Raw genomic sequence first — 115,343 nt, 5'->3', positions numbered from 1 at the left:
CTTTGTTTCGATAAGCTTATAGTTACCAGGACGTAAGTCATCTACAACTAGCATTCCTTTACTATTCGTAACAAGGTCCGTACGAACATCTTCATTAGTATCTCTATTAACGATTTTAAATACTGCACCTTCAAGTGTTTCCTTTTCATCTGCAGCATTCACTTTTGTTAACTCAATACCGCCTTTTGTTAAGCTGTTTTTAGCGGTAACAGTAGCCTGAGTTGTTTGACTTTCTGTAATCGTAAATTTAATTGGTTTTGTATTTTTGTCGTAATACTTCGGTGCTGTTACTTCGATAAATTTATAATCGCCAGGGCGTAAGCCAGTAGCGATAGCTTTACCATCCGCACCAGTTTTTACATTTTCGCGAATAACTTTCTTTTCATCATTTGCATCAACAATTTTAAATACAGCACCTTCAAGAGCTGTACCATCGATATCATCAACTTTTGTTAATTCAACATCTCCTGGTTTTAAAGCATTTTCAGCTTTCACAAGTAGAGTTTCTTTCTGACTTCTATCGATTGTAAATTCAATAGGTTCTGCTCGTAAAACGTAATGTTCAGGAGCAGCTATTTCAATAAATTTATACGTACCAGGACGTAGGTTACTAACTTTAACTTTACCGTGTTTATCAGTAGTTAAGTTAGTGTGAGGGGAAACGTCATTATTATTTGTATCGACAAGTTTGAATACAGCACCTTCTAGTGGTTTTTTCTCACCAAACTCATCAACTTTTAATAATTCAACCTCGCCCGTTTTTAAGCTGTTATTTGCCGTAACAGTAGCAAGAGCTTGTTGGCTTTTATCAATTGTAAACTCGATAGGGTTTGTACTTAACATATAATCCTTAGGAGCTTCTGTTTCGATAAATTTATAAGCACCAGGCTCTAAATCTTTAACGGTAACTTTTCCATCTGAACCTGTTTTTATATTTTCACGAATTACTTGTTTCTCGTCATTCGCATCGACAATTTTAAATACAGCACCTTCAAGGGCAGTGCCATCGACATCATCGACTTTCGTTAAAGTGACACCACCTTTAATGAGGTGATTTGTCGCTGTAACAGTAAGTGCTTTCTTTTGACTTTTTATAATTGTAAACTCAATTGGTTTTTTATCTATGTCGTAATCTTTAGGTGCTTTTTCTTCGACAAATTGATAGTCTCCAGGGCGTAAATCTTTTGCTTCGATTTGTCCTTGATCATTTGTCGTTAATTTTTCATATCCACGAATTACTTTGTTATATCGATCGCGTACACTGAACTCCGCACCTGCTAAAGTTTTTCCATCTTTATCGAATTTTGTTAAAATGGCCGATCCTGGAATCAAACTGTTTGTTGCAGTTCGGTTTATTACTGTTGTTTGATCTTCTTTGATTGTGAATTGTATAGGTGTACTGTCTAATTTATAATGCTCAGGAGCAGTTGTTTCTTGTAAGTAGTAAGTTCCTGGTTTTAAATTATCTACAGTAATTTGTCCTTGATTATTTGTTGTTAATTTTTCGTGTTCTGAAATTATTTTTTTGTCTTTATCAAGTAGTGTGAAAACGGCACCTTGCAGTGTGACGTTTTTATTCAGGTCATCAGACTTTGTTAAAACTACTTTACCGACAAACTTCTTATTTGCAAGTTTATATGTTGTAGTCTCTTGTGTACCAAGTTCAACAATTTTCCCTTGTTTTAAATCCCAGCTAATTACATAGCCTTCAGGAGCCTTTGTTTCTTTTAATAAATATTTATCGCGTTTTAAATTATTAAATTTAGCGATACCGTCTTTGTCTGTTGTAATTTTACGGATAACAGTTTTACCTGTACGATCGTATAAAGTAAATTCTGCCCCAGCTAATAGTGCGTTCTTATTGTCGTTATCTACCTTTATAATTTCAAGGTTTCCACGGCCTTTAGTAGCAGATCCTCCGCCTGAACCAGAAGACATTCTCACTTCAATCGTTTCAGTAGTTTCTGTGTTTTTAACTGTCAACTTATTGCCTGTGATTTTCGCTTTATTACTTACTTTTTCTTTATCGTCTGCATTAATAAGTGAGCGATATTCTAAAATATAAGCTCGATCAATTTTTTTCAAGAAGGCAATTTCGAAATGTTGCTTTCCGGTATTATTGTCTGTTGTTATTTTGAGTTTATAGTCTGTTCCTTCTTTTAATTCGTTTACTGTATCTTTTGTTAAATTTCCATATGGATCAACAGTTGTAGGATATAAGTGGAATGAATCTTCCACAATTACCTGATTTTCGGTTGGATCATCTGTTACAACGGCATCTGCAATGGTTGATTGGCTTTCGTTAATTGCGATACTCCAATTAATATAGTTGTCGTCTTGCACAGCTTTTTTAGTAACGAAGCTGCCACCTTTATTTACTTGAGTGTCACCTGTAAGGGTGTTTACGATTTTAGAGCCATCTTTTAAATCTGCCTCGTTTTTGTAGGTGCCTTGGATAAGTTCACCATCAAGGCTTGTTTTAAAGATAATATAGTAAGGTGAATTAATTGATTGTTTGAAATGAACCTTTAGGGTGTTTTTATTTTTCTCTGTAGGTTCTTCAAGTTCATATTTCTCAGTTGGTACAGCATTACCAGGTTGTGCATTATCAGGATTTCCATTTAGAATCATATCGCGCACTTCAATGGATCCAGGCACTAATTTTTGTTTATCTTGTATTACGTCTATAACATAAGGATCTTTAATCTCAACATTATTATAGTTAAAGCCTATTATCCAAGTAATTTCCTTCGTTTGGGCGTTATAAGAACCGTATTTATAACCATTTGCCTTTGTGAAAGTATCAGGATCGAAATTAGCTTCAACTTTATTTGATTGTGGATTAGAATCCGTATCTATCCAAGAAAGGTTACCTGTATTTTTAAATGAAGTTTTACCACTTTCTAGCTTTGTATAATCAAAGTCTGTCGTATATTTTACGACTAATGTCTTTGTCATATTAGACTGATACGTACCTATAAGAGTAATTTTGAAGCCTTTATCTGTTACATCTAAAACATAGTCAGTCCCAGCTTGAAGGGTATAATTTCCGTCTTTAATTTCTAGTTTCTTATCTTTTAATTGTAATCCACCATGATCAAAGGTGTCCGTAATAATCGCGTTGCTTAATGGATAGTTGTTATTATTTACTATAATTGTCCAAGTTGTTGTTTTGTCTTTATAATTTGTTTCAGCTTTATTATTAGATTTAATAATATTTTGCTGCTTGAAGCTAGCTTCATTTTCTTTACTTGAATCATTATCAGCTGTAACTTTATTTTTTACTTTTCCATCTTCTATAACTTTATTAGTTGGCTTGGTTTTATAGGTAATCACATAAGCACTATTAATATCATCATTAAACTGTAAATCGAATCCATTCTTCTTGTTATTTACAGTGTAATTATTAACAGCGTCTCCTGTTACAAGCGTTCCTTTTTCATTATATGAAGCGTTTTTTACAACAATAGAATTTGCATCTAGTTCGTGTGTATCGTCAAAAATATCTTTTAAAATCGCATCAGCTTTTTTGATCTCTCTTTGATCACCATTGTAAGTAATTGTCCACTCAATTGTTTGCGTCTTTGGATCATATTTACTTGTTTTATTTAAGTGTGTACCACGAGAAACCGTTACAGTAGAACTTGCGTTTTGTTGCTTTTGATTATCACTCGTTATCGTAACGTTATTTCGGAAACTTTTAATATTTTCATCAGTAATTTTTGTGGCATATTCGATTTGATATGCTTTATTGATAGAATCTTTGAAAGCAATCTCCAATTTTGAGCCATCTGATGAAATAATATTGTAATCTGTTGGCTCAGCTTCTGCACCACGCGTTACATTCCCATTAACATCAACTTCTAAATAATAAACTTTAATAGAATCTTTATTTAAGCTTGTACCTTGTGGAATGTTATCTTTAAAAACAGCGTTTTTAAGGGGGTCTTTCGTTTTGTTCATCTCTACTTTCCAATTAATTTCATTTGTATTAATTGGTCTATCAGGTAAACCCTTTTTATTCGTAGCTGTTTGTACATTAGGCTTAAAGTCAACTGTAATAGAAACATCCTTATCTTTAATCGGGAAAGGAATTTCTTGTGTTGTTGTACCTTTAATTTCAGCTTTATTAAATTCTGTCTTTAATTGTAGGTTACCAGCAACATCTGGATGCTCTTCAACATAATCGTTGAATGTCATCGTGACTTTTCCATCTTTTGTAACAGTAAAATTACCAATTTGATGGTTTTCACTATCATATAAAGGACTGTTAATTGTATTGTAAATCTTAAAATGTTTAGGAAGATCAAAAATATAGTAATCTCCATTTTTCACATTCATTGATTTTAAAAGTTCCCATGTAAACTCAATATTGGCAGGGGAATCTGTACTTGGACGGTTATCCTCTGTAAATGGTTTTCCGTCTTTATCCGTCAACTTTACACTGGTTAAAATGTTTGTTGTTATTTGCTTTGGACCTGAATTTGTATTCTCAGCAGGGTCGCTTGCTAGCTTTTGTTCTGGATTGTCAGTGGCAATTTTAGCTGCTGGGTTTTGTTCCGGATTATCAGTGGCAGTTTTAGCTGCTGGGTTTTGTTCCGGATTATTGGTAACAGTTTTAGTTGTTGGGTTTTGTTCCGGATTATTGGTAACAGTTTTAGTTGTTGGGTTTTGTTCCGGATTATCAGTAACAGGTTTAGTTGCTGGATCTTGCTCCGGATTGTCAGTAACAGGTTTAGCTACTGGATCTTGCGCTTGTTTATTAGTATCCTGTTTGGTGCTATCTTCTTTAGAGTTTTCTACTTGAACAGGAACTGATATAGGCTGAACCATTGTTCCTAAAGGAAAAGCGATTTGAACTGATTTTTCTCCAGTTTTTAAAGTTGAGTTAAACACGGTATCAACTTTAATTTTTCCTTTAGCGTCTTTCAAATTTTCTACTTGATTATTAAATATTAATTTTAATTTATTATCTTTAGCTGTTATAAAATATTGACCAATATTTTTTTGATCTGTTACTAAATCTCCTTGCAAATCTTTAGATACTTTTAATGCAAGTGGTATTTGAACTACTGCTGTATCATTTGCGTGTGCAGCTTGTTGATCCTTTATTGACCAAGCGTATTCTACTTGAATGATTGATCCTATCTTTATTAAATTGTTAGGATTTTTTGCTTCGTCAATAATATGATTCGTTGCATCTTTCATTTCAACAGTGTCAAATAAGGAATCTCCTGTTAAGGTTTCCGCTTTTACTTGATTGTATGGAAAACTAGCAAGTTGCGAAAATAGTACGAATACAATTAAACATACATTGAAAATTTTTTTCATTTTTCCTCCTCTGAACATTCATTTGTCCATTGGGGACTTATTCCACATGAACAAATGGAATATTAAAAGTATTTGTTATAAGCTATTTATTTTTGCTATCCCTCCGTTTCTATACGCGTTCTCAGACAAACAGGATTATGTTCAAAGTAAAATTGTTTAACGTAAAACAAAATGTATATTTACACAGTTCTATGGAAATATACACAATTCGACAAAAAATGTCGAAAAAAATACTGATATAAAGAATGATATCAGACCTTTATATGTGAGATAGTTTTCATGTATATCTAGTAAAAAAGAATGGTTATAAAGGTAAGTTTTACGATACATACTAACCAATGTAGTGTATCCCTTTGTGAAGGCTTATTTTTGCCTTAAAGTTATGTGGAGATAAAAAGCTAGATAGGGTTGGTTTTGGTCAGAATGAAGACAATATGTACTTTGAAAATAGTCATTTATTTTGTCTAAAGAGAGTTGTGCGATTAGTGGACCGAAGTTGAAAGATGATAGTTTCTTACATTGTTAGAGGGATATAAGAATTACAGAATATTCGACTAACACGTTACTACGGTCATTTTTGAGACTGTTTAAACAATAAGAAAGAAGGTGTTTTTAGTTACAATATCTTTTTAGTAAAGATAAGCTTAAGTAACCTCCGCTAAAGATTATATACTTAAATGATAAAGAGTTCAACAGTAGTTCACATATTTTCCCAAAAATAAAAACGGCTGTTTTATGTGGAATAAATCTACAAAACAGCCGTTTTTGGTATTAGATTTCTGTTAAAATTATTGGTTCGCCGCGCGTTACGACAACGGTATGTTCACATTGTGCAACAAGACTTTTATCAGGTGTAACGAATGTCCAGCCGTCGTCACCACGTTCAATAATATGATCAGCTTTCATAGAGATGAACGGTTCTACAGCGATAACAAGACCGTCTTTTAGAAGCGCATTATCCATTGGATCATAGTAACTTAAAATGTGATTTGGTGCTTCATGTAAGCTAAGACCAATGCCGTGACCAGTTAAGTTTTGAATAACATTGTATCCACTTTTATGTGCGAAGTTTGAAACAGCACGACCAATTTGATTTTGTTTTGAGCCAGCTCTAACCTTTTTCATTGCTGCCCAAAATGCATCAACTGCTGCTTGGCAAAGCTTTTCTTTTGCTTCGTCTTCTCCAAGAACAAATGAGATACCTGTATCTGCATAATAGCCATCAAGTGCAGCAGATACATCGACGTTTACTAAGTCGCCTTCTTTTAATACGCGATCTCCTGGAATACCATGAGCAACTTCCTCATTTACACTAATGCAAGTTACACCTGGGAAATCATATTCTTTTTCAGGTGCAGAAATAGCACCATGCTCATCTAATACTTTTTTACCGATCAAATCAAGCTCTTTCGTTGTCATACCTGGCTTCGCTTCTTTTTTCATTTCTTCACGTGCAAGCGCAACGATGCGGCCGATTTTTCGTAAGCCTTCTAAATCTTGTTCATTACGAATAATCATGAAAACCACTGTCCTTCCTCGAATATATATCTTATCCGATTGTATCATGTTTATTTTCGTCCTGCTACTCGCTTGCGATATGCGGGTTGATTCCTCTCATAAAGAATACATGACAATTGTCATATCGATGTCATGACGCATCATACTGTTTCCTAAGTTTTCCAAGTAATACAATGTAAATATAAGAAACAGCGGGGGTGGAGAGATGGAAAAGATTATTGAAGTAAATGGTGTTTCTAAAACATTTAAACATAAAAACGCAGTAAATAATGTTTCATTTCATGTAAATAAAGGGGAAATAGTAGCGTTACTTGGTCCGAATGGTGCGGGGAAAACAACGACGATGTCGATGATGCTTGGATTAAAGGACCCGACAGAAGGTAAGGTCTTTATATTTGGAAAGAGTCCAAAGCATAGAGATGTTCGTAATAGCCTCGGTGCGATGCTGCAAGAAGTAAGTGTCATTGATAGTATTACGGTGGAAGAGGCAATCGAGTTATTCCGTAGTTATTATACGAATCCTATAGCGAAAGAAACGTTACTGCAGTTATCAAATTTAGAATCAGAGCGAAAGCAAAGATGTGAGAAGTTATCAGGTGGGCAAAAAAGAAGGTTGAATTTTGCGCTTGCACTTGCGGGAAATCCAGATTTGTTATTTTTAGATGAGCCGACAGTCGGAATGGATATTACGTCTCGAAGAATGTTTTGGGAAACGATTCGAAAGTTAGCAAGTGAAGGGAAAACAATTATTTTAACGACGCATTATTTAGAAGAAGCAGATGCTTTAGCAAATCGTATCTTATTATTTGCGAACGGAAAGATTATCGCAGATGGTACACCAGACGAAATGAAAGCGACGATTTCGCGAAAAACAATCACATTTTACTCGAAGGAAAGCATTCCTACAAAATTACTAAAGGAATTACCAAATGTAACAGAAGTAAAGTCAAGCGAAGGACGCTTCATTTTAACAACGGAGGATACGGATGCAACTTTAAAAGCCATTTATCAAAAGAGTTTACCTGTAACAGATGTTTCAGTTGAACGTGGAAGTCTTGATGAAGCATTCGAACAGTTTGTCGCAAATCAGAAGGAGGAAATCGCATGAGAGCATTATGGATGCAATGCAAAATAGAAATTTTACGTACATTCCGCAATAAATTATTTATCTTTTTCTCATTATTAATGCCTGTTATGTTTTACTACATTTTCACAAATGTTGTTCAAGTACCACAAAACGGAGATGCGTGGAAAGCACATTATTTAATTTCGATGGCAACTTTCAGTATTGTAGGGACTGCACTCTTTAGTTTCGGTGTGAGACTTTCTCAGGAAAGAGGGCAAGGATGGACACATCTTCTAAAAATTACACCGCTTCCAGAGGGAGCATATTTAACAGCAAAAATTATCGCTCAAACAGTAGTAAATGCTTTTTCAATATTAGTTATCTTTATTGCAGGGATACTAATTAATCATGTTGAGTTAACGGTAGGGCAATGGATTGGTGCGGGATTATGGTTATTGTTAGGGGTAACACCATTTTTAGCGTTAGGAACAGTAATAGGTTCCATTAAGAAGGCGGACGCAGCTGCTGGCTTAGCAAATATTTTAAATATGAGTTTAGCTATAGTTGGCGGGTTATGGATGCCGATTGAAGTATTCCCAAAAATATTAAGAACGATTGGTGAATGGACACCGACATACCATTTCGGAAGTGGTGCGTGGGATATTGTAGCTGGAAAATCAATTGGATGGGAAAATATCGCGGTATTAGGAGGTTATTTCCTTATATTTGTTGTAGTATCAATATATATAAGAAAAAGACAGGAAGCGGTATAAATGATAGAGAAGAAGAGGATTGAGATTTTTCCGAAACATATGGGATTCTTCCCGTATATGTGGTTTGTTTATCTATTATTTCCAATTTATCACTTAGCGCAGGCATCAGGATGGAAGCTTGTAATAGGAAGCGGTATGTTGATAATTTTTATCGTCACATACCGTCAGCTTTATTTTGTTCAGAGGACGTTTGTTTTTTGGGCGTGTATTCAAATGGTACTCATCTTTTTATTTGCTTTATTTTATAATCCTTTTATGATATTTTTTGGCTTTTTCACAGCAAGTGCGATGGGATTTGCGCCAAATAAGAAAGTATTTCGAGTGCTGTTATGTTCGTTAGTTATCATGCTTGGAGCATTTTTATTTGTAAATATGAATCAACTAACAACTACAAGTTTAGTAAATATCGTTCCAATGTTTATTTTAATGCTTCTTACGCCATTTGGTATGCGCAATTTTAATCAGAAAAAGATGTTAAGAAATCAATTGGATCAGGCGAACGAGCAAATTAAAGACTTAGTAAAACGTGAAGAACGGCAGCGGATTGCAAGAGATCTTCATGACACATTAGGGCATACGTTATCTCTTATTACTTTGAAAAGCCAGCTTGTAGAGAAGTTAATTGTGAAAAATCCAGAGCGTGCAAGTGCGGAAGCGAAGGAAATTACACAAACGTCTCGTACAGCTTTAAAACAGCTGAGAGAATTAATTTCTGATATGCGTATGATTACGGTAGAAGAAGAGCTAGAGCAAATAAAAGCGATCTTACAAGCAGCTAATATTGAATTAGAAGTGAGGCAAGAAGCAAGATCGAGCTCGTTATCACCAATTGAACAAAATATTGTCGGGATGTGTTTACGTGAGGCCGTTACAAATGTTGTAAAACATAGTAAGGCAACGCGGTGCGCAGTTTCTGTATTAGAATCACAAGGTGAACTGATTTTGAAAGTAGAAGATAACGGAATCGGTTTAACAGATCAAAATCATGATGGAAATGGTATTCCCGGCATGAAAGAACGAATTGCTCTTATTGATGGATTTGTTGAATTAGGTACAATTAATCCAGGGACGTTATTAACGGTAAAAGTTCCAGTTGTTATTAGAACAGGAAAAGATGAGGTGAGGGCATGATTCGAATTATTATTGCAGAAGACCAGCGGATGCTTCGTGGTGCATTAGGAGCCCTGCTTGATCTAGAAGATGATATCGAAGTAATTGGGCAAGCTGCGAACGGGGAAGAGGCGTTAAAATTAATTGAATCGTTAAAGCCAGATGTAAGTATTATGGATATTGAAATGCCGATTCAAAGTGGATTGGATGTCGCTGAGACTTTAAAGAAAGAAAAATCATCATGCAAAGTAATGATTTTAACAACATTTGCAAGACCTGGTTATTTTGAACGAGCAATGAAAGCTGGTGTGCACGGATATTTATTAAAGGATAGCCCAAGTGAAGATTTAGCAGCAGCAATTCGTAATGTAATGAAGGGAAAACGAGAGGTCTCCCAAGATTTAATGTTCGGCCTATGGCAGGAGCAAAATCCGTTGTCAGATCGCGAAAAGGAAGTATTGTTGCTTGCGAAAGAAGGAAAGACGGCAAACGAAATTGCGAAGGCACTTTATCTTTCGCCGGGTACAGTACGTAATTATATTTCTGAAGTATTAACGAAGCTCGATGCGAAAAATAGAATTGAGGCAATTACAATTGCGGAAGAAAAGGGTTGGATATAAAAAGAAGGCTGCCTATGAGAGGTAACCTTCTTTTTATAATTATTGTACTTCTATTACTTGATTTACTTTTTGTAATGGTTTGTAACCATGTGCTTCAAATGCCTTTGCAAATTCATTTGATACGGAAGTGTCATATAAATCTTTTGCAGCTTGTACGATATGAGATTGAAGTGATTCAAAGTCTTCAGCGGAAGTTGCATAATTTTGCAATGCACGCATAACAACTTTACTTACTTTTTCATTTCCTTGTTTTTGAACAGCAACACCGTTATATGTTTTACCTTCAGCTAATTGATATAATACGTGACTGATAATACCAGAATTCACGTGTGATTCTTGATTATTACCATCGTTATAGAAATCTTGTAAATTTGTATATAGTTTATGACCGCCGTCACCAATTTCCCTTGGGATATCACGAATTGTTAGGCCACCTAATGTATCGCCCATAATCCAGTTTCCTTTATCTTTCTTTACGTAATATTCGATTTGTGTACCCCAGAAATCCGCTAATCCCTCGTTTAGTGCAGATGTTTCAGCGCTTGGATATCTCACGACTTTATTTTTCGTCGTGCCACTGAATACAGCATGTCCAAATTCATGAGCTGTTACATCAAGAGCGGATGTTAGTTTTCCGTCTAAACCATCACCAAATACCATTTGGTTCCAAGCGGGATGCCAAAATGCATTTACATAGTCTTCTTTTACACCATCACTAACTTCAGTAGAATCAAAACCGTGTACACTAGCAACAACTTTTGAATCTTTATTGTCGTAACTTTTTAGATTATGTTCTTTCTTAAAGTAATCGTAAATATCACTCATGTTCTTCATAGCGCCCGCGGCTTCTTTATCTGCAAAATTAGGAGTACTACTTGAAATTAGTGTCCCTGGATAACCAGCTTGACTATATCCTCCAAGGGAATCGGCGTAGTTTGCATTATAAATATAAATACCATTTCCGCGTGATAAATCCGCTAAATAAAATTTTCCATCAGTTCCTTTGGCAATATTGAAAGAGATGTTTTCTTGAAGTGCATTTTTCCCAGTTCCTTGCTCACTTGCAGGGGATAATCTAGGTGATGTTACTTGATTTATAGTCTTATTCTCTTTGTTTTTAATGAACTTTTCTTGGAAAAGTACTTCTCCAGTTTTTAAATCAACGATAGCATTGCCGTTTATAATTTGTTCATTGTTTTCATAAGTAAATGTAATAACAGTTGCGAATGTATAATAGCCATCTTTTTTCTTATAAACAACGGTTTCGCTAGAGAATTCTGTCTCAACTGCATCGCTTGGAATTTGAACTATATCGCGTAATTTAGATTTTACTTCATTTTTCGACAAAAAATTTGTTATAGTAAGATTAGGTTGTTGATTTAAATTTTGAACAACTTTACCACTAACAGTTGTGATTACTCCATTTTTATCTACTTTTACAATGAGATCTTGGCCATATACTTTATAGTTTTTATATGTTTGTGCAAGGCGAACTTCGGTTTGATTTTCTTTGGTTTCTTTATTTGTAGGTTGGAAATCTACATTTTTTTCAGTAGTAACTTGTTCTTGTTGAGCTTTTGCCCCATTTACCTCACCTTTTAAATACTTTTTAGCAATATTTTCTTTCGTATCATTTTGAGGTTGTGTTAATTTCCCGATTGTTAAACCAGGCTGAGCAATTTCAACTTTGACTGCACTTTTGTTTAATTCTTGAGCATGAATAGCTTCTGTTGATAAAGGGCAAAGAAGACCGAATGTAACGAAAGCACTAGCAAGTTTTCTATAATTCATCTATAACACTCCTAATCTATTATTGTATGTGAGATGAATTGTATGAAAAATTTGCCGAATTTTATATATATTATGCATTATTTCATATCAAAAATTGTCGAATTCACATTATTGTAGTGGTATGACAACTCAAAAAATTAGATTGTTCTAATGGGATGGTGAGTAAGTATGCACGCAGAAAAATTAGGAAGTGAAATTAAGAAAATTAGGGTGATGAGAGGATTAACACAGAAACAGTTATCCGATAATATATGTCATCAATCGGAAGTGAGTAGAATTGAATCGGGTGCGGTATACCCAAGTATGGATATATTGCAAGGTATCGCAGCAAAATTACAAGTTCCTATTATTCATTTTTATGAGGTACTCATTTATTCCGATATTGAAAGAAAAAAACAGTTTAAAGATCAAATCATTATGCTTTGTAAGCAAAAGAAATATAAAGAAATTTATAATAAAGTATGGAATGAGCTGAAAAAGGAAGAATATCATCCTGAATTCCAGCAATTTCTTCAATGGCAATATCATGTAGCAGCTTACATATTAAAGAAAATTGATTACGAATATTGTATTTTAGAATTAAAAAAATTGTTAAATCAACAGTTAGCTGGAATAGACGTATACCAAAATCTTTATATAGAAAATGCGATTGCAAATATTTATGCTGAAAATAGCTATTTTAAGAAGAGTATTGAGTTATTTGAAGATATATTAAAACAATTAGAGGTGTTGCATGATAATGAAGAATTTGAAGTGAAGGTAAGATATAATCATGCAAAAGCATTATATTTAGATAATCAATATGAAGAGTCACTTTATCAAGTAAATAAAGCGATTGAAATATCATGCCGAATTAATAGTATGGCATTAATTGGACAGCTATATTATCAAAAAGGTGAATGCCTAGGGAAGTTGGAGTACGATGGGGCAGAGGTTGAAGATGCATATAAAAAGGCAAGTTTCTTTTTTGATATATTAGAAATGCATGCATATAAAGAAGCTCTCGTAAATAAAATCAGTAGATAAATATCCTAAAAAATGGGTATGCATAATTGCATATAATAGAGATAAATTTTCATGATATATTAAAATAAAAAATGTGGGTGATGGAATATGAAGAAATTACTTATTGGTAGTTTATTAACGTTAGCGATGGCATGGGGTATTTCATTAGGCGATACGGCATTAGAGAAAAGCCATATAATTACTCATAACGATCAAGAGGTACAATTAGCTAAAGATTTACCTTTTGAATATTAAAAAACAACCGTCTTACTTAGGCGGTTGTTTTTTTATGGAGTAACATCCAAACGTCTTTACTAGAAACAGGTTTGCTAATAAAGAATCCTTGAATGTGATCACAATTTTGTTTATGTAAAAATTCCCATTCTTCTTCCGTTTCTACACCTTCTGCAATCACTTTTAAATTTAGTTGTTTTGATAGTGTAATAATGGAAGAGACAATTGCTTCTTCTAAAGGGCTAGTTGTAATTCCACAAATAAACTCTCGAGCGATTTTTAATGTGTTGATTGGATATTTTGTTAAATAAGCTAAAGAACTATAACCAGTTCCAAAGTCGTCGATTGAAATTTGAATACCGAGGTTTTGAAGTTGTTCTAGTTTTGCAACTACAGATTGATTTTGATTAATTGCGATGCTTTCCGTAATTTCAATATCTAGTGCTTCTGGTTTCAGTTCTGTTTCTTTCAACAACTTTGAAATAGTTGGGATTAAATCTGTATGGTTAAATTGAACAACAGATAAATTTACACCAACTTTTAAGTGAGAGAAACCTTGATTATGCCATCTTTTTGCTTCTAAACAGGCAGTACGTAAAATCCAATTGCCAAGTTCAATAATAAAACCAGTTTCCTCTGCTAGAGGGATAAATTGGGCAGGAGATACGATACCGAGTTTTGGATGCTTCCAACGTATTAATGCTTCAAAACCGATAATTTGTTTTGTTTTTGTGCTTACTTGTGGCTGGTATTCAAGGAAAAATTCATTTTGTTGTAATGCCTTTGAAAGTTCACCTTCTAAGAATTGAATTTCATTTTGAGCGATACTCATTTCTTTTGAGAAGAAAACAAATCTGTTTTTTCCATTTCCTTTAGCACGATACATAGCCATATCAGCATTTTTCATTAACTCATTTACATCAGTTCCATAATCAGGGTACATCGCAATTCCGATACTTGGTGTAATAGAGAGTTCTTCGCCTTGAATGAAGAATGGTTTGTTTAAAATAGTTAAAATCTGTTCAGCTATAAAAATTGCACTTTTTTCTGAGTACATTTCTGGTAATAGAATTGTAAACTCATCTCCACCTTGGCGAGCGACGATATCTTTTGAACGCAAGCAACCGCGTAATCTTTTTGCTACTTCAATTAATAATAAATCTCCGACGTCATGACCAAGTCTATCGTTAATTTTTTTAAATCGATCTAAATCAAGGAACATGACGGCGACATCATTTGCGTTAGTTTGAGCTGTATTTAAAATGGCTTTTAAATCTTTTTCGAACTTTCGACGATTTGGTAATCCAGTAAGTGCATCGTGAAAGGCTAAATGTTCTACTTGTTTTTGTTTTTCATATAAAGTGGTAATATCACGCGCTATCCCAAACATTCCGACCACTTCTTTGTTTATAAAAGTAGGGATAAGTGTAATATGGAGATAATAATAATAGCCTTCTTGTTCTTTTGTACGCACTTCTAACGTTTGTGGCCTACCTTCCTTTGTAATTTGTAAAGCCTTCTTTAGTAGTTCGTGGTCTTTTGAATCAATGAAGTGTACCAGAGAATAGCTTGCCACTTCGCAATAATAGGCAGTAAATAAGCTTTCGCACGCCTTATTAGATTGTTGAAAAATGCCATTCATATTTAAAGAGAAAACGGCATCGGGGTGATCTTCGAATAAAGACTTATAGCGTTGTTCACTTTTTGATAATGCAAATGCACCTTCTTCAACTTCGTCCTCTAGTTGTGTAGTCAACTGTTCATATGTATGAATTAGTGCTTGATTATCTTTCCACATGTAAAGTTGCCGCAAGAATAACAAAATAAGTGATAATACGAGACCGATTAACATGAATTTATCATCCCAAGGTTGAATGATAATAAAGGCAAAAGTAATAATTATACTAAAATAAGGTAGTATAAAACGTACATAATCGAATCGGTAATATTTTGCTTTCGTTTCATGCTGCATTGGTTTGTCTAAAATATACAGTATGGAAGAAAGTCCAATTAATAAAATAGAAGCAGTGTGTATTAAATAATTAAATTCAGGAGAAGTTTTCATCCCAAAATTCAATTGAAACAGATGAATGTAACCGTATACGAGTATAATAGTGAAACCGATAATTAATGCAATTCTACTAGAAGAATATTGTTCTCTTCTATAAAGGCTAATAACGGCGTAAATTACTAATGATTGTGCAATGAAATAGCCAATTAAAATCCAAGTTTCCTTTGTTAACATACGGAAGCTTGAAAGGTCCAATATAAAAGTTAAATTGAAATAAATGTTCATAATAACAATAAAGATGCTATCGAATGAAAATTGAGCAAGACCCTTAATAGAGTAAATTTTTATAAACTTTATAGCAAATCCAACAAAGAGTAAAACATATTGTATGATAAAAAAAGGTAATGCTTTATATGAGAATATAACTTGCTCATGAATGGAAAGTGAATGAAGGAATAAAGTTATCTCCATAGCTAATCCGCATAGACAAGTACATAGTAATAAAATCCAAAATAACTTATCACCATGCGTCATTTTTCTAATCGCTTTACATAAGCAATAGCAAGAAAAAAGTGAAGCGAAACAGAATAAGAAAAGAATCCCGATTTCTTTTATATTCAACTCATTTGGTATAAGGAATATCCAAAGAGCAAATATAAATATGTATATTATTCCAGATTGTATATAATTTTTTTGATTAATCATATTATGACTCCGTTTCAATAAAGTTGAATCTAGGGGAGAAAATGCTAATTTAAATAATAGCATATAAAATAGGATGTTTTTTACTATAAAAATTACTTTTTTGAAAAAATGGTGCAAAGTTACAATTTACCACTGTAACATTGCACCACTTATTCTTTTAATTCCTCTTATAGCAGAAAGTTCGTCTATTAATTGGAATAGTGCTAAGTCTTTTTGTTTACTTTCAATCATAATATCGAAATTATGATTGTGTTTTTTTGCAATGTGTAAGAAAGGCTTGATAAACTCTAAATCGATATATTCAGCATGAGCCCTAAATTCTTTTTCCGATCTCGGGGAGGAAATGTGAACTTTAGGAGAGATATTTGTATGTGACCAAGTTTCAAAAATTGCAGGAAGCAACTCTTCTAGTGGTTCCTCGCAAAGATTGGCCATATGATGATGATAATCAAATACAAATGGGATATTTTCTTTTTGGCAAATTGATAAAGTTTCAGCGGTTGTATAGGTTTTATCATCATTTTCAAGAGTCATTTGTTTTTTTATATGTGTAGGAAGTTTTTTTATGTTTTCATGGAAGCGCTCAATAGCCTTTTCTTTATTTCCATAGGCTCCACCTACATGAATATTAATGTAAGAAGAATCTGCAATGCCTATAGCATCCAATATTTTATAATGATAAGCCATATCCGTAATAGCGTTAGTAGTAATATGTGGCTTGTCGCTTGTAAATAGCGTAAATTGATTTGGATGAAAACTTATTCGTAAATTGTGTTCTTTAATTAAAGTCCCTATTTTATGCCAAAGTGGTGTGAATACCCCAATATAGTCAAACTCGACTTCGGGATGTGTTGCAAGTGGGACGATAGAAGACGATAGGCGATATAGTGGGATTTCATGCGCTATATTGTAATGAAGGATACGTATTGTGTGCTCTAAATTTTGCCTTATAACATGGTATAGTTTGTCTTCTCGCTCTTGCTTGCTGAGTTTCTTAAAGCTTGTAAATGTCATTGTTTTGGCAGGAGAACAGTTCCAGAGTGCCATTGCATGTGAGACATATCCAAACCGCATAATCATATGAAATACACCCCTTGCATTCATTGTCTTTCCTATAAAAAGAAAGCAAATATTGTTCCAATCCATTCCTTTCCTCTATTGATAAGAGAAGTCGGGTTTACATCGCTATAGGAAAGTACGGATGCATTTTCTAGATCTTCATGGAATTTATTTTTTACTGTTTGAATGAAATGTTTATTATATAACAGGCAGTTTATTTCATGGTTAATATATAAACTTCTCATATCAAAGTTTGCTGTTCCGATATCGCAAATATCATCGTCTACTATAATAATTTTGGCGTGAAAAAAACCTTGTTGAAATGCATAAATATTGCAACCAGCCTGTATTAATTTTCGGCAGTACGGAAATTTGGCTTCTCGAACAAGAGGGTGATCAGCTTTTTCTGGAACAAGGATTGTGATTTGAACCCCTCTTTCTCTTGCTTTTAATAAGGCATTCATAATTTTTTTTCCAGGAATGAAATATGGTGTACCGATACAGATTTCTTTTTTTGCCCCGTTAATTAAATGTAAAAAAGTATGCTGTAAATAAGCCCCATCAGTCGGAATAAATTGATGCAGGATGGCACCTGGGTTTTGTTTTGGAAAATAAAGAGAAGCATCTAATAAATTCTGTTTCGTATCATCAAACCAGTCATGCAAAAATTGCTTTTGTAAATCTTGAACCCCTTCTCCTGTAAGACGTAAATGATAGTCTCGCCATAATCCTAAATATTCATTATGCCCTAGATACTCTTCGCCGATATTAAATCCCCCGATATAGCCGGTTTTCCCATCAATCACTGTAATTTTCCTATGATTTCTTTGATTAGCAGAAAAGAAAGGCAGAGGAAATTTTACCTTATGACAAAATGAAAAAGATATACCATGTTTTTGCAGGGAGCGAATAGCTTCGTTTGATAAAGAATGGCTGCCAAATCGATCAAGTAAAAGTCGTACTTCAATTCCTTCCTGAGCCTTATCAATCAGCAATTTTAAAAATTCACGACTGATTTTATCGTTTTTTACAATGAAGAATAAAATATGAATGTGATGCTGTGCTTGTTTTATATCAGTAAATAAAGCATCATATAAATCTTTCCCGTATGTATAAAGGTGAAAATCACTTTGACGTAAAGGGAAAGTGCGAGGGCTTACTCGTTTTAAATGAAGAAGTCGCCCGTATGAAAGGTCAATTGTAATCCAAAGAGCAACGGATATTAACAAAAGAGATAAGTAGAGCATCAGTGAATTCCCTCCTTCGCATTCTTTTCACCTTCAGTGTGTTACAAATGATACGGGTAGCACGGCTGTTATTATAAATTTCATTATAGGATAGTATGTTGCACTGATTAAAGTTTCACTTTATCCCGCTTTAACGGGCAGTAAGCCTTTCAACTCAAAACTGTTGAATAAGTAGAAGTTAGTTTGGAAATCAACTGCCCGTAAAAGCCCGATTGGTTCAACTAATAATCAGCGGGGGATGAACTACCCCTGCTGATTAAAGTTTCACTTTATAGTTTCACCGAAATAAACAGCTTTATGAAAAAATGTGTTGTTCTATAACAAAAAACTGTTGACTGAATGCTCACTCATTATATAATGGGGATAGGGGATATAATTCAGAAAATTATATATTTTTGAAGATTCAAAAAAGAAAGAGGGCTTACAAAGAGAGGGGTAGCATAAATATGAATAGCTTACTGATCATTAATTGGCTGGCTGCCATTGCTGTTATTGCTTATGCAGGATATTTGTTTGTATATCTTATACGGACGAGAATGGCCTACATACAATTAGGGAAAAAAATTGAATTTGACCGTCGTTTTAAAGAGCGTTGGGATCTCCTTAAGGTCAATGTTTTCGGTCAGAAAAAGCTGCTGAAAGATAAGAAAAGCGGCATCATTCACGTTATGTTCTTTTACGGATTTATTCTTGTCCAATTTGGAGCAATTGACTTCGTTTGGAAAGGACTCGCACCAGGATCACATCTTCCACTTGGACCACTATACCCTGCATTTACATTCTTCCAGGAAATTGTCACACTTGTTATTTTAATTGCAGTATTTTGGGCTTTTCATAGACGTTATGTAGAAAAGCTTGTTCGTTTAAAACGTAACTTCAAATCAGGTCTTGTTCTTATCTTTATCGGGGGCTTAATGATTTCTGTACTACTTGGTAACGGTATGGGACTTATATGGCATGGCGAGGAGCTTTCATGGAGTGAACCAATCGCTTCTGCAATCGCTTACGTTTTTAGCGGGATAAATGAAACCGTAGCCATTTCAGTGTTCTATTTTTCTTGGTGGGTGCATTTACTAATTTTGTTAACGTTTTTAGTGTATGTTCCACAATCAAAACATGCGCATTTAATTGCAGGACCAGCTAATGTATTCTTCGGTCGTCTTTCAAACCCAGGGAAGCTTGAAAAGATTGATTTTGAAGATGAAACGCAAGAAACATTTGGTGTTGGTAAAATTGAAGACTTTAGACAAAATCAACTTATTGACTTATACGCTTGTGTAGAGTGTGGTCGTTGTACAAATATGTGTCCGGCAACAGGAACAGGAAAAATGTTATCGCCGATGGACTTAATTTTAAAACTTCGCGATCATTTAACTGATAAAGGAGCTGCGGTAACATCAAAAGCACCGTGGGTTCCAGTAGTTGCCTTCAATAATACACAAGGAAATCAGTTAGCGATGATGGCAGCTGGAAAAGGACAACAAGAATCAGCGTCTACAACGCTTGCTTACGATCCGAGTTTAATCGGAGATGTTATTACAGAAGAAGAGATTTGGGCATGTACAACGTGTCGTAACTGTGAAGATCAATGCCCAGTTATGAATGAGCATGTTGACAAAATTATTGATTTACGTCGATATCTCGTTTTGACTGAAGGGAAAATGGACGCGGAAGCACAACGCGCGATGACAAATATCGAGCGTCAAGGAAATCCGTGGGGGCTGAACCGTAAAGAGCGTGAAACATGGCGCCAAGGTGATGACGAAGTAACAGTTCCAACTGTAAAAGAAAAATCAAAAGCTGGGGAGGAATTCGAGTATTTATTCTGGGTTGGTTCAATGGGATCATACGACAATCGTAGTCAGAAGATTGCGATATCGTTTGCGAAGTTAATGAACGAAGCAGGCATTTCATTCGCAATTCTCGGTAATAAAGAAAAGAATTCTGGAGATACACCACGCCGCCTCGGAAATGAATTTGTATTCCAAGAGATGGCGACAAAGAATATCGAAGAATTTGAAAAGGCAGGAGTGAAGAAAATCGTTACGATTGATCCTCATGCTTATAACACATTTAAAAATGAGTATCCGGACTTTGGCTTGCAAGCAGAAGTCTATCATCATACAGAATTGTTAGCTCAGTGGGTGAAAGAAGGGCGCTTAAAGCCTGTTCACGCTATTGAAGAAACAGTTACGTACCATGATTCCTGTTATTTAGGAAGATACAACGAAGTGTACGAAGCGCCACGTGACATTTTGAAAGCGATTCCTGGAGTGAATCTTGTAGAAATGGCACGTAATCGTGAAACGGGAATGTGCTGTGGCGCAGGTGGTGGCTTAATGTGGATGGAAGAAACAACAGGTTCTCGTATTAACGTTGCTCGTACAGAACAAGCATTAGCTGTACAGCCATCCATTATCGGTACAGGTTGTCCATATTGCTTAACGATGATTAGTGATGGAACGAAAGCGAAAGAGGTAGAAGAGAAAGTTCAAACTCTTGATGTGACAGAGATTTTAGAACGATCTGTTATCGGACAGAAAAAAGAAGCGATGTAGTTTGTAAGAATGTATACAACTTTAGAAAGAGGTGCAATGATTGCACCTCTTCTCAACGTAGGGATACCGAGCGAGCGCTCAGTGTTAAAAAATGAAATGGGGGAAAGAAACATGAGTAAAACAGTTATTTTAAGTGCTGCAAGAACACCAGTTGGAAAATTTGGAGGATCTTTAAAGGATGTAAAAGCGACGGAACTTGGAGGAATTGCAATTAAAGCAGCGCTTGAAAGAGCAAATGTTGCGGCTAGTGATGTTGAAGAAGTTATATTTGGAACGGTTATTCAAGGTGGGCAGGGACAAATTCCATCGCGCCAAGCTGCGAGGGCTGCTGGAATCCCTTGGGAAGTGCAGACGGAAACAGTGAATAAAGTTTGTGCATCAGGGCTTCGTGCGGTTACGTTAGCGGATCAGATTATTCGTACTGGCGATCAATCACTGATTGTAGCTGGCGGTATGGAGTCGATGAGTAACAGTCCTTACATTTTACGTGGAGCAAGATGGGGATACAGAATGGGCAACAACGAAGTTATTGATTTAAACGTTGCTGACGGTTTAACATGCGCATTTTCAGGTACACACATGGGCGTTTATGGCGGAGAAGTTGCAAAGGAAGATGGAATTTCTCGCGAAGCGCAAGATGAATGGGCATATCGTAGCCATCAGCGTGCGGTTTCAGCGCATAAAGAAGGGCGTTTTGAAGAGGAAATCGTGCCAGTAACGATTCCGCAAAGAAAAGGCGATCCTATTGTCGTTGCAAAGGATGAGGCGCCACGTGAAGATACAACGATTGAAAAGTTAGCAAAGTTAAAACCTGTATTTGATAAGACAGCGACGGTGACAGCTGGTAATGCGCCGGGACTAAACGATGGTGGTGCCGCACTTGTATTAATGAGCGAAGACAGAGCGAAGCAAGAAGGAAGAAAGCCATTAGCGACAATTTTGGCGCATACAGCAATTGCAGTAGAATCTAAAGATTTCCCAAGAACTCCAGGTTATGCAATTAACGCATTGCTTGAAAAAACAGGAAAGACAATTGAAGACATTGATTTATTCGAGATTAATGAAGCCTTTGCAGCGGTAGCAATTGCAAGTACAGAAATCGCAGGAATTGATCCGGAAAAATTGAATGTAAATGGCGGCGCGGTAGCGATGGGACATCCAATTGGAGCAAGCGGAGCGCGCATTATCGTTACACTAATCCATGCACTTAAGCAGCGCGGCGGTGGAATTGGAATTGCTTCGATTTGTAGCGGTGGCGGTCAAGGGGACGCAGTGATGATTGAAGTTCACTAATTAAAGTTCGAGGGTATAAAATTTATTAACAATTAAGGGGGAAGAAAAAATGGGTGTACAAAACATTGTTGTAATTGGTGCAGGGCAAATGGGATCAGGAATTGCACAAGTATGTGCAATGGCAGGATATGACGTGAAGGTACAAGATTTAAAGCAAGAGCAATTAGATAGAGGATTGGCTATCATTACGAAAAACTTAGCACGCCAAGTAGAAAAAGGACGTATGAAGGAAGAAGAGAAGGAAGCCACATTAAATCGTCTTACAGTAACGCTTGATTTAGATTGTGTGAAAGAAGCGGATCTTATTATTGAAGCAGCTGTTGAGAAAATGGATATTAAAAAGAAAATCTTTGCGAATCTAGATGAAATTGCTCCAAAACACGCAATTTTAGCAACGAATACGTCATCTCTGCCAATTACAGAAATTGCAGCGGTAACGAAGCGTCCGGAAAAAGTAATCGGTATGCACTTTATGAATCCAGTTCCAGTTATGAAGCTTGTTGAGATTATTCGTGGTTTGGCTACCGATGATGCGGTATATGAAGCAATTGAAGATATTACGAAAAAAATTGGGAAAGTACCAGTTGAAGTGAATGATTTCCCAGGTTTTGTATCAAATCGTATTTTGCTACCGATGATTAACGAAGCAATTTATACGTTATATGAAGGTGTAGCGACGAAAGAAGCAATTGATGAAGTCATGAAGCTTGGTATGAACCATCCGATGGGGCCTTTGACACTCGCCGATTTTATCGGTTTAGATACGTGTTTATACATTATGGAAGTGTTGCATGAAGGATTAGGAGATAGTAAATATCGCCCATGTCCGTTATTACGTAAGTATGTGAATGCAGGATGGTTAGGGCGTAAAACAGGTCGTGGATTCTACGTTTACGAATAAATGCCCCCTTTGTTACAACATAGTGGTCTTACCAAATTATTTAAAGGATATATAGCAAATGGAGGCGGAATATATGAACTTTCGTTTTAATGAAGAGCAGCAAATGATGAGGAAAATGGTTCGGGATTTTGCACAGAAGGAAATAGCTCCCTTTGTTCCTAGTATGGAACAAGGGGTGTTCCCGAAAGAGATTTTGCAAAAGATGGGTGAGCTTGGATTAATGGGTATTCCAGCGCCTGCAAAATACGGTGGGGCAGAAATGGACTTTATATCTTACATTCTAGCAATTGAGGAAATCTCAAAGGTAAGTGCAACAGTTGGTGTAATTTTAGCTGTACATACGTCAGTTGGAATGAATCCGATTTTATATTTCGGAACAGAAGAACAGAAGAAAAAATATGTTTCTAAACTTGCAACTGGGGAATATTTAGGTGCATTTGCTTTAACAGAGCCAAATGCAGGATCAGATGCAGGGAGTTTGAAATCAAGAGCTGTGAAAAAAGGTGATCATTATATTATTAATGGATCGAAAGTGTTTATTACAAATGGTGGTGAAGCAAGTACATACATTGTATTCGCTTCTACAAATCCAGAGGCAGGAAAAAGTGGTATTTCTGCATTTATAGTAGAGAAAGATACACCTGGTTTAATCATCGGAAAAGATGAACATAAGATGGGACTTCTCGGTTCTCGTACAGTACAACTTACTTTTGAAGATATGAAAGTGCCAGCTGAGAATTTACTTGGGGAAGAAGGACAAGGATTTAAGGTGGCGATGGCGAATTTAGATGTTGGGCGAATTGGAATCGGTGCGCAGGCGTTAGGAATTGCTGAAGCGGCGCTTGGCTGTGCAATTGATTATGCAAAAGAAAGAGAGCAATTCGGGAAGCCAATTGCGGCGCAGCAAGGGATTGGCTTCAAGCTTGCAGATATGGCAACAAGTGTCGAAGCAGCAAGGTTACTCGTATATAGAGCGGCATCTCTTAGGGCACAGGGATTACCATGCGGTAAAGAAGCATCTATTGCGAAAGTATTTGCTTCTAAGACAGCGGTTGAAGTCGCGATTGAGGCGGTGCAAGTGTTTGGTGGTTACGGTTATACGAAAGACTATCCAGTAGAACGATTTTTCCGTGATGCGAAAATCACGCAAATATATGAAGGAACAAGTGAAATACAGAAACTTGTTATTAGCCGTGCTTTATAAAAGGGCGAGGGGGAGACGGAGATGCATTTTAAACTATCAGAAGAACATGAAATGATAAGAAAAATGGTTCGAGATTTTGCTAAAAATGAAGTGGCACCAACAGCAGCTGAGCGTGATGCGGAAGAGCGATTTGATCGAGAATTATTTGATCAAATGGCAGAGCTTGGTTTAACCGGTATTCCGTGGCCTGAAGAGTACGGTGGAATTGGAAGCGATTACTTAGCGTACGTAATCGCTATTGAAGAATTATCCCGCGTTTGTGCTTCAACAGGCGTAACACTGTCCGCGCATACTTCACTTGCGGGATGGCCAATTTTTAAATTTGGGACGGAAGAGCAAAAGCAAAAGTTTTTACGACCGATGGCTGAAGGAAAGAAAATTGGTGCATACGGCTTAACGGAGCCAGGATCTGGATCGGATGCTGGTGGAATGAAGACAATCGCAAAGAGAGATGGAGACCATTATATTTTAAATGGATCAAAAATTTTCATTACAAATGGCGGTATTGCTGATATTTACGTTGTTTTTGCGCTAACTGATCCTGAATCAAAGCAGCGCGGTACGAGTGCATTTATTGTAGAAAGTGATACACCGGGATTTTCAGTTGGGAAGAAGGAGAGCAAGCTAGGGATTCGCTCTTCACCAACGACTGAAATTATGTTTGAAGATTGCCGTATTCCTGTAGAGAATCTACTTGGAGAAGAGGGGCAAGGGTTTAAAGTTGCGATGCAAACATTAGATGGAGGTCGTAACGGTATTGCGGCGCAAGCTGTTGGTATTGCACAAGGGGCTTTAGATGCTTCTGTAGAATATGCAAGGGAGCGCCATCAATTTGGAAAACCAATTGCGGCGCAGCAAGGGATTGGCTTTAAACTTGCGGATATGGCAACAGATGTAGAAGCGGCACGCCTTTTAACATATCAAGCGGCTTGGCTTGAATCAGAGGGGCTTCCGTATGGAAAAGAGTCAGCGATGTCAAAAGTATTTGCAGGAGATACAGCGATGAGGGTGACGACTGAAGCGGTGCAAGTATTTGGTGGTTACGGTTATACGAAAGATTATCCAGTAGAGCGTTATATGCGAGATGCAAAAATTACACAAATATATGAAGGAACACAAGAGATTCAGAGGCTTGTAATTTCTCGTATGTTAACGAAGTAGGAACGAAAGCGTAGGTATTTTCCTACGCTTTTTCCTTCCAAAAAATAATAGAGAGAGGTGAAGGGAATGGTTAAACATAATGTACATGCATCGGTGAAAGATGAAAAATTAGTTGCGTTAAGACGTGAGCAAATGATTAAAGGTGCGGTGCAACTGTTTAAACAAAAAGGATTTCCGCGTACAACAACGAGAGAAATTGCAAAAGCGGCTGGATTTAGTATAGGGACACTTTATGAGTACATTCGTACAAAAGATGATGTTTTGTATTTAGTTTGTGATAGTATTTATGAACATGTAAAAGAAAGATTAGAGGAAGTAGTTTGTACAGAAAAAGGGAGTGTAGAAAGTTTAAAGATAGCAATAACGAATTACTTTAAAGTGATGGATGAATTACAGGAAGAAGTATTGATAATGTATCAAGAGGTACGCTTTTTACCGAAAGAATCACTTCCGTATGTATTAGAAAAGGAGTTTCAAATGGTAGGAATGTTCGAGAATATTTTAGAACAGTGTACGGAAAATGGAACATTTACATTAAATAAAAAAGAAATACAGCTTCTTGCCCATAATATTTTTATACAAGGACAGATGTGGGGATTTAGACGCTGGGCGCTGCAAAAACTGTATACGCTCGAAGAATATACAGAAATGCAAATTAGGTATGTATTGCAAGGGGCCCATATGCTTCCGAAATAAGGAACAGACAAATTATAATTTTACTACCCTATAAAAGTTTCCCGTTTTTTTTGTAGCATATTTGTGCGACTTTTGTTTATAATGAATAGTATGGATTTTTTTAAGCAGGCCGTTATATATAAGGTTATATTTGATGAAAGGAAGTGCCGCATAAGTGGATTTTAAGCAATATTCACCAGAAGAGCTAAAAGAATGTTCAATGATTGAAGTTGTACATAGCGTTTTAGGGGATAAAAAACAAGCAACGACATTCAACGAGTTGGTTCAAGAAATCGCTCAAGTGCTGGGACTATCTCAAGAGCAAGTTAATGCGAAAATCGCACAATTTTATACAGACTTAAACATCGATGGACGTTTCATTAATTTAGGAGAAAATCGTTGGGGGCTACGCAGCTGGTACCCATACGAGCAAATTGATGAAGAAATCTTGCCTCAACCAAAACCGAAGAAGAAACGTAAAGTTGAAGAAGACGGTTTTGACGACTACATTGAAGAAGATGAAGATGACTTCGACGATGCAGACGTAAATGAAGACGAAGATGATGATGTAGAAGATTTGGACAAGGTTCTTGAAGAAGAAGACGGAGATGACGACGATCTTGATGATTTAGACGAAGATGACGACGACTTCGCTGAAGAAGAACTTGAGTATGACGAAACTGAAGAAGAAGAAGAGGAAGAACTGTAGTTCTTGACTTTTCATTATCGTCCATGTAGAATCATTTTTGGGCTCTTTAAAAAAGGACGATAATACTTTTAAAGTGTAAATATAAAAGAAAATTGCTCCCTACTTATTACTTTTTGTGATGAGGGGAGCAATTTTCTTTTTTGTTTTTTGTTTAGAAAATAAAAAGAGTCTAACAATAAGATGGATACAGTGTTATCTACATACGTTGCGCTTTGCAACGGTGATTATATAACAGCAAAATAGAAGGGAGCTTTTTCATGACTAAGTATATTTTTGTAACAGGCGGTGTAGTATCGTCTTTAGGAAAAGGTATTACAGCAGCATCTCTTGGAAGACTTTTAAAAAATCGTGGTTTAAACGTAACGATTCAAAAGTTTGATCCATACATTAACGTAGACCCAGGGACTATGAGCCCATATCAACACGGTGAGGTATTCGTAACAGATGATGGCGCAGAAACTGACTTAGACCTTGGTCACTATGAGCGTTTTATCGACATTAACTTAAACAAATACAGCAACGTAACAACAGGTAAAATTTACTCTTCAGTTCTTCAAAAAGAGCGTCGCGGTGAATATTTAGGAGGAACAGTTCAAGTTATTCCTCACATTACTAACGAAATTAAAGAACGCGTATATCGTTCTGGTCGTGAAACAAATGCGGATGTTGTTATTACAGAAATCGGTGGAACTGTTGGTGACATCGAGTCTCTACCATTCTTAGAAGCAATCCGTCAAATTAAGAGCGACATCGGTCGTGACAATGTAATGTACATTCACTGTACGTTAATCCCGTACTTAAAAGCAGCGGGTGAAATGAAGACAAAACCAACACAACATAGTGTTAAAGAACTTCGTAGCTTAGGTATTCAACCAAACATTATCGTTGTTCGTACAGAAATGCCTGTTTCTCAAGATATGAAAGACAAGCTTGCACTATTCTGTGACATTGATACAAAAGCAGTTATCGAAGCTCGCGATGCAGATACTTTATATGCGGTTCCATTATCTCTTCAAGAACAAAATATGGACCAAATCGTTTGTGACCACTTAAAATTAGACAATCCAGCTGCAGATATGACAGAGTGGACTGCTCTAGTTAACAAAGTGCGTAATCTTTCTAAGAAAACAAAAATCGCTCTTGTTGGTAAATATGTAGAACTTCAAGATGCTTATATTTCTGTTGTAGAAGCACTTCGTCATGCTGGTTACTCATTCGACACAGATGTAGAAGTAAAATGGGTAAATGCTGAGCACGTAACAGCAGAAAACGTAAAAGAATTAGTTGGTGATACAGATGGTATCCTTGTACCAGGTGGCTTCGGCGATCGTGGTGTAGAAGGTAAAATCGTTGCGATTCAATATGCTCGTGAAAACAAAGTTCCATTCTTAGGAATTTGCTTAGGTATGCAACTTGCATCAATCGAATTCGCACGTAATGTATTAGGTTTAGAAGGTGCTAACTCTTCTGAAATCAACCCTGACACACCATATGCAATCATTGACTTATTACCAGAACAAAAAGATGTAGAGGACCTAGGTGGTACACTTCGTCTTGGTCTATACCCATGTAAGCTTGCTGAAGAAACAAATGCTTACAATGCTTATAATGAGCCGGTTGTATATGAACGTCATCGTCATCGTTATGAGTTCAACAACCAGTTCCGTCCGGATATGGAAAAAGAAGGATTTGTATTCTCTGGTACAAGCCCAGACGGTCGTCTAGTTGAAATCATTGAATTAAAAGATCATCCTTGGTTCGTGGCAGCACAGTTCCACCCAGAACTTGTTTCTCGTCCAAACCGTCCACAACCATTGTTCCATGACTTCGTAAGAGCTTCTATTACGAATAAAGAGAGCAAGTAATAAAAAAAGCGCCTGAAATAAGGCGCTTTTTTTAATATTCATTTAACATTTCATCGATTGTGAATTTGATCCCGTGATAAGCAAATAAGGCTACTATTAAACTTGGGAATCCGTAGCGATTACCTTCATCGTCTGGAATAAGACCTTTTAACAGTTTTGTATCAATATGTACGTCTGTATATCGTTCGAGTGATTCCGTACCTTCTTGAAGAGCAGAAATGCCGACAATAGAGTGTCCCTCTTCTTGTAGTTTTTTTGCAATTTCTACAACCGCTTCATCTGTTGAAAAACGGCTAATAAGAAGTACACGATCCGCAGAGGTTACTTCTGCTTCTTTACCATTTTCAAATAAGCGTTTTGCTTGCTTCATTGGTTCAGCACCGAATAGTGCCTCGGCAACAACGCCCTCCATTTCATTTGTACCATGTAAATAAATGAAACCATCGCCAACTAGTGCTTGAGCAAGTAAACGAGCGCTATCTTCTATATTCATTTCTTCTTTTTGAGAAACTCTGGAGAAATAACCACTTAATTGAGTTGAAAAAATTTTTAACATAATGTTACTCCCTTCGTACGTGTTTGCCGGCTTTCATTATAATTTATTTTTTTAGAAAGGTGAAATCGTAGGGTAGCATAACAAAATAGGAAACGGTAAAATAAGAAAGAATAGGAAGGAATTTGCCAAAGAATAGCGAAATTAAATCGTTAAGATATAAGAAGCTTTAAATCTTGTACTTACACAGAAAGGTTGGGAATTATGGAAGGTAAAATTTTAATCGTTGATGATCAATATGGGATTCGTGTGTTATTACATGAAGTGTTCCAAAAAGAAGGTTATCAGACATTCCAAGCAGCGAATGGATTTCAAGCTTTAGATATCGTGAAAAAAGATAATCCAGATTTAGTAGTGTTAGATATGAAAATTCCAGGCATGGATGGTATAGAGATTTTAAAGCATGTAAAAGAAATTGATGAGAGTATTAAAGTAATTTTAATGACTGCTTATGGAGAGCTTGATATGATCCAAGAAGCAAAAGATTTAGGAGCTTTAATGCATTTTGCTAAACCATTTGATATTGATGAAATTCGTCAAGCTGTGAGAAATGAGCTCGCTGTAGAGGCGTAAAAATGAATTTTTTATAAAAAATATGGAAAAAAGCGTTTACATGGACTATTGTGCAGGTGAATACGGTTGAGTTTTTGAGTACAAGTTGTTATCCTATTGAGTGTAGAAAAAAGTCCGGTATGTAGATATACATATTTTACCTTATTCTGGTCATACTACCAGCGATAAGAACTTATCGGATACAAAAAACGTTTTTTAGGAGGATTCACCATGCCTTTAGTTTCTATGAAAGAAATGCTAAACAAAGCACTAGAAGGAAAATACGCAGTTGGTCAATTCAACATGAACAACTTAGAGTGGACTCAAGCTATCTTAGCTGCTGCGGAAGAAGAAAAATCTCCTGTAATCCTAGGTGTATCTGAGGGTGCAGCTCGTCATATGACTGGTTTCAAAACAGTTGTAGCTATGGTTAAAGCTTTAATCGAAGAAATGAACATCACTGTTCCTGTAGCGATTCACCTTGACCATGGTTCAAGCTTCGAAAAATGTAAAGAAGCAATCGATGCAGGTTTCACATCTGTAATGATCGACGCTTCTCACCACCCATTCGAAGAAAACGTTGAAACTACTAAACAAGTAGTAGAATACGCACACGCTCGTAACGTATCTGTTGAAGCTGAGCTTGGAACAGTTGGCGGACAAGAAGACGACGTAATCGCTGAAGGCGTAATTTACGCTGACCCAGCAGAGTGTAAGCACCTTGTTGAAGCAACAGGTATCGATTGCCTAGCTCCAGCTTTAGGTTCTGTACACGGTCCTTACAAAGGTGAGCCTAACTTAGGATTCGCTGAAATGGAACAAGTTCGTGACTTCACTGGCGTACCTTTAGTATTACATGGTGGTACTGGTATCCCAACTGCTGATATCGAAAAAGCTATCTCTTTAGGTACTTCAAAAATCAACGTAAACACTGAGAACCAAATCGAGTTTACAAAAGCTGTTCGTGAAGTATTAAACAAAGACCAAGAAGTTTACGATCCTCGTAAATTTATCGGACCTGGCCGCGACGCTATCAAAGCAACTGTTATTGGTAAAATTCGCGAATTCGGTTCTAACGGTAAAGCGTAAGAATAAAATTCCGTTTTGGAAACCGTCTAGTCTTTTAGACGGTTTCCTTTCGTTGTATAATGAAAGCGTGAACAAGTCTAAAGATTTTATCATTTTTGGTTTTTAAATAGAAAATAATGTGCATAGTCCTATTAATAAATGTGATAACGTATCTAAATTGATAAAGTAAATTCGATGAATAGTTGATCTTTATCTATTCGTGCTACAGGAGAAATGAAGATAATGGTTTCCTATTTATTGAGTTTTGGGATGGAAAGAGTAATTGAGATTCTTAAGGGGAGCTTTCTATAAAAAGATAGAAAGTAAATACATTCACAAGAAGGGAGCTCAATATGGAAAAATTGCTAATTGAAGGCGGAAGAGCTTTAAATGGAACAATTCGAGTAAGTGGTGCAAAGAACAGTGCCGTTGCATTAATTCCAGCGACAATTTTAGCAGATACTCCAGTAACTATTGGTGGTGTCCCTAATATTTCGGACGTGAAAATGTTAGGGGACTTACTAGAGGAAATTGGAGGGAAAGTAACTTATGGACAGGAGGAAGAGATGGTAGTCGATCCTTCTAACATGGTTGCAATGCCTTTGCCAAATGGAAAAGTGAAAAAATTGCGCGCTTCTTATTATTTAATGGGTGCAATGCTTGGCCGTTTTAAAAAAGCTGTTATTGGGCTTCCGGGTGGATGTCATTTAGGACCGAGGCCGATTGATCAGCATATTAAAGGGTTTGAAGCGTTAGGTGCACATGTTACGAATGAACAAGGTGCCATCTATTTAAGAGCAGATGAGCTACGCGGGGCACGTATTTATTTAGATGTTGTTAGTGTAGGAGCTACGATTAATATTATGCTAGCAGCTGTACGAGCGAAAGGTAGAACTGTTATTGAAAATGCAGCGAAAGAGCCTGAGATCATTGATGTAGCTACATTGTTAACAAGCATGGGAGCACGTATTAAAGGTGCTGGTACTGACGTAATCCGAATAGATGGTGTTGACTCTTTACATGGTTGTCACCATACTATCATTCCAGATCGTATTGAAGCTGGTACGTATATGATTCTAGGAGCTGCATCAGGAGGAGAAGTAACGGTTGATAACGTTATTCCTCAGCATTTAGAATCAGTTACTGCAAAGCTAAGAGAAGCTGGTGTTCAAGTTGAAACGAACGATGATCAAATTACGGTGAACGGTAATAGAAAGTTAAAAGTAGTTGATATCAAAACGCTTGTATATCCAGGTTTTCCAACGGATTTACAACAGCCGTTTACGACGCTTTTAACAAAGGCGCACGGGACGGGAGTTGTAACAGATACAATTTACGGTGCCCGTTTCAAACACATTGATGAATTACGTCGTATGAATGCTCAAATTAAAGTAGAGGGTCGTTCGGCAATTGTAACTGGTCCTGTGTTACTGCAAGGTGCAAAAGTGAAGGCGAGTGATTTACGAGCAGGAGCGGCACTTGTTATTGCAGGGTTAATGGCAGATGGAATTACAGAAGTAACAGGACTTGAGCATATTGATCGAGGTTATGAGAATATAGTGGACAAGCTTAAAGGGCTTGGTGCAAACATTTGGCGAGAACAAATGACAAAGCAAGAAATTGAAGAAATGAAGAACGCATAAGTGATACTTCCGCAAGAGGGAAGTATCACTACTTGCGGAAGTACACTTTATAGAAAAACACGGTTCACAAAATACGGCAGAAATATAAAGGCTTAAAGGAGAGGGATTATCGTGGAAAGAAGTTTATCTATGGAGTTAGTACGTGTAACAGAGGCTGCAGCTTTATCATCAGCGCGTTGGATGGGGCGCGGGAAAAAGGATGAGGCAGACGGTGCAGCAACATCAGCTATGCGTGATGTATTTGATACAATTCCGATGAAAGGTACAGTTGTAATTGGTGAAGGTGAGATGGATGAAGCACCAATGCTATATATCGGAGAGAAATTAGGTACAGGATATGGACCACGTGTAGACGTTGCGGTTGATCCTTTAGAAGGGACAAACATCGTAGCAGCTGGTGGCTGGAATGCTCTTGCTGTCATTGCAATTGCAGACCACGGTAATTTGTTACATGCCCCTGACATGTACATGGATAAAATCGCGGTTGGCCCAGAAGCAGTTGGGGCGGTCGACATTGATGCGCCTATTATTGATAACTTACGTGCAGTTGCGAAAGCGAAAAATAAAGATATTGAAGATGTTGTAGCGACAGTTTTAAATCGTCCACGTCATCAAGAAATTATTGAAGAAATTCGTAAAGCTGGTGCGCGCATTAAATTGATTAATGATGGAGATGTAGCTGGAGCGATTAATACAGCGTTTGATCGTACAGGTGTAGATATTTTATTTGGATCTGGTGGAGCACCTGAAGGTGTATTAGCAGCAGTTGCTTTAAAATGTTTAGGTGGAGAAATTCACGGAAAACTATTGCCACAAAACGAAGCTGAATTAGCACGTTGTAAAAAAATGGGCATAGAAGACATTAATCGTATCCTTCGCATGGAGGACTTAGTAAAAGGTGACGATGCAATCTTTGCAGCAACAGGCGTAACAGATGGAGAACTATTACGTGGTGTTCAATTTAAAGGTAGCGTAGGAACAACGCAATCCCTTGTTATGCGCGCAAAATCAGGCACAGTTCGCTTCGTAGATGGTCGTCATAGCTTAAATAAAAAACCGAACTTGGTTATTAAGTAAAAAGCGGAGGTGGCTTGCTCAGAAGGGGAAGGCATTGGAACTCCTGACGAAGAGGCGTTTTGTGCCTCGCAGGAAGGGGTGAAATGACTGACCCTTCTAGCCACCGGAGCTGGATTAAATAAAAAGCGTAAGCAGCTTGTTCAGAAAGGGAGGGGGATGGAGCTTCTGACGTAGAGGTGCTTTTTGCCTCGCAGGAAGAAGTGAAGCCACCGACCATTCTAGCTGCTGAAGCTAGATTAAATAAAAAGCGTAAGCAGCTCCTTCAGAAAGGTTAAAATGGTCGATCTTTCTAACTATCGGAGCTGGAACTAAATTAAATAAGAAGCGAAGACAAATTTTCTTGTCTTCGCTTCTTGTATTTGTGTTCCAACGTATTGATTAAAACTAGATAAAAGGGTTACAATAGTGAATATTACCCTACTTGAACTTATTGCCTTTCATTATTAATTATTTGCCTTCCGTATTTTTTCCCTTTACCCATGAAAAAAGAGAATAACGTTAAAGTGTGGTGTCTGAATGAATTTGTCAATTGCAGCATTAGAAAACATGAAATTAAAAGAGTTATACGAGCTTGCGAAAGAATTTAAGATTTCGTATTATAGCAAGTTAACGAAAAAAGAGCTGATTTTTTCTATTTTGAAAGCTCGAGCAGAAAAAGAAGGTTTCTTTTTCATGGAAGGCGTATTAGAAATTATTCAATCAGAAGGATTTGGATTCCTACGTCCTATCAACTATTCTCCAAGCTCAGAAGATATTTATATCTCAGCTTCGCAAATTCGTCGTTTCGATTTACGTAATGGAGATAAGGTTTCTGGTAAAGTACGACCTCCGAAAGAAAATGAACGCTATTTTGGGTTATTACAAGTTGAAGCTGTAAACGGAGATGATCCAGATTCAGCAAAAGAGCGTGTGCATTTCCCTGCATTAACACCATTATACCCAGATCGCCAAATGAAATTGGAAACGGAACCGAAAAAGTTACCGACACGCATCATGGATTTAATCGCACCAGTTGGATTTGGACAACGTGGTTTAATTGTTGCGCCTCCAAAGGCTGGTAAAACAAGTCTATTAAAAGAAATCGCGCACAGTGTTACAACAAATCATCCGGAAGCAGAACTAATTGTACTTTTAATTGATGAGCGTCCAGAGGAAGTAACAGACATTGAACGTTCTGTTAAAGGAGATGTTGTAAGTTCTACTTTTGATGAAGTACCAGAAAATCATATTAAAGTAGCTGAGCTTGTGTTAGAACGTGCGATGCGTCTTGTAGAGCACAAGAAAGATGTTATCATTTTAATGGATAGTATTACCCGTTTAGCTCGAGCTTACAACCTCGTTATTCCACCAAGTGGTAGAACATTATCAGGTGGTATCGATCCAGCTGCCTTCCATAGACCGAAGCGTTTCTTTGGAGCTGCACGTAATATTGAAGAAGGCGGTAGCTTAACAATTTTAGCAACAGCCCTTGTTGATACAGGATCACGTATGGACGATGTTATTTACGAGGAATTTAAAGGAACTGGAAATATGGAACTTCACTTAGATCGTTCATTAGCTGAACGTCGTATCTTCCCAGCGATTGATATTCGTCGTTCTGGTACACGTAAAGAAGATCTATTAATTCCAAAAGAACATTTAGACAAGTTATGGGGCATTCGTAAGACAATGCGTGATACACCAGACTTTGTTGAAAGTTTCTTACGTAAGCTTCGTCAAACGAAGACAAATGAAGAGTTTTTACAAAACATTGTTGCAGACTCGAAAAGGTATGTAACAACTAAGTAAAGGGAAAAAATCAAGACTCGCTTATTTTATAGTAAGCGAGTTTTTTATGCTGTTTAGGTGATATTAAAGAGAGAAATAAGTGAAAGAACCTGAGCTAGTCAGAGTTGGATGAGCTCCCTCCAGCGGCTAAAATCTCCGGTTATTTCGCTCTCTCGCATGAAGCAAAAAGCGCTTCAAGATCGAGAGTTCGAAGTGTCCTGGATTCTTAAGTAATATCCAGTTCTGGTGGCTAGCTCTTTGCATCTAAGAACCTTCCGCCCGAAAGGTAAAAAGCACCTTTCGGGCGAAAGAACCTTAACTGGTCAGAGCTGAGCGAGCCACCTCCACTTTTAAGATAATATCCAGCTCCAGCGGCTAGAATGGTCGGTGGCTTCGCGTCTTCCTACAAGGTAAAAAGCACCTCTACGTCAGAAGCTCCATCCCCTCCCATTCTGAACGAGCCGCTTCTGCTTTTAAATTGTATCTAGTTCCGACGGCTAGCTCTTCGTGTCTAAGAACCTCCCGCCCTAAAGGTAAAAAGCACCTTTAGGGCGAGAGAACCTTAGCCGGTCAGAGCTAAACGAGCCGTCTACACTTTAAATTTCAAAAGACAAAAACAGGTAGTTGCAAAATGAAGTTAGCCTTGTTATAATTTCATCATATGTGTTTCATCAATATAGTTGTGTATGCAGCTGAAGATGAAAAACTCTGTTTCGAAAATGATTCAGGGCGGAAGGAGATGAAAAGAATGAAAGCAGGAATTCACCCAGATTACAAGAAAGTTGTATTCATGGACACAAACACAGGCTTCAAATTCTTAAGCGGATCTACTAAAGGATCTAACGAAACTGTTGAGTGGGAAGATGGTAACACTTATCCATTACTAAAAGTTGAGATCAGTTCTGATTCTCACCCATTCTACACTGGACGTCAGAAGTTTGCTACTGCAGACGGACGCGTTGACCGCTTCAATAAGAAATACGGTCTTAAGTAATAAAAACATAAAACAGGCAAGTGTATGTATTCGCTTGTCTGTTTTTTTTGCGAAAATATTATACCTTTACCCTACTTTTAACTGAAAAGTAGATGAAAGGAGAGCTTCATGTACTTAATAAATCAAAATGGCTGGATTGAAGTGATTTGCGGTAGTATGTTTTCTGGCAAGTCAGAAGAGCTAATCCGCCGTGTGCGCCGTACGCAATTTGCAAAACAACATGCAATTGTATTTAAACCATGTATTGATAATCGATATAGTGAAGAAGATGTTGTATCACATAACGGATTAAAGGTAAAAGCAGTTCCTGTTTCAGCTTCAAAGGATATATTTGAACATATTACAGAAGAGCTGGATGTTATTGCAATCGATGAGGTGCAATTTTTTGATGGGGACATTGTGGAAGTGGTGCAAGTATTGGCAAATCGTGGCTATCGTGTCATTGTAGCTGGTTTAGACCAAGATTTCCGTGGTCTACCATTTGGACAAGTTCCTCAGCTGATGGCGATTGCTGAACATGTGACAAAACTACAAGCAGTATGTTCTGTATGTGGATCTCCAGCAAGTCGTACACAACGATTAATTGATGGAGAACCAGCGGCATTTGATGATCCAATTATTTTAGTTGGAGCTTCAGAATCGTATGAACCACGTTGTCGTCATTGTCATGCAGTACCTGCAAACAAAGATAAGTAAAACTCGCTGCGCAAGGCGGGTTTTTTTCAAAATAGAGAGTGTGAGTGGTGTGATCCGCTGCTTTTAGATATTATCTAGCTCCGCCTCCTAGGTCCTTGCGTTTAAGAACCTCCCGCACGAGAAGACAAAAAACGTCTTCTGTGCGAGAGAACCTTAGCTGGTCAGAGCTGAAAGAGCCACTGCCACTTTTAAATATATTATCTAGCTCCAGCGGCTAGAATCTCCGGCCATTTCGCTCTCTCGCTCGAAGCAAAAAGCGCTTCAAGGTCGAGAGCTCCAATGGCCTGCGATTCTGAGCGAGCCGCTTGCGCTTTTAAATATAATTTGCGTTTTTTTGAGTAAGTACCATATACTATTTGTATTAGATACTAGGATGTAGAGGTGAATGATGTGTTAGATCGTTTGCAAGCTGTAGAAAATCGTTATGAGAAGTTAAATGAATTGTTAAGTGATCCAGCGATTATTAGTGATTCAAATAAGCTTCGTGAATATTCAAAGGAACAGTCTGATATACAGGAAACGGTAGAGGTGTATCGTGAGTATAAGGATGTTCGTGAGCAATTAAAAGATGCGAAAGCAATGTTAGAAGATAAGTTAGACGCAGAAATGCGTGAAATGGTAAAAGAAGAAGTTTCTGAGTTAGAATCACAAGATAAAACATTATCAGAGCGTCTGAAAATTTTACTTGTTCCAAAAGACCCTAATGATGATAAGAACGTTATCGTTGAGGTTCGTGGAGCTGCTGGTGGAGACGAGGCAGCTTTATTTGCTGGTGACTTATACCGTATGTATAGCCGTTACGCTGAGGTACAGGGCTGGAAAACGGAGATTATTGAGGCTAGCTATACAGAGTTAGGTGGGTATAAAGAGATTATCTTTATGATTAATGGTAAAGGTGCTTTCGCGAAGCTGAAATTCGAGAATGGTGCTCACCGTGTACAACGTGTTCCTGAAACGGAATCTGGTGGACGTATTCATACATCTACAGCAACTGTAGCTGTATTACCAGAGGCAGAAGAAGTAGAAATTGATATTCATGAGAAAGATGTTCGTGTTGATACATTCGCTTCTAGTGGACCTGGTGGACAGAGCGTTAATACAACGATGTCAGCGGTGCGTTTAACGCATTTACCGACTGGTGTAGTTGTATCTTGTCAGGATGAGAAATCACAGATCAAGAATAAAGAAAAAGCGATGAAAGTATTACGCGCACGTGTTTATGATAAGTTTAGACAAGAAGCGCAAGCTGAGTATGATCAAAACCGTAAACAAGCTGTTGGTACGGGAGATCGTTCAGAGCGTATTCGTACGTATAACTTCCCGCAAAACCGTGTTACAGACCATCGAATCGGTTTAACGATTCAAAAGCTAGATCAAATCTTACAAGGTAAGTTAGATGATTTCATCAATGCCTTAGTGATGGAAGATCAGGCTCAAAAGATGGAGGCAGCGGAGTAATGCGTGTCTATGAAGCCCTGAAATGGGCTTCTTCTTTTTTACAGGAAAATGGACGAGATGAAAATGCGGGAGAAATTGTCCTTTGTCATGTATTAAAGGTGAACAGAACAGGATTACTTATGAATATGCGTGAAGAAATAACTGAGGAACAAGAGAAAAGCTTTACGGAGTTTATCCATAAGCATGTAGAAGGTATTCCTATTCAATATATGATTGGTTATGAAATGTTTTATGGACGGTCTTTCTTTGTGAATGAAGAAGTATTAATACCAAGGCCGGAAACAGAAGAGCTTATAGTGGGAGTATTAGAAAGAATCGAGCGCCATTTTGGTGATGAGAAACTACATGTAGCAGATATAGGTACAGGTAGTGGAGCGATTTCTATTACGCTTGCTTTAGAAAATAAAAATCTTCATGTGTATACAGTAGATATTGCACAAGAGTCGATTGAAGTTGCAAAAGAAAATGCAAAAGCTTTAGGTGCAGAAGTAACGTTCTATCACGGTGATTTATTGTCACCATTTCATAAAACGGGTCAAAAGCTAGATGTTGTTGTTTCAAATCCTCCATATATACCGGAAGAGGATTGGCGTGGTCTTTCTCCTGTTGTGAAAGAGCATGAGCCGAAGAGAGCACTTGTTGGTGGTGAAGACGGATTAGATTTCTATCGCCGTTTTATGGAAGAATTGCCGAATGTGTTGCAGAAGAAAGCGATTGTGGCGTTTGAAATTGGAATAGGACAAGGTGAGGATGTAAAAAGATTGTTACAACAAGCTTTTCCACATGCTCATGTTGAGGTTGTTTTCGATATTAACGGAAAAGATCGTATGGTATTTGCAGAGATGGAGTAAGGTTCACACCTTACTCTATTTTTTTGTGGAAAAATTCATATAGATTTTGAATTTAATAGTTTAGAAAGATGAAAGTCTGTCCACACTGTTTGTAGAAGGGACGGTGGAGGAAATGAAAAAACAAGTTATTGCTTATCTTCTTATACTATTAATTGGTGCACAGTTACTTGTGCAGTTTGGATATATGAAAGCTGATGCGAAAGGGCCTTCAGTTATTCCGAAAGAGGCCGTTCGATTACGAATTTTAGCAAATAGTGATTCAGATAAAGACCAGGCATTAAAGCGTAAAGTGCGTGATGAAGTAAAAGCACAAATTGATGGATGGGTAGCGGATTTAACTTCATTTGAAGAGGCGCGCAAAGTAATTCAAAGTCATATTCCAGAAATCGAGAAAACGGTGGAAAATACGTTAAAAAGAGAAGGAAGTAAAGAATCATTTCAAGTGAAATTTAGTAAGAATGTAAAGTTTCCTACAAAGGTATATGGGAATTTTATTTATCCGGCAGGGGAATATGAAGCAGTCTTAATTACAATTGGGGAAGGTGAAGGGGCAAACTGGTGGTGTGTATTATTTCCACCGATGTGTTTCTTAGATTTTTCAAGTGGTACAGCTGTAAGGAAAGAAGAACATGTTGTGAAGGCTGAATCTCCTGAAGAGGAGCAAGTAAAACAAATAGATAATGAAGAAGTAGTAAATGTAGAAGAGAAAAAAGAGGATGAGGTAAAAGAAACGAAAATTGTAAAGCGGGAAGCAGTAAAAAAAGTAACAGCTTCTGAAAAGAAAGTAGTGAAAAATGAAACAAAAGTCGAAGAGCAGCCTGTAAGTAAAGAAGAAACAAAAAATGTGGAAAAAGTGGAGAAATCTGTGGAGAAAAAACAAGAACAGCAAAATGAGTATGTAAAAGTAGAAGAGGAAGAAGAAAAGCCAGAAGTTAAATTGTTTATTGTAGAAGCTTTTACATCTTTATTCTCTAAATAGTACTATTAATAAATCCCTCCTCATATATAAAAATGAGGAGGGATTTATTATGAAGAAAGTGTATTTTGCTACGAAAGCAGATGTGGAAAGATTACATTCTTTTTTCGGACAAGCTAATAAAAAAGATGATAAAATAAATGAGTTGTACGCACAATTTATGATTTTGGAAGAGGCGGAAGAAATACGAGCTGTAATTGGTTATGAACAAAGTGGGGAAGATGTACTTATTCGTTCTTGTTTATTCACACCTCATGTGGATAAACAGACTTTCTTATATTTTTTTGAAATGTTTTTGCAGTATATGAAAGAAAAAAGTGTTCAACAATTGTACTTACTAACAAATCATCCACAATCTGTACTGATCTTTCAGTTCTTTGACTTTTTTACTATAGAAAAGGATGAGGTTCCAGAGGGAATTCAACAGCTAGAACATTTTTGTAAAAATATAAAAGAGCAGAATGCAATAATACTAAATTGTCAGCTATTCACAAAGTTATCCACGGATTAATTAGGTTTATCCACATTTTGTGGATAAACCTTGTTTGTCTTTTGGATAAATCTCATAGTAAACTAAAAATAGACAAGTATTTAAGGCTAGAAAAGGATGTGGAAAAAAATGCATACAAATATGTGGGTTGTGGATAATGTTGTGGAAAGAAAAAAATATTATCCACAGTTACAAGAAGCAGCAAAATTATTAAGAGAAAATGAGGCGGTTGCTTTCCCTACGGAAACAGTATATGGGTTAGGGGCAAACGCGATGGATGATGAAGCAATCGCGAAAATTTTCGAAGCGAAAGGAAGACCGAGTGATAATCCACTCATTGTCCACATAGGTACAAAATCTCAGTTAGATGGGATTGTGAAAGAAATTCCACCAGTTGCAGAAAAGTTAATGGCACATTTTTGGCCAGGACCATTAACAATTATTTTGCCGAGAAAAGAAGGAATTTCAGAGAAGGTGACGGCAGGACTTAATACGGTTGGAGTAAGAATGCCTGATCATCCAATTGCACTTGCTCTTATTGAAGAGGCGAATGTACCTGTTGCGGCACCAAGTGCGAATCGTTCAGGGCGTCCAAGTCCAACATTAGCTTCTCACGTATATGAAGATTTGAATGGGAAGATTGCAGGTATTGTTGATGGTGGTGCAACTGGAGTAGGCGTTGAATCAACTGTAATTGATTGTACAAGCACGGTTCCAACAATATTACGTCCAGGTGGGATTACGAAAGAACAATTAGAAGCGGTGATAGGTACTGTTTCTTTAGATCCAGCTTTAAAGGATGAGAAGGAAAAACCGAAATCGCCTGGAATGAAATACACACATTATGCGCCGAAAGCACCACTTAGTATTGTCGAGGGCTCACGTGAGTTTATTCAGCATCTTGTGGATGAGAAAAAGAAAGAAGGATTTAAAGTAGGCGTATTAACGACAGAAGAGTATCAGCATGTATATAGTGCAGATGTTATATTATCTTGTGGTGTTAGAAGTGACTTAGCTAGCGTTGCGACTAAATTATATGATGTACTTAGAACATTTGATGCAAGTGAAGTGGATGTTATTTTTAGTGAGTCATTCCCTAATGAAGGAATAGGGAATGCAATTATGAATCGTTTAACAAAAGCGGCAGGACATCATATTATTATTGAATGATAAGGTAAGATTAGCAAACAGAATATTTCTCCTTGGATAAGCATATTGTGAAGTAGCACGTCCAAGGAGGGGCATGAATGACGTTTGAACAGCTAATACCTTTAATAATTATGGCATTCGCCTTAGGGATGGATGCGTTCTCGGTGAGTCTTGGTATGGGGATGATGCCCCTAAAGTTAAGACAAATCCTGTATATTGGTATGACGATAGGGATATTTCATATTATTATGCCGTTTATAGGAATGGTACTAGGTCGTTTTTTATCAGAGAAATATGGAGATATCGCACATTTTGCGGGTGCTATTTTATTAATCGGACTAGGGTTTTATATCGTATATTCGACCATTTTACAAAATGAAGAGACTAGAACTGCTCCTATTGGAATTAGTTTATTCGTATTTGCATTTGGCGTCAGTATAGATAGTTTCTCAGTAGGGCTTAGTCTTGGTATTTATGGGGCACAGACAATTATTACGATTTTACTGTTTGGATTTGTTAGCATGTTATTAGCGTGGATTGGTTTATTAATTGGGAGACATGCGAAAGATATGCTCGGTACATACGGTGAGATAGTAGGTGGTATCATTTTGGTTGGGTTTGGATTATATATCCTTTTTCCTATATAATTTTATGTAGGAGGGAATTATGAACAAGCTATTGGAATGGTATGTTAAATTTTTAACCTTCTTTCCTCGATGGCTAAGAAGACTTATAATTTGGGGTATTATTTTGCAAATTTCGATGTTAGGTTGGATTAAGTTAATTCGTGAATGGTGAGATAGTTCCTTTCTGTGAATATTTTGTTTGTACTATATTTATTACGCTAAAAATTACAGATATAGAAAGGATGAGATGAATGACGAGATTGAAGCAAGTTTTTGGTATTATTATTAGTTTTTTTGTTTTTTGGTTTAGTATGCTCGGTGTACAAATGTTTGCTGAGTTTTTAGATATTGAGTCATTGAAATTTGTTGCGGGAAAGACTGAGGCGGCGCGTGCTTTTTACTCTCCGTACCCGTTTTTAATTGTTTTTCTTATTACATTGCTTTCCCTATACTTCTTCGTAATTAAGCTAGGGAAGCCGAAAAAAGAGAAAATGCCTACTTTAGAGGAAAAGAAGGAAGAATTACAATGATAAAATCCCCTGCTAAAAAGCAGGGGATTTTATATTTGAGTGATGGGAGGAATCTAGCTGCCTCCGCTTTTAGATGTTATCCAGCTTCAGCGGCTAGAATGGTCGGTGGCTTCGCGTCTTCCCGTGAGGCAAAAAGCGCTTCAAGGTCGAGAGCTCCAATGCCCTCCCATTCTGAGCGAGCCGCTTTCGCTTTTAAACTGGCCTAACTAATTCAAATTGTTCTCCTAATTTTGCATAGTTGTGTCCTGCTAGGCGGCTTATTGGTTTGAGTCCTTCTGCGTGAATGCGCCCTTTTTCATATAGATGTTCGGCAACGTGGAAACGAACGACGCGTCCAATTAGTAGATCACAAGCTGGTGAGTCTTCCGTTCCGCCAAGTGGAATTGCACGTTCTAATACGCATTCCATTCGAATATTTGCTTCTTTTACACCTGGAACAGAGATGACTTCACTTTCGATTGGTGTTAGTTTTGCTAGTTCAATTTCACTTTCATTTGGCGGGAGGTTAGCTGCTGTTTCGTTAATTGCTGCTACATATGATTCGTCAGAAATATGTACGACAAATTCTCCTTTTTCAATTGCGTTTCGGGAAGTGTCCTTTCTTTCTCCTGCTTTTCGTTGTACAGATACTGAGATAAGTGGTGGATTAGCAGCGACAATATTGAAATAACTATATGGTGCTCCGTTTAGTACACCTTCTTTTGTTACAGAAGTAACGAATGCGACAGGACGAGGGATGATACTTCCGGTAAGTAATTTGTAATTATCTTTTTCAGTTTGTTCATTTGGATTAATGGATAACATGCTTGTAATCCCCTTTCTAAATATGAATACTTATTGTTTGTTTACAAGATAACGATGAGAAAATCCTGCTGGAAATAATATTTTGTTTCATAAAAAGAACTTACTTCAATTGTAATGAAGTAAGTTCTTTTTCAAGAATCTCAAATTTGAGATAAAAATTAAAGTAAAACGTATGCGCCAGGTCCGATTAAAGCTACACCAACAGCGACAGCGATTAACATTAAGTTATATTCATATCCGTTTTGTGTTACCCAGTAACCATTTTTTCCATGAACAGTGAAGATAGCCATTAACATTGTTCCAACGATAAATAATGAACCAACTACAATGAAAATACCTGATGCGAATAAGAAACCACCTAGTAATTCAGTTGCGCCAGCCATAAATGCCATAAATACACCAGGACGTAAACCGATTGACTCCATCCAGCCACCTGTTCCTTTTAAACCGTAACCGCCGAACCAACCAAATAATTTTTGAGCGCCATGACCCATGAATGTAATTCCTATAATAAGACGAATAATAAGTAGACCGAAATCCATCATTTTTAAAACCTCCTAAAAGTTATTAACTTATCTTACGTAAGTAATAATAAAATAGTTACTTACTATAGTCAAGTGGATTTTGAAAAAAGTTTGAATTAAATTTTACAAATTAACAACAAAAAATAAAATGTAGTAAAGACCTCTAGACAAGTTGGACAAAAAAAGAGAAAATATAAATAGAAGTTAACTTCTTATTGTTATTCAGACAATCAGAATTGACTGGAATTTTGTGAAGCGCTACAATAAGAGTCTATTAGTAATGACATAATTTATTTCGAAAGCGTTTTTACAGTATAATATTCGAAGTATGAAGTCTTACATGTATCCCGAGTTTTACTAGGGATTGCCCTATAAACTTTTAGGTAAATTATAAGGAGGACTATCCTATGTTTAAAAAATTATTCGGTCTTGGTTCAAAAACAAATGAAGAAACAATCGTAGCTCCATTAACTGGAGCAGTGAAAAATATTGAAGAAGTACCAGATCCAGTATTTGCTGGTCGTATGATGGGTGACGGTGTTGCAATTGATCCTACTGAAGGTGTAGTTGTATCTCCAGTTGATGGTGAAATCGTACAATTATTCCACACAAAACATGCTATCGGAATTAAAGCGAAAAACGGTACAGAAATTTTAATCCACGTTGGATTAGAAACTGTAAAAATGGAAGGTGAAGGTTTCGAAGCTCACGTTTCTGAAGGCCAAGCTGTAAAAGCTGGAGATAAATTAATCTCATTCGACTTAGAATTAATCCGTGAAAAAGCGAAAAGCACAATTACTCCAATTGTTATTACAAACACAGATGCAGCTGAGTCTATTAAGACAACTGTAGGCGTAGCAGCTACAAAAGGTTCAACAGAAGTAATGAAAGTTACAATGAAATAATTGCAATATAAGAGGAATCCGTTTCGTATGAAATGGATTCCTTATTTTTGTTGCGTGTTCAGTATGTATGTTAAAATACTCTAGGCACTTGGAAATAGGGTTTCACATATATGTGGATAAGGCGCATTTTTCTTAGAAAAAATATAAGAGAAATGCGCCTTTTGTATATTCACATTTCTTTTGTTCTATTCTAATGTAAGTTATGATGAATGATAAGAAATCGAATATAGGGGTGGGTTTGAATGAAACGAGTGTTATTTGTTTGTACTGGCAATACATGTCGTAGTCCAATGGCTGAGGCGTTGCTTCGTCATCACGGAGGAGATAAGTTTGAAGTGCAATCTGCTGGTGTTTTCGCCTATCCTGGGAGCGATGCATCGGTACATGCGAAGGAAGCTTTAGCTGAAAAAGGAATTTCAATTGATCATGCGGCGCAGCAAGTAAATGAAACTTTGCTTGATTGGGCTGATATTGTCGTAACGATGACAGAAAACCATAAGCAAATTGTACTTGGGCATTATCCGAGCGTTGAAAAGAAATTAAATACGTTATATGGATTAACTGAAGGTATAGGCAAGGACATTTCAGATCCATTTGGAGGCTCGCTTTCTATTTATAAAGAAACGTTAGATGAGATGGAAAAACTTGTACAAACTTTACTGAAAAAACATTCAGTAGGTTGATGTTTCGTGTATAATACGATATTGGAGATCACTTCTTCCTATATGAGGTAGCGAGTGTGAAATGAAGATAATTGATTGAAACTTTGGAGGGGTAAAAATGAAAGTAGTAATAGCATCTGATCACGGCGGTATGAATATCCGCAAAGAACTTGTAAATTTATTAGAAGAGTTAAATATTGAATATATTGATTTAGGTTGTGAATGTGAAGCTGGTTCTGTTGATTACCCTGACTTTGCGTTTCCAGCAGCTGAAATGGTAGCGAATGGTGAAGTAGATCGTGGTATCTTAGTTTGTGGGACAGGCATTGGTATGTCAATCGCAGCAAACAAAGTAAATGGTATCCGTTGTGCGTTAGTTCATGATACTTTCAGCGCGAAAGCGACGAGAGAGCATAATGACACTAACATGCTAGCAATGGGCGAGCGTGTAATTGGTGCTGGTCTAGCGCGTGATATCGCGAAAATCTGGTTAACAACTGATTATGAAGGTGGTCGTCACGAAAACCGCGTAGGAAAAATTAAAACATACGAAACAAAGTAATAGATTCTAACTATCAGTAGTGTGAAATATAATTTGGTGAACCAACCTGTGAAAGGAAGAGGCGTAATGACAGAAATCGTAAAGGTAAGAGAACAGCTACAAATGTCGCTTTCTGATTTCCAAGAACAAGCTTCATTACAAAGCGGTCAAATTTTTGTAGTGGGTTGTAGCACGAGCGAAGTGCTAGGCGAAAGAATTGGAACATCAGGAACGATGGAAGTAGCAGAGGCGATTTTCTCTGAGTTAAAACAATTTCAAGAGCAAACAGGTATTGAATTAGCGTTTCAATGTTGTGAGCATTTAAACCGTGCTTTAGTAGTTGAGAGAGAAGTAGCGATAAAATATCAATTTGAAATTGTAACAGTTACGCCTGTTAGATCAGCAGGTGGTGCATTGGGGACATACGCGTATCACAATTTGAAAGATCCGGTAGTAGTTGAGTTTATTAAAGCTGATGCAGGAATGGATATTGGTGATACATTTATCGGTATGCATTTAAAGCATGTAGCTGTTCCGGTTCGTACAAGTGTGAAGGAAATTGGAAGTGCGCATGTAACGATGGCCAAAACACGTGGAAAACTAATTGGTGGAGCACGTGCTGTCTATGCGGCAGTGGAAGAGACTACCACTTGCCGTTAAATATGAGAAATTAGGAAGTCATATAGTACCTGTTTATCATAAGATAAAAGGTATGTTGTCTGACTTTATAATAGAAGAAAGAAAAGACCGATTTTCGGTCTTTTTTTTCTTTTATGATATAGAAAGTCATGTTAGAATGTAGTTGAAAACATGAAGGTTCGAAAGAATTACAACCTGAATTTTCGTTTTTTCTGAATAAATAAGAAAAAACTGTTGGGAATCGATGTAATTCGTTCAGAAAAGGGGGATTTTGGTGGATCATTTAAAACGTCAAGATGAAAAGGTATTTGCTGCAATTGAGGCAGAACTAGGAAGACAGCGTTCAAAGATTGAGTTAATTGCTTCGGAAAACTTTGTAAGTGAAGCAGTAATGGAGGCACAAGGTTCTGTTTTAACGAATAAGTATGCTGAAGGATATCCTGGAAAACGTTACTATGGTGGCTGTGAACACGTAGACGTAGTAGAAGATATCGCACGTGATCGCGTGAAAGAAATTTTCGGCGCAGAGCACGTAAATGTTCAACCACACTCTGGTGCACAAGCGAACATGGCAGTATACTTCACGATTTTAGAGCAAGGCGATACAGTACTTGGTATGAACTTATCTCATGGTGGTCACTTAACACACGGAAGCCCTGTTAACTTCAGTGGAGTACAATATAATTTCGTAGAATATGGCGTGGATGCTGACTCTCACCGTATTAATTACGATGATGTATTAGCAAAAGCGAAAGAACATAAACCAAAATTAATCGTTGCAGGTGCAAGTGCATACCCTCGTGTTATCGATTTCAAGCGATTCCGTGAGATTGCAGATGAAGTGGGCGCTTATTTAATGGTTGATATGGCACATATCGCAGGTTTAGTAGCTGCTGGTTTACATCCAAATCCAGTACCACATGCACATTTCGTTACAACGACAACACATAAAACGTTACGTGGTCCGCGTGGTGGTATGATTTTATGTGAAGAGCAATTTGCAAAACAAGTTGATAAATCAATCTTCCCTGGTATTCAAGGTGGTCCACTTATGCACGTAATCGCTGCAAAAGCTGTTGCATTTGGTGAAGCACTTCAAGATGATTTCAAAACATATGCACAAAATATCATTAACAATGCGAACCGCTTAGCTGAAGGTCTTCAAAAAGAAGGACTTACACTTGTTTCTGGCGGAACAGACAATCACTTAATCTTGATTGATGTTCGTAACTTAGAAATCACAGGTAAAGTAGCAGAGCACGTATTAGATGAAGTTGGTATTACAGTGAACAAAAATACAATTCCATTTGAAACAGCAAGCCCATTTGTAACAAGTGGTGTACGTATCGGTACAGCAGCTGTAACATCTCGTGGTTTTGGTTTAGAAGAAATGGATGAAATTGCGTCACTTATTGCTTATACATTAAAAAATCATGAAAATGAAGCTGCATTAGAAGAAGCACGTAAGCGTGTAGAAGCGTTAACTAGCAAATTCCCAATGTATCCAAATCTATAATAGATTGAAGAAGACTGCCGAGACTTAATTGTTTTGGCGGTCTTTTTTTTGGACATATATTATTTTTAAAGTATGTATACAAATGATGAATAAATTTTGGCGATATAATGAAGGATACAGCTCCCATAATTGGTAAAGATACTAGATAGATTCATTGTAAAATCATGATTTTGCCAAATTTGCCCTTGAATATTAGTAGCGTTTTCTTTACAATCGTAAATAGTGTAAAAAAGCGTGCAAACGCATGAATATCATCTAAAGGAGAGATTCACATGGGAAAACTGTATGTATTTGATCACCCGTTAATTCAACATAAGATTACATATATTCGCGATAAGAATACAGGTACGAAAGATTTTCGTGAATTAGTGGACGAAGTAGCAAGCTTAATGGCTTTCGAAATTACTCGCGACCTTCCACTTAAGGACATTGAAATTGAAACACCTGTAAGCAAAGCGACAACAAAAGTGATCGCTGGTAAAAAACTTGGTTTAATTCCGATTTTACGTGCAGGTTTAGGAATGGTTGATGGAATTCTGAAATTAATTCCAGCAGCAAAAGTAGGACACGTTGGTTTATACCGTGACCCTAAAACATTGCAACCGGTAGAATACTATGTGAAACTTCCAACGGATGTAGAAGAGCGTGACTTTATCGTACTAGATCCGATGCTAGCAACAGGTGGTTCTGCGGCTGAAGCAATTAACTCTCTGAAAAAGCGCGGTGCGAAACAAATTAAATTAATGTGTATCGTTGCAGCTCCAGAAGGGGTAAAAGTAGTACAAGAAGAACATCCTGATGTTGATATTTATGTAGCAGCATTAGATGAGAAATTAAATGACCACGGATATGTAGTACCAGGTCTTGGTGATGCTGGTGACCGTTTATTCGGAACGAAGTAAGACAACTGACGAGCAGGGGAGATTCCCCAGCTCGTCTTTTTTTTGTTGTAAGCAAGTAGGGGAGGGGGAGAGGATAAATATACATCGTATATACAACATAAGTTGCATACACCTCACATATAATATAGAAGTCTTACGTCTGAGGAACACTATATTATGGAAGAAAAGCGTTATATCTCGAAAATATAATAGTGACAAACTTGTGAACATTTCCTTCTATTATAAAGAGAAAACTGTTAGAAATTGCATATATGTAACCAGTATTTAGAAGGGGAACGTTTTCATTTTTGGGAGGAAATGCCTAATACTCAAATTTTTAGATTTTTTACGATTTCTCGTTGACACTGTTAATACCCTATTGTATGCTAACAACGGGGATAGATGGTAGGGCTTTCAGTGACAAAATTACATCTATTCCGTGACGAAAATGTAAACTTTTTGTTTTGTATAGGATTTATGCAAAAAAATGAGTTATTATTAACACATCGTGAATGAGGGTTACATATTGGAGGGGTGAATCCTTGCAAAAAAACGATCGCAGCCATATAAAAGCTTATGCTTTAATGTCAGGTATTCTCGCTCAATTAGTCGGTTCTATTCTTGTTGGAATCTTTGGTGGGCAGTGGATTGATAATAAGGTTGGAACGTTTCCGTTGTTTCTTATTATAGGGTTATTACTCGGACTAGGAACAGGGATATACGCAATGATTCGACTCATTCGACATTACTATTCGGGAGAGCAATGATGATAGACGTACATGGACTTGTCCAAAGACAAAAGAAATATATGTACTACTTGCTTGCGCTTCTAGTGCTAGGATGGGGATTTACCTCTTACAAGGATGTATTTCTTGGACTGATTATCGGTACGATTTTCAGTTTTCTTAGTTTGCGCATCATTGCACGTAGAACAGACAAGCTGCTAGATCGCGTAACAAATGGAGAAAACGTGAAGTTCAAGGCAACAGCGGTAAGTACATATTCAAGATTCGCCACGATTGGGTTATTAATTTTATTTGCAGCCAAATATCAAGAGTTAATCGCGATGTGGGGCCTAGGTGTAGGATTGCTGACAGGATACCTTGTCATGATCATAGATTTTCTTTATTTAGAGTATAAGAGCAGGGAAGAGAGGTGAATTACTAGTGGAACACGGTAAATTAGTTGAATTTCTAGGTTTAACGTTCGATTTGTCATCAGTTATGATGGTTACTGTAGCAGCAGTTATTGTTTTCTTAATCGCTGTTATCGGAACTCGCAGCTTAGCTCTTCGCCCAACCGGGATGCAAAACTTCATGGAATGGGTGTTTGACTTCGTGAAAGGGATTATCAATAGTACGATGGACTGGAAAACAGGTGGACGTTTCTTAACGCTTGGCGTTACGCTTATCATGTTTATCATCGTATCGAACTTCCTTGGTTTACCATTCATGTATTCAGCAACTGAAGCTGGCGAACATATTGCATGGTGGAGATCACCAACGTCTGATCCAGCAGTTACATTAACATTAGCCGTGATGGTAGTTACCCTCACCCATTATTATGGAATTAAGATGAAGGGTACGAAAGAGTACGTAAAAGGTTATTTCCAACCTATGAAATTCTTATTCCCATTAAAGGTTATTGAGGAGTTTGCTAACACATTAACGTTAGGTCTTCGTTTATTTGGTAACATTTATGCAGGTGAGATCTTATTAGGATTACTTGCTAAGTTGGGCGGAGCATCAGTCCTTGGGGCATTAGGTGCGCTTGTACCAATGTTAGCATGGATGGGATTCAGTGTATTCGTTGGATCAATCCAAGCATTTATTTTCGTTATGTTAACGATGGTTTATATGGCTCATAAAGTAAGCCATGACCATTAATATAATTTAAGTAAGAAAAAATTTATTTTTTTATAATACAAAGGAGGACAAATTAAATGAGTTTAGGTGTAATCGCAGCTGCAATTGCAATTGGTTTATCAGCATTAGGTGCAGGTATTGGTAACGGTCTTATCGTATCACGTACAATCGAAGGTGTTGCTCGTCAACCAGAATTAAAAGGCGCACTTCAAACAATTATGTTCATCGGGGTTGCTTTAGTTGAGGCACTTCCAATCATCGGTGTAGTTATTGCATTCATCGTAATGAACAAATAAGGGAGACTCCCCTTACATAGATGGCGAAGAGTGTTTTTCCGAACTTTCTTCGCCATTGCTTTATGAACGAAACGTATGTCTTTTTTTTTCATATGATCAATTTAGATATTTTGAAGGGAGTGAATCCTTGTGCCAACTTTATTATTAGGAGCTTCCATTCCATTTGGAACGATTGCTTATACATTGTTCATTTTCTTACTTCTATTAGTAATGCTACGCAAATTTGCGTGGGGTCCTTTAATGGGAATTATGAAAGAACGTGAAGAGCACGTTGCTAATGAAATCGACGCTGCAGAAAGAAATAATGCTGAAGCGAAGAAATTAGTAGAAGAACAACGTGAGATGTTAAAACAATCGCGTGTTGAAGCACAAGAGTTAATCGAAAGAGCGAAAAAGCAAGCTGTAGATCAAAAGGATGTTATTGTTGCTGCTGCGAAAGAAGAAGCAGAATCAATTAAAGCATCTGCTGTACAAGAAATTCAACGCGAAAAAGAGCAAGCAATTGCTGCTTTACAAGAACAAGTCGCTTCTTTATCTGTTCAAATTGCTTCTAAAGTAATTGAAAAAGAATTAAAAGAAGAAGATCAAGTGAAGTTAATTCGCGATTATATTAAAGAAGTAGGAGAAGCGCGATGAGCAATGGGATTGTAGCAAAACGTTATGCTGTCGCTCTTTTTAAAATTGCAAAAGAAAAACACGTATTAGAAATGTTTGAAGAGGAATTACGCCTTGTACAAAACGTTTATGTAAAGAACGGAGAACTACATAGCTTTTTAACGCAACCGAACATTTCAAAGGAACAAAAGAAAACGTTTCTTGCAAACGTATTCGGATCTGTTTCTGAATCTATTTTAAATACGTTATATATTTTAATTGATAACAAACGCATTGATATCTTACCTGAAATTGCAGATGAATATGTTGTTCTTGCTAATGAAGAACGTAACGTAGCGGATGCAACTGTATATTCTACTCGTCTTCTATCAGAAGAAGAGAAGCTTAACATTGCTGAAGCATTTGCAAAGAGAACGGGAAAAGATGCAATTCGCGTGAAAAATGTTGTAGATGAAGATTTACTAGGCGGAATTAAAGTACGTATTGGAAATCGCATTTATGACGGAAGTTTACAAGGAAAATTAGCACGTATTCAGCGTGAATTAATGAAGAATAGATAGGGGTGAAGCACATGAGCATCAGAGCTGAAGAAATTAGCGCACTGATAAAGCAACAAATCGAGAACTATCAGTCTGAAATCGAAGTTAGTGATGTTGGTACAGTTATCCAAGTTGGTGACGGTATCGCGCGTGCTCATGGTCTTGATAACGTTATGGCTGGTGAACTTGTAGAGTTCTCTAACGGCGTTATGGGACTAGCACAAAACTTAGAGGAAAACAACGTAGGTATTATCATTTTAGGACCTTACACAGAAATCCGTGAAGGTGACGAAGTTCGTCGTACTGGTCGCATCATGCAAGTACCAGTAGGAAAAGAACTAATTGGTCGTGTTGTAAACCCATTAGGTCAACCAGTTGATGGTTTAGGCCCAATCAATACAACAAACACTCGTCCAATCGAAAGTCCAGCACCAGGTGTAATGGATCGTAAATCTGTTCATGAGCCACTTCAAACAGGTATTAAAGCGATCGATGCTCTTGTACCAATTGGCCGTGGTCAACGTGAGTTAATCATTGGTGACCGTCAAACTGGTAAAACAGCAGTTGCACTTGATACAATCATTAACCAAAAAGATGAAGACATGATTTGTATCTACGTAGCAATTGGACAAAAAGAATCAACTGTACGTAACGTAGTAGAAACACTACGTAAGCACGGTGCATTAGAATACACAATCGTTGTAACTGCATCTGCTTCTCAACCAGCTCCATTACTATACCTAGCTCCTTACGCTGGTGTAACAATGGGTGAAGAGTTCATGTACAATGGTAAACACGTATTAGTAGTATATGATGACTTATCAAAACAAGCAGCGGCTTACCGTGAGCTGTCATTACTATTACGTCGTCCTCCAGGTCGTGAAGCTTACCCAGGGGATGTATTCTACTTACATTCTCGCTTATTAGAGCGTGCAGCAAAATTAAGTGATGCAAAAGGCGGCGGTTCTTTAACTGCACTACCTTTCATCGAAACACAAGCAGGGGACGTATCAGCATACATCCCAACAAACGTAATTTCTATTACGGATGGACAAATCTTCTTACAATCTGACCTATTCTTCTCTGGCGTACGTCCAGCGATCGATGCGGGTACTTCTGTATCTCGTGTAGGTGGATCTGCTCAGATTAAAGCAATGAGTAAAGTATCAGGTACACTTCGTCTTGACCTTGCATCTTACCGTGAGTTAGAAGCGTTCGCTCAGTTCGGTTCTGACCTTGATAAAGCAACTCAAGCGAAATTAAACCGTGGTGCTCGTACTGTTGAGGTATTAAAACAAGGATTACACAAACCGTTACGTGTAGAGAAACAAGTTATCATTCTTTACGCTTTAACACGTGGATTCCTAGATGATATCCCAGTAGTAGATATCACTCGTTTTGAAGAAGAATTCCATGCTTGGTTAGATTCTAATGCGACTGACTTATTAGAAGAAATCCGCACAACTAAGAAACTTGCGGATGACGACAAATTTGCAGCAGCAATCAATGGATTTAAAAAAGTATTCGTAGCTTCTGAATAATAATAAAAAGTGGAGCCGACTGTTCAGCCCCATCGGCTAAGGTTCTTTCTCACAGAAGGTGCTTTTTACCTTCTTGTGGGGAAGGTTCTTAGACGAAAGGGGCTAGGAGGCGGAACTAGATTAATAAAAGCGGAAGCGGCTCATTCAAGCCGCTGGAGCTAGATAGTATATATAAAAGGCATCTCGGGCTCTGAGATTGCTAAAGGTCATGTAAAGGAAAAGAGTAGGTGCACCTATTCTTTTCCTTCAATCATGAGCAAGAATATCTTGCAACGTAGATTAGGAAGAGGATTCTTACTAATCGTGCCAACTTCCGGAAAAAAGGTGGTGAAAACCTGTGGCATCTTTACGCGATATAAAAGCGAAGATTAACTCGACAAAGAAAACGAGTCAAATTACGAAAGCGATGGAGATGGTATCTGCATCTAAGTTAAACCGTGCAGAGCAAAATGCTAAATCTTTCGTTCCGTATATGGAAAAGATTCAAGAAGTAGTAGCGAGCATTGCGCAAGGAAGCAAAGGGATTAATCATCCAATGCTAAATGCGCGTCCTGTAAAGCGTACAGGATACATCGTTATTACGTCTGATCGCGGACTAGCAGGTGGTTATAACAGTAACGTATTACGTACAGTAAGTAACGTAATTCGTGAACGTCATAATATGGATTCAAACCAATATTCTATTATTGTGCTTGGACGACTAGGACGTGATTATTTAAAACGTCGCGGCTTTAACATTATTGATGAAGTAGTTGGATTATCTGACCACCCATCATTTACTGATATTAAAGACCTTGCTTCTCGAGCAATTGCGATGTTCGCAGATGGTGCTTATGATGAGCTGTACATTTACTACAACCATTACGTAAGTAAAATTTCACAAGAGGTAACGGAAAATAAAATTTTACCGCTTACTGATGTGGCGTCTGACAAACCGACGACAGCTTATGAATTCGAACCTTCTGAAGAAGAAATTTTAAAAGTACTATTGCCACAATACGCAGAAAGCTTAGTGTACGGTGCATTACTAGACGGTAAAGCAAGTGAGCACGCAGCGCGTATGACAGCAATGAAGAGTGCTACAGACAACGCAATGGAAGTTATCGATTCACTTACACTTTCATTCAACCGTGCGCGTCAGGCAGCGATTACGCAAGAAATTACGGAAATCGTTGGTGGAGCAGCAGCGTTAGAATAGTAATAAAAAGTGGAAGCGGCTCGTCCAGAACAGAAGGGCATTGGAGCTCCTGACGAAGAGGCGAAGTTTGCCTCGCAGGAAGGCGCGAAATGACCGACTGTTCTAGCCGCTGGAACTAGATTCAATAAAAAGCGGAAGCGGCTCTTTCAGGAGAGTCGCGTAAGCTAAACTAATAAAAAATTAAAAGCTAACTTCTCTGATAGAGGTAGCTAATTAAAAGAAAGCTAGGAGGGAACCCGATGAATAAAGGGCGCGTTACGCAAATCATGGGTCCGGTTGTAGACGTTAAGTTTGATGGCGGAAAGCTACCAGAAATCTACAATGCCCTTACGGTAAAACAAAGCAACGAAAACGGAAGCATGAACTTAACATTTGAAGTTGCACTTCATTTAGGTGATGATACAGTTCGTACAGTTGCGATGTCTTCCACAGATGGACTTGTTCGTGGCACAGAAGTAGAAGATACTGGTAAAGCAATCTCTGTACCAGTTGGTGATGCAACACTTGGACGTGTATTCAACGTATTAGGTGATGCAATTGACTTAGATGGTGAACTTCCTGCGGATGTACACCGTGATCCAATTCACCGTCAAGCACCTGCATTCGAAGAATTATCTACTAAAGTAGAAATTCTTGAAACTGGTATTAAAGTAGTAGACTTACTTGCTCCTTACATTAAGGGTGGTAAGATCGGCCTATTCGGTGGAGCCGGCGTAGGTAAAACAGTATTAATTCAGGAGTTAATCAATAACATCGCACAAGAGCACGGTGGTATCTCTGTATTCGCTGGTGTAGGTGAGCGTACTCGTGAGGGTAATGACTTATACCACGAAATGAGCGATTCTGGCGTAATCAAGAAAACTGCGATGGTATTCGGACAAATGAACGAGCCACCTGGAGCACGTCAACGTGTTGCATTAACAGGTTTAACAATGGCTGAGCATTTCCGTGATGAGCAAGGACAAGACGTACTTCTGTTCATCGATAACATCTTCCGTTTCACGCAAGCGGGTTCTGAAGTATCTGCCCTTCTTGGTCGTATGCCATCTGCGGTAGGTTACCAACCAACACTTGCAACAGAAATGGGTCAATTACAAGAGCGTATTACATCTACAAATAAAGGGTCTATCACGTCTATCCAAGCGGTATATGTACCAGCCGATGACTATACTGACCCAGCACCAGCTACAACGTTCGCTCACTTAGATGCAACAACAAACTTAGAGCGTCGTTTAACGCAAATGGGTATTTACCCAGCCGTAGATCCATTAGCATCTACATCTCGTGCACTTTCTCCAGAAATCGTAGGAGAAGAGCATTATGAAGTAGCTCGTCAAGTACAGCAAACTTTACAACGTTATAAAGAGCTTCAAGATATCATCGCTATCTTAGGTATGGATGAGTTATCTGAAGAAGATAAGTTAGTTGTACATCGTGCTCGTCGTATTCAATTCTTCTTATCTCAAAACTTCCACGTAGCTGAGCAGTTTACAGGTCAAAAAGGTTCTTACGTACCTGTAAAGAATACAGTTAGTGGTTTCAAAGAAATTCTAGAAGGAAAATATGATGACCTTCCAGAAGATGCATTCCGCTTAGTAGGTGGCATTGAAGAAGTTATTGAAAACGCGAAGAAAATGATGGCGTAAGGCCTTAGGAGGGACGAAGTATGAAGACATTTCCAGTCAGTATTGTAACTCCTGATGGACCGGTTTACGAAAAAGAAGTAGAAATGGTAAGTGTAAAAGCAGAGAGTGGGGAAATGGGGATCTTACCAGGTCACATTCCAACTGTTGCACCATTAAAAATTAGTGCAGTTCGTCTGAAAAATGGTGGACACACTGATTATGTAGCAGTAAGCGGTGGCTTTATCGAAGTTCGTCCAGATAAAGTGACTGTATTATCATCATCTGCTGAAGAAGCAAACCATATCGATATCCATCGTGCAAATGAAGCGAAGCGTCGCGCTGAGCAACGTCTGCAAGATAAACAAGCACATGTTGACTTTAAACGTGCAGAAATGGCATTACAACGTGCTGTGAACCGTTTGAACGTTTCCGATATGAAGTAAAAAAATCCGTAAGGGCTTTGCCTTTACGGATTTTTTTTTTTTTGTGTATTTTATGGATAATTTTACAAAACTGGTATAATTATATTGATGCTTGTATAAGTAGAAGTGTACAACAATTTATATTTCATAAAGGGGATGGATCAATGATTGGTGAAATGAAGCGAGAAGCATTGTACTCTTTAAAGGGAAAATGGGGACTAGGTGTTGGATCAACAATTTTATATTTTATTTTAAGTTATGTTGTTTCGCTGGCTGCAATGCTTATACTATTAATTCCAGGAATTATTATATTTCTCTCAGTTGTAAGCTTAACTGGATCATTTGAAGAGGAAACGATGTCAATTGGAGCAGGTATTACCTTTGGAATTTTTTATTGCATTATGATAATTTTGAGTAACGCATCGTATGGGATTACGTCATATGGTTATACAAATGTATTTTTACAGATTAGTAAACGAGAAGATGCTAAAGTAGATTACTTATTCGAAGGATTTCGTGGCTTTAAAAGAATGATGAAAACAATGTGGGCAATGCTTGCGATTTTGTTATATACAGGTACATGGATTCCGATGCTGTTAATAGGCTTATTTGCATTGTTAGGTGAAGAAGGGAATACGTCATTTGCAATAGCTTTCTTCGTACTATTAGCAATTTCAATTGTTGGTATGATTGTGATGTATTTTTCTTATGCACTGACGTACTATGTGATGATTGAAAATCCAGAATATAGTGTTTCGCAGGCGATGAAGGAAAGTAAGAATCTTATGAAGGGTCATAAGTTAGATTTGTTTCTTTTATGGCTGAGCTTCATAGGATGGGCTATTTTAGCGCTGCTTACTTTTGGAATAGGATTTCTTTGGCTTAGTCCGTATATGAGTACGACGACAGCACACTTTTATCGCTACATTTCAAAAGGTGAATTTCAATAGGAACATGCTATACTAATAGAATTATTGTGTATAGGAGGCGAGGCTACGCATGATTAGTGATTTAAAAGGAGAAGCACTAGATTCATTAGAAGGGAAATGGGGATTAGCTGTTGGAGCTACACTACTCATTTCAATTCTTATCACGGCTTTTAGTTTTAGTGTTGATTGGGGATTTTCTTTAATTTTCGGTTGGCAAAAAACAAATGGTTCACTTTCAACGAATATTCTTTCATTTTTTGTAACTGGACCGTTAACTTTAGGTGGATATTACCTTGGTTTAAATATCCTTCGTGAAAAGCAAGCTAGTATTGGTAATGTATTCATTTGGTTTTCAGAGGGAAAGAGATTTCTAAAATCATTTTTATTATATTTATTAGTAAATCTTTATCTTTTCTTATGGACGTTATTGTTCATTATTCCAGGTATTATTAAATCATTTTCTTATGCGATGACATACTTTATTATAAACGATCATCCTGAGTATTCACTGAACCAAGCTATTACAGAAAGTCGTCGTATGATGGATGGACATAAGATGGAGTATTTCATTTTATGTTTAAGTTTTATTGGCTGGTTTATATTAAGTTGTATTACGTTAGGGATTGGATTCTTATGGTTAATTCCATATTTCTATACGACATCTGCAGCTTTTTACGAAGAGATTGCAGAAGAATATTATGAGAAAAAAATTTAGCACTATAAAACCCCCAGTATGAATTATTTGTTCATACTGGGGGTTTTTTGTAGAAATTTTATAAATTGATTACTAGTAAGTGGTTTACTGAAATAGTAACCTTGCATATATTTACAGTTATGTTTTTGCAGAAACTTAAGTTGTTTTTCGGTTTCAATTCCTTCGGCAACGACTGAAAGATTTAAAGTATTTGCGAGGGAAAGTATTGTAGAAACGATGGCTCGTTCTTCAGGACGATGATCAGCTAATTGTGTAAATTCTCTCGGTACTTTTAATGTGTCGATTGGAAAAATTGATAAATAAGCAAGAGAAGAATACCCAGTACCGAAGTCATCAATGGAAGTTTGGATACCGTACTCTTTTAATTGCTTCAGTCTCAATAACGTTTCTTTCTCGTCAATCATTGCAATTCTTTCTGTTAACTCAAGTGTTACATATTTTGGATCGACTTGCACGTCGTTTAATATTTGTGAAATGTTTTCGATTAATTGATCTTGCCGGAATTCTTTTGCGGATAAATTAACACTTATTTTTAAATTTTGGTAGCCAAAGGTATGCCATATTTTTAATTGGAGACAAGCTTCTTGTAATACCCAATGTCCAAGTGGGACTACTTGTGGCGTCTCTTCTACAATTGGAATAAACTCACATGGTGAAATGTCACCTAATAGCGGGTGTTTCCATCGTATTAAAGCTTCAGCACCGATAATTTTATTTGTTGTCGTATCAATTTGTGGTTGATAAACGAGATAAAATTCTTTGTTTACTAAAGCGATTGGCAAATCTTTTTCAATTCGAGCTTTTCGTTCCATTTTTTTATATAGTTCTTTCGTGTAAAGAGAGCTACCGTTTTTTCCTTTATTCTTTGCTTCGTACATGGCCATATCAGCATGCTGCAAAATGGATAGCGCATCTTCACCTGCTTCAGGATATATTGCAATTCCGATACTCGGTGAGATTTGTAAATGTTGATTTTCGATTTCAAATGGCTCATTCATGGCCGCTACAATCCTATCAGCTATTTTTTGGACATCTGGCTTTTTTTTGTAATTCTCGATAAGGATTGTGAACTCATCCCCAGCTAGCCGCGCGAGTTTCATATTTGATGTTGCTATTCTTTCGAGCCTTTTTGCTACTGCGATGAGCAATAGGTCTCCTACTCGATGACCGAGGGTATCATTAATAACTTTAAAACGGTCTAGGTCGAGAAACATAACAGCAAAAGGCTTTTTCGATATTTTTGCTCGCGCAATTGCCTGTTCTAAATGTTGATGAAATGCACGACGATTTGCAAGCTCTGTTAAAGTATCATGGTATGCTAGGAAGTTGATTTGTTCTTGTTGTTGTTTGCTTTCCGTAATATCTTTAATCATTAAATAAACCCCAGAAATTTTCTCCTTTAAAAAGATCGGTACGGCGGTAACGTGCAAGTAGTAAATATCTCTGTTTTTATGGTAAGCCCGTATTTCTAAAGAAATAGAATATCCCTTTTTCACGCGATGAAAGGCGTTAATCATTTCTTCTAAATCTTCTTCGTATATGAGTGAATAGTAAGGCTGGTTTAATAATTCATTCGTTTGATAACCGAGTAAAGTAGTACCAGCGTTATTTACTTTGAGAAAATTACCGTACAAATCTAATGTGAAAATTGGATCTGGATGATGCTCGTATAAAGATTTAAACATTTGTTGATTATGATAGAGTTCATTTTTCTGTTCTACTAAATCTTCTGTACGTAGTTTAATTTGTTTCTCGAGTTCTGAGTTGAATTGCATTTGAGCGATCAATAATATTTTATTTTGTTTTCGAACTAAACTATGACGTATGAGAACGAAAGAAAAAGTTATTATAAGTCCAATTACTATAATAGGCGCAAAAACGTATTCAACTAATATAAAAACAATAAGCATTACTACAGAAATATACGGTAATGATAATCGGATTGATTCGCCAATTTTAGGTGTTAGTAGTACTTGTTCTTGTTTTTCAGGCTTTTTTGTATGGAGAATACAGGCGATTGCTACTAGTACTAAGGTTACTTGATAGAAAGGCGTAACTGTAAACATAGAATACTCTGGTATGAAGTATTTTATATAAGCATAAATCGCATCTGTAGTAGCATATAAAATTAAAGCACTGCCAAGAAGTGCACCGACCTTTTTAGGTAATAAGGATAGTGGTTTGAATAAAAGGTTGATTCCTATTAAGAGAAAGAGTAAATCAGCCATTGGATAGGTAAGTTGAACAAATATGTCGATATAGGATGTTGTAAAGATATGAATAGTTCGTTCAATAAGTAAGTAGTAACTTAAAGTAAATTGGGCTGTAACGATAATACAAATATCACATAGCATAAAAAGTTTTTCTAATAAATCTCGGTTATAAATGATTTCGTATAGAAAGGCAAACGTAAAGCTAACTAAAAAAAGTAAGTAAAAAAAGTCAGATGGATCAACGAACGTATAGAAGTCCTTTACAATTAAACGCTGATAGGCAACGACTATATCACCGATAAAATAAGAGAGAGCTCCAACAGATAATATGATCCAAAATAAACGAGATAGCCCTTCTTTCATGTTTGAAAAATAAAGTATATAACTACAAGCGATAATATCAATTAATAGGGTGCTCGTTCCGATTAATAGCTGAAAAGGAAATGAGTATTCATATACAAAAGGCATTGCTACATAGTGAAGCGTTATAGACAGCAATACAATGCTTATAAGAATACTTACATGTGTTTGTTTTTTCATTTATATCACCTACGGTTTCTTGAAAAGCATATATAAGTTTTATATTTATTTTGCACAATTATAGCAAGTTGTAAAGATAGATTTTAATAATTCTTGTTTCTGTCTCCCAACATATCGACATAGGAATTTGAAGTTTGCTATAATGATTAGAATAGTTGCATTATTTAGAAAAATTTAAAAATAATAATTACTGCAACTAGGACATATTGTTTACTATGTGAACTTGTTCTTAATTTAGGGGGGAGGGTTTCACAATGGCAAGTGTATATGAAAATAGTTATATGATCGTTTTGATTTTCTTGCTATTAGGTATATTGCTGCCGGTAGTGGCTCTTACATTAGGAAGGATGCTGCGCCCAAATAAACCAAGTGCAGCAAAGGCGACGACGTATGAGAGTGGAATTGAGCCTTTTCATGATGCAAATATTCGGTTTCATGCTCGTTATTATATTTTCGCTTTATTGTTTGTAATCTTTGATGTAGAAACTTTATTTTTATATCCTTGGGCTGTTGCGTATGACAAGCTAGGTTTATTTGCATTAATTGAAATGCTCATCTTTGTTGTAATGTTGCTAGTTGGATTAGCGTATGCTTGGAAAAAGAAGGTGTTACAATGGTTATAAATTTTGAGGAATTACATCCAAATGAGCGAGCAGAATTAGAACGAAATATCTTTTTTTCTACATTGGAACAGTTGAAAGGATGGGCGAGGAGCAACTCTTTATGGCCGATGACATTCGGACTGGCATGCTGTGCAATTGAAATGATGGGGGTAGGCTCATCACATTACGATTTAGATCGATTTGGGTCATTTTTTCGAACTTCACCAAGGCAATCGGACGTCATGATTGTATCGGGAACAGTAACGAAGAAGATGGCTCCTATTGTTCGGCGTTTATATGATCAAATGCCCGAACCGAAATGGGTTATTGCGATGGGATCTTGTGCGACAGCAGGTGGTCCGTATGTAAATTCATATGCTGTTGTGAAAGGTGTAGACCAAATCGTACCAGTTGATGTGTATATTCCTGGTTGTCCCCCAAATCCAGCTGCTTTAATCTATGGAATTAATAAATTAAAAGAGAAAATTCGTTACGAGGCAAAGACCGGAAAGCAGGTGACGAATAAATGAGTAATCCAAATAAAGATTTAGAGGATCTAAAAAAAGAAGCAGCTAGGCGTGCGAAAGAAGAAGCGAGAAAACGCCTTGTAGCGAAACACGAGGCGGAAATAAGTGAACTTGAGGAGGAAGATCAAGAAAAAGAGAAAGCGCTACCAAAAAATGATGATATTACTATAGAAGAAGCAAAACGACGTGCAGCAGCAGCCGCAAAAGCAAAAGCGGCGGCGTTAGCGAAACAGAAAAGAGAAGGGACAGAAGAAGTAACGGAAGAAGAAAAAGTGAAAGCCAAGGCGAAGGCAGCAGCAGCTGCAAAGGCAAAAGCGGCAGCATTAGCGAAGCAGAAAAGAGAAGGGACAGAAGAAGTAACGGAAGAAGAAAAAGCGAAAGCCAAGGCGAAGGCAGCAGCAGCTGCAAAGGCAAAAGCGGCGGCGTTAGCGAAACAGAAAAGAGAAGGAACCGAAGAAGTAACGGAAGAAGAAAAAGCGAAAGCCAAGGCAAAAGCGGTGGCGGCGGCAAAGGCGAAAGCGGCAGCATTGGCGAAGCAGAAAGCCTCGCAAGGTGATGGGGATTCGGGAGATGAAAAGGCAAAGGCAATTGCAGCGGCAAAAGCGAAAGCAGCAGCGGCTGCAAGAGCGAAGACAAAGGGAGCTGAAGGTAAGAAAGAGGATGAGCCGAAGCAGGAAGAACCGTCCGTAAATCAGCCGTATTTAAATCAGTATGTTGAGGCTATTAGGGAGAAGTTAGGAGAGGGTGCATTAGTAGATTCCTACATTAATAAACTGTCAAAGGATGTGCCAACTCTTGTGGTGGATCCCGAAAAGTATTATGAAGTGATGGAGTCACTGCGATTCCATGAGGGACTTGCTTTTGATTATATGTCAGAGCTACATGCGACGGATTTTGTGACACATATGGAAGTGTATGTTCATTTGTTTTCATATGGCAAGAAACAATCGGTAGCGGTGAAGGTAAAGCTAGACCGGGAAGCGCCACAAGTCGAATCTGTGACAGCGCTTTGGAAAGGAGCTGACTGGCCGGAGCGAGAAGCATACGATTTGCTCGGCATTGTATTTAAAGGGCATCCGAATTTAACGCGTATTTTAATGCCAGATGATTGGGTAGGATACCCGCTTAGAAAAGACTATGAACCGTATGATGTGGAGGTGTAGCTATGATCCGCACGGAAGAGATGCTTTTGAATGTAGGACCTCAGCATCCGAGTACACATGGTGTGTTCAGGCTCGTAATTAAGATTGACGGGGAAATTATTAAAGAAGCTACACCTGTTATTGGATATTTGCATCGCGGGACCGAAAAGATCGCTGAGAGCTTACAGTATACGCAAATTATCCCTTATACAGATCGAATGGACTATTTATCAGCCATGACGAATAATTACGTCATTTGCCATGCTGTAGAGACGATGATGGGGATTGAAATTCCAGAGCGTGCCGAATACTTGCGAGTACTTGCGATGGAGTTAGGAAGAATTGCCAGCCATCTCGTTTGGTGGGGGACGAATCTTCTTGATATAGGAGCGGTTAGCCCGTTTTTGTACGCGTTTCGTGAACGAGAGATGATTATAAATTTATTAAATGAATTATGCGGGGCACGGCTTACTTTTAACTATATGAGAGTTGGTGGTGTGAAGTGGGATGCGCCAGATGGTTGGATTGAAAAGGTGGAAGAGTTTGTTCCGTATATGAGAGAGCAACTGGCAGGTTATCATGATCTTGTTAGCGGTAATGAGATTTTCTTAAATCGTGTGAAAGGCGTTGGTATATATAGCGCGGAAGAAGCGATCTCGTATTCTTTAAGCGGAGCAAATTTGCGGTGCACTGGAGTAAACTGGGATCTTCGCAAAGATGAGCCGTATTCGATTTATAATCGTTTTGATTTTGATATTCCTTTTGGAAGCGTGGGAGATGCTTGGGATCGCTACGTTTGCCGAATGCAAGAAATCGAGGAGTCTTTAAAGATTGTTGAGCAAGCGGTTCAGCAGTTCCCGAAAGATGGAGCTGTGCTGGCAAAAGTACCGAAAATTATTAAGGCACCTAAGGGAGAAGCATTTGTACGTATCGAATCGCCGCGCGGAGAGATTGGTTGTTATATCGCAAGTGACGGAAAGAAAGAGCCGTACCGTTTGAAGTTTCGTAGGCCATCTTTTTATAACTTGCAAATTTTACCGAAGTTATTGAAAGGTGAAAACATCGCTAATTTAATTACGATTTTAGGTGGAGTTGATATTGTACTTGGGGAGGTTGATGGCTAATGATTGAGACGCTCTTACAATCACCTTCAAGCTGGACGAATTTCTTCATTTTTTTCGGATTAGCGGTACTTCTACTATTTGCAGTCCTTGGCTTCGTTACATATGGAATTTTGGCAGAACGGAAAGTGATGGGGTTTATGCAAGGGCGGATTGGACCAAACCAGGTTGGAGGCCGATTCGGTTTACTGCAAACGGTAGCTGATGTTTTAAAACTATTATTGAAAGAAGATAGTATTCCGAAAGCAGCAGATAAACCGCTGTTTATATTAGCGCCTGTCATTGCATTTGCACCAGCATTTATGGTGCTTGCGGTTATCCCGTTCACTGATAAATTTCAATTTGCAGATATTGGAGTCGGGCTACTTTATTATATTGCTGTTTCCGGTATTACGACGATAGGTGTTGTAACTGGGGGATGGGCATCGAATAATAAATATTCCCTTTTAGGAGGGATGCGTGCGGCGGCGCAAATGATTTCTTATGAGATTCCGCTCGTAATGAGTGTAATTGGTATCGTTTTGCTAGCTGGTAGCCTGAATTTAAATGAGATTGTAGCGGCGCAGGAGAAGGTCTGGTACATTTTCGTACAGCCAATTGGATTCGTCGTTTTCTTAATCGCAGCAGTTGCAGAGTTAAATAGGACGCCATTCGATTTGCCGGAAGCGGAGTCAGAACTTGTTTCTGGATATCATACGGAATACTCAGGTTTTCGCTGGGCGTTTTTCATGCTTTCAGAGTACGTATATTTCTTCGGGATGGCATCGTTAATTACAGTGCTCTTTTTAGGCGGATGGAATCCAGTCATGTTTCTTGGATTTATCCCAGGTGCCGTATGGTTTGCTTTGAAATTTAGCAGTGTAGTCTTTCTATTAATTTGGTTCCGCGTTACGTTCCCGCGTATAAGAGGTGACCAGTTAATGGAGTTTGGATGGAAAGTATTATTGCCGATTGCACTTGCAAATATTTTCTTAACGGCATTGATTAAGGAGTTATTCTTCTAATCTATGAGGGGGGTGCCAGTAAGAGATGAAAGGACTATTTAAAGGGTTAAAATATACATTAAGTAATTTGAGCAAGAAGAAGGTAACGTATGATTATCCAAATCAACCGTTGCCGTTGCCAGACCGTTTTCGGGGGATTCAAAAATTTTATCCGGAGAAATGTATTGTTTGTAATCAGTGCTCTAACATTTGTCCGACAGACTGTATTCAGTTAACAGGAAAGAAACATCCGGATCCTACGAAAAAAGGAAAAATTATCGACACGTATGATATTAATTTTGAAATTTGTATTCTTTGTGATTTATGTACAGAAGTTTGTCCGACAGAGGCAATTGTCATGACAAATAACTTTGAACTCGCGGAATATTCACGTGATGACTTATTTAAAAATTTGCAGTGGCTTGACGAAAACGACGAAAACGTCAGGAAGGAGAACAAGGCATGAATGGCGAGTTTGTAGCATTCTTTATACTATCCTTGTCTGCAATTATCGGCGGTGTTCTTATGTTGAACTTAACGAAAGTTATGCACATGATGCTAGCTCTCGTTCTGACATTTCTCAGCATTGCAGGTTTGTATTTTCTTTTATCAGCTGAATTTATAGGCGTTGCACAAATTTTACTTTACTCTGGTGCAATCACAATTATTATGATTTTCGGCATTATGTTAACGAAACATAACGCGGAAAATGAATCGCGTCTTACTCTTCGAAAATGGATTATCTTCTTTGCAGTTGTAGCATTTGGAGCGGTTATGTATTTCGCTGTTAATAATGTTGATTTTGCAAATGAAAGCACACAAGGAAGTTTACCTCTCCATGAAAACAACACACTTCAAATCGGTACGCTTCTCTATTCAAAATATATTATTCCATTTGAACTAACTTCAGTTATTTTACTTGTAGCACTCGTTGGCGCAATTATACTTGCGAAAAAGGACGAGAAAGAGGAGGATTCCAATGAGTAGCGTTCCAGCTTCTGCATATTTAACACTTGCGATTATTTTGTTTTGCATCGGTCTATTTGGAGCTTTAACAAAGCGGAATACAGTAATCGTATTAGTTTGTATCGAATTAATGCTGAATGCTGCCAATTTAAACTTAGTGGCGTTTAGTAAATTAGGCTTATTTCCGAATTTAACAGGTCAAATTTTCTCACTGTTTACGATGGCTGTAGCGGCAGCGGAAGCGGCGGTAGGACTCGCTATTTTAATTGCTTTATATCGTAATCGTACAACAGTTCAGGTGGATGAAATGGATACGCTTAAAGGATAGCATTGTGACCGAAAAAGGGGGAAGGAAACAATGATCGATTATGCATGGCTCATACCGCTTTTCCCACTCGTTTCGTTTTTGTTACTTATTATGTTCGGGAAGAAAATTAGAGAAGGAAGCAGCGTACTTAGTATTTTTTTCGTCTTTCTCTCCTTTATACTTGCGGTACTTGTGTTAATAGAAAGGTTTTCAGAAGCAAGCGTGAAGCATAAGTGGGTGTGGCTTAGAGCTGGAGATGTGGATATATCATTCGGCTTTGAAGTGACTGCATTAGGAGCTTTAATGTTATTTATCGTGACGCTTGTGAGTCTACTTGTACATGTGTATTCGAAAGGTTATATGAAAGGTGATGAACGATTACCGACCTTTTACGCATATTTAGGACTCTTTACATTTGCGATGTTAGGGCTTGTTATATCAACGAATTTATTACAGCTTTATATATTTTGGGAATTAGTCGGCCTTGGCTCATTTTTACTTATCGGTTTTTATTTCTTTAAAGAAGAAGCGAAGGCTGCTGCAAAAAAGGCTTTTATTATGACCCGTATTGGGGATGTTGGTTTATTTATCGGGATGATTTTAATTTTTTGGTACGCAGGTAGTTTTGAATATGACGCAATATTTAGGGCGATTTATACAGGGGATCTACCTCCTTACATGATTACAATAACAGCGATATTAATTTTTATCGGGGCGATGGGGAAATCAGGGCAGTTCCCGCTTCATACGTGGTTGCCAGATGCAATGGAGGGGCCAACGCCCGTTTCGGCACTTATTCACGCGGCGACGATGGTCGCAGCTGGCGTATATTTAGTAGCGACGATGTTCCCTCTATTTTCAGCAAGTACAGTGGCGATGCAGACAGTGGCAATCGTTGGAGCTTTCACTGCAATCTTTGCGGCCTCTATCGGTCTTGTGCAAACAGATATAAAGAGGGTGCTTGCTTATTCTACAGTTAGCCAGCTTGGGTATATGATGCTCGCGTTAGGTTCTGCCGGTTATGTAGCTGGTATATTCCATTTAACGACACATGCTTTTTTTAAAGCACTACTATTTTTGGCGGCAGGAAGTGTAATTCATGCTGTGCATACGCAAAACATTAATAAAATGGGCGGTTTACAGAAGAAGATGAAAGTAACTGGTACGCTATTTTTAATAGGTACCCTTGCCATTAGCGGTGTTCCGCTGCTTTCCGGTTTTTTTAGCAAAGATGAAATTTTAGCGGCGACGTGGATGAATGGCAATTACGTTTTATTTACTTTAGCGGTAATTGCGGCGTTTTTAACAGCGTTTTATATGTTCCGCCTTTACTTTCTTGTCTTTACTGGAGAAACGAAGACGAAGGAAGAAGTGCATGAATCGCCTCGCGTTATGACGTATCCAATGATTGTTCTCGGCGTTCTTGCGGTAGTGGCAGGATATATAAATACACCGTGGTTTGGAACGTTCCTCGGAGATTGGTTAACGAAAGATGTAGGGTTTAAGGTTGAAGAATCGCATGGACCAGTTTGGATTATGATTGTTGCGACACTCGTTTCATTTGCGGGAATCGCTCTTGCATATTTCATATATAGCAAGAAATCAATTTCTAGGAATTGGGCTGGGGGTACGGAAACATCGCTTTATAATCTTTTGAAAGAAAAATATTATGTGGATGAACTATACAACATGACGGTGATCCCTATTACGAAAGGAATCGCTCATGTGCTTCGCTTATTTGAAGTGTATGTAGTCGAAGGAATTGCAGTTTTAATTGCAAGTGTAGTGAAAGGCACAAGTAACCTTGGATCGAAACTTCAAAACGGGAATGTACAAGTGTACGGTACTGTAACGGCGGTTTCGCTCGCTGTACTCGTCATTATTTTGCTCTATACGGGAGGGGATTTACGATGAATGATTTGTTGTTAACGTTCTTCATTTTTTCCCCGCTTTTAGGAATTTTATTGCTTGTATTAACACCGAAAAAGGAATTGCGTACAGTGCGAGCGCTTGGCTTATTTGGGACGGCGCTTCCATTTGGAATCGCTATCGTCCTCGCTTGTACATATGCTTCTGGAAAGAATTTGTCACTATTCGATGAAAAGATGAAATGGATTAAGTTCGGCGATTTTACAGCGGTAGATAAAAGGTGGTTTTCTATTTATTACGAGCTCGGTATTGATGGTTTGTCGCTTGTCATGATGGTACTGACGGCTCTTCTAGCAACGCTTGCAGCAATTGCAGCCTTTTCTATTAAAAGAAATTTAAAAGCATTTTATATGCTGTTACTCATGCTAGAAATAGGAATGCTCGGCGTCTTTGCTGCTCAAAACTTAATGTTGTTTTTTATCTTCTTTGAAATTACGTTGCCACCAATGTTCTTATTAATTGGAAAGTGGGGAAAATTGTCGAGTGAAAAGGCTGCGTATAGTTATTTAATATATAACGGTATTGGCTCAGCTATTTTGCTCATTGTTTTCTCAATTTTGTTCGCGAAAACAGGTACAACAAATATTGTGGAGCTGAAAGAGATATTAAGAAGCGTAAACGCAGAGGGAGCACTCGTCATCCCAAGTAGTTTGCAGCTTAGTGTATTTATTGCCATAATGATTGCTTTTGCAATTAAACTACCTGTTTTTCCGTTGCACCGCTGGATGGTCAATGTACACATAGAAGCGCATCCAGCTGTAGTTATGCTTCATGCGGGTGTTTTGCTGAAGATTGGAGCGTACGGTATTATTCGCTTCGGGAAAGGGCTATTCCCGGAATATTTTCACGATGTTGCAACACTAATTGCGATATTAGGCGTAATTAATTTATTATACGGTGCCTTTTTAGCGCTCATCCAAACAGACTTTAGGAAAGTACTGGCTTACTCTAGTATTTCGCATATGGGAATTGTGTTAATGGGACTTGCGTCACTTAATGCACCTGGTACACAAGGAGCGTTATTCCAGGTTGTATCGCACGGTTTAATTGCAGCCTTGCTGTTTTTCTTACTCGGTGTTATAGAACAACGTTTCGGAACATCAGACATTACAGCGCTTGGTGGACTCGCAAAAAGTGTCCCAGTACTTAGCGGCTTCTTCTTAGCAGGAGGAATGGCATCGCTCGGATTACCAGGGATGTCTGGGTTTGTTAGTGAATTTCTTGCCTTTCTCGGTTTATTTCAAGGAGAGCCCGTCATTGCTGCAGTCGGTGTGATTGGCATCATTTTAACCGCTGTATATGTATTAAGGGCGACACTTCAAGTGACATTTGGAAAGAAAGAGTGGGAAGCGAAATCTGATATACACGGATGGGAGTATGTCCCTGTTTTACTACTTATCTTTTGTATTATTGCAATTGGAGTTATGCCAGAAATACTAGGGGATCCGCTTCAAAATACATTGAAAACATTGGGGGTGAAGTAGGATGGATATGAATACGTTATTTAGCTTATCGTGGCATCTAATGGTGCCAGAATTTATTATTCTCGGCGCCGCCATCCTCCTTTCCATATGTGATTTGTTTTTTAAGCTGAACCATAGATATGTAGCTCTTGGTGCGATTGCTGCCATCGTATTAGCAATCGTGTCATTAATTACTCTATATAGCGAACCGGCAGGAGATATTTTAAATGGATCGTTTGTGTTAGATGGATTTTCAAAAGGGTTTAAAACGTTGCTATTAGGTGCCGCAGCTCTCATTTTATGCACCGCAATGAGCGATGATAAGAAGAATCCAATCGAAGATAAAGGTGAATATTATTACTTATTTTTAATGGCACTTCTTGGTGCGATGTTCATGGCTTCTAGTGTAGATTTTATTACCCTTTTCGTTGGTTTGGAGTTACTTTCACTTTCTTCTTATATTTTAGTAGGAATACGAAAAAAGAGCCGTGCATCAAATGAAGCGGCAATGAAATACGTCATTAGCGGAGGAATTGGAACGGCGATTACGCTCTTCGGAATGAGTTATTTATACGGTATTACAGGTTCAACTAACATTGTAGATATGCAAAAGGTACTCACTGGGGAACTCGCTAGTGGTATTCAGTTATTGTTAGCTCTCGCATTTCTTTTATTGCTAGTTGGTCTCTCATTTAAAATTGCCACAGTGCCGTTTCATATGTGGGCACCTGATGTGTATGAAGGAGCGGCTACACCAGTTACTGCTTTTCTTGGAACGATTTCTAAAATTGCCGGGTTCCTACTCATTATTCGTTTGTTCCTTATGATCTTTGCAAGTGTATTAATACAAGGAGATATGCAATCTTTATATGGGCATATGAGTATATATATTGCGGTGCTAGCAAGTATTACGATGATTGTTGGGAATGTAGTCGCATTAAAACAATACAATATAAAGCGTTTATTTGCTTATTCGGGCATTGCTCATGCAGGATATTTACTCGTTCCACTTGTGGCATTATCACCATTTACGATGGATAGCATGTGGTTTTATATGCTGGCATACATGCTTATGAATATAGGGGCATTTGCTATCATCCACGGCTTAATCTTACAAAATAATGAGGAAAATATAACAATTTTCACAGGTTTATATAAAAGGTCGCCATTTACAGCGATAATGATGACAATTTTTATTTTATCGTTGGCTGGGATACCAGGAACGGCTGGCTTTATTGGAAAGATTAATATCTTTTTAGGCGCACTTCATGTAGAGCCAGCACATTACGTACTAGCTTCGATTATGATGGGTACGACAGTTGTTTCATTCGTATATTATTTCCGTATTTTACAACAAATGTTTTTCCGCACCGGAGAGACAGAAGAGAGAATACGGTTACCGTTAAATATAAAGGTTGTTATGAGTCTTTGTGCAATTTCGATTGTAATACTAGGGATTATGCCGATGATTGGGTACAATTTCTTTTATGAATATTTTCCATTAATGAAAGATTTCTTCTTCTTAGGGAACGTGGTACAATAGTGAAAATAAAAGGTGTGGAGTCAGTACTCTGCGCTTTTTATTTTGTGTTAACTTGTAATGTAGATATACGTTTTTGGAAAGAAAATCACGATGTAAAATGTAAGATGTCTATGTGCATTTGAAAAAGTGTAGCTCCTACTTATTATGGTATCGTTTTTATATTCTTTCATAAGTAGTAGCTGAGTAAAAAGGGGTCGATTTTTTGGCACAACTTTTAGGGCAACAAGCACTGATTGCCATTGTTTCGCATTTATTGTTTATTACCATTACGTGGTGGGCCTTACAAGGCATTCACATTGAGCGTTTAATGAAGTCCGGAAAAGTGCTGCAGACGCGAGTATTACTCATCTTAATTACAATTGCAATTGGGACATCTGTAAGTAACTTTTTCCTTGATTATTTAGGCTATTCGAAGAGTTTAACGTATTTAGTAAAGTAAGTGTATAGAACCTCAAATCTCCGTTAACAATGGGGATAGGAGGGGATGAAATTGAAGCTTAAAGCCATTCTTATTGTTGCACTTAGTGTTGTTTTATTTTTGGTTGGATATAGAGAGATGAAACCGATAAGCGATGAACAGAAAATGGAGAGCATGATCAAGGCTTTAGAGAAAAATGATGCTAAAGTAGAAAAATGGTCATGGTTAGCGAGAGAAACAAAAACAATTTCTAACATACATACGTTTCAAAAGTTGTTAAACGATGTGAAGGAAAAGGCAAATATTCAAAAGTGGGAAGTAGAGCAATCTCCAGATGGATATAAAGCTACATCCTATAAAAAGCTTTCTTCTTATGAAGAACGAGTAGTAGTAACTTGGAGTAAAGAAAATACTAAAGAAAACACTTTCATTATCTTTGAAGTAAGTGGGGCGAAATGGGACCCGAAGTATGTTCAAAACATGAATAAAATTTTTAGTGAAAAACCTATAATTTACACTTGTGTTCAAGGTGTACTGAATGATAAGATTGAAGGTGTTTTGCAAAATAAAACCAATCAGGTTTTGAAAGATCTTTCAGCAAGAGCGATCGAACAAGTAGAAGAAAGAGCATTTGTGTCAGTCTCCGCATACAATAAAAAGTGGGATGACGCTCTTTCAACAAATAGAGAGAAAATAAATGTGCAAATAGCAATACGTTCTACAGACAACAAAGATACAATTGTGGTTGGCACACCGATCATAACTTCTGAGTATTGAGTGAATAGATACTGAAAAAAGGACACGGAGGGGAATAATTTGGAAAAGATCATCGTCCGTGGCGGAAAGCGGTTAAACGGCACAGTGCGTGTTGAGGGCGCAAAAAATGCTGTATTACCTATAATCGCTGCAGCCCTATTAGCGAGTGATGGAAAGAATGTACTATCTGAAGTACCAGTTTTGTCTGATGTATACACAATTAATGAGGTATTACGTCATTTAAATGCTGAAGTCGTATTTGAAAATAATCAAGTAACAATCGATTCTTCTAAAGAACTAAACATTGAAGCACCATTTGAATATGTACGTAAAATGCGTGCATCTGTTCAAGTAATGGGACCATTATTAGCACGTAACGGTCGTGCTCGTATTGCACTTCCTGGTGGATGTGCAATTGGTTCACGTCCAATTGACCAACATTTAAAAGGCTTCGAAGCAATGGGAGCAAAAGTACAGGTTGGTAACGGTTTTGTTGAGGCATATGTTGAGGGAGAACTAAAAGGAGCTAAAATCTACTTAGACTTCCCAAGCGTAGGCGCGACAGAAAACATTATGTCTGCAGCTACATTAGCAAAAGGGACAACAATTCTTGAAAACGCAGCGAAAGAACCAGAAATCGTTGACTTAGCTAACTTCTTAAATGCGATGGGAGCGAAAGTACGCGGAGCTGGAACTGGAACGATTCGTATCGAAGGCGTTGATAAATTATATGGTGCAAACCACTCTATTATTCCTGACCGTATTGAAGCGGGAACATTCATGGTTGCAGCAGCAATTACTGGTGGAGACATCTTAATTGAAAATGCTGTACCTGAACATTTACGCTCAATTACAGCGAAAATGGAAGAAATGGGTGTTAAAATTATTGAGGAAAACGAAGGTGTACGTGTTATCGGCCCAGATAAGTTAAAAGCGGTTGATATTAAAACTATGCCTCACCCAGGTTTCCCAACAGACATGCAATCACAAATGATGGCATTATTACTACAAGCTGATGGAACAAGCATGATTACAGAAACGGTATTCGAAAACCGCTTTATGCACGTTGAAGAATTCCGTCGTATGAATGCTGATATTAAAATTGAAGGTCGTTCTGTTATTATGAACGGTCCAAACAGCTTACAAGGTGCTGAAGTAGCAGCAACTGACTTACGTGCTGCAGCTGCATTAATCTTAGCTGGTTTAGTATCAGAAGGTTATACTCGTGTAACTGAGTTAAAACATCTTGACCGTGGCTATGTAAACTTCCATAAGAAATTAGCTGCATTAGGTGCAACTATTGAACGTGTAAACGAAAAAGTAGAAGAAGTGAAAGAACAAGAAGTTTCTGATCTTCACGCTTAATTAAAATAGTCTCTATGTCTTTTGACATAGGGGCTATTTTTTTGGGTTATTACTGTTATAGTCAATAAATTCTATACTTATGCACGTACCAGTAAAAATATTTAGAAAATTTCTGTTTTATACTCTTCCCCTTAAGTATGTTCTAAAAGAAAGAGTTGTTCCATAAGAATGAATGGAGTAAAGCTTTTATATTGGAGGAAAATAGGATGAAATTTTCAAAGCCACTTTTTATTACAGTAGCGCTCTTAATAGCGCTCGTTATCATTGTACCTGCAGCCCTTGTTATTCCATTTGCGAAAGCAAAAGTAGGGGAAGAAACGGCCTCTAAAACTCCTCCAGCGATAGAAAGCATACCAGCTCCAGGAAAAGTAGATACAGCTGTTCAAGTTGCTGTATATCGTGAGAAACAGAAGAAGGTAGAATCATTACCTATGGAGGAGTATGTGACAGGTGTAGTAGCTTCTGAGATGAATGCCAGTTTTGAAATAGAGGCATTAAAGGCACAGGCATTGGCAGCAAGAACATTTGTAGTACAGCGTATGCTAAGCGGAGGAAAGAAAAATAATGCAGACGTGACAGATACAGTGAAAGATCAAGTGTACAAAAGCAAAGATGAATTGAAGAAGCAATGGGGTAATAACTACGAAAATAATTTGAAGAAAATCGAAGAAGCCGTTTCGAAAACAGCAGGACAAGTTTTAACGTATGATGGAAAACCAATTTCAGCATCCTTCTTTTCAACGAGTAATGGTCGAACAGAAAATGCAGCTGACTATTGGGGAAATGATTATCCGTACTTGAAAAGTGTAGATAGTCCGTGGGATCAAGCCTCTCCAAAGTTTACGAGCGAGCAAACATTTACAGTAGCTGATTTTCAAAAACGTCTCGGTGTGAAAGTGCTAGCAGACGGGAAGGTTGGAAATATTAAAGACCTTACGGAAGGAAAGCGCGTAAAGGATGTAGCTTTTCAAGGAAAAACATTAACTGGAAAAGAAGTTCGTGAAAAGTTAGATTTACGTTCTTCTGATTTTACGTGGAAACAACAAGGAGATAAAATCATCGTTACGACGAAAGGCTTCGGTCACGGCGTTGGTATGAGTCAATACGGGGCGAACGGCATGGCAGCGGAAGGAAAGAAATATACAGATATCGTCGCTCATTACTATAAAGGCGTTGAAATAAAGACGATGAATGATTATGAAGGAAAATTGATGGTGAAGAAATAGGTGTCAGAACTCTGGCGCCTATTTTTTTGTTTGGAATAGAATAATTTTCCATTAATTGTTTGATATAATAGGATAAAAAATATTTGGAGGAGACGAAATGGCGCTACTGGAGTTGAAACAGTTAGAGAAGACGAACCAGTTACCGGCAATTGAGCTAAAGGTTGAGAAAGGACAATGTATTGTTTTGCAATGCAATAATCATACAGCTAAAGTGTTACACCGCATCATTATTGGTGAAGAAGAAGCTTCGACTGGCAATGTACTGTTTGAAGGAGAAGCAATTGGAAAGAAAAATTATTCCCGCATCGGTTTTTGTTTTTTGAAAGATGAGGCATATGATCGTTTGAAGGTGAAAGAATACTTTAAGTTTTTAATAGGGCTTTATGAATCAAAGATAAGTATAGAAGAAGTTGTGCAGTCTGTTGGTCTCTTAGATAAACTAAACGTTAAAATAGAAAAATTGTCATTTTCAGAGAAACGCCGTCTTCATATTGGACGAATGATGATTCATAATCCGGATTTAGTCATTTTGGAAGAGCCAGAGCAAAATGTAGATATAGAGAGTACGATTATTATTCGAAAAGCAATTATGAAAATGAAAGAGCAAGGAAAGGCGATTTTTATTACGTCATCTTTTCTATCGGATGCCCTTTCGTTAACGGAAGATGTATACATATTAAACAACGATGGTGTGAAAAAGATAGAAATTGAGCAAGAGGAAGTGGAAGAAGTCGGTGAAGAAAAAGTCATTCAAATGATTCCGCAAATGAAGTTAGAAAGAATACCTGCGAAAGTGAACGATAAAATCATTTTACTTGATCCGATGGAAATCCATTTCATTGAAACGCAAAACGGAGTAACGCATATTCACGTTCGTGAAGGTGATTTCGTATGTGCATTAACATTAAGTGAACTAGAAGCAAGATTAACAGGTTTTGGTTTCTTTAGATGTCACCGCTCGTATCTTGTGAATTTACAAAGAGTACGAGAAGTGATTACATGGACTCGTAACAGTTTCAGTTTAATTTTGGATGACGAAAGAAAAAGTTCAATTCCACTTTCAAAAGGACGCATGGATGAATTAAAAGGTGTGATTGGGCTATAAAAAGTGCTCCAATAAGCTCAACATGCGATTCATTCACCGGTAAAAATACTCCTTTTACCGGTATTTTACTGCGTAATCCCTTTGTTTTTCATATGATTGAGTCAAGAAAAGCGAAACAAACGAACGAAAAGCGCTAAAGCGACTTTCATCTATAAAGAAGAAAAACAAAGGAGATGAAGAAATGACATTGGCAATTGAAATGAAAGATGTAATGAAAAGTTTCGACGGAAAAACGGCACTTGGAAATGTAAATATTGAGGTGAAGCAAGGAGAGATTTTTGGATTCCTCGGACCGAGTGGATCTGGTAAGACGACAACAGTAAAAATTTTAACTTCTCAATTGCTTCATAGTGTTGGAACGGTAAGAGTATTAGGGAAAGATATTACAGGACCAAGTAGCATCGATTACAAACGAATTGGTATTTTAACAGATAACAGCGGCTTATATGAAAGACTTAGCATTTATGATAACTTATTATTATTTTGTGACTTATACGATTGCAAAAAAGAACGAATCGATGAAGTACTAACACAAGTAAATTTATTAGATGATAAAAAAACACCAGTAAAGAAACTATCAAAGGGAATGAAGCAACGCGTCACACTAGCGAGAGCAATCCTTCATAAACCAGATATCCTCTTCTTAGATGAACCAACATCTGCACTTGATCCAGTAAACGTACAAAACATTCATAAAATCTTAAAAGACTTAAATGAAGAAGGAACGACGATTTTCTTAACGACTCACAACATGAATGAAGCAGAAACGCTTTGTAACCGTATTGCCTTCCTTTGTGGCGGAGAAATTGTAGCACTTGATACGCCAGAGAACCTGCGCTTACAATACGCTAAGGATCAAATAGAGGTCGTATTAAAAGGTAAACGAAAAGAAGTAGTGCAAAAAGATGAATTAGGCGCAAATCGTATTTCAGAATGGATGAAAAAGGGCGAACTGTTATCTATTCATTCACACGAACCAACGCTAGGCGATATCTTTATTGAAGTTACTGGGAGGGGATTATAATGACATTTTCAATGAGACGTGTATCAGCTATTTTTAGAAAAGAAGTACAAGATTTTAAGACAAATTCACAAGTGTTGTTAATGGCATTTTTACCAATTATACTTTCATTTTTGTTTAGCAGATTTGGAGTGGGAAAGGAAATGTTAGGTATTACTACTATAACGGCCTTCCTATTTGTCGCAGGCTTTGTTCAATCTATGGTAATTGCAGAAGAAAAAGAAAAACATACATTGCGTGTATTAATGCTATCACCGGCATCTTCGGTTGAAGTTCTACTTGGAAAGAGTTTATTAACATCGGGTCTGACGATGGTCATTTGTATTGCAAATTTATTCATTTTAGATCAGTTAAATATTAATCTTCCATTGGTAGGATTGATATTCTTATGCGGAACTATTTTGTTTATCGTACTTGGAACAATGATCGGATTACTTGCATCTTCTGTACCACAAACATCAATAATTGGAATGCCGATATTAATGACGATGTATTTGGCTGTACAGTTTGAGCCAATGGTTGAAAATAAAGTAATTAAGACGATGATTGGATATCTTCCAACATCTCATATTGTGAAAGCACTTAAAAGCTTAGTAGGTGGGGCGGGATTTAGTAGTATTAGTGGGCATGTATTAAATGTTGCAGTTTGGCTTATTATATCGCTCGTTGTATGTTTAATCGTATATAAAAAGAAACAATTAGACTAAAAACTGAGCCGAAGCGCTCAGTTTTTTCTTTTTTCTATCATTTCCTCGGAAATTTTACAGCTCTTATACATATTTTTACAGATTTTGTCGAAAAGTAATTAGTTATACGTTGTATAGGATAGGTGAATATTGTTCAAAATGATTGCTGAGGTGATGATGGAATGCGAGGAAGAAATAATAAAAAGTCGCAAAAGGTAGTACATTTATTTCAAAAAAGATGGGTGTTTCCGGCACTATACATTGCTTGTGCAGCGGTAATCTTAATGGTTGCGCTATGGTTCCAAGGAGCTAATCCGAAGAAGACTCCAAACCACGATCAAGCAACACCGTATACACAATCGGAAGATCCAGCAGTACCAGTAACGAAATCTTCAGAAGTAGTGAAAATGCCAGCTGCCGCGAATGCGGAAGTAGTCGTACAGAAGAAATTCTATGAAGATGCAGCAACTGAGGCGGAACAAGAAAAAGCACTTGTCTTTTATAACAACACATATTCCCCGAACAAAGGAATTGACATTGCTGCGAAGAATGGAAAAGAATTCAATGTTGCTGCTGCTTTAAGTGGTACAGTAACGAAAGCTGAAAAAGATTCACTTCTTGGTTATGTTGTAACAGTTGATAGTGGAAATGGTGTAGCGGTATCTTATCAAAGCTTAGGCAGTGTGAAAGTAGAAAAAGGTGCAAGAGTTGCACAAGGTGAAGTATTAGGAACATCCGGTCTAAGTGCAATGAATAAAGAGGCAGGCTCTCACGTTCACTTTGAAGTACGTAAAGACAATGTGGCTGTGAACCCTGAACGTTACTTAAATAAATCAGTAACAGAAATTAAAGCTGATGCAGGTGCTGCAAAGGCTACGAATGCTTCTGGTAAAAAAGCTGATGACAAATCTCAAAAAGAAGAGAAGTCAACGAGCACGAAACCAGAAAGTAAAACAGAAGACAAGTCTCAAAAAGAAGAGAAATCAACAAGCGGTTCAACTAGTGACAAAAAAGAAGAACCGAAGAAAGAAGAAAAATCAACAAATGGTTCTACAGAATCATCTAACGATTCTTCTTCACAAGAATAAGAAAGTGAAAAAATCAGTTCCCACTAGGGGAGCTGATTTTTTTATTTTTATATAAAAATACTCAATTTCGAGAAAAAAGTTGCAAAAACAAGGAAAAATGACGAGATTCTCGAATATATATTACAAAAGGGAGGGGATACTGTGTCATTTTTATTTGTTCTGTCGACTGCTATTATTTTATTGTTTGTTTTATTCACCTTATATTATTATATTGCCGGTAAGAAAGAGGTTCCCCACCATCAATTATTAGAAGAAGAGTTTGAAAGAGAAGAATGACGCCTTATACATAAGGTGTCATTTTTTTTTCGTCAAAATAGTCACTGTTAACGTATTTCTCACAAAAAAACGTAATTTTTCTTAACTTAGTCCGCAAAAATAGTGAACATGTAGCATATATCAGTAGTGCGGGCAATACAATGGTATAAACCAAAGCAAAGAGAGTGTTTGAGGTGAGAAATCGTGAATCATTTCATTATAAATCCAAGAATGTTTAACGCTTACAAACAGCACTCACACTTACTTCTTAGTCGTATGCAGCGAGGCTCATTTCACCCTTCTCACATCCAAATTAGGGAGGCGAGTGGTGTGCACGATTACATCAAAGAGAGAACTATCAAGATTGGTAAGTATATCGTGGAGACAAGAAAGACAGTGCGTGTCATTGCAAAGGAATTTGGGGTATCAAAGAGTACAGTCCATAAAGATTTAACAGAGCGTCTACCAGAAATTAATCCAGAGCTCGCAAATGAAGTGAAAGAAATTCTTGATTATCATAAGTCTATTCGTCATTTAAGAGGTGGAGAAGCAACAAAGCAAAAGTATAGAAAAGAAGATGTAGAGAAGCCTGTACGTCAATAATGTTACAGTAGCAAACATTCCGTTCACATTCGGTAATATTTTTCAGAAGAATTCTTTTTGCGAATATTACGTTTCTGTTAAATTTATGATAAAATCAGAAATTAGGTGAAAAGAATTCGGGTGTAACCTGATTTTGAATATCGAGGAGGAAAAAACGGGAATGTTTGCGCGAGATATCGGAATTGACCTAGGTACGGCTAACGTATTAATTCATGTTAAAGGTAAGGGTATTGTATTAAATGAGCCATCTGTTGTGGCAATCGATCGTAATAGTGGTAAAGTATTAGCAGTAGGTGAAGAAGCGAGAAGCATGGTGGGACGTACGCCTGGTAATATTGTAGCAATTCGTCCACTTAAAGATGGTGTAATCGCAGACTTCGAAATTACAGAAGCAATGTTAAAGTATTTCATTAACAAATTGGACGTAAAGAGCTTCTTTTCAAAACCTCGTATTTTAATTTGTTGTCCAACAAATATTACATCAGTAGAACAAAAAGCAATTCGTGAAGCTGCTGAACGTTCAGGTGGTAAAACAGTATTTTTAGAAGAAGAACCAAAAGTAGCCGCAGTTGGTGCTGGTATGGAAATCTTCCAACCAAGCGGTAACATGGTTGTTGATATTGGTGGAGGTACAACAGATATCGCTGTACTATCTATGGGTGATATTGTTACCTCTTCCTCTATCAAAATGGCTGGCGATAAGTTTGATATGGAGATCTTAAACTATATTAAACGTAAGTATAAGCTATTAATCGGAGAACGTACTTCAGAAGATATTAAAATTAAAGTTGGTACAGTATTCCCAGGTGCACGTAGCGAAGAGCTTGAAATTCGCGGACGTGACATGGTAACAGGCTTACCACGTACAATTACAGTATGCTCTGAAGAAATTACAGAAGCATTAAAAGAAAATGCAGCTGTTATTGTACAAGCTGCAAAAGGCGTATTAGAGCGCACACCACCAGAATTATCTGCAGATATCATCGACCGCGGTGTTATTCTAACAGGCGGTGGAGCTTTACTACACGGTATCGACATGCTTCTAGCAGAAGAACTAAAAGTACCAGTATTAATTGCTGAAAACCCAATGCACTGCGTTGCGGTTGGTACAGGTATTATGTTAGAGAATATCGACAGATTACCAAAGCGTGCTTTGAGATAATTTGAAAGAACTAAGGCTAATGCCTTAGTTCTTTTTTTTCGTTTTTATATTTTTTTATTTTGATTTTTTGCGAAAATGGAAGGAAAATAGAGAAATGTGAAGGAAACAGGTAAAATATTCATATATATGGTTAAATTTAATATTTCCTTAATTGAAAACGTTTATAATATAATGAGTCGAATACGACATTAAGGCAAATAATGTTTCAATACATATTGCCTTTCCCTAATTTGGGCATACACTCCTTTCCACCTCCGTGTCAGTTGCAAAAATGTGCAACTATTTTAATGGAATAGAGTGTGTGCATTTTTTTTAGGAAGTTGTGCTAAATATAAAATGTTACTTTGTAATGACAAACAATAAACAAAATGGGATAATAGCAATATGTCCAAGTGGTAAGACCAATATTACAAAAGGGGCGATTGTTACATGCTAAATATAGAACAAATTAAAGAAATCATTCCTCACCGCTATCCATTTTTACTTGTTGATAAAATATTAGAAGTAGATGAAGGCAAAAGAGCGGTTGGGATTAAAAATGTATCCGCAAATGAAGAATTCTTTAACGGACACTTCCCTGACTATGCAGTTATGCCTGGTGTACTTATTGTAGAAGCATTAGCGCAAGTAGGAGCAGTTGCAGTATTAAAGAAAGAAGAAAACCGCGGAAGACTTGCTTTCTTTGCAGGTATCGACAATTGCCGTTTCAAAAAACAAGTACGCCCAGGTGATCAGCTTCTTCTAGAAGTAGAAATGACACGCGTACGCGGCCCAATTGGAAAAGGAAAAGCAATCGCAACAGTAGATGGTGAAGTTGCATGTGAGGCAGAAATTACATTTGCAATTGGTGATAAAAAAGAATAGAGAAAAATAAAAAATCTCCTTGTGAAAAGACAAGGAGATTTTTTATTTACTGCTATATAACGATGAAAAGATAATATACAAACTAATCAGAAAATTGCTTGTAAATAGATGGTAATTACCATATACTTACTTTATTGTTTATCTAGAAAACAGGATAAGTGATAAAGGTAATAAAGAAATAAGGGCATTGTCATATTGTTAAGGTACTTAAATAAGACAAAGTAGAATGTTATTGATTATGATGAAATGTGGGGAACTCAGCAAGAATATTAATTAGACGTATGAAATCGAGCATAAGAGAGAGAAAAGGGAAATGTCGCATTTCACAAAAGGAGATTATGAATATGTTCGGGAGAAAGAAAAGAAAACCATTACGACAATTAATTACACATAAAGAGCCTAAATCGCGTATTACAGAACAATACCGTAACATTCGTACAAACATTGAGTTTACATCTGTAGATAACCATGTTCGTTCTATTATTGTTACTTCAGCAGATCCAGGTGATGGGAAAACAACAACAATCTCAAACTTAGCAGTTGTTTTCGGACAACAAGGAAAGAAAGTTTTATTAATTGGAGCTGACTTGCGTAAGCCAACGATACAAAACTTATTTGCCATTCATAGTTCAAATGGGTTAACGAACTTATTATCAGGACAAGCAAAACTTATGCAATGCATTCAAAAAACAGATATAGAGAACGTATACTTAATGGCAGCAGGTCCAATTCCGCCAAACCCAGCAGAATTATTAGGGAGCCGGGCAATGGACGAGGCGTTGCTAGAAGCATATAACATGTTTGATATTATATTAATTGACACACCACCTGTCCTTGCGGTTACAGATGCACAAATACTAGCGAATAAATGTGATGGAATCGTACTCGTTGTACGAAGTGAAAAGACGGAAAAAGATAAAATCGTAAAAGCGAAACAAATATTAGATAAAGCATCAGGAAAACTACTAGGTGTTGTTTTGAACGATAAAAGAGAAGAAAAAGAGCAGTATGGTTATTACTAAAATAGAAAAAAGCCAACAAAAATTTTGTTGGCTTTTTTGTTTTCTGATAATTATTTATCAAGATATACATTGTAAAAAGCGTGATATGATAAAATTTTTGGGAAATCTTTGGAATGTGTTGTCATATTTAAGATTATTTTGTAAGATTAAACTTGTTTCTTGTGAACAAATATAGAACTGAATTATTAAAAATAAAAAATGTAAGATTTATATGTTATAATTTTTCCTATGTGTAAATTTTAGAAAGTTGGAGGAACCTATGGAAGAAACAATTAGTCTAAAAGAGTTATTTCATATCTTAAAAAAACGTTTAGCAATGATCCTCGTAATCGCCTTTGGTGCAGCTATTGTAAGTGCTATCATTAGCTTTTTCTTTATGACACCAATCTATCAATCTTCGACGCAAATTCTTGTTAACCAGAAGAAACAAGAGGGTGCAATGTTCCAAGCTGGTGAAGTTCAAACGAATATTCAATTAACGAATACATATAAGGTTATTATTAAAAGTCCAGTAATCTTAGAACAGGTGAATGAAAAGTTAAATTTAAATATGACAGCTCAAGCGCTAACAGGAAAGATTAATGTTGCGAATGAAAAGGATTCACAAGTAATCTCTGTAACAGCTGAGGATAAAAATCCAAAACTAGCTCGTGATATTGCCAATGCAACTGCAGATGTATTTAAAGGTGAAGTTGCAAAAATTATGAACGTCGATAACGTAACAGTGCTATCTAAAGCAGAAGTTGCAGAAAATCAATCTCCAATTAAACCACGTCCAATGTTAAATGTGGCAATCGCTTTCGTTGTTGGTTTAATGGCTTCAGTTGGTCTTGCATTCTTATTAGAGTACTTAGATAACACAGTGAAAAAGGAAGAAGATGTAGAAAGTTTACTTGGATTACCAGTATTAGGAATTGTAGCTCGTATGGATGAAGAAACAATGAACGTGAAATCACACGCTCCATCATCAAGAAAAGTGAGGGGACAAACAATTGGCTCTTAATTTATTCAAAAAGAAAAAGAATCATCGTCAACGTCGTCAATTAATTGCTCATCAACAACCGAAATCACCAATTTCAGAACAATATCGTAATATTCGAACGAATATTGAATTTGCGGCTGTTGATACGAATTTACATTCATTAATGGTAACATCTGCGAACCCAAGTGAAGGAAAGACAACAACGACAGCGAATATGGCGGTTGTATTTGCTCAACAAGGAAAAAAAGTATTATTAATTGATGCAGATATGCGTAAACCAGCAATGCACCAAATGTTCCAAGTAGATAACATTTTTGGACTTACGAATGTACTAACACATAGTGAACGTTTAGAAAAATGTGTACAAACGACATCTGTAGACAATCTACACTTTTTAGCTTGTGGTCCAATCCCACCAAACCCGGCCGAATTGTTAGGCTCAAAATCAATGAAAGAACTTCTTGGACAAGCATACAGTATGTACGATTTAGTTATTTTTGATATGCCGCCAATTTTAGCTGTAACAGATGCGCAAATTATGGCAAATGTATGTGATGCGTCTATTCTTGTTGTTCGTAGTGAATCAACAGAAAAAGAGACAGCGGTAAAAGCAAAAGGATTGTTAGAATCGGCTAAAGGTAAATTGTTAGGTGTTGTTCTAAACGATCGTGAACGTGAAAACGGCTTATATTATTACTACGGTGCAAACTAATTAAAAGAGTGAGATATGGTATGAAACATATCTCCTTTTTTCCCTTGAATATGAGCAATATCTCATATTCAAGGGAAAAAAGATCTTTATAGGAGAGAGGGAGGATGAAACAAATGATAGATTTACATTGTCACATTTTACCTGGTATCGATGACGGTGCACAGACAGTAACCGATAGTTTAGCGATGGCACAACAAGCCGTTTCAGAAGGAATACATACAATTGTCGCAACGCCGCACCATCAAAATGGCAAATATGTAAATGAACGTACCTCAATTATTCATCACGTAAAACAACTAAATGATGAACTACAACAACATAATATTCCACTTACCATTTTACCTGGGCAAGAAGTCAGATTATATGGTGATTTATTAGAAGACTATGAAGCTGGTAAAATCGTTACTTTAAATGAAACAAATAAATATATATTCATTGAATTTCCATCGAATCACGTACCACGTTATGCCGAACAATTATTATACGAATTACGTGTAAAGGGAATGATCCCAATTATCGTTCATCCAGAACGTAATGCCGAGTTAATCGAGCGGCCAGATAAGTTATATAACATTGTAAATAAAGGTGCATTAACACAAGTGACAGCAGGTAGTTTGCTTGGGAAATTTGGTAAAAAGATTAAAAAATTCTCATTACAGCTTGTGGAACATAATTTAACACATATGATCGCATCAGATGCGCATAACACGACATCGAGAGGATTTCATTTAGCAGAAAGCTATGAACTAATTGAGAAAGAATTTGGAATGAATGTTATGAGTGATTTGAAAGAAAATTCGTACTTATTAATTAGCGGGAAGGCAATTTACAAAGAAGATCCAGAACAAATTCGTCGTAAAAAATTGTTCGGTATTTTTTAAATAAAGAATTGGTGATGTCTCCTAACCGTTATCAATGGGGGCACTCGGTCGTGCTGTGGGTAGAAATTTTTATTTCGAACCTACCTTAGACGCTTGTCGTCGGGAGTATGACGTGAGGATGGGTTAGATGCCCATAATTTATTTGTGTTAGAAACTCTACTTATGGAGTTGTAAAGACGACCCTATAAGTAGGGTTTTTGTTATTGCTACATATGGATATAATAATACGTTTGGGGGTACTAGATTTGAAAAAAGTAAGAAAAGCAATTATTCCAGCTGCGGGACTGGGGACAAGGTTTTTACCGGTAACGAAAGCGATGCCGAAAGAAATGTTACCTATCGTTGATAAACCAACAATTCAATACATAGTGGAAGAAGCGATAGAATCAGGAATTGAAGATATTATTATTGTTACTGGAAAAGGAAAGCGTGCTATTGAGGATCATTTTGATCATTCCTTTGAATTAGAGCAAAGCTTACTAGAAAAAGGGAAGTATGAGATGCTTGAGAAAGTACAAGCTTCTTCAAAAATTAATATTCATTACATAAGACAAAAAGAACCAAAAGGTTTAGGACACGCAGTATGGTGTGCACGTAAATTTATTGGAAATGAACCATTTGCAGTATTACTTGGTGATGATATTGTTCAAGCAGAAACGCCATGTTTACGTCAATTAATGGATCAATATGAAGGTACAAAGTCGTCAGTTATTGGTGTACAAACAGTGCCTGAAAACGAAACACATCGTTACGGTATTATCGATCCGATTGAACAAAGCGATCGCCGTTATCAAGTGCGTCAATTTGTAGAAAAGCCAGCTCAAGGAACGGCACCATCAAATTTAGCAATTATGGGACGTTACGTATTAACACCAGAAATCTTTATGTTCCTTGAAAATCAACAAACAGGTGCTGGCGGGGAAATCCAATTGACAGATGCAATTCAACGATTAAATGAAGTTCAACGTGTATTTGCTTATGATTTTGAAGGCACTCGTTATGATGTCGGGGAGAAGTTTGGATTTATTAAGACGACGATTGAGATGGCGTTACAAAATGAAGAATTAAATGTAGAGTTAATGAAGTATATGAAAGAACTTGTAAAAAAGGAAGAGGTACATTCATAATAGAATGTCCTTTTTTATTATGAATAAGATACGAATTATATAAAGAAGGGAACATGTATATTGAGTTATCGAAGACGGCTCTCATTATTAATTTTATTAGATTCATTTATCGTATTAACTGCCGTATATTTAAGTTATTGGTTTATACATCCAAATGTATTAAACAAAATTCCTATGACAGTAGTTATTAGTTCTATTACATTGTTATGTAGTCATCATATTTTTGCAGCTATTTACAAGTTGTACAACAAGGCATGGGAATATGCAAGTATTGGAGAATTAAAACAAATATTTAAGGCGATTACGCTATCAATTTTAGTAACGGCAATTGTTCAACAAATTATAAATCATGATATTTATGTTCGAATTTTAGCAATTGCATGGATGCTACACTTATTATTAATTGGTGGTTCTCGCTTCGTATGGCGCATGTTCCGTGATACGTATATTACCAAAGCTACCAACGATAAAAAACGAACATTGATTATTGGTGCAGGTTCAGCAGGAACGATGGTAGTACGTCAATTACAGCATAATAAAGAAGCGGATTTGTATCCAATTGTGTTTGTTGATGATGATAGAAATAAGCAAAAATTGGAGATTTATAATGTGCCGGTTGTTGGTACAACAAATCATATTCAAGAAATTGTAGAAGATAATGATATAGAACATATTATTATTGCAATCCCTTCTTTAAATAGAAATCAAATAAACGAGATCTTTGAGAAGTGTAGAAAAACGAAGGCGAAAACGCAAATTGTACCAATGCTTGAAGATCTTTTAGATGGCAAAGTTTCTGTTAATGAATTCCGAGATGTACAAGTGGAAGATTTATTAGGAAGAGAGCCGATCCAATTAGATGATGCAGGAATTGGAGAGAAGATTACAGGTAAAACAATTTTAGTAACAGGTGCTGGTGGATCAATTGGATCAGAAATTTGCCGTCAAGTAATGAAGTATAAACCAGCAAAAATTGTACTTTTAGGACATGGGGAAAACAGCATTTATAATATCGAAATGGAAATGCGAGTTACCTATAAAGATACAGTTGAAATTACGACAGAAATTGCTGATATTCAAGATAGACATAAAATCTTTGAAATCATGAAAAAACACCAGCCATATATCGTATATCATGCAGCTGCACATAAGCATGTTCCTTTAATGGAGCGTAATCCAGAAGAAGCTGTGAAAAATAATATTTTTGGTACGAAAAATGTAGCTGAAGCGGCAGATACGTTTAAAGTGAATACGTTTGTAATGGTTTCTACAGATAAAGCTGTAAATCCGACAAATGTAATGGGAGCTACAAAACGATTTGCAGAAATGATTGTGCAGCATATGGCATCGGTTAGTACTGGTACACGTTTTGTTGCGGTTAGATTTGGTAATGTTCTTGGAAGTAGAGGAAGTGTAATTCCTCTATTTAAGAAACAAATTCAAAAGGGTGGACCTGTAACAGTTACTCATCCTGATATGATCCGTTACTTTATGACCATACCAGAAGCTTCAAGATTAGTTATTCAGGCGGGCACACTGGCTAGGGGTGGAGAATTGTTCGTGCTAGATATGGGGGCCCCAGTAAAGATTGTAGATTTAGCTAAAAATTTAATTACTCTTTCAGGTTTTTCTATTGAAGAAATTGGAATTGAATTTACTGGATTAAGACCAGGTGAAAAAATGTATGAAGAGTTATTAAATGAAGGTGAAATTCATCCCGAACAAATTTTCCCTAAAATTCATATAGGAAAAGCTGTTTTAATGGATCAAGGGATTTTAAGGCAGTTTATGAATGACTTTGAAGGAATTAGTAAAGAAGAAATAAGAGAACGACTATTAGATATTGCAAATAATAAAGTAAATATTAAAAATTAATTCAAGGGAAGGAAGTTTTAAAAATGGGAGACAGAATATTTCTTTCATCGCCACATATGAGTGACGAAGGTTATGAAATGCATTATGTGAAGGAAGCTTTCGATACAAATTGGATTGCACCACTTGGGGAAAATGTAAATGGATTTGAAAGAGAATTAGCTATGAAAGTAGGATCTAATGCAGCGGCAGCACTATCTTCTGGAACAGCTGCAATTCATATGGCATTAAAAGCAGCTGGAGTAGGAGAAGGTGATGTTGTTTTTTGTCAAACACTTACATTCTCAGCTACAGCAAATCCAATCATTTATCAAAATGCTACTCCTGTTTTCGTAGATAGTGATTATGAAACTTGGAATATGTGTCCTAAAGCATTAGAAGAGGCTTTTAAAAAGTATTCAAATGTAAAGGCGGTTATAGTAGTTCACCTTTATGGTCTTTCGGCAGATATGGATAAGATTGTTGAACTTTGTAAAAAATACGATGTTACTTTAATTGAAGATGCTGCTGAATCTTTGGGAACTTATTATAAAGGTAAACATACGGGTAGTTTTGGAGATTATGGTATTTTTTCTTTTAATGGTAATAAAATTATTACTACTTCTGGTGGCGGTATGCTTGTTTCTAATGATGAAGAAAGAGTTTCAAAGGTGAGATTTTGGGCTACTCAAAGTAGAGACCAAGCAAGACACTATCAACATAGTGAATTAGGATTTAACTATCGTATGAGTAATGTAGTTGCTGGAATTGGTAGAGGGCAACTTAAAGTATTAGATCAAAGGGTTCAAAAGAAAAGATACATATTTGATTTTTATAAGAGAGAATTAGGCAATCTTGAAGGAATTGAATTTATGCCTAGTAATGAGTGGAATGAACCAAACTATTGGCTAAGTTCTATGACACTAAACGGTAAGATCCGTCCAATAGATGTGATGGAAGCCCTTGAAAAAGAAAATATTGAATCTAGACCAGTTTGGAAGCCAATGCATATGCAGCCGTTCTTTGAGAAATATGATTTTGTTGGTACAGATGTATCAGAAAAACTTTTTGAGAATGGTATATGTTTACCAAGCGATACGAAGATGACAGAAGCAGATCTAGAAAAAGTTGTGAAAATTATTAAAGGGTTGTGGATAGCATAATGAGGAGTTCTAAAGTTGGCATCTATGGTAGGTTTATAAAAAGGCCGATGGATTTTATACTGTCTTTAATTGCTATTATAATGCTTAGTCCAGTATTCCTTATAGTGGCTTTTCTTGTAAAAACAAGATTGGGTAGTCCGGTATTATTTAAACAAGAGAGACCAGGATTAAATGGAACTATTTTTAAAATGTATAAATTTAGAACAATGACAGATGAAAAAAATGAAAACGGTGAGTTACTACCTGATAGCGTAAGGCTTACTAAGTTCGGTAAATTTTTACGTTCGACATCACTTGATGAATTACCGGGGCTGTTTAATATTTTTAAAGGTGATATGTCAATTATAGGACCTAGACCTTTATTGGTTCAATATTTACCTTTATATAATGAGCATCAAAAAAGACGTCATGAAGTTAGACCGGGATTATCAGGGTTGGCACAAGTTAATGGCCGCAATGCTATTAGTTGGGAAGAAAAGTTTAATTACGATGTAGAATATGTAGAAAATATAAGTTTCATTACAGATTGGAAAATTATATTTTTAACTATTAAGAAGGTTTTTATCAGAGAAGGGATTAATTCACAAACCGCAGTCACTATGGAACCATTTAAAGGAAGTGGAAAAGGAAGTGTAGAGTTATGAAAAAAAAACTTCTTATAATAGGTGCTGGTGGACATGGAAGAGTTATAGCTGATATTGCACTGAGAATGAATAAATGGGAGCATATTGCCTTTCTTGATGACAATGAAGATGTAAAAACTTCAATGGGGATAGAGATAATTGATAAATTAGCAAGTGCCTCGAAATACATCCAGGACTATGATATCTTTGTCGGTATTGGTAATAACGTCATGCGAGAAAAGCTTCAAGAACAACTTGAAGCTTGTGAAGCTAGTATACCAGTTTTAGTCCATCCTAATGCAATTGTTGGCAAACAAGTTCAATTAGGAGCAGGAACAGTTGTTATGGCTGGTGTTGTAATTAACTGTTGTACTAATATTGGAAAAGGATGCATTATTAATACCGCATCTACAGTAGATCATGATAACGCAATTGGTGATTACGTTCATATATCACCGGGTGCACATTTAGCGGGTACCGTTAAATGTGGCAGAGGTACTTGGATAGGGATCGGTAGTACTATAAGTAATAATATAAATATTTCATGTAACTGTACAATAGGAGCAGGTACTGTAGTAATTAGAGATATAGAGAGCGAAGGAATTTATATAGGTGTTCCAGCTGTGAAAATGAATTAGAAGTAATCTTAGATTGGAAATTGAGGAGTTAGGAATGAAGATATTATATGTTACAACTATATCTAATACTGTAAATGCGTTTTTAATACCACACATAAAACTTTTAATTGAACAAGGACACCAAGTTGATGTTGCATTTAATATTGTTCAAGAAGTAGAACCAGAATTAATTAAATTGGGTTGTACTATACATGATATAGAATTTCAACGTTCTCCTTTAGATAAAAGGAATTATACGGCGTATAAAAAACTAAAACGGCTTATTCAAATTGAAGAATATGATGTGGTTCATACACATACTCCAATTGCTTCAGTTTGTACTAGACTAGCTTGCAAGGCAAATAAGGATGTAAAGGTGATTTATACGGCCCATGGTTTTCATTTTTATAAAGGAGCACCATTAATCAATTGGTTGACGTATTATCCTATAGAGTATTGTCTAGCTAAGTATACAGATTTATTGATTACTATTAATCAAGAAGATTATACCAGAGCAAAGAATTCTTTTAATGCAAAGAGAGTAGAATATGTACCTGGAGTTGGACTTGATATTCAAAAATATGACGGACCATCACTAGTAGATAAGCGTAAAGAATTGGGATTGCCTCAAGACGCAATCGTCTTGTTGTCAGTAGGTGAACTTAATAAAAACAAAAATCATGAAGTTATTATTAGGGCTATGGAAAAAATAAATAATTCAAATTTAATACTTGTAATATGTGGACAAGGAATATTAGAGGAATCTTTAAAAAAATTAATATTCAAATTAGGATTAGAAAAACAAGTGAAACTATTGGGATTTCGTAAAGATATAAAGGAAATTTGTAATGCATCTGATATTTTTGTTTTCCCTTCATATCGAGAAGGCCTGTCAGTTGCTTTGATGGAAGCTATGGCTTCAGGACTGCCAGTAATTTGTTCGAAAATAAGAGGAAACGTAGATTTAAACCAAAATGAACAAGGTGGATGTTTAGTAAATCCGGGAGATGTAAATGGTTTTGCTGAAGCTATTATTTCGCTTTCTTTGGATGAACAAATAAGAAAACAAAAGGGAAATAATAATCAGAAACTAATTAGAAATTTTGAAAGTAAACATGTAAATGAAAAAATGAGAAGTATATATATGGATGAACTTCTTTAAGGCTGTAAATAATTTAAAATAGTTAATAGCTAGATACGGGGTTAGGAAAATGAAAATACTACACGTTTTAAATACTAATAAATTATCAGGTGCTGAAAATGTAGCGGCTGATATTTGTATGATGTTAAAGGATAATTATGAGATGGCATATTGCTCTCCTAATGGGAGTATTAAAGAATCGCTTGAGGATAGAGGGGTAGAATTTATACCCATAAAAAAAATGAATGTTATTGAGTTGAGAAAAGTAGTTAAAAAATTCAAACCAGATATAATTCATGCGCATGACATACGGGCTACAGTTCTTGCGACGTTAGTTTCAGGAAAGATACCAGTGGTTACACATTTACATGTTAAAGGCGAAGATATGTCAAATATTAGTTTGAAGTCCCTTTTATACATGTTTGCTAGTAAAAAAGCAAAGAAAGTAATTGTTGTTTCAAAAAGTTGTTTAGATGAGTATAGATTTAAGCAGACCATTCAGGAGAAATCAATTCTTTTACAAAATATTATTCACTCTTCTAGGGTGGAAAAGCTATTAGAAAAAGATAATAATAATTTTAGTTTTGATTTCGTCTTTCTGGGGAGACTATCCTACCAAAAGAACCCACAAAAAATAGCTAAAGTGGCTTCAATGGTTTTGAAAAAATATCCTTCGGCGACATTCGGTGTAATTGGAGAAGGGGAATTAAAGGACGAGATGCAAGCTGTTTTTAAAGCTGAAGATGTAATTGATAGAGTTACTTTTACAGGGAAACTATCTTATCCGTATAAAGCTTTAAAAGAAGCTAAATGCATGCTAATGTGCTCGCGGTATGAAGGTACTCCTATTGCAGCATTAGAAGCTATGGCACTTGGAACTCCTATTATTAGTACGCCGGTTGATGGAATGCTTGATCTTATTATAAATCAAGAAACTGGATTTTTAGCTTCAAAGGATGAAGAGTTATCTAAAGTAGTATTGAAAGTTCTTTCGAATGAAGATTTACAAAAAGAAATGTCTATAGCAAGTGTTGAAAGATTTCGAAATTTAAATCAAGAAGATGATTATAAAGAAGCATTGATATCTCTTTACAACACGATATTGAATCATTAAAAAAGTTTATAATTACAGGTAACGATTGGAACATTGCAGTTTTATAGAACGGAGTAATAATATAATGGAACTAACAATTGCGGTACTAGGTGGATTAAGCTTTACTTTTATAATTTACTTAGTGGTACATTTTAGGCTGTTGAGGAATAGAGAATTAAAAATGTTAGATTGGTTTCTCTTATCAATGGCTACATTTAATGGGATAGGATTTAGTTTTGTGTTATGGGCTACAAATGAAGGACGAAATTCAGCTTTTAATCTTATTGAATTTATTAATAACTATGATAGCTCACTTATTATAATGTATATACTGCTAAGTGCTGTATTTGTGACGTGTACCGTTTTTGGTTGGTACCTCACTATAGGTTTTTATAATAATAATAAACGACAGAAGAAAGTGTATTGTAGTAGCGATGGTCAGTTAGTTTTAAAAAAGATAAATTTGGTATCTTGGTTGATGCTGATTTTTGCAGTAGTTACTTATTGGTTATATACAAAGGTTTATGGGGGGTTTATAGCATATTTAGACTATGCAAATTTCATAAGATCAGGTGTATTTAATCTTCAGAACCCTTATAGTTTTTTACAAAGGTTTGGAAGCCTTTCGTTTTTTTCATCCTTTATTTTCTTTGCACTATTAATCGATAAGGAAAATAAGAAAATATTAAACAGAAAATTAGTGTATATGGGATTATTATGCTCCGTATGTTTTTCACTATATGTACTGTATAGTTGGGTAGGGAGAGTTAGTATCGTCGTATATATATCAACTTTTTTCCTGGGGTATATATTGTATTTGAATAAATCGATATTTTCTTTTGTAAGAAAGATAATTATTTTTTCCTTCATAACATTATGTCTATTAGTATTGACTGATTCAATCCTAGGACGAACAGGTGATAACAAGGGAATTGTTGAATTTTTCACGGGAGAATTATCTTTTCCAATAGCAACTTTTTATAGTGTAAGTATGTTATCCCACTATAGGTGGTTCATAGATATTATAGTGGCACCTTTATATCTACTACCCTCAAGAATATGGTCTGGTTTTTTTGATATAGAAACAGCTTCAAGCTTTAATACATTCCTAATTTCGGGTGCTCGAAAAGGTGAATCGGATGTATTAGGGGAAATTCCTGTTGATATAATGTCTTTTTCATTTATGCAGGGTAACATATTAGGGGTTGTGATAGTTGGCTTTATGTGGGGGAGTGCTCTCTATATTTTGCAACGATTAATAAGCAAAATACCTGTAAAAAGCATTAGAAGTATTTTATATGCAAATATAATTATAAACATAGCTATAATGAGTACATTATATGGCGATCCGCAACATATAATTGTTAGAAATTTTCATATGATAGTTGGTTTTATAATACTAAGTCTATGTTTGAAGTTTAGTTTTAACAATAAAAAGATAGTGTAAAGAAAATGAAATTATATTAACAGTTTGATACGATTTTTTATAGTTTAGGTGATAATTAAACTTATGAAAAATAGGTTCTAAAATTAAATAACAAGAACTTAAATTGTGTTTTAAGGAGTTAAAAAGCTATGAAAAAGAAAGTAGCAGTAATAGTTCCATCTTTAAATGGTGGCGGGGCTGAAAAAGTTATGGTGAATATTATTAGAAACCTAGATAGAAGTAAATTTGACATTTGTTTAATTTTGATAAAAAAAGAGGGGCCATATTTAAAGTTAGTGCCTAGTGATGTTAGATTAATAGACTTAAACTCTGATAGGGTCAGATATTCATTGACCAAATTAGTAAAGGCATTAAATAATTTTGGTCCCGATGTCATTTTATCAACCTTGGGCCATCTTAATTTAGCCTTGTTAGCGATTCGTCCTTTATTAAAGGGGAAACCTAAAATTATCGTTAGAGAAGCAAATACTCCTTCGAAAAGTATAACAACAAAAAAGAGATTATTTTCTTATCTTTATAAGTGTTTATACCCTAAGGCAGATCTTATAGTAGCTCAGTGTAAGGATATGAAGCAAGATATAATTAGATTATTTAATATAGATGAAAAAAAAATTAGACATATATATAATCCGTTAGATATAAAAAAAATAAAAGAAAATATGGACAAGGATAATCCATATGATAAAAATGCAGTCAATATTCTTTCGGTAGGGAGACTTACTTCACAAAAAGGATTTGATACACTTATAAGTGCTTTTAAGATTGTTACAGAAAGAGTTCCTATGGCACAATTGACTATATTAGGAGAAGGAGAATTGAAAGATCAATTACAGGCTCAGGCAGAACAACTAAATATTTCAGAGAAGCTGAGTTTTGTTGACTTTGTAGATAATCCCTATCCTTATTATTTTTTCGCAGAGACATACGTGTTATCATCTAGGTGGGAAGGTTTTCCAAACACTTTGTTAGAGGCAATAGCCTGCGGAACAAAGGCAGTTGCAACAAATTGTAAAAGTGGCCCAAGAGAGATTTTAGAAGAAAATAAGTACGGTATTTTAGTTGAAGAAGAAAATCATATTCTTTTAGCTGAAGGAATAATTGACTCTATTTTAGGCGAGAATAGATCTAAAAATAGGGCAGAAGATTTCAGTATCAATAAGATAATCCATGAGTATGAGGAGATTTTATTGTCATAAATATTTGTTTTTTTAAAATCAGTATTCTTAAAAATTTAGTATAGATAGAGGGAGTTCATGTGTTTAAAAAAATTATAAAGGTTTTAAAAAATCCAAAGCTCGCTGTAATATACATGTTAGGTTTCAAAATGTTTAGAGCTATTCCCGATGCAAATTATCTACAATTAAAATATAAATTGATAATGGGAAGGAAGCTCAATTTAAAAAATCCTAAAACTTTTAATGAGAAACTTCAATGGTTAAAGTTAAATGATAGAAGACCCGAATATACAATGCTAGTGGATAAATATGAAGTAAGACAATATATAAGGGAAACAATTGGTGAGGAATACCTTATACCACTTTTAGGTGTATATAATAATTTTGATGAAATAGATTTTGATGTTCTACCTAATAAATTTGTTTTAAAACCAAATCATACTTCAGGTGATGTTTTTATATGCAGAGATAAATCAAAGATTAATTATAGGGAATTAAAGAGTGAAGTAGATAAATGGTTGCAGAGAGAATATTATTGGTTACATAGAGAATGGCCTTATAAAAATGTAAAACCTAAAATTGTCTGTGAGAAGTATATGGTAGATGAATCGGGGGTAGACCTTAAAGACTATAAATTTATGAGTTTTAATGGGGAAGTTAGATGTTCATTTGTTGGTTTAAATAGACAATCGGAAACAGGATTAAATATTGATTTCTATGATTTGGAATGGGAATTAATGCCTTTTGAGAGACATTATCCCAATAGTGGTATTAAGTTAGAGAAACCACAAAATTATAAAAAAATGATTGAGTTTGCGGAATTATTGTCACGAGAACTACCTTTTGTAAGAGTGGATTTTTATGAAATAAATGGAAAAGTATATTTTGGTGAGTTAACTTTTTATCCTGGTTCGGGATTTGAAGAGTTTACGCCAGAATCATATGATGAATTGTTGGGAAGCTGGATTGATTTAAAAAAATAATGTGATTTAAGACTTATAGATAATTATTATTAAAAGAATTTAAAAGGAGAAATTAGAAGTGGATGATAAGCAATTTCATAGGAAGATTGCAAGTGCAGCTAAATGGTCATCAATTACAGAAATAATTGCTAAAATTATGGTGCCATTAATGAATATGATATTGGCGAGAATTTTAGCACCAGAAGCTTTTGGTGTTATTGCAACCATAACTATGATTATTAGCTTTGCAGAAATGTTTACTGATGCGGGATTTCAAAAGTATTTAGTTCAGCATGAGTTTAAAAGCGAAAAAAATAAGCATGATAATGCTAATGTTGCTTTCTGGACAAATTTTATAATTTCTCTTTTTTTATGGGGAATAATAGCTTTATGCAATGAAAAGATTGCTAGTATGATAGGAAATCCAGGGTTAGGAATAGTAATTACTATTGCATGTGTTCAATTACCATTAACATCTTTTTCAAGTATTCAAATGGCTCTTTTTAGAAGAGAGTTTGATTTTAAAACTCTCTTTATTGTACGCGTTATCTCAATAATAATTCCTTTTGTAGTCACAGTTCCTTTAGCGTTTGGTGGATTAAGCTACTGGTCATTGATTATTGGGACAATCTGCGTACAATTATTCAATGCCATAATTCTGACAATTAAATCAAAATGGAAACCTAAACTAAGTTATGATATACAAATATTAAAAGAGATGCTGCCGTTTAGTGCTTGGTCTTTGGTAGAAGCAATATCTATTTGGCTAACGATATGGATCGATGCTTTTATTATTGGTTACTATTTAAATGAATATTATTTGGGGATATATAAAACATCTACTATAATGGTTAATTCATTAATGGCGCTTATTACAGCTGCTACTGTACCAGTATTATTTTCTGCATTGGCAAGATTGCAAAATGATAATGAAAAGTTTCAAGAGATGTTTTTGAGATTCCAAAAAATAGTTTCCGTATTGGTATTCCCTTTAGGAATCGGGGTTTTTTTATATAGTGAATTGGCAACAAAGATAATGTTGGGAGATAAGTGGAAAGAAGCAAGTGATGTTATTGGAATCTGGGCATTAACTAGTGCTATTGTGATAGTGCTTAGCCATTTTTGTAGTGAAGTATATCGTGCAAAAGGCAAACCGAAATTATCTTTTTTAGCACAAATATTACACTTAGTTATTTTAGTTCCGGTTTGTATAATTAGTTCGAGCTATGGATTTTGGGTACTTGTTTATGCACGGGCATGGATAAGATTAGAAGGAATTGTGGTTCATCTTATACTGATGCGGATAGCTTTAGGATTCTCAGTCTTAAGTATGTTGAAAAATGTAATGCCCACTGCAATATCAGCTATGGTAATGGGGTACTTTGGGTACTTATTACAGAAATTAAATAGTGGGATAGTATGGAGTTTTATTTCAATAGTTTTATGTATAGTATTTTATTTTGGATTTTTGTGTTTATTCCCTAGTATGAGAAAAGAAATAATAATGATGATGAATAAGTTAAACATTATAAAACAAAAATGATTTTGGAAAATAATAATGCAAGAGCATAATATATTATGTTTAGAAGATGACTTATATATTAAATTATTGTATGTAAAATTGCTAAGAAGAAAGGTAAATAATTATGTATAAAATAGCAGTAGCAGGAACGGGCTATGTTGGGTTGGTAGCAGGTGTATGTTTTGCGGAAGTTGGTCATCAAGTAACTTGCGTGGATATTGATGAAAAAAAAGTAGAGTTAATGAAATCTGGTGTTTCACCAATTTATGAAGCGGATTTAGAGGATTTAATGCAGAAAAATTATAGTGCTGGGAGAATTAATTATACAACAGATTATAAGTCGGCTTATAAAGAGGCAGATGCTATCTTTATTGGAGTTGGAACACCAGAACAAGCTGATGGTTCTGCAAATCTTTCATATATTGCAACTGTAGCAAAACAAATTGCTGAAAGTGTGGAAAAAGATTGTCTTGTTGTTGTAAAATCAACTGTTCCAATTGGAACAAATGATAAGGTGGAGCAGTTTATTCAAGACTTTTTAGTTAACGATGTCAAGGTAGAAGTGGCATCAAATCCAGAATTTTTGGCTCAAGGATCTGCTGTTCATGACACTTTATATGCAGAAAGAATTGTTATCGGAACAGAAAGTAAATGGGCAGAAGAAGTATTAATGAATCTTTATAAACCATTTCATTTACCTATTGTTTCAGTAAATAGAAGATCAGCTGAAATGATTAAATATGCATCTAATGATTTCCTTGCTCTTAAAATTTCTTATATGAATGATATTGCAAACCTTTGTGAATTGGTCGGAGCAGATATTCAAGATGTTGCAAAAGGTATGAGTTTTGATGAGCGTATTGGAAGTAAATTTTTAAATGCAGGTATTGGATTTGGTGGATCATGCTTCCCTAAAGATACGAAAGCATTAGAATATTTAGCGAGACAAAATGGTTATGAGTTAAGAACAGTAAAGGCTGCAATTGATGTGAATAAAGATCAAAAGACTTTATTATACAAAAAAGCAAGTCAAAGGTTAATTACTTTTAATGGTCTTAAAGTAGCGGTGTTAGGTTTAACATTTAAACCTGGTACAGATGATTTAAGAGAAGCTGCATCTCTTGAAAATATTCCTCTATTGTTAGAGCAAGGTGCTGATATTTATGCATTTGATCCAGTCGGTGCAAATAATTTTGCGAAAGTGTATCCGGAGGGAAAAAATGGAAATGGGAATATCACATACGTTACAGATATTGAACAAGCTTTAGAAGGAGCAAATGTTTGTTTTATCTTCACAGAGTGGGGAGAAGTGAAGGGACTAACTCCAGAGATGTATAAAAAGTTCATGAGAACACCACTAATTTATGATGGAAGAAATATTTATGATGTTCGAGCAATGCAGGGAGTGGGCGTAGAATACCATTCTGTAGGCAGAAAATCAACAAATAGAGACCGTATTAAGGAGTTGAATGACGTTGAAATACAAACCTCTAGATAATAGTAAAACATATCTTATTACTGGAGCAGCTGGTTTTATAGGATACTCTCTATCTGAAAAATTACTAGAGCAAGGTTGCAAAGTAATAGGTATTGATAACGTAAATGATTATTATGATGTGAATCTTAAATATGCTCGTCTAGAGAAACTTAAGCCATATGAGAACTTCACCTTTATTAAAGGCGATATTTCTGAGAAGGATATGATTACGAGGCTTTTTGAAGAGTACAAGCCCAATATTGTAGTGAATTTAGCTGCACAAGCGGGTGTAAGATATTCGATTGAAAATCCAGATGTATATATTCAGAGTAATATTATCGGCTTTTATAATATACTTGAAGCTTGTAGACATTATCCAGTAGATCACCTTGTATATGCATCATCTAGTTCTGTTTATGGTGCTAATAAAAAAGTTCCGTTTGAGGAAACAGATTTTGTAGACAATCCAGTATCACTTTATGCATCTACTAAGAAATCAAATGAACTAATGGCACATACGTATAGTCATTTGTACAAAATCCCTGCAACTGGACTTCGTTTCTTTACAGTATATGGTCCTATGGGACGCCCAGATATGGCTTACTTCGGATTTACTGATAAGTATTTTGCTGGAGATTCAATTAAAATATTTAATAATGGTGATTTTGAAAATGACCTGTATCGAGACTTTACTTATATAGATGATATTGTTGAGGGAATTCAACGTTTGTTAAGCAATCCTCCTATAGAGGAAGTAAAGCACAAAGTATTTAACATTGGAAATAATAATCCTGAGAAATTAATGGTATTTATTGAAACGCTAGAAAAGGCACTAAGCAATTCTTTAGGAAGAAAAGTGGTGTTTAAAAAGGAATTTGAACCTATTAAACCAGGAGATGTACCAGCCACTTACGCATCAACTGATTTATTACAGAAAGCTGTTGATTTCAAACCTGAGACATCTATTGAAAAGGGACTACAAGAGTTCGCTAATTGGTATGTGGAATATTATAAAGTAAAATAATTAAAAGCCTGCTATACTTGAGAGATAGTATACTAGTTATAGAATATCATTCCTAGTATAATAGATTAGTATTTGTATTATCTGAAAAATAATTCAGCATAATGGAAAGAAGAGGTCTATAGCAATGAAAAAGCAAGTCTTATTATGGATATTGGGAATTGTAGGAGTATTAATCATAGGTGGGGGAGTCTACGCTTATAATGTATATTCTTCTGTTTCTAAAACACTAGATGAGGTTCATAAACCATTAAAACGTGATGAAAACAATAAACAAGAAGAAAAGATTAGTAAATCAGATCCAGTTTCTATCTTATTGCTTGGAGCTGATGAACAAGGTGATGATAAAGGGCGCTCAGATTCTTTAATGGTTATTACATTAAACCCTAAAAATAATTCAATGAAAACAGTAAGTATCCCTCGTGATACGTATACAGAAATTGTTGGAAAAGGGAAAAGTGATAAAATTAATCATGCGTATGCATTTGGTGGCGTAGATATGTCTGTAGCAACAGTGGAAAAATTCTTGAATATTCCGATAAATCATTACATTGAAGTAAACATGAATGGATTCAAGGATATCGTTGATGCAGTCGGCGGAGTTGATGTAAATAACGATTTAGATTTTTCTTGGGATGGAATTCATTTTAAAAAGGGTAATATTCATTTGACAGGGAAAGAAGCTTTAGTTTATACACGTATGCGTAAAGCAGATCCACGCGGTGACTTCGGTCGTCAAATGCGCCAACGTCAAGTGATGCAAGCTGTTATTAAGAAAGGCGCAACCTTCTCTTCTTTAACAAGTTATGGTAATGTTTTAACAGCAATTCAAAAGAACGTGAAAACAAACTTAACGCAAGATCAAATGTTTGATATGCAAAAGAATTACAAAGATTGTCTGCAGAATAGTGAAGATATCCAAATCTCAGGTGATGGTCACATAGCAGCTGATGGTATTTGGTACTACTATGTTCCAGAGGCAGCAAAACAAGATATAACGAATAAGTTAAGAGCACATCTTGAATTAACTAAGTAATATGTAATAACCCAGCTCCTTTGGAAGGAGTTGGGTTTATTTTTGCATGAATTTATATTAGTATTATATATTGTGAGATTAATAGATGAGGTGAATCGATGAATAAGAAAGCAGTACTTGTCCTTGTTATTTTTGTATTGTTTGCTGCTTCGATTGTGAGCGGTAAATTGTACTGGAATAAGAAGATTGCGAATGCAACAGGACAAACGAGTGAAGTAACGAAAATAAAGGCTGAAGTGAAAGATAGCGGAGCAAAGAAAGAAGAGAAAAAAGAAGAGAAAAAGGAAGAGAAGAAACAAGATACGAAGTTATCTTTTAATGAAGCATATGCGAAGAATTTGCCAGATGCAGTGAAAGAGAAGTTAAAGAAAGCTGCTGAGGATAAAAAGGCAGTAAATCTTGTTATTGTTGGTGATGAAGCTTCTTCATCTGAAAAAGGTGCTTGGGCAGCTAAGTTAACGTCTAATTTAGAAACTGCTTACGGTAAAGGTTTATGGAATGTGACTGTAAAGGAATATAAGGGTGAAAGCACAGAAGAGTTAATTGCGAATAAACGTGATAAAGAGATTGCGAAAGAGAATCCAGATGTAATTTTATTTGAGCCACCATTTATTACTGATAACGGTAAAACTGGTAATGGGAACTCTGTCGCAAATACACAGAAGTTCGTTCAAGCACTTTCTACTAGTGCAAAGGGTGCTACGATTATGATTCAACCATCAAATCCAGTGTATGGTGCGAAGAATTATCCGAAAGCGATTGAAGCGTTAAAACAATTTGCGGCGCAAAATAATTATACATATATTGATCATTGGGGAGCATGGCCTGATGCAACAACAAAGGCAATTTTACCATACTTACAAGAAGAGTTTGGTTTCCCGAGTGCGAAAGGATATGACGTTTGGGCGAAATATGTAACTGATTATTTCGTTGCTAAGTAAAAAGGAAGTTTCAAGGGGTAATCATTTCTGTTGTGATTGCCTCTTTTTTGTTAATAAGTTATAACAATGGAGGTATACTCATGACCATACTTGTAACAGGTGGAGCAGGATATATTGGTAGTCATACATGTATAGAATTACTAAATAGCGGTTACGAAATTATAGTAGTGGATAATCTTTCGAATAGCTCGGTAGAATCTATAAATCGAGTGAAAGAAATAACAGGAAAACAATTTAAGTTTTATAAAGAAGATATTTTAAATCGCGAAGCGCTTGACGCAATTTTTGAAGAAAATGCAATTGAAGCAGTTATTCACTTTGCAGGATTTAAAGCTGTAGGGGAGTCAGTAGCGATTCCATTAACATATTATCATAACAACATTACAAGCACGTTAGTGCTATGTGAAGTAATGCAGAAACATAATGTAAAGAAGATAATCTTTAGTTCATCTGCAACTGTATATGGTATCCCGGAAACGTCACCGATTACGGAGGAGTTTCCATTAAGTGCAACAAATCCATATGGTCAAACGAAATTAATGATTGAGCAAATTATGCGTGATGTGGCATTTGCAGATACAGAATGGAGTATTGCGTTACTTCGCTATTTCAATCCATTTGGTGCACACGAAAGTGGGCGTATCGGAGAAGATCCAAATGGAATCCCAAATAACTTAATGCCATATGTAACGCAAGTAGCAGTAGGTAAGTTAAAAGAATTAAGTGTATTCGGAAATGACTATCCAACGAAAGATGGAACGGGAGTCCGTGATTACATCCATGTTGTAGACTTAGCAAATGGTCACGTAAAGGCGCTTGAGAAAGTACTGAGTACAACAGGATTAGATGCTTATAACCTGGGCACAGGCATGGGCTATAGTGTACTAGAGATGGTTGAAGCGTTTGAAAAAGTTTCAGGCAAGAAAGTTCCTTATAAAATTACAGAGCGTCGCCCAGGTGATGTGGCAGTATGTTTTGCTGATGCATCGAAAGCAAAGCGTGAATTAGGCTGGGAGGCAACACACGGATTAGAAGAAATGTGTGCAGATTCTTGGAGATGGCAATCAAACAATAAAAGTGGCTATATGGATAGTGAAGTATAAAGAGTTTTGAGCTAAATGATTATGGTTTAATCTACTAGAGTTAATGATTCTTAATTTACAAGACTAGATGTATAGAAAGTAGGGGCAAAATGAATTCAATCTTAATCTGCGGCGGAGCTGGCTACATCGGTTCTCACGCTGTGAAAAAATTAGTAGACGAAGGTTTATCTGTAGTAGTAGTAGATAACTTACAAACTGGTCATGAAGATGCAATTATGGAAGGCGCGAAGTTTTATAATGGCGACCTTCGTGATAAATCCTTTTTAAGGGATGTTTTTAAACAAGAAAATATTGAGGCGGTTATGCACTTTGCAGCTGATTCTTTAGTTGGAGTTAGTATGGAGAAGCCCCTTCAATATTATAATAATAATGTGTATGGTGCCCTTTGCTTGTTAGAAGTGATGGATGAGTTTAAGGTAGATAAGTTTATTTTCTCTTCTACTGCAGCAACATATGGTGAGGTAGATGTGGATCTTATTACTGAGGAAACGATGACAAATCCAACGAATACGTACGGAGAGACGAAGTTAGCAATCGAGAAGATGCTTCATTGGTATAGCCAAGCTTCAAATTTACGTTATAAGATTTTTAGATACTTTAATGTGGCTGGTGCAACTCCAAGTGGTATTATTGGAGAAGATCATCGCCCAGAGACACATTTAATTCCTCTTGTGCTGCAAGTGGCTTTAGGTCAACGTGAGAAGATTATGATGTTTGGTGATGATTATAATACGCCAGACGGTACTTGTATCCGTGATTATATTCATGTTGAAGATTTAGTAGCGGCTCATTTCTTAGGGCTTAAAGACTTGCAGAACGGCGGAGAGAGTGATTTCTATAACTTAGGAAATGGTAATGGTTTCAGTGTAAAAGAAATCGTTGATGCAGTTCGCGAAGTTACAAATCATGAAATTCCTGCTGAGGTAGCACCGCGCCGTGCGGGCGATCCAGCACGTTTAGTTGCTTCTTCTAAGAAAGCGAAAGAGAAGCTAGGATGGGATCCTAAGTATGTAAATGTTAAGACAATCATTGAACATGCTTGGAATTGGCATCAAAAGCAACCGAATGGATATGCTAAATAAATATAATAAGTGAAAGAGAGGGTATCGTCGACAAAATATGTTCGACAATACCCTCTCTTTTTTTATAGGATTTTTGCTATACTAAACTGTACTATAATACATGATGGAAGGAGGAGAATGATGAAAATACTTGTGGTGGATGATGAATCGAGTATTCGTAATTTGATTCGGATGCAGTTGGAGATGGAAGGTTATGAAGTATTGGCAGCGGCTGATGGGAGAGAAGCTTTAGAGCGATGGAATGAAGGGCCGGATGTATTGATTTTGGATGTTATGCTTCCGGATACGGATGGGTATGAGTTGCTTCGTTTGTTTCGTGAGAGGGATAGGGATATTCCGGTGCTTATGTTAACGGCAAAGAGTCAGATGAATGATAAGTTGCTTGGCTTGCAGCTTGGTGCTGATGATTATGTGACGAAGCCGTTTAATTATGCGGAGCTTATTCTTCGGGTTAAGAATATGGCGCGGCGTGTAAAGAAGACGGAGACCGCTGTAAGTCATGAAGTAATTGAGGCTGGAGAGATAGTGATTTGTCCTAAGGAAAGAAAGGTACATGTGAGTGGGCAAGAGATTCAGTTAACGTACCGAGAGTTTAATTTATGTCAGTTGTTTGTTTCAAATCCGCAGCGTGTGTTTATGAGGGATGAGTTACTTGAGAAAGTATGGGGATTTGAGTATATCGGAAATACGAGAGCCGTTGATATTATGGTGCAGAGACTTCGAAAGAAGCTTGGGACGAGCGGAGAATATATTAAGACAATTTATGGCGTTGGCTATAAACTGGATTGTTAAGTGGTGATGGTATGTCTTTAAAGCGAAATATGGTGTTTGGAATAGTTGGGCTGTTAATTCCGATTTTTGTTCTTTTATATGCAGTTGTTTATATTACGTTAGAAAAGAATATGTATCATAACGCAGCAGATTCTTTAGAAAAGTTAAGTGTAGAAGCACAAATTTATACGATGAATTATTTAGAGAAGGAAGCAGAAGTGGATACGCTTGGTCCGAATTCACTTTTAATTGCGTCGTATTTAGCGAAGCGTATGGATGTCCGTGTGCAGATGATCGGGAAGAATGGCGATGTTGTTGCAGATACACAAAAAGGAGCATTGCTTCACCGTAACATCGACATTGAGAGTTCCTTGAAGGGGAAGAAGTCTTATGTTTTCGAGGAGGCGGATCCCGCTCCCATTCTTTTGTTTTCAAGCCCGGTTTATTATGGAAACGATGTCATTGGAAGTATTCGTTTTATAAATGAGTTAACGGGTGAGAAGGAAGTTTTAACAAATGTGAGCTGGACGTTCTTAATGACGTCTCTTTGCCTAGTAGCTACCGGTATTTTCTTTGCGATTCGTTTAGCGAAGTCTCTTCATAAACCAATTGATCAGTTGAGACAAATGGCACAGAGGCTCGCGAATGGTGATTATAAGAGTAAGATTGAGTTAAATGAGTACGTGGAAATCGCTCAGCTTTCAGCATCTTTTAACGCGATGGCCGATGGAATTGAACTGCATATTAGGCAATTGCAGGAGGAGAAGGAGAAGCAGAAAGATTTCCTAGACCGCATTACGCATGAGTTAAAAACCCCGCTAACGGCAATTATCGGTTATGTTGATTTAATTCCGAAGTTACAATCGAAAGAAGATGTACAGGAAAGTCTTCGTTATGTGGCTGTGGAAAGTGAGCGTTTATTATCACTTGTAGAGGAATTGCTTAAGTCCTCGAAATATGGAACGAGTACGTTTGAAGTGTCTCCTACAGTTGTGAACATAAAGGAATTGGCAGAGGAAGCAGTTTCAATTGTGAAGCCTCGTCTAAATCAGTTTGAAATTGAAGTGATAAATGAGTTAACAGATGTACATGTTGTTGCGGATTTTGATAAGACGAAGCAAATTTTCTTAAATGTGCTTGATAATGCAATTAAGTATAGTGATGCTTCTCACATTCGTATGAATGTAATTGTAAATGAGCATGAGGCGAAGGTTTTTGTTCATGATGATGGGATCGGTATAGATGAAATGGTGCTTGCAGAGTGGAATGAATCTCCGAAAGGAAAGGCACTTCCTTCTAGTTACGGGAATGGTTATGGTTTGTATATTTGTCAGGAGATTATGAATAAGCAGGGCGGAAGCATGCGGATTGAGAGTAGTGAAGAAATAGGTACTACAATATTCATTACATTTTTGCTTCCGAGAAGGATGGAAGACATAAAAAACTTGAAAGCGGTTAAATGATACATTTATGAAACAATTATGCGGTATTTTCGAAACAACGTTTTTTTATCTTGGAGGTAGGCAGAAATGAAAAGGCTATCATTTCAAATTCTTATGTTTGTCATTTGTATGGTTGTTTCTCTTGTTTTGTTTTATGTTTTGGAGAAGCAAATCTATAATCGAATCAACATTGTAAATGATAAACAAGCCGTTTTACAAAGGGTGAATGAATCTCTTCCAATTGAAGTGAAAGTAAGACATGAAAAGTGGGGAGAAATTGTTGTAACGGATGAAGTTCGTTTGCATACGATTGTTTCATTCTTTGACCGAATTCGAATAGAGCCTGAGGACGTTAAGAGCCAAGAACAAGTATTTACTGGAGAAGTAACGTACTTGAATGGACATAAGCGTACTTTTGCAGTAGGTGACTTGTTCCAGTATGGGGAAAATGTATACGGAAAGAATGGCATGGATCCGATGATTTCAGCACTTCAAACGTATTTATTAAGCCTGTATTACACGCCAGAGCGTATTAGTGATTTCTTTGCTTCAGCAAAGGATGTCGTAGTACGTCAAGGTGATGTGGTACGTACTATCAATCTTACGCACATACTGGATTCTATTCGGTACGCAAAGCAAATTACAGATTACGGAGAAATTCAGAAGTTATTACAATCGCAGAATGAACCGATTGCTTATATTACAGCTTATAAAACAGGTAAGCGTGTAAAGAATGATCGTGAAGATATTCTTACGATTTCTGTGTATCCATCGTACTTTGTTGTGCAATATCTCGGTGATAATAACGGAAATGTCATGTATATGAAAAGCTCTCTAGCAGAGTTATTCGTAAAGGAGAATGCGTCATGAGAAAGATAGCCTTTTTCTTCTTTTTGCTAGTAATTGGAGGAGCGATGTCTAGTTGCTCTCGAGATACAACCTCTATTAAATATAGTAAAAATGGTCTCCCTATTTTGGATGATCGTCATATTGTTGCGTATGTGGCGGCTCGTGAGGAAGTTGGTGAAGCGTTACTTTCATCATTTTGTAAGCCGCGCGGATGTACGTATGAATTTATTCGTCTTTCAACAGAAGAACTTCTTCGTAGAGTGGAAGAAGAAGCCGGAAATCCGAAGGCGGATATTATTATTGGCGGTACAGTAGATGCGCATCAAATGATGAAGCAAAAAAACCTTTCTATTCCTGTGATAAGCCAACATGCAAATCGTATTTCAAAAACTGTTAAAGATAAAGATGGTTATTGGTACGGTTATGAAGTGGAGAAGCTGGCAATTGCGATTAATAAAGAGCGGTGGAACGAGGAAATAGCGCCGCTCGGTCTCTCGTATCCGTTAAGATGGAAAGATTTATTGAATCCAGTATATAAAGGAAAGATTGTCATGCCCGATCCAAATGTTTCAGGTACAGCATATACGTTTTTTCAATCACTTATTGATACGTTAGGTGAAGAGGAAGCGAAGGAATATGTGAAGAATCTGGCGGAACAAGTTGGAGAAGTAACAGTGAATGGTTACATCCCAGCAGAACTTGTTGCGAGTGGTGAATATATGATAGGCATCAACTTTATGGGAGATCAGAGAATGCTTCAAAAACAAGGTTTTCCGATTTTAAGTAACGAACCTGAGCAAACAGGGTTATCCGTTAATGCGATTTCCAAACTAAAACGTGCACCGAGTGGTATTATTGCGGATTTATTTATTGATTATTGTTTATCAGAAGAAGCGGGTCATATTTTAGAAAAAGTGTCGTTTGGCGTACCAACGATGTTTGCGAAGAATGAGAAAGAAATAGAAGGACAGCCGGTTAGAAGGACGAACCAAAATATATCAAATAGCGGAATAATCGAGATATGGAATAGACAGCGTCTCTCTCTGAAGTGAGAAAAGGAGACGAAAATATATGTTTAAATGGCTCAAGCCAGCACCTGCAATTGAAAGATTGCCAGCGGATATGATCGACCGTGTATATCGATTACTACGTATTCGTGTGTTAATCGGGATTTCAGTTGGATATGCTGCTTATTATTTAGTTCGTAGTAACTTTACGTTATCAAGTACGTATTTAGTACAAGAATATGGTTTTAGCACAGCTGAAATTGGTCTACTAGGTTCAGTAATGGCAATTGTTTATGGATTTAGTAAGTTCTTTATGGGGAATTTATCAGATAAAGCTTTCGCCCAGCGCTTTATCGCAGTCGGTTTATTCTTATCAGGGCTTGTAAATATTTGTTTCGGCTTTGCATCATCATTTGGGATGATTGTTACATTACTTGTTGTTAACGGTATTGTACAAGGTATGGGAGCACCACCTTGTAGTATTGTTATGACGAAATGGTTCTCGAAGAAAGAACGTGGTACGAAAACAGGTCTTTGGAATATTTCACATAACGTTGGTGGAATGCTTGTGCCACCACTTGTCGGAATTGGTGTAGGTATTTTCGGTGAAAATCATTGGCAAGGCGGCGTATTTATTTTCCCAGCGATTATCGCAATGGTAATTGCAGTACTTGTTTGGATCAATGCGAAGGATACACCAGAATCTGAAGGTCTTCCTCCAATTGATGAGTATCGTAATGACTATGAAAATCTTGAAAAAGCAGATAATGCTAACAAGATGTCACCAAAAGAAATTTTAATGAAGTATGTAGTGAAAAATAAATTTGTATGGTTCTTATGTATTGCGAATGCTTTTGTTTATTTAATTCGTTTCGGTGTTATTAACTGGGTTCCACTTTATTTAACGACAGTTAAAGGATTTTCAAAAGCAGAAGCGCATGCGGCATATGCAATCTTTGAAGGTATGGCAATTCCAAGTTCATTAATCGTTGGTTTTTTAAGTGATAAATTATTTAAAGGAAAACGTATGCCATTATGTATTATTAGTATGGTTGGAGTTGTTATTGGTACGTTTATATATTGGCAAGCAACTAGCGTACTTGTTGTAAGTATTGCAGTTTCTATTATCGGTTGTTTAATTTATGTACCACAGTTCTTAATCGGTTTAAGTGCGATGGAATTAGTACCGAAATTTGCAGTAGGTACGACAGTTGGTATGTGTGGTCTATTTGGTTATGTAGGCGGAAGTCTTGTAGCTAACGCAGCAATTGGTGTTATTGTTGATAGTTCTGGCTGGGATGGTTGTTTCATCTTACTATTAACAGGAGCGGTTTTATCAACAATCTTCTTATTTATTGTTCAACGTGGACATGAGAGAAAAGATCCTAAAGCGGCGTAATATTTTGTTTGAAAAGCTATCCAATTGTGATTGGATAGCTTTTATATTAGAAAAAACAAACAGTATGTAAAATTGCAGTTTAATGTGTAAAAGGTTTTTGTTACTTAATATAATTTTTTTAGATTTAATAAACCAATCACGTACATAGTTAGACCGAAAAATCCACCGCCACAGATGAAAATTACAACCTTAAATAAAGAAATAGAGATTTCTTCTGAGCCTACATAGGGAAGGATATAATTCATAAAAACAAACATTTGAAAGCCCCAAAGCACACCTGCTTTTAAGCCAGCTTTTCTTAATTTTTTCTTGTGTTGTAAATATTCTTCTTTTGTTGCACATTCAGTATCACTTAAACCTTTTTTCTTGAATTTAAAGGCTAAATAGTTAGCATAAATCATATTAGATAGAAAAATAAATATAGTTCCTATAGATATTGTGTGGTTCATAGTATCAACAAGTAACATAATAAGCATTACCAACATATTTAACCACCACAAGCCAATTCCAGCTACAGATAACTCTTTATTGATTTCTTGTTTTTGATATTCATCTCTCTCACTCATTGTTCCGACAAAACTATTATAGACTCTTTCTTTCCATTCAATTTTCATCATTTAATCTCCCTCCCAAAATAGACTGTTTAAATCTGTTTTTAGTGCTTTTGCTAATTCGATACATAAGGCTAAAGAGGGATTATATTTATTGTTTTCAATTAAGTTTATTGTCTGTCTCGCTACGTTAACTTTTTTAGCTAATTCTAGCTGTGATAGACCTTCAGATTTTCGATATTGTTTAACGTTATTCAAATATAAACCTCCCATTAATAGTTGTAGATCTCATGCACCAAAATGTCATTTATATGTGACATTTTATAATTGAATAGATGAAATGTCAAATATATATGACAAAATAGCGATGGTGCAATTAGGAAAATGATTTTAATGATTCATTTTGGCAAGAAGTTTGTTAATAAAGAATGGCTTTCATTCAATTAAAATTGCTCTTTTTCCTTTCCTTAAATCTATCTTAAAAGATATAATGTCATATTTCTAATCATTGGAATTTTTGTTACAATATAAATGGATGTGTAAAACTTTGTAAAAATATTGTAATAATATGTATTTTGTTTTCAGAAAGTTTTATACAATTTTTATATTAAACTATTAAGTTATAAAAAAGGAGCGGTAATATGTTACCAAATACGGTTCGTACTCCAAACAAGAAGAAGAAATGGATTATTATTGGGGTTATTGCACTAATTGTTATTGTAGCGGCAATTAATATTTTTGTTATGCAAGGTAAGAAGAAGGGTGCATCAACAAATGCTGATGCTGTAAGTTTTGAGAAAGTGACAGAGCGTAAGCTGAATAATACGAAGTTAATTTCTGGTCAGGTGAAGCCTGGTAATATTGAAAGCTTCTATGCAGATCCGGCCAAAGGGAAAGTGAAAGATATTGAGGTAAAAGAAGGGCAAGAGGTAGAGAAAGGCACGAAGTTATTCTCTTATGATAATGAAGAGATTAACCTTCAAATGAAGCAAGCTGAGCTTGATCAGAAGATGGCGGATATGCGTTATGATCAAGGGAAAAAGAAGATTGATTCGTTGAAGAAAGAAATTAAGAAGGCGAAAGATAGCGGAGCTGGGAAAGAAGTAACAGATCCGATGGAAGAGCAAGTAAACGAGTTAGAGATAGGACAAAAAACAATTGACCTTGAGAAAGAAAAAGGAAAGTTGCAGAAAGAAGAGTTAAGTAAGAAGCAGAAAGAACTTACGATTTATAGCAATTTTGCTGGTGTTGTTCAAAAGTTAGATAAAGATGCGGCACAAAGTTCATCTCAAGCGTTAGGTGGTCAAGGAAAAGCGTTTTTACAAGTAGCTTCTAAAGATCCATTCCAAGTTCAAGGTACGTTAACTGAGCTTCAAAAGTCACAAATCCAAAAAGATCAAACATTCACTGTAACTGCAAAAGCAAATAATAAGAAGAAGTGGACAGGTAAGATTACAGAGGTAAGTGAGTTCCCAACAAGTGCAGAGATGGCGCAAGCTGGCGGCATGGGTGAAGCAACTCAAAATATGTCTCAGTATACATATAAAGCAAGTCTTGATAGTCAAGATGGTTTATCTCCAGGTTATCATGTTTCATTGCAAGTAAACTTAGAGAATAAGAAGATGATTGCTGTCCCAAGTAAGAGCATTGTAGCAAAAGGCGATGATGCATTTGTTTATGTCGAGGATAAAGGGAAGCTTCGTAAACAAAATGTGAAAAAAGGTTCTACTGATGGGGACTGGACAGAGGTTGTAGAAGGCGTAACAGTGGGGCAAAAGGTGGTTAAAAATCCTTCCGACGATGTGTATGACGGAATGGAAGTGAAAGAGAAATGATTACGTTAAATCATATTGCTAAAACGTATTATCAAGGAAAGTTGGCAGTGCCGATTTTACACGGTATTAGTTTAACAATTCAGAGCGGTGAGTTCGTTTCGATTATGGGACCGTCTGGTTCTGGTAAATCAACGCTTATGAATATTATCGGTTGTTTAGATCGTCCAACAGAAGGCGAATATATGCTGAATGACGTGAATATCTTAACAGCAGACGAGTCAAAGCTTGCTTTAATTCGTAATGAATATATTGGCTTTGTATTCCAGCATTTTAATTTACTACCTCGTCTTTCCGCAGTGGAAAATGTTGAGCTTCCGCTCGTATATGGTGGCGTGAAGAAAGCGGAGCGTCGCAAGCGTGCTTTGGAGGCGTTAGGTAAAGTTGGATTGGCAGATCGCGTGCATCATTTACCAAATGAGTTATCAGGTGGACAGAAGCAGCGTGTAGCGATTGCAAGAGCGATTGCGAATAATCCAACGTTCATTATGGCCGATGAACCGACTGGTGCACTTGATACGAAGTCTGGTGAGCAAGTTATGGATATTTTCACGAAGCTTAATGCAGAAGGTACGACGATTGTTATGGTTACGCATGAAGAGGAAGTAGCAGCTTATTCTTCTCGCCGCATTGTACTGCGAGACGGGAAAGTTACAGAAGATAGAAGGTGTGCGGTATGAGTTTACTAGATAGTATAAAAATTGCCTTATCTTCTATTTTAGCTCATAAACTACGTTCTGCTCTTACGATGCTCGGTATTATTATCGGGGTAGGTTCGATTATTACTGTCGTTGCAATTGGGCAAGGCGGGGAAGCGATGTTGAAGTCGAAATTTGCAGGTTCTGGTGGTAATAACCTTATGCCAATTCAATTTAAAGCAGATATTAATGATGAATTTGCTATAGGTGGATTTGAAATACCGAAGTTAACGGAAGAGGATATTTTGGAAGTAAAACAAGTGAAAGATGTTTCACACGTTATTACAACAAATTCGACGACAGAGACACTTGATGTAAATGATAAAAAAGCAAATTTGAATGTTATTGGTCTTGATAATGAATATTTTGCGGTTAATAAAGTAAAGGTCGTAAAGGGACGTACTTTAAACGAATCAGATATTTCTCATGCAAATAACGTTGTGATGAT

At 36.6% G+C, this 115,343-nt stretch carries 112 protein-coding genes (2 of these 112 cut by a window edge); 100 read left to right on the top strand and 12 right to left on the bottom strand.

Translation table 11 applies throughout. The features are described from left to right. Together MR136_RS09925 and map are read right to left on the bottom strand one after the other, a co-directional pair. Window positions 1-5,331, bottom strand: the 5' portion of a protein-coding gene (locus tag MR136_RS09925) for a SpaA isopeptide-forming pilin-related protein (protein ID WP_242259357.1). It extends 4,023 nt beyond the left edge of the window; the window shows 5,331 of its 9,354 coding nt (coding positions 1-5,331); its start codon is at window positions 5,329-5,331; its stop codon lies beyond the left edge, outside the window. A gap of 771 nt (window positions 5,332-6,102) precedes the next feature. Beyond that, window positions 6,103-6,897, bottom strand: coding sequence for a type I methionyl aminopeptidase (gene map / locus MR136_RS09920; RefSeq protein WP_047792083.1), 795 nt, complete (start codon window positions 6,895-6,897; stop codon window positions 6,103-6,105). Between the two features lie 157 nt (window positions 6,898-7,054). On the opposite strand from map, the gene MR136_RS09915 reads away from it, so the two are divergent. Genes MR136_RS09915 through MR136_RS09900 form a run of 4 tightly spaced genes read left to right on the top strand, consistent with a single transcriptional unit; the run spans window position 7,055 to window position 10,418 of the window. Continuing rightward, the gene (locus tag MR136_RS09915) at window positions 7,055-7,957 is read left to right on the top strand and encodes an ABC transporter ATP-binding protein (protein WP_000411127.1); all 903 of its coding nucleotides are present in this window, start codon (window positions 7,055-7,057) and stop codon (window positions 7,955-7,957) included. Continuing rightward, a complete protein-coding gene (locus MR136_RS09910; RefSeq protein WP_001202431.1) occupies window positions 7,954-8,688 on the top strand; it encodes an ABC transporter permease in 735 nt (244 codons plus the stop codon). The genes MR136_RS09915 and MR136_RS09910 overlap by 4 nt, the downstream gene beginning before the upstream one ends. Next, window positions 8,689-9,819, top strand: coding sequence for a sensor histidine kinase (locus MR136_RS09905; protein ID WP_242259356.1), 1,131 nt, complete (start codon window positions 8,689-8,691; stop codon window positions 9,817-9,819). It begins immediately after the preceding gene. Continuing rightward, on the top strand, window positions 9,816-10,418 hold the full coding sequence (locus tag MR136_RS09900; RefSeq protein ID WP_000619260.1) for a response regulator transcription factor: 603 nt from the start codon (window positions 9,816-9,818) through the stop codon (window positions 10,416-10,418). Before MR136_RS09905 ends, MR136_RS09900 begins: the two co-directional genes overlap by 4 nt. Window positions 10,419-10,457: 39 nt before the next feature. On the opposite strand, the gene MR136_RS09895 is transcribed toward MR136_RS09900, so the two are convergent. Continuing rightward, window positions 10,458-12,209 carry a M4 family metallopeptidase gene (locus tag MR136_RS09895; protein ID WP_242259355.1) on the bottom strand — a complete coding sequence of 584 codons (1,752 nt, stop codon included), beginning with the start codon at window positions 12,207-12,209 and terminating at the stop codon, window positions 10,458-10,460. A gap of 168 nt (window positions 12,210-12,377) precedes the next feature. Between MR136_RS09895 and plcR the strand changes: the two genes are divergently transcribed. Both plcR and MR136_RS09885 read left to right on the top strand, forming a co-directional pair. Beyond that, the gene (gene plcR, locus MR136_RS09890) at window positions 12,378-13,235 is read left to right on the top strand and encodes a transcriptional regulator PlcR (protein ID WP_000542909.1); all 858 of its coding nucleotides are present in this window, start codon (window positions 12,378-12,380) and stop codon (window positions 13,233-13,235) included. 87 nt (window positions 13,236-13,322) lie between these two features. Beyond that, a complete protein-coding gene (locus MR136_RS09885; protein ID WP_000734731.1) occupies window positions 13,323-13,469 on the top strand; it encodes a quorum-sensing peptide PapR in 147 nt (48 codons plus the stop codon). 16 nt (window positions 13,470-13,485) lie between these two features. Here MR136_RS09885 and MR136_RS09880 read toward each other — a convergent pair whose 3' ends face one another. The 3 genes from MR136_RS09880 to cls form a co-directional block, all read right to left on the bottom strand. Beyond that, on the bottom strand, window positions 13,486-16,164 hold the full coding sequence (locus MR136_RS09880; protein WP_242259354.1) for a DUF4084 domain-containing protein: 2,679 nt from the start codon (window positions 16,162-16,164) through the stop codon (window positions 13,486-13,488). Window positions 16,165-16,290: 126 nt separating this feature from the next. After that, window positions 16,291-17,244, bottom strand: a complete 954-nt coding sequence (gene uvsE, locus MR136_RS09875) for a UV DNA damage repair endonuclease UvsE (RefSeq protein WP_153582679.1) — start codon at window positions 17,242-17,244, stop codon at window positions 16,291-16,293. Between the two features lie 32 nt (window positions 17,245-17,276). Further along, a complete protein-coding gene (cls, locus tag MR136_RS09870; RefSeq protein ID WP_242259353.1) occupies window positions 17,277-18,470 on the bottom strand; it encodes a cardiolipin synthase in 1,194 nt (397 codons plus the stop codon). A gap of 446 nt (window positions 18,471-18,916) precedes the next feature. Between cls and MR136_RS09865 the strand changes: the two genes are divergently transcribed. The 8 genes from MR136_RS09865 to pyrG all read left to right on the top strand — a co-directional run bounded on the left by MR136_RS09865 (window position 18,917) and on the right by pyrG (window position 28,836). After that, window positions 18,917-21,028 (top strand): (Fe-S)-binding protein, encoded by a 2,112-nt coding sequence (locus tag MR136_RS09865; RefSeq protein ID WP_001086776.1) that lies wholly within the window; start codon window positions 18,917-18,919, stop codon window positions 21,026-21,028. Between the two features lie 9 nt (window positions 21,029-21,037). Then, window positions 21,038-22,321, top strand: a complete 1,284-nt coding sequence (locus MR136_RS09860; protein ID WP_002026635.1) for an acetyl-CoA C-acetyltransferase — start codon at window positions 21,038-21,040, stop codon at window positions 22,319-22,321. Window positions 22,322-22,370: 49 nt separating this feature from the next. Next, window positions 22,371-23,222 carry a 3-hydroxybutyryl-CoA dehydrogenase gene (locus tag MR136_RS09855; RefSeq protein WP_000538875.1) on the top strand — a complete coding sequence of 284 codons (852 nt, stop codon included), beginning with the start codon at window positions 22,371-22,373 and terminating at the stop codon, window positions 23,220-23,222. 73 nt (window positions 23,223-23,295) lie between these two features. Then, window positions 23,296-24,426: an acyl-CoA dehydrogenase gene (locus MR136_RS09850; RefSeq protein WP_242259352.1), complete on the top strand. Its 1,131-nt coding sequence runs from the start codon at window positions 23,296-23,298 to the stop codon at window positions 24,424-24,426. Window positions 24,427-24,447: 21 nt separating this feature from the next. Beyond that, the gene (gene acdA, locus MR136_RS09845; protein ID WP_242259351.1) at window positions 24,448-25,587 is read left to right on the top strand and encodes an acyl-CoA dehydrogenase AcdA; all 1,140 of its coding nucleotides are present in this window, start codon (window positions 24,448-24,450) and stop codon (window positions 25,585-25,587) included. Window positions 25,588-25,653: 66 nt separating this feature from the next. Next, on the top strand, window positions 25,654-26,283 hold the full coding sequence (locus tag MR136_RS09840) for a TetR/AcrR family transcriptional regulator (RefSeq protein WP_000238605.1): 630 nt from the start codon (window positions 25,654-25,656) through the stop codon (window positions 26,281-26,283). 154 nt (window positions 26,284-26,437) lie between these two features. After that, complete coding sequence (rpoE, locus tag MR136_RS09835; RefSeq protein ID WP_000346278.1) at window positions 26,438-26,971, top strand: DNA-directed RNA polymerase subunit delta; 534 nt, start codon at window positions 26,438-26,440, stop codon at window positions 26,969-26,971. A 257-nt stretch (window positions 26,972-27,228) separates the two neighbouring features. Next, entirely contained in the window at window positions 27,229-28,836 is a 1,608-nt protein-coding gene (pyrG, locus tag MR136_RS09830) for a CTP synthase (RefSeq protein WP_000170460.1), read from the top strand. Between the two features lie 31 nt (window positions 28,837-28,867). On the opposite strand, the gene MR136_RS09825 is transcribed toward pyrG, so the two are convergent. After that, a complete protein-coding gene (locus MR136_RS09825) occupies window positions 28,868-29,392 on the bottom strand; it encodes a DUF2529 domain-containing protein (RefSeq protein ID WP_000912402.1) in 525 nt (174 codons plus the stop codon). A 201-nt stretch (window positions 29,393-29,593) separates the two neighbouring features. On the opposite strand from MR136_RS09825, the gene spo0F reads away from it, so the two are divergent. The 15 genes from spo0F (at window position 29,594) to MR136_RS09755 (ending at window position 43,266) form a co-directional block, all read left to right on the top strand. After that, window positions 29,594-29,962: a sporulation initiation phosphotransferase Spo0F gene (gene spo0F, locus MR136_RS09820; RefSeq protein WP_000398594.1), complete on the top strand. Its 369-nt coding sequence runs from the start codon at window positions 29,594-29,596 to the stop codon at window positions 29,960-29,962. Between the two features lie 210 nt (window positions 29,963-30,172). After that, window positions 30,173-31,030: a class II fructose-bisphosphate aldolase gene (locus tag MR136_RS09815; protein WP_001131855.1), complete on the top strand. Its 858-nt coding sequence runs from the start codon at window positions 30,173-30,175 to the stop codon at window positions 31,028-31,030. Between the two features lie 332 nt (window positions 31,031-31,362). Further along, window positions 31,363-32,652: a UDP-N-acetylglucosamine 1-carboxyvinyltransferase gene (murA, locus tag MR136_RS09810; protein WP_000413254.1), complete on the top strand. Its 1,290-nt coding sequence runs from the start codon at window positions 31,363-31,365 to the stop codon at window positions 32,650-32,652. Window positions 32,653-32,763: 111 nt separating this feature from the next. After that, the gene (gene glpX / locus MR136_RS09805) at window positions 32,764-33,729 is read left to right on the top strand and encodes a class II fructose-bisphosphatase (protein ID WP_000442340.1); all 966 of its coding nucleotides are present in this window, start codon (window positions 32,764-32,766) and stop codon (window positions 33,727-33,729) included. Window positions 33,730-34,245: 516 nt separating this feature from the next. Continuing rightward, window positions 34,246-35,517, top strand: coding sequence for a transcription termination factor Rho (gene rho / locus MR136_RS09800; RefSeq protein ID WP_001053903.1), 1,272 nt, complete (start codon window positions 34,246-34,248; stop codon window positions 35,515-35,517). Window positions 35,518-36,244: 727 nt separating this feature from the next. Next, window positions 36,245-36,490 carry a type B 50S ribosomal protein L31 gene (locus MR136_RS09795; RefSeq protein ID WP_000643433.1) on the top strand — a complete coding sequence of 82 codons (246 nt, stop codon included), beginning with the start codon at window positions 36,245-36,247 and terminating at the stop codon, window positions 36,488-36,490. Window positions 36,491-36,598: 108 nt separating this feature from the next. Then, complete coding sequence (locus MR136_RS09790) at window positions 36,599-37,186, top strand: thymidine kinase (protein WP_000280859.1); 588 nt, start codon at window positions 36,599-36,601, stop codon at window positions 37,184-37,186. 390 nt (window positions 37,187-37,576) lie between these two features. After that, on the top strand, window positions 37,577-38,644 hold the full coding sequence (gene prfA, locus MR136_RS09785; protein WP_000887064.1) for a peptide chain release factor 1: 1,068 nt from the start codon (window positions 37,577-37,579) through the stop codon (window positions 38,642-38,644). Further along, entirely contained in the window at window positions 38,644-39,495 is an 852-nt protein-coding gene (gene prmC / locus MR136_RS09780; RefSeq protein ID WP_017674207.1) for a peptide chain release factor N(5)-glutamine methyltransferase, read from the top strand. Before prfA ends, prmC begins: the two co-directional genes overlap by 1 nt. 112 nt (window positions 39,496-39,607) lie before the next feature. Continuing rightward, window positions 39,608-40,474 (top strand): stage II sporulation protein R, encoded by an 867-nt coding sequence (gene spoIIR, locus MR136_RS09775; RefSeq protein ID WP_078420863.1) that lies wholly within the window; start codon window positions 39,608-39,610, stop codon window positions 40,472-40,474. A 49-nt stretch (window positions 40,475-40,523) separates the two neighbouring features. Further along, the gene (locus MR136_RS09770) at window positions 40,524-40,982 is read left to right on the top strand and encodes a hypothetical protein (RefSeq protein WP_017674208.1); all 459 of its coding nucleotides are present in this window, start codon (window positions 40,524-40,526) and stop codon (window positions 40,980-40,982) included. Window positions 40,983-41,090: 108 nt separating this feature from the next. Then, window positions 41,091-42,131, top strand: a complete 1,041-nt coding sequence (locus MR136_RS09765; RefSeq protein ID WP_000557353.1) for an L-threonylcarbamoyladenylate synthase — start codon at window positions 41,091-41,093, stop codon at window positions 42,129-42,131. A gap of 77 nt (window positions 42,132-42,208) precedes the next feature. Next, window positions 42,209-42,757, top strand: a complete 549-nt coding sequence (locus MR136_RS09760) for a manganese efflux pump MntP (protein WP_000142475.1) — start codon at window positions 42,209-42,211, stop codon at window positions 42,755-42,757. Between the two features lie 19 nt (window positions 42,758-42,776). Further along, window positions 42,777-42,908, top strand: coding sequence for a hypothetical protein (locus MR136_RS28420; RefSeq protein WP_001037634.1), 132 nt, complete (start codon window positions 42,777-42,779; stop codon window positions 42,906-42,908). Window positions 42,909-42,987: 79 nt separating this feature from the next. Further along, on the top strand, window positions 42,988-43,266 hold the full coding sequence (locus MR136_RS09755) for a DUF3935 domain-containing protein (protein ID WP_000197472.1): 279 nt from the start codon (window positions 42,988-42,990) through the stop codon (window positions 43,264-43,266). 192 nt (window positions 43,267-43,458) lie between these two features. Here the strand turns inward: MR136_RS09755 and MR136_RS09750 are convergent, their stop codons facing one another. Then, window positions 43,459-44,070: a flavin reductase family protein gene (locus MR136_RS09750; protein ID WP_000949055.1), complete on the bottom strand. Its 612-nt coding sequence runs from the start codon at window positions 44,068-44,070 to the stop codon at window positions 43,459-43,461. A 158-nt stretch (window positions 44,071-44,228) separates the two neighbouring features. Next, window positions 44,229-44,615 carry a DoxX family protein gene (locus MR136_RS09745; RefSeq protein ID WP_000968616.1) on the bottom strand — a complete coding sequence of 129 codons (387 nt, stop codon included), beginning with the start codon at window positions 44,613-44,615 and terminating at the stop codon, window positions 44,229-44,231. Between the two features lie 386 nt (window positions 44,616-45,001). Between MR136_RS09745 and MR136_RS09740 the strand changes: the two genes are divergently transcribed. From MR136_RS09740 to MR136_RS09650, 19 genes are all read left to right on the top strand, one after another. Continuing rightward, window positions 45,002-45,499 carry a PTS sugar transporter subunit IIA gene (locus MR136_RS09740; RefSeq protein WP_000473665.1) on the top strand — a complete coding sequence of 166 codons (498 nt, stop codon included), beginning with the start codon at window positions 45,002-45,004 and terminating at the stop codon, window positions 45,497-45,499. Window positions 45,500-45,741: 242 nt separating this feature from the next. Further along, window positions 45,742-46,182 carry a low molecular weight protein arginine phosphatase gene (locus MR136_RS09735; protein WP_000832373.1) on the top strand — a complete coding sequence of 147 codons (441 nt, stop codon included), beginning with the start codon at window positions 45,742-45,744 and terminating at the stop codon, window positions 46,180-46,182. Between the two features lie 97 nt (window positions 46,183-46,279). After that, complete coding sequence (gene rpiB / locus MR136_RS09730; RefSeq protein ID WP_000869538.1) at window positions 46,280-46,723, top strand: ribose 5-phosphate isomerase B; 444 nt, start codon at window positions 46,280-46,282, stop codon at window positions 46,721-46,723. 66 nt (window positions 46,724-46,789) lie between these two features. Continuing rightward, window positions 46,790-47,362: a TIGR01440 family protein gene (locus MR136_RS09725; protein WP_000136379.1), complete on the top strand. Its 573-nt coding sequence runs from the start codon at window positions 46,790-46,792 to the stop codon at window positions 47,360-47,362. Between the two features lie 253 nt (window positions 47,363-47,615). Continuing rightward, entirely contained in the window at window positions 47,616-48,857 is a 1,242-nt protein-coding gene (gene glyA / locus MR136_RS09720; RefSeq protein ID WP_000349813.1) for a serine hydroxymethyltransferase, read from the top strand. A 272-nt stretch (window positions 48,858-49,129) separates the two neighbouring features. Beyond that, entirely contained in the window at window positions 49,130-49,759 is a 630-nt protein-coding gene (gene upp / locus MR136_RS09715; protein WP_000517539.1) for a uracil phosphoribosyltransferase, read from the top strand. Window positions 49,760-50,140: 381 nt separating this feature from the next. Further along, a complete protein-coding gene (locus MR136_RS09710) occupies window positions 50,141-50,254 on the top strand; it encodes a DUF4024 domain-containing protein (protein ID WP_000232962.1) in 114 nt (37 codons plus the stop codon). Window positions 50,255-50,280: 26 nt separating this feature from the next. After that, a complete protein-coding gene (locus MR136_RS09705) occupies window positions 50,281-50,505 on the top strand; it encodes an AtpZ/AtpI family protein (RefSeq protein ID WP_001171222.1) in 225 nt (74 codons plus the stop codon). Next, complete coding sequence (locus tag MR136_RS09700; protein ID WP_000567600.1) at window positions 50,505-50,897, top strand: ATP synthase subunit I; 393 nt, start codon at window positions 50,505-50,507, stop codon at window positions 50,895-50,897. The genes MR136_RS09705 and MR136_RS09700 overlap by 1 nt, the downstream gene beginning before the upstream one ends. 7 nt (window positions 50,898-50,904) lie before the next feature. Further along, window positions 50,905-51,624 (top strand): F0F1 ATP synthase subunit A, encoded by a 720-nt coding sequence (atpB, locus tag MR136_RS09695; protein WP_000399871.1) that lies wholly within the window; start codon window positions 50,905-50,907, stop codon window positions 51,622-51,624. Between the two features lie 56 nt (window positions 51,625-51,680). After that, window positions 51,681-51,899 carry a F0F1 ATP synthase subunit C gene (atpE, locus tag MR136_RS09690; protein ID WP_000052064.1) on the top strand — a complete coding sequence of 73 codons (219 nt, stop codon included), beginning with the start codon at window positions 51,681-51,683 and terminating at the stop codon, window positions 51,897-51,899. Between the two features lie 129 nt (window positions 51,900-52,028). Continuing rightward, a complete protein-coding gene (gene atpF, locus MR136_RS09685) occupies window positions 52,029-52,535 on the top strand; it encodes a F0F1 ATP synthase subunit B (RefSeq protein ID WP_001142624.1) in 507 nt (168 codons plus the stop codon). Then, entirely contained in the window at window positions 52,532-53,074 is a 543-nt protein-coding gene (atpH, locus tag MR136_RS09680) for a F0F1 ATP synthase subunit delta (protein ID WP_000064683.1), read from the top strand. The genes atpF and atpH overlap by 4 nt, the downstream gene beginning before the upstream one ends. An 11-nt stretch (window positions 53,075-53,085) precedes the next feature. Next, entirely contained in the window at window positions 53,086-54,594 is a 1,509-nt protein-coding gene (gene atpA / locus MR136_RS09675; protein WP_000027518.1) for a F0F1 ATP synthase subunit alpha, read from the top strand. Window positions 54,595-54,931: 337 nt separating this feature from the next. After that, the gene (atpG, locus tag MR136_RS09670; RefSeq protein ID WP_000157696.1) at window positions 54,932-55,792 is read left to right on the top strand and encodes a F0F1 ATP synthase subunit gamma; all 861 of its coding nucleotides are present in this window, start codon (window positions 54,932-54,934) and stop codon (window positions 55,790-55,792) included. A 239-nt stretch (window positions 55,793-56,031) separates the two neighbouring features. Then, window positions 56,032-57,438 carry a F0F1 ATP synthase subunit beta gene (gene atpD, locus MR136_RS09665; protein ID WP_001032595.1) on the top strand — a complete coding sequence of 469 codons (1,407 nt, stop codon included), beginning with the start codon at window positions 56,032-56,034 and terminating at the stop codon, window positions 57,436-57,438. 20 nt (window positions 57,439-57,458) lie between these two features. Beyond that, entirely contained in the window at window positions 57,459-57,860 is a 402-nt protein-coding gene (gene atpC, locus MR136_RS09660; protein WP_000847211.1) for a F0F1 ATP synthase subunit epsilon, read from the top strand. Window positions 57,861-58,003: 143 nt separating this feature from the next. Continuing rightward, the gene (locus MR136_RS09655) at window positions 58,004-58,789 is read left to right on the top strand and encodes a DUF975 family protein (protein WP_000578820.1); all 786 of its coding nucleotides are present in this window, start codon (window positions 58,004-58,006) and stop codon (window positions 58,787-58,789) included. 49 nt (window positions 58,790-58,838) lie between these two features. Continuing rightward, window positions 58,839-59,483: a DUF975 family protein gene (locus MR136_RS09650; RefSeq protein WP_000622462.1), complete on the top strand. Its 645-nt coding sequence runs from the start codon at window positions 58,839-58,841 to the stop codon at window positions 59,481-59,483. Between the two features lie 23 nt (window positions 59,484-59,506). Here MR136_RS09650 and MR136_RS09645 read toward each other — a convergent pair whose 3' ends face one another. Continuing rightward, a complete protein-coding gene (locus MR136_RS09645; protein ID WP_000745011.1) occupies window positions 59,507-62,236 on the bottom strand; it encodes an EAL domain-containing protein in 2,730 nt (909 codons plus the stop codon). Window positions 62,237-62,490: 254 nt separating this feature from the next. Here MR136_RS09645 and nuoA point away from each other — a divergent pair, with 254 nt between their 5' ends. The 49 genes from nuoA (at window position 62,491) to pgtP (ending at window position 111,814) form a co-directional block, all read left to right on the top strand. Beyond that, complete coding sequence (nuoA, locus tag MR136_RS09640; protein WP_000179273.1) at window positions 62,491-62,859, top strand: NADH-quinone oxidoreductase subunit NuoA; 369 nt, start codon at window positions 62,491-62,493, stop codon at window positions 62,857-62,859. After that, complete coding sequence (gene nuoB, locus MR136_RS09635) at window positions 62,850-63,368, top strand: NADH-quinone oxidoreductase subunit NuoB (protein ID WP_000236331.1); 519 nt, start codon at window positions 62,850-62,852, stop codon at window positions 63,366-63,368. Before nuoA ends, nuoB begins: the two co-directional genes overlap by 10 nt. Continuing rightward, window positions 63,365-64,528, top strand: coding sequence for an NADH-quinone oxidoreductase subunit C (locus tag MR136_RS09630; RefSeq protein ID WP_078420853.1), 1,164 nt, complete (start codon window positions 63,365-63,367; stop codon window positions 64,526-64,528). Before nuoB ends, MR136_RS09630 begins: the two co-directional genes overlap by 4 nt. A gap of 2 nt (window positions 64,529-64,530) precedes the next feature. Further along, window positions 64,531-65,631 carry an NADH-quinone oxidoreductase subunit NuoD gene (nuoD, locus tag MR136_RS09625; protein WP_078420852.1) on the top strand — a complete coding sequence of 367 codons (1,101 nt, stop codon included), beginning with the start codon at window positions 64,531-64,533 and terminating at the stop codon, window positions 65,629-65,631. Next, window positions 65,631-66,632 carry an NADH-quinone oxidoreductase subunit NuoH gene (nuoH, locus tag MR136_RS09620; RefSeq protein ID WP_000573426.1) on the top strand — a complete coding sequence of 334 codons (1,002 nt, stop codon included), beginning with the start codon at window positions 65,631-65,633 and terminating at the stop codon, window positions 66,630-66,632. The genes nuoD and nuoH overlap by 1 nt, the downstream gene beginning before the upstream one ends. Window positions 66,633-66,657: 25 nt before the next feature. Next, complete coding sequence (gene nuoI, locus MR136_RS09615) at window positions 66,658-67,077, top strand: NADH-quinone oxidoreductase subunit NuoI (RefSeq protein ID WP_000677191.1); 420 nt, start codon at window positions 66,658-66,660, stop codon at window positions 67,075-67,077. Beyond that, a complete protein-coding gene (locus MR136_RS09610; RefSeq protein ID WP_001012812.1) occupies window positions 67,074-67,598 on the top strand; it encodes an NADH-quinone oxidoreductase subunit J in 525 nt (174 codons plus the stop codon). The genes nuoI and MR136_RS09610 overlap by 4 nt, the downstream gene beginning before the upstream one ends. Continuing rightward, a complete protein-coding gene (gene nuoK, locus MR136_RS09605; protein WP_000100079.1) occupies window positions 67,591-67,905 on the top strand; it encodes an NADH-quinone oxidoreductase subunit NuoK in 315 nt (104 codons plus the stop codon). Before MR136_RS09610 ends, nuoK begins: the two co-directional genes overlap by 8 nt. 30 nt (window positions 67,906-67,935) lie before the next feature. Then, window positions 67,936-69,798 carry an NADH-quinone oxidoreductase subunit L gene (gene nuoL / locus MR136_RS09600; RefSeq protein ID WP_078420851.1) on the top strand — a complete coding sequence of 621 codons (1,863 nt, stop codon included), beginning with the start codon at window positions 67,936-67,938 and terminating at the stop codon, window positions 69,796-69,798. Beyond that, window positions 69,795-71,297, top strand: coding sequence for an NADH-quinone oxidoreductase subunit M (locus MR136_RS09595; RefSeq protein WP_000998925.1), 1,503 nt, complete (start codon window positions 69,795-69,797; stop codon window positions 71,295-71,297). Before nuoL ends, MR136_RS09595 begins: the two co-directional genes overlap by 4 nt. Window positions 71,298-71,304: 7 nt before the next feature. After that, complete coding sequence (gene nuoN, locus MR136_RS09590) at window positions 71,305-72,819, top strand: NADH-quinone oxidoreductase subunit NuoN (RefSeq protein ID WP_370658440.1); 1,515 nt, start codon at window positions 71,305-71,307, stop codon at window positions 72,817-72,819. A 202-nt stretch (window positions 72,820-73,021) separates the two neighbouring features. Continuing rightward, window positions 73,022-73,258, top strand: coding sequence for a DUF1146 family protein (locus tag MR136_RS09585; protein WP_000057889.1), 237 nt, complete (start codon window positions 73,022-73,024; stop codon window positions 73,256-73,258). 51 nt (window positions 73,259-73,309) lie between these two features. After that, the gene (locus MR136_RS09580; protein WP_000767916.1) at window positions 73,310-74,014 is read left to right on the top strand and encodes a YwmB family TATA-box binding protein; all 705 of its coding nucleotides are present in this window, start codon (window positions 73,310-73,312) and stop codon (window positions 74,012-74,014) included. A gap of 39 nt (window positions 74,015-74,053) precedes the next feature. Further along, on the top strand, window positions 74,054-75,358 hold the full coding sequence (murA, locus tag MR136_RS09575; RefSeq protein WP_000411274.1) for a UDP-N-acetylglucosamine 1-carboxyvinyltransferase: 1,305 nt from the start codon (window positions 74,054-74,056) through the stop codon (window positions 75,356-75,358). 206 nt (window positions 75,359-75,564) lie between these two features. Beyond that, window positions 75,565-76,584 (top strand): stage II sporulation protein D, encoded by a 1,020-nt coding sequence (gene spoIID, locus MR136_RS09570; RefSeq protein WP_000672651.1) that lies wholly within the window; start codon window positions 75,565-75,567, stop codon window positions 76,582-76,584. A 97-nt stretch (window positions 76,585-76,681) separates the two neighbouring features. Beyond that, a complete protein-coding gene (locus MR136_RS09565) occupies window positions 76,682-77,689 on the top strand; it encodes a LytTR family transcriptional regulator DNA-binding domain-containing protein (protein ID WP_078420849.1) in 1,008 nt (335 codons plus the stop codon). A 181-nt stretch (window positions 77,690-77,870) separates the two neighbouring features. Next, window positions 77,871-78,713 carry an ABC transporter ATP-binding protein gene (locus MR136_RS09560; protein ID WP_078420848.1) on the top strand — a complete coding sequence of 281 codons (843 nt, stop codon included), beginning with the start codon at window positions 77,871-77,873 and terminating at the stop codon, window positions 78,711-78,713. Continuing rightward, a complete protein-coding gene (locus tag MR136_RS09555; protein ID WP_000144450.1) occupies window positions 78,713-79,417 on the top strand; it encodes an ABC transporter permease in 705 nt (234 codons plus the stop codon). Before MR136_RS09560 ends, MR136_RS09555 begins: the two co-directional genes overlap by 1 nt. Before the next feature lie 161 nt (window positions 79,418-79,578). Continuing rightward, window positions 79,579-80,484 (top strand): stage II sporulation protein SpoIIQ, encoded by a 906-nt coding sequence (locus MR136_RS09550; protein WP_001214926.1) that lies wholly within the window; start codon window positions 79,579-79,581, stop codon window positions 80,482-80,484. Window positions 80,485-80,625: 141 nt separating this feature from the next. After that, window positions 80,626-80,760: a hypothetical protein gene (locus MR136_RS09545; RefSeq protein ID WP_000008901.1), complete on the top strand. Its 135-nt coding sequence runs from the start codon at window positions 80,626-80,628 to the stop codon at window positions 80,758-80,760. 309 nt (window positions 80,761-81,069) lie between these two features. Beyond that, window positions 81,070-81,342, top strand: a complete 273-nt coding sequence (gene spoIIID, locus MR136_RS09540; protein WP_000544012.1) for a sporulation transcriptional regulator SpoIIID — start codon at window positions 81,070-81,072, stop codon at window positions 81,340-81,342. A gap of 160 nt (window positions 81,343-81,502) precedes the next feature. Next, entirely contained in the window at window positions 81,503-82,504 is a 1,002-nt protein-coding gene (gene mreB / locus MR136_RS09535) for a rod shape-determining protein (protein ID WP_000457978.1), read from the top strand. Between the two features lie 429 nt (window positions 82,505-82,933). Beyond that, on the top strand, window positions 82,934-83,368 hold the full coding sequence (gene fabZ / locus MR136_RS09530) for a 3-hydroxyacyl-ACP dehydratase FabZ (RefSeq protein ID WP_078420847.1): 435 nt from the start codon (window positions 82,934-82,936) through the stop codon (window positions 83,366-83,368). Window positions 83,369-83,712: 344 nt separating this feature from the next. Next, window positions 83,713-84,390 (top strand): CpsD/CapB family tyrosine-protein kinase, encoded by a 678-nt coding sequence (locus tag MR136_RS09525; protein ID WP_000467956.1) that lies wholly within the window; start codon window positions 83,713-83,715, stop codon window positions 84,388-84,390. Between the two features lie 259 nt (window positions 84,391-84,649). Further along, entirely contained in the window at window positions 84,650-85,393 is a 744-nt protein-coding gene (locus MR136_RS09520; protein WP_061457914.1) for a YveK family protein, read from the top strand. Then, the gene (locus tag MR136_RS09515) at window positions 85,383-86,084 is read left to right on the top strand and encodes a CpsD/CapB family tyrosine-protein kinase (RefSeq protein WP_061457913.1); all 702 of its coding nucleotides are present in this window, start codon (window positions 85,383-85,385) and stop codon (window positions 86,082-86,084) included. The genes MR136_RS09520 and MR136_RS09515 overlap by 11 nt, the downstream gene beginning before the upstream one ends. 113 nt (window positions 86,085-86,197) lie before the next feature. Continuing rightward, window positions 86,198-86,965: a tyrosine-protein phosphatase gene (locus tag MR136_RS09510; protein ID WP_061457938.1), complete on the top strand. Its 768-nt coding sequence runs from the start codon at window positions 86,198-86,200 to the stop codon at window positions 86,963-86,965. A gap of 245 nt (window positions 86,966-87,210) precedes the next feature. Beyond that, complete coding sequence (gene galU, locus MR136_RS09505) at window positions 87,211-88,092, top strand: UTP--glucose-1-phosphate uridylyltransferase GalU (protein WP_061457912.1); 882 nt, start codon at window positions 87,211-87,213, stop codon at window positions 88,090-88,092. Between the two features lie 60 nt (window positions 88,093-88,152). Next, window positions 88,153-89,967, top strand: a complete 1,815-nt coding sequence (locus tag MR136_RS09500; protein ID WP_061457911.1) for a polysaccharide biosynthesis protein — start codon at window positions 88,153-88,155, stop codon at window positions 89,965-89,967. A 23-nt stretch (window positions 89,968-89,990) separates the two neighbouring features. Further along, window positions 89,991-91,106 (top strand): DegT/DnrJ/EryC1/StrS family aminotransferase, encoded by a 1,116-nt coding sequence (locus MR136_RS09495; RefSeq protein WP_061457910.1) that lies wholly within the window; start codon window positions 89,991-89,993, stop codon window positions 91,104-91,106. Further along, the gene (locus MR136_RS09490) at window positions 91,106-91,750 is read left to right on the top strand and encodes a sugar transferase (protein ID WP_061457909.1); all 645 of its coding nucleotides are present in this window, start codon (window positions 91,106-91,108) and stop codon (window positions 91,748-91,750) included. The genes MR136_RS09495 and MR136_RS09490 overlap by 1 nt, the downstream gene beginning before the upstream one ends. Continuing rightward, entirely contained in the window at window positions 91,747-92,367 is a 621-nt protein-coding gene (locus tag MR136_RS09485; RefSeq protein ID WP_061457908.1) for an acetyltransferase, read from the top strand. The genes MR136_RS09490 and MR136_RS09485 overlap by 4 nt, the downstream gene beginning before the upstream one ends. A 34-nt stretch (window positions 92,368-92,401) precedes the next feature. Beyond that, complete coding sequence (locus tag MR136_RS09480; protein WP_061457907.1) at window positions 92,402-93,508, top strand: glycosyltransferase family 4 protein; 1,107 nt, start codon at window positions 92,402-92,404, stop codon at window positions 93,506-93,508. Window positions 93,509-93,557: 49 nt separating this feature from the next. Further along, window positions 93,558-94,601, top strand: coding sequence for a glycosyltransferase (locus MR136_RS09475; protein ID WP_061457906.1), 1,044 nt, complete (start codon window positions 93,558-93,560; stop codon window positions 94,599-94,601). A gap of 64 nt (window positions 94,602-94,665) precedes the next feature. Beyond that, a complete protein-coding gene (locus MR136_RS09470; protein WP_061457905.1) occupies window positions 94,666-96,027 on the top strand; it encodes a hypothetical protein in 1,362 nt (453 codons plus the stop codon). Between the two features lie 128 nt (window positions 96,028-96,155). Then, entirely contained in the window at window positions 96,156-97,223 is a 1,068-nt protein-coding gene (locus tag MR136_RS09465) for a glycosyltransferase (RefSeq protein ID WP_061457904.1), read from the top strand. 59 nt (window positions 97,224-97,282) lie between these two features. Beyond that, window positions 97,283-98,185 (top strand): ATP-grasp fold amidoligase family protein, encoded by a 903-nt coding sequence (locus MR136_RS09460; protein WP_235598848.1) that lies wholly within the window; start codon window positions 97,283-97,285, stop codon window positions 98,183-98,185. 58 nt (window positions 98,186-98,243) lie between these two features. Continuing rightward, window positions 98,244-99,707, top strand: a complete 1,464-nt coding sequence (locus tag MR136_RS09455) for a lipopolysaccharide biosynthesis protein (protein ID WP_061457903.1) — start codon at window positions 98,244-98,246, stop codon at window positions 99,705-99,707. A 103-nt stretch (window positions 99,708-99,810) separates the two neighbouring features. After that, window positions 99,811-101,184 (top strand): UDP-glucose dehydrogenase family protein, encoded by a 1,374-nt coding sequence (locus tag MR136_RS09450; protein ID WP_061457902.1) that lies wholly within the window; start codon window positions 99,811-99,813, stop codon window positions 101,182-101,184. Then, a complete protein-coding gene (locus tag MR136_RS09445) occupies window positions 101,162-102,187 on the top strand; it encodes a GDP-mannose 4,6-dehydratase (protein ID WP_061457901.1) in 1,026 nt (341 codons plus the stop codon). The genes MR136_RS09450 and MR136_RS09445 overlap by 23 nt, the downstream gene beginning before the upstream one ends. A gap of 124 nt (window positions 102,188-102,311) precedes the next feature. Then, window positions 102,312-103,220, top strand: a complete 909-nt coding sequence (gene tagU, locus MR136_RS09440; RefSeq protein WP_242259349.1) for a polyisoprenyl-teichoic acid--peptidoglycan teichoic acid transferase TagU — start codon at window positions 102,312-102,314, stop codon at window positions 103,218-103,220. 98 nt (window positions 103,221-103,318) lie between these two features. After that, window positions 103,319-104,161 (top strand): SGNH/GDSL hydrolase family protein, encoded by an 843-nt coding sequence (locus tag MR136_RS09435; protein WP_242259348.1) that lies wholly within the window; start codon window positions 103,319-103,321, stop codon window positions 104,159-104,161. 80 nt (window positions 104,162-104,241) lie between these two features. Then, window positions 104,242-105,264 (top strand): UDP-glucose 4-epimerase GalE, encoded by a 1,023-nt coding sequence (gene galE / locus MR136_RS09430; protein ID WP_242259347.1) that lies wholly within the window; start codon window positions 104,242-104,244, stop codon window positions 105,262-105,264. A gap of 89 nt (window positions 105,265-105,353) precedes the next feature. Then, window positions 105,354-106,346, top strand: a complete 993-nt coding sequence (gene galE / locus MR136_RS09425; protein ID WP_061457897.1) for a UDP-glucose 4-epimerase GalE — start codon at window positions 105,354-105,356, stop codon at window positions 106,344-106,346. A 120-nt stretch (window positions 106,347-106,466) separates the two neighbouring features. Continuing rightward, window positions 106,467-107,138, top strand: a complete 672-nt coding sequence (locus MR136_RS09420; RefSeq protein ID WP_000699556.1) for a response regulator transcription factor — start codon at window positions 106,467-106,469, stop codon at window positions 107,136-107,138. An 11-nt stretch (window positions 107,139-107,149) separates the two neighbouring features. Next, complete coding sequence (locus tag MR136_RS09415; protein ID WP_242259346.1) at window positions 107,150-108,580, top strand: HAMP domain-containing sensor histidine kinase; 1,431 nt, start codon at window positions 107,150-107,152, stop codon at window positions 108,578-108,580. Between the two features lie 66 nt (window positions 108,581-108,646). Next, window positions 108,647-109,429 carry a DUF3919 family protein gene (locus MR136_RS09410; protein ID WP_017674578.1) on the top strand — a complete coding sequence of 261 codons (783 nt, stop codon included), beginning with the start codon at window positions 108,647-108,649 and terminating at the stop codon, window positions 109,427-109,429. Further along, on the top strand, window positions 109,426-110,460 hold the full coding sequence (locus MR136_RS09405) for an ABC transporter substrate-binding protein (protein ID WP_001225641.1): 1,035 nt from the start codon (window positions 109,426-109,428) through the stop codon (window positions 110,458-110,460). Before MR136_RS09410 ends, MR136_RS09405 begins: the two co-directional genes overlap by 4 nt. Window positions 110,461-110,479: 19 nt before the next feature. Next, a complete protein-coding gene (gene pgtP, locus MR136_RS09400) occupies window positions 110,480-111,814 on the top strand; it encodes an MFS transporter (RefSeq protein WP_000477601.1) in 1,335 nt (444 codons plus the stop codon). 104 nt (window positions 111,815-111,918) lie between these two features. On the opposite strand, the gene MR136_RS09395 is transcribed toward pgtP, so the two are convergent. Then, window positions 111,919-112,431 (bottom strand): DUF3278 domain-containing protein, encoded by a 513-nt coding sequence (locus MR136_RS09395; RefSeq protein ID WP_078420881.1) that lies wholly within the window; start codon window positions 112,429-112,431, stop codon window positions 111,919-111,921. Next, entirely contained in the window at window positions 112,432-112,623 is a 192-nt protein-coding gene (locus tag MR136_RS09390) for a helix-turn-helix transcriptional regulator (protein ID WP_001067016.1), read from the bottom strand. It abuts the gene before it with no gap. A 383-nt stretch (window positions 112,624-113,006) separates the two neighbouring features. On the opposite strand from MR136_RS09390, the gene MR136_RS09385 reads away from it, so the two are divergent. The 3 genes in view from MR136_RS09385 to MR136_RS09375 are tightly spaced (each overlapping or abutting the next) and all read left to right on the top strand, a layout consistent with a single transcriptional unit that may run on beyond the window. Further along, a complete protein-coding gene (locus MR136_RS09385) occupies window positions 113,007-114,200 on the top strand; it encodes an efflux RND transporter periplasmic adaptor subunit (protein ID WP_000937326.1) in 1,194 nt (397 codons plus the stop codon). Beyond that, the gene (locus MR136_RS09380) at window positions 114,197-114,877 is read left to right on the top strand and encodes an ABC transporter ATP-binding protein (protein ID WP_000631603.1); all 681 of its coding nucleotides are present in this window, start codon (window positions 114,197-114,199) and stop codon (window positions 114,875-114,877) included. Before MR136_RS09385 ends, MR136_RS09380 begins: the two co-directional genes overlap by 4 nt. After that, window positions 114,874-115,343, top strand: partial view of an ABC transporter permease gene (locus MR136_RS09375; protein ID WP_078420882.1) — the beginning only. Its footprint extends 733 nt past the window's final position; 470 of the gene's 1,203 nt are visible here — the first part of the coding sequence; its start codon is at window positions 114,874-114,876; its stop codon lies beyond the right edge, outside the window. Before MR136_RS09380 ends, MR136_RS09375 begins: the two co-directional genes overlap by 4 nt.

The organism is Bacillus cereus group sp. BfR-BA-01311 (assembly GCF_022664295.1).
In the GTDB taxonomy this organism is placed as follows: Bacteria; Bacillota; Bacilli; order Bacillales; family Bacillaceae_G; genus Bacillus_A; species Bacillus_A cereus.
The sequence above is the reverse complement of the archived record's forward strand: the minus strand, read 5'-3'. Positions and strand labels throughout refer to the sequence as shown.

Bases quoted from the DNA above. Each gene is read 5' to 3' on its own strand.
- mreB (WP_000457978.1), top strand. From the start codon at position 81,503: ATGTTTGCGCGAGATATCGGAATTGACCTAGGTACGGCTAACGTATTA.
- MR136_RS09770 (WP_017674208.1), top strand. From the start codon at position 40,524: ATGAAGAAAGTGTATTTTGCTACGAAAGCAGATGTGGAAAGATTACAT.
- MR136_RS09790 (WP_000280859.1), top strand. From the start codon at position 36,599: ATGTACTTAATAAATCAAAATGGCTGGATTGAAGTGATTTGCGGTAGT.
- MR136_RS09860 (WP_002026635.1), top strand. From the start codon at position 21,038: ATGTATACAACTTTAGAAAGAGGTGCAATGATTGCACCTCTTCTCAAC.
- nuoD (WP_078420852.1), top strand. From the start codon at position 64,531: ATGATCCGCACGGAAGAGATGCTTTTGAATGTAGGACCTCAGCATCCG.
- MR136_RS09900 (WP_000619260.1), top strand. From the start codon at position 9,816: ATGATTCGAATTATTATTGCAGAAGACCAGCGGATGCTTCGTGGTGCA.
- MR136_RS09895 (WP_242259355.1), bottom strand. From the start codon at position 12,209: ATGAATTATAGAAAACTTGCTAGTGCTTTCGTTACATTCGGTCTTCTT.
- tagU (WP_242259349.1), top strand. From the start codon at position 102,312: ATGAAAAAGCAAGTCTTATTATGGATATTGGGAATTGTAGGAGTATTA.
- MR136_RS09420 (WP_000699556.1), top strand. From the start codon at position 106,467: ATGAAAATACTTGTGGTGGATGATGAATCGAGTATTCGTAATTTGATT.
- MR136_RS09700 (WP_000567600.1), top strand. From the start codon at position 50,505: ATGATAGACGTACATGGACTTGTCCAAAGACAAAAGAAATATATGTAC.
- MR136_RS09450 (WP_061457902.1), top strand. From the start codon at position 99,811: ATGTATAAAATAGCAGTAGCAGGAACGGGCTATGTTGGGTTGGTAGCA.
- MR136_RS09560 (WP_078420848.1), top strand. From the start codon at position 77,871: ATGACATTGGCAATTGAAATGAAAGATGTAATGAAAAGTTTCGACGGA.
- MR136_RS09410 (WP_017674578.1), top strand. From the start codon at position 108,647: ATGAAAAGGCTATCATTTCAAATTCTTATGTTTGTCATTTGTATGGTT.
- atpA (WP_000027518.1), top strand. From the start codon at position 53,086: ATGAGCATCAGAGCTGAAGAAATTAGCGCACTGATAAAGCAACAAATC.
- MR136_RS09490 (WP_061457909.1), top strand. From the start codon at position 91,106: ATGAGGAGTTCTAAAGTTGGCATCTATGGTAGGTTTATAAAAAGGCCG.
- spo0F (WP_000398594.1), top strand. From the start codon at position 29,594: ATGGAAGGTAAAATTTTAATCGTTGATGATCAATATGGGATTCGTGTG.
- pyrG (WP_000170460.1), top strand. From the start codon at position 27,229: ATGACTAAGTATATTTTTGTAACAGGCGGTGTAGTATCGTCTTTAGGA.
- pgtP (WP_000477601.1), top strand. From the start codon at position 110,480: ATGTTTAAATGGCTCAAGCCAGCACCTGCAATTGAAAGATTGCCAGCG.
- atpD (WP_001032595.1), top strand. From the start codon at position 56,032: ATGAATAAAGGGCGCGTTACGCAAATCATGGGTCCGGTTGTAGACGTT.
- MR136_RS09475 (WP_061457906.1), top strand. From the start codon at position 93,558: ATGAAAATACTACACGTTTTAAATACTAATAAATTATCAGGTGCTGAA.
- murA (WP_000413254.1), top strand. From the start codon at position 31,363: ATGGAAAAATTGCTAATTGAAGGCGGAAGAGCTTTAAATGGAACAATT.
- prmC (WP_017674207.1), top strand. From the start codon at position 38,644: ATGCGTGTCTATGAAGCCCTGAAATGGGCTTCTTCTTTTTTACAGGAA.
- MR136_RS09380 (WP_000631603.1), top strand. From the start codon at position 114,197: ATGATTACGTTAAATCATATTGCTAAAACGTATTATCAAGGAAAGTTG.
- MR136_RS09760 (WP_000142475.1), top strand. From the start codon at position 42,209: ATGACGTTTGAACAGCTAATACCTTTAATAATTATGGCATTCGCCTTA.
- MR136_RS09630 (WP_078420853.1), top strand. From the start codon at position 63,365: ATGAGTAATCCAAATAAAGATTTAGAGGATCTAAAAAAAGAAGCAGCT.
- uvsE (WP_153582679.1), bottom strand. From the start codon at position 17,244: ATGATTATGCGGTTTGGATATGTCTCACATGCAATGGCACTCTGGAAC.
- nuoK (WP_000100079.1), top strand. From the start codon at position 67,591: ATGAGTAGCGTTCCAGCTTCTGCATATTTAACACTTGCGATTATTTTG.
- atpH (WP_000064683.1), top strand. From the start codon at position 52,532: ATGAGCAATGGGATTGTAGCAAAACGTTATGCTGTCGCTCTTTTTAAA.
- upp (WP_000517539.1), top strand. From the start codon at position 49,130: ATGGGAAAACTGTATGTATTTGATCACCCGTTAATTCAACATAAGATT.
- MR136_RS09655 (WP_000578820.1), top strand. From the start codon at position 58,004: ATGATTGGTGAAATGAAGCGAGAAGCATTGTACTCTTTAAAGGGAAAA.
- nuoH (WP_000573426.1), top strand. From the start codon at position 65,631: ATGATTGAGACGCTCTTACAATCACCTTCAAGCTGGACGAATTTCTTC.
- spoIIR (WP_078420863.1), top strand. From the start codon at position 39,608: ATGAAAAAACAAGTTATTGCTTATCTTCTTATACTATTAATTGGTGCA.
- MR136_RS09510 (WP_061457938.1), top strand. From the start codon at position 86,198: ATGATAGATTTACATTGTCACATTTTACCTGGTATCGATGACGGTGCA.
- MR136_RS09840 (WP_000238605.1), top strand. From the start codon at position 25,654: ATGGTTAAACATAATGTACATGCATCGGTGAAAGATGAAAAATTAGTT.
- nuoL (WP_078420851.1), top strand. From the start codon at position 67,936: ATGATCGATTATGCATGGCTCATACCGCTTTTCCCACTCGTTTCGTTT.
- galE (WP_242259347.1), top strand. From the start codon at position 104,242: ATGACCATACTTGTAACAGGTGGAGCAGGATATATTGGTAGTCATACA.
- atpC (WP_000847211.1), top strand. From the start codon at position 57,459: ATGAAGACATTTCCAGTCAGTATTGTAACTCCTGATGGACCGGTTTAC.
- MR136_RS09495 (WP_061457910.1), top strand. From the start codon at position 89,991: ATGGGAGACAGAATATTTCTTTCATCGCCACATATGAGTGACGAAGGT.
- MR136_RS09385 (WP_000937326.1), top strand. From the start codon at position 113,007: ATGTTACCAAATACGGTTCGTACTCCAAACAAGAAGAAGAAATGGATT.
- MR136_RS09755 (WP_000197472.1), top strand. From the start codon at position 42,988: ATGACGAGATTGAAGCAAGTTTTTGGTATTATTATTAGTTTTTTTGTT.
- atpE (WP_000052064.1), top strand. From the start codon at position 51,681: ATGAGTTTAGGTGTAATCGCAGCTGCAATTGCAATTGGTTTATCAGCA.
- MR136_RS09415 (WP_242259346.1), top strand. From the start codon at position 107,150: ATGTCTTTAAAGCGAAATATGGTGTTTGGAATAGTTGGGCTGTTAATT.
- MR136_RS09480 (WP_061457907.1), top strand. From the start codon at position 92,402: ATGAAGATATTATATGTTACAACTATATCTAATACTGTAAATGCGTTT.
- spoIID (WP_000672651.1), top strand. From the start codon at position 75,565: ATGAAATTTTCAAAGCCACTTTTTATTACAGTAGCGCTCTTAATAGCG.
- MR136_RS09595 (WP_000998925.1), top strand. From the start codon at position 69,795: ATGAATGATTTGTTGTTAACGTTCTTCATTTTTTCCCCGCTTTTAGGA.
- cls (WP_242259353.1), bottom strand. From the start codon at position 18,470: ATGCTCTACTTATCTCTTTTGTTAATATCCGTTGCTCTTTGGATTACA.
- fabZ (WP_078420847.1), top strand. From the start codon at position 82,934: ATGCTAAATATAGAACAAATTAAAGAAATCATTCCTCACCGCTATCCA.
- map (WP_047792083.1), bottom strand. From the start codon at position 6,897: ATGATACAATCGGATAAGATATATATTCGAGGAAGGACAGTGGTTTTC.
- MR136_RS09555 (WP_000144450.1), top strand. From the start codon at position 78,713: ATGACATTTTCAATGAGACGTGTATCAGCTATTTTTAGAAAAGAAGTA.
- MR136_RS28420 (WP_001037634.1), top strand. From the start codon at position 42,777: ATGAACAAGCTATTGGAATGGTATGTTAAATTTTTAACCTTCTTTCCT.
- MR136_RS09525 (WP_000467956.1), top strand. From the start codon at position 83,713: ATGTTCGGGAGAAAGAAAAGAAAACCATTACGACAATTAATTACACAT.
- rho (WP_001053903.1), top strand. From the start codon at position 34,246: ATGAATTTGTCAATTGCAGCATTAGAAAACATGAAATTAAAAGAGTTA.
- nuoA (WP_000179273.1), top strand. From the start codon at position 62,491: ATGGCAAGTGTATATGAAAATAGTTATATGATCGTTTTGATTTTCTTG.
- MR136_RS09815 (WP_001131855.1), top strand. From the start codon at position 30,173: ATGCCTTTAGTTTCTATGAAAGAAATGCTAAACAAAGCACTAGAAGGA.
- MR136_RS09905 (WP_242259356.1), top strand. From the start codon at position 8,689: ATGATAGAGAAGAAGAGGATTGAGATTTTTCCGAAACATATGGGATTC.
- MR136_RS09855 (WP_000538875.1), top strand. From the start codon at position 22,371: ATGGGTGTACAAAACATTGTTGTAATTGGTGCAGGGCAAATGGGATCA.
- MR136_RS09915 (WP_000411127.1), top strand. From the start codon at position 7,055: ATGGAAAAGATTATTGAAGTAAATGGTGTTTCTAAAACATTTAAACAT.
- MR136_RS09550 (WP_001214926.1), top strand. From the start codon at position 79,579: ATGCGAGGAAGAAATAATAAAAAGTCGCAAAAGGTAGTACATTTATTT.
- MR136_RS09520 (WP_061457914.1), top strand. From the start codon at position 84,650: ATGGAAGAAACAATTAGTCTAAAAGAGTTATTTCATATCTTAAAAAAA.
- MR136_RS09735 (WP_000832373.1), top strand. From the start codon at position 45,742: ATGAAACGAGTGTTATTTGTTTGTACTGGCAATACATGTCGTAGTCCA.
- MR136_RS09885 (WP_000734731.1), top strand. From the start codon at position 13,323: ATGAAGAAATTACTTATTGGTAGTTTATTAACGTTAGCGATGGCATGG.
- nuoB (WP_000236331.1), top strand. From the start codon at position 62,850: ATGGTTATAAATTTTGAGGAATTACATCCAAATGAGCGAGCAGAATTA.
- MR136_RS09910 (WP_001202431.1), top strand. From the start codon at position 7,954: ATGAGAGCATTATGGATGCAATGCAAAATAGAAATTTTACGTACATTC.
- acdA (WP_242259351.1), top strand. From the start codon at position 24,448: ATGCATTTTAAACTATCAGAAGAACATGAAATGATAAGAAAAATGGTT.
- nuoI (WP_000677191.1), top strand. From the start codon at position 66,658: ATGAAAGGACTATTTAAAGGGTTAAAATATACATTAAGTAATTTGAGC.
- galE (WP_061457897.1), top strand. From the start codon at position 105,354: ATGAATTCAATCTTAATCTGCGGCGGAGCTGGCTACATCGGTTCTCAC.
- plcR (WP_000542909.1), top strand. From the start codon at position 12,378: ATGCACGCAGAAAAATTAGGAAGTGAAATTAAGAAAATTAGGGTGATG.
- MR136_RS09850 (WP_242259352.1), top strand. From the start codon at position 23,296: ATGAACTTTCGTTTTAATGAAGAGCAGCAAATGATGAGGAAAATGGTT.
- MR136_RS09725 (WP_000136379.1), top strand. From the start codon at position 46,790: ATGACAGAAATCGTAAAGGTAAGAGAACAGCTACAAATGTCGCTTTCT.
- MR136_RS09865 (WP_001086776.1), top strand. From the start codon at position 18,917: ATGAATAGCTTACTGATCATTAATTGGCTGGCTGCCATTGCTGTTATT.
- MR136_RS09645 (WP_000745011.1), bottom strand. From the start codon at position 62,236: ATGAAAAAACAAACACATGTAAGTATTCTTATAAGCATTGTATTGCTG.
- MR136_RS09880 (WP_242259354.1), bottom strand. From the start codon at position 16,164: ATGATTAATCAAAAAAATTATATACAATCTGGAATAATATACATATTT.
- MR136_RS09610 (WP_001012812.1), top strand. From the start codon at position 67,074: ATGAATGGCGAGTTTGTAGCATTCTTTATACTATCCTTGTCTGCAATT.
- MR136_RS09405 (WP_001225641.1), top strand. From the start codon at position 109,426: ATGAGAAAGATAGCCTTTTTCTTCTTTTTGCTAGTAATTGGAGGAGCG.
- MR136_RS09395 (WP_078420881.1), bottom strand. From the start codon at position 112,431: ATGATGAAAATTGAATGGAAAGAAAGAGTCTATAATAGTTTTGTCGGA.
- MR136_RS09435 (WP_242259348.1), top strand. From the start codon at position 103,319: ATGAATAAGAAAGCAGTACTTGTCCTTGTTATTTTTGTATTGTTTGCT.
- MR136_RS09465 (WP_061457904.1), top strand. From the start codon at position 96,156: ATGAAAAAGAAAGTAGCAGTAATAGTTCCATCTTTAAATGGTGGCGGG.
- MR136_RS09650 (WP_000622462.1), top strand. From the start codon at position 58,839: ATGATTAGTGATTTAAAAGGAGAAGCACTAGATTCATTAGAAGGGAAA.
- rpiB (WP_000869538.1), top strand. From the start codon at position 46,280: ATGAAAGTAGTAATAGCATCTGATCACGGCGGTATGAATATCCGCAAA.
- nuoN (WP_370658440.1), top strand. From the start codon at position 71,305: ATGAATACGTTATTTAGCTTATCGTGGCATCTAATGGTGCCAGAATTT.
- MR136_RS09765 (WP_000557353.1), top strand. From the start codon at position 41,091: ATGCATACAAATATGTGGGTTGTGGATAATGTTGTGGAAAGAAAAAAA.
- MR136_RS09565 (WP_078420849.1), top strand. From the start codon at position 76,682: ATGGCGCTACTGGAGTTGAAACAGTTAGAGAAGACGAACCAGTTACCG.
- MR136_RS09825 (WP_000912402.1), bottom strand. From the start codon at position 29,392: ATGTTAAAAATTTTTTCAACTCAATTAAGTGGTTATTTCTCCAGAGTT.
- MR136_RS09740 (WP_000473665.1), top strand. From the start codon at position 45,002: ATGTTTAAAAAATTATTCGGTCTTGGTTCAAAAACAAATGAAGAAACA.
- MR136_RS09470 (WP_061457905.1), top strand. From the start codon at position 94,666: ATGGAACTAACAATTGCGGTACTAGGTGGATTAAGCTTTACTTTTATA.
- MR136_RS09745 (WP_000968616.1), bottom strand. From the start codon at position 44,615: ATGATGGATTTCGGTCTACTTATTATTCGTCTTATTATAGGAATTACA.
- MR136_RS09485 (WP_061457908.1), top strand. From the start codon at position 91,747: ATGAAAAAAAAACTTCTTATAATAGGTGCTGGTGGACATGGAAGAGTT.
- MR136_RS09750 (WP_000949055.1), bottom strand. From the start codon at position 44,070: ATGTTATCCATTAATCCAAATGAACAAACTGAAAAAGATAATTACAAA.
- MR136_RS09710 (WP_000232962.1), top strand. From the start codon at position 50,141: ATGGTAGGGCTTTCAGTGACAAAATTACATCTATTCCGTGACGAAAAT.
- MR136_RS09795 (WP_000643433.1), top strand. From the start codon at position 36,245: ATGAAAGCAGGAATTCACCCAGATTACAAGAAAGTTGTATTCATGGAC.